This is a genomic window from Nonomuraea sp. NPDC049758 (genome assembly GCF_040674635.1).
Taxonomy (GTDB): Bacteria; Actinomycetota; Actinomycetes; order Streptosporangiales; family Streptosporangiaceae; genus Nonomuraea.
The window spans coordinates 113,663-222,913 of the sequence record NZ_JBFAMZ010000003.1; the positions used below are offsets into that span (position 1 = coordinate 113,663).

113 protein-coding genes (2 of these 113 only partly in view) are annotated in these 109,251 nt (G+C 72.8%); 56 read left to right on the forward strand and 57 right to left on the reverse strand.

Translation table 11 applies throughout. The features are described 5' to 3' along the window. Positions 1-143, reverse strand: the 5' end (the start) of a protein-coding gene (locus AB0J46_RS08580) for a CoA transferase (RefSeq protein ID WP_358284925.1). Its footprint begins 1,015 nt before the window's first position; the window shows 143 of its 1,158 coding nt (coding positions 1-143); the start codon lies at positions 141-143; its stop codon lies off the left edge, out of view. A 75-nt stretch (positions 144-218) separates the two neighbouring features. Between AB0J46_RS08580 and AB0J46_RS08585 the strand changes: the two genes are divergently transcribed. Genes AB0J46_RS08585 through AB0J46_RS08595 form a run of 3 tightly spaced genes read left to right on the forward strand, consistent with a single transcriptional unit; the run spans position 219 to position 1,757 of the window. Further along, positions 219-749 carry an AAA family ATPase gene (locus AB0J46_RS08585; RefSeq protein ID WP_364328285.1) on the forward strand — a complete coding sequence of 177 codons (531 nt, stop codon included), beginning with the start codon at positions 219-221 and terminating at the stop codon, positions 747-749. A gap of 47 nt (positions 750-796) precedes the next feature. After that, on the forward strand, positions 797-1,318 hold the full coding sequence (locus AB0J46_RS08590; protein ID WP_364328288.1) for a sigma-70 family RNA polymerase sigma factor: 522 nt from the start codon (positions 797-799) through the stop codon (positions 1,316-1,318). After that, positions 1,308-1,757 (forward strand): hypothetical protein, encoded by a 450-nt coding sequence (locus tag AB0J46_RS08595; RefSeq protein ID WP_364328291.1) that lies wholly within the window; start codon positions 1,308-1,310, stop codon positions 1,755-1,757. The genes AB0J46_RS08590 and AB0J46_RS08595 overlap by 11 nt, the downstream gene beginning before the upstream one ends. Here the strand turns inward: AB0J46_RS08595 and AB0J46_RS08600 are convergent. Beyond that, positions 1,735-2,415 (reverse strand): histidine phosphatase family protein, encoded by a 681-nt coding sequence (locus AB0J46_RS08600; RefSeq protein ID WP_364328294.1) that lies wholly within the window; start codon positions 2,413-2,415, stop codon positions 1,735-1,737. The genes AB0J46_RS08595 and AB0J46_RS08600 overlap by 23 nt on opposite strands. A 72-nt stretch (positions 2,416-2,487) precedes the next feature. On the opposite strand from AB0J46_RS08600, the gene AB0J46_RS08605 reads away from it, so the two are divergent. Continuing rightward, positions 2,488-3,357, forward strand: coding sequence for an NAD(P)-dependent oxidoreductase (locus AB0J46_RS08605; RefSeq protein WP_364328297.1), 870 nt, complete (start codon positions 2,488-2,490; stop codon positions 3,355-3,357). Between the two features lie 14 nt (positions 3,358-3,371). Here the strand turns inward: AB0J46_RS08605 and AB0J46_RS08610 are convergent, their stop codons facing one another. The 3 genes from AB0J46_RS08610 to AB0J46_RS08620 are packed head-to-tail and all read right to left on the reverse strand — an operon-like array spanning position 3,372 to position 7,518. Beyond that, entirely contained in the window at positions 3,372-5,180 is a 1,809-nt protein-coding gene (locus AB0J46_RS08610) for a hydantoinase B/oxoprolinase family protein (protein ID WP_364328300.1), read from the reverse strand. Then, positions 5,173-7,173, reverse strand: coding sequence for a hydantoinase/oxoprolinase family protein (locus tag AB0J46_RS08615; protein WP_364328303.1), 2,001 nt, complete (start codon positions 7,171-7,173; stop codon positions 5,173-5,175). The genes AB0J46_RS08610 and AB0J46_RS08615 overlap by 8 nt, the downstream gene beginning before the upstream one ends. 6 nt (positions 7,174-7,179) lie before the next feature. Continuing rightward, positions 7,180-7,518, reverse strand: a complete 339-nt coding sequence (locus AB0J46_RS08620) for a hypothetical protein (protein ID WP_352363898.1) — start codon at positions 7,516-7,518, stop codon at positions 7,180-7,182. 135 nt (positions 7,519-7,653) lie between these two features. Here AB0J46_RS08620 and AB0J46_RS08625 point away from each other — a divergent pair, with 135 nt between their 5' ends. After that, positions 7,654-8,268, forward strand: a complete 615-nt coding sequence (locus AB0J46_RS08625; protein WP_352322400.1) for a thymidine kinase — start codon at positions 7,654-7,656, stop codon at positions 8,266-8,268. Between the two features lie 49 nt (positions 8,269-8,317). On the opposite strand, the gene AB0J46_RS08630 is transcribed toward AB0J46_RS08625, so the two are convergent. From AB0J46_RS08630 to AB0J46_RS08645, 4 genes are read right to left on the reverse strand one after another with little or no spacing between them, the layout of a single operon-like run. Beyond that, positions 8,318-8,722, reverse strand: coding sequence for a MarR family transcriptional regulator (locus AB0J46_RS08630; RefSeq protein WP_364328308.1), 405 nt, complete (start codon positions 8,720-8,722; stop codon positions 8,318-8,320). A 34-nt stretch (positions 8,723-8,756) separates the two neighbouring features. Beyond that, the gene (locus AB0J46_RS08635; RefSeq protein ID WP_364328311.1) at positions 8,757-9,428 is read right to left on the reverse strand and encodes a DsbA family oxidoreductase; all 672 of its coding nucleotides are present in this window, start codon (positions 9,426-9,428) and stop codon (positions 8,757-8,759) included. A gap of 47 nt (positions 9,429-9,475) precedes the next feature. Then, positions 9,476-10,372 carry a hypothetical protein gene (locus AB0J46_RS08640; protein WP_364328314.1) on the reverse strand — a complete coding sequence of 299 codons (897 nt, stop codon included), beginning with the start codon at positions 10,370-10,372 and terminating at the stop codon, positions 9,476-9,478. Between the two features lie 55 nt (positions 10,373-10,427). After that, positions 10,428-11,063, reverse strand: a complete 636-nt coding sequence (locus tag AB0J46_RS08645; protein ID WP_364328317.1) for a carbon monoxide dehydrogenase subunit G — start codon at positions 11,061-11,063, stop codon at positions 10,428-10,430. Positions 11,064-11,159: 96 nt separating this feature from the next. Here AB0J46_RS08645 and AB0J46_RS08650 point away from each other — a divergent pair, with 96 nt between their 5' ends. From AB0J46_RS08650 to cydB, 3 genes are all read left to right on the forward strand, one after another. Next, positions 11,160-12,071 carry a polysaccharide deacetylase family protein gene (locus AB0J46_RS08650; protein ID WP_364328320.1) on the forward strand — a complete coding sequence of 304 codons (912 nt, stop codon included), beginning with the start codon at positions 11,160-11,162 and terminating at the stop codon, positions 12,069-12,071. A gap of 170 nt (positions 12,072-12,241) precedes the next feature. Beyond that, positions 12,242-13,585 (forward strand): cytochrome ubiquinol oxidase subunit I, encoded by a 1,344-nt coding sequence (locus AB0J46_RS08655; protein ID WP_364328323.1) that lies wholly within the window; start codon positions 12,242-12,244, stop codon positions 13,583-13,585. A 12-nt stretch (positions 13,586-13,597) separates the two neighbouring features. Further along, on the forward strand, positions 13,598-14,479 hold the full coding sequence (cydB, locus tag AB0J46_RS08660; RefSeq protein WP_352363882.1) for a cytochrome d ubiquinol oxidase subunit II: 882 nt from the start codon (positions 13,598-13,600) through the stop codon (positions 14,477-14,479). A 6-nt stretch (positions 14,480-14,485) separates the two neighbouring features. On the opposite strand, the gene AB0J46_RS08665 is transcribed toward cydB, so the two are convergent. The 9 genes from AB0J46_RS08665 to AB0J46_RS08705 form a co-directional block, all read right to left on the reverse strand. Beyond that, the gene (locus AB0J46_RS08665) at positions 14,486-14,914 is read right to left on the reverse strand and encodes a hypothetical protein (RefSeq protein ID WP_364328328.1); all 429 of its coding nucleotides are present in this window, start codon (positions 14,912-14,914) and stop codon (positions 14,486-14,488) included. A gap of 32 nt (positions 14,915-14,946) precedes the next feature. Beyond that, positions 14,947-15,960: a leucine-rich repeat domain-containing protein gene (locus AB0J46_RS08670; protein WP_364328331.1), complete on the reverse strand. Its 1,014-nt coding sequence runs from the start codon at positions 15,958-15,960 to the stop codon at positions 14,947-14,949. A gap of 8 nt (positions 15,961-15,968) precedes the next feature. Beyond that, positions 15,969-18,320 carry an aerobic carbon-monoxide dehydrogenase large subunit gene (gene cutA, locus AB0J46_RS08675; RefSeq protein WP_364328334.1) on the reverse strand — a complete coding sequence of 784 codons (2,352 nt, stop codon included), beginning with the start codon at positions 18,318-18,320 and terminating at the stop codon, positions 15,969-15,971. A 16-nt stretch (positions 18,321-18,336) separates the two neighbouring features. Next, positions 18,337-18,813, reverse strand: coding sequence for a (2Fe-2S)-binding protein (locus AB0J46_RS08680; RefSeq protein ID WP_357964812.1), 477 nt, complete (start codon positions 18,811-18,813; stop codon positions 18,337-18,339). After that, positions 18,803-19,675, reverse strand: coding sequence for an FAD binding domain-containing protein (locus tag AB0J46_RS08685; RefSeq protein ID WP_364328337.1), 873 nt, complete (start codon positions 19,673-19,675; stop codon positions 18,803-18,805). The genes AB0J46_RS08680 and AB0J46_RS08685 overlap by 11 nt, the downstream gene beginning before the upstream one ends. Continuing rightward, complete coding sequence (locus AB0J46_RS08690; RefSeq protein WP_364328340.1) at positions 19,672-21,096, reverse strand: solute carrier family 23 protein; 1,425 nt, start codon at positions 21,094-21,096, stop codon at positions 19,672-19,674. Before AB0J46_RS08690 ends, AB0J46_RS08685 begins: the two co-directional genes overlap by 4 nt. Positions 21,097-21,246: 150 nt before the next feature. Next, a complete protein-coding gene (locus tag AB0J46_RS08695; RefSeq protein ID WP_364328343.1) occupies positions 21,247-22,575 on the reverse strand; it encodes a solute carrier family 23 protein in 1,329 nt (442 codons plus the stop codon). A gap of 103 nt (positions 22,576-22,678) precedes the next feature. Then, the gene (locus AB0J46_RS08700; protein ID WP_352363868.1) at positions 22,679-22,888 is read right to left on the reverse strand and encodes an RNA-binding S4 domain-containing protein; all 210 of its coding nucleotides are present in this window, start codon (positions 22,886-22,888) and stop codon (positions 22,679-22,681) included. Positions 22,889-22,899: 11 nt separating this feature from the next. Further along, a complete protein-coding gene (locus AB0J46_RS08705; protein WP_364328346.1) occupies positions 22,900-24,510 on the reverse strand; it encodes a PucR family transcriptional regulator ligand-binding domain-containing protein in 1,611 nt (536 codons plus the stop codon). Positions 24,511-24,640: 130 nt separating this feature from the next. Between AB0J46_RS08705 and AB0J46_RS08710 the strand changes: the two genes are divergently transcribed. From AB0J46_RS08710 to AB0J46_RS08745, 8 genes are all read left to right on the forward strand, one after another. Beyond that, a complete protein-coding gene (locus tag AB0J46_RS08710) occupies positions 24,641-25,489 on the forward strand; it encodes a DUF2877 domain-containing protein (RefSeq protein ID WP_364328349.1) in 849 nt (282 codons plus the stop codon). Further along, complete coding sequence (locus AB0J46_RS08715) at positions 25,486-26,847, forward strand: FdrA family protein (RefSeq protein WP_364328352.1); 1,362 nt, start codon at positions 25,486-25,488, stop codon at positions 26,845-26,847. The genes AB0J46_RS08710 and AB0J46_RS08715 overlap by 4 nt, the downstream gene beginning before the upstream one ends. Before the next feature lie 67 nt (positions 26,848-26,914). Further along, complete coding sequence (locus tag AB0J46_RS08720) at positions 26,915-28,285, forward strand: DUF1116 domain-containing protein (RefSeq protein ID WP_364328355.1); 1,371 nt, start codon at positions 26,915-26,917, stop codon at positions 28,283-28,285. Positions 28,286-28,463: 178 nt separating this feature from the next. After that, a complete protein-coding gene (locus tag AB0J46_RS08725) occupies positions 28,464-30,650 on the forward strand; it encodes a protein kinase (RefSeq protein WP_364328358.1) in 2,187 nt (728 codons plus the stop codon). Between the two features lie 44 nt (positions 30,651-30,694). After that, positions 30,695-31,267 carry a TetR/AcrR family transcriptional regulator gene (locus AB0J46_RS08730; protein WP_364328361.1) on the forward strand — a complete coding sequence of 191 codons (573 nt, stop codon included), beginning with the start codon at positions 30,695-30,697 and terminating at the stop codon, positions 31,265-31,267. Positions 31,268-31,338: 71 nt separating this feature from the next. Then, positions 31,339-32,529 carry a Cmx/CmrA family chloramphenicol efflux MFS transporter gene (locus tag AB0J46_RS08735; protein ID WP_364328364.1) on the forward strand — a complete coding sequence of 397 codons (1,191 nt, stop codon included), beginning with the start codon at positions 31,339-31,341 and terminating at the stop codon, positions 32,527-32,529. A 15-nt stretch (positions 32,530-32,544) separates the two neighbouring features. Continuing rightward, complete coding sequence (locus tag AB0J46_RS08740) at positions 32,545-33,360, forward strand: MOSC N-terminal beta barrel domain-containing protein (protein WP_364328367.1); 816 nt, start codon at positions 32,545-32,547, stop codon at positions 33,358-33,360. A 76-nt stretch (positions 33,361-33,436) separates the two neighbouring features. Then, complete coding sequence (locus AB0J46_RS08745) at positions 33,437-34,705, forward strand: MFS transporter (protein WP_364328370.1); 1,269 nt, start codon at positions 33,437-33,439, stop codon at positions 34,703-34,705. Between the two features lie 4 nt (positions 34,706-34,709). Here AB0J46_RS08745 and AB0J46_RS08750 read toward each other — a convergent pair whose 3' ends face one another. Together AB0J46_RS08750 and AB0J46_RS08755 are read right to left on the reverse strand one after the other, a co-directional pair. Further along, positions 34,710-36,269 carry a bifunctional 3'-5' exonuclease/DNA polymerase gene (locus AB0J46_RS08750; RefSeq protein WP_364329586.1) on the reverse strand — a complete coding sequence of 520 codons (1,560 nt, stop codon included), beginning with the start codon at positions 36,267-36,269 and terminating at the stop codon, positions 34,710-34,712. Between the two features lie 30 nt (positions 36,270-36,299). Beyond that, on the reverse strand, positions 36,300-37,787 hold the full coding sequence (locus AB0J46_RS08755) for a metallophosphoesterase (RefSeq protein ID WP_364328373.1): 1,488 nt from the start codon (positions 37,785-37,787) through the stop codon (positions 36,300-36,302). 129 nt (positions 37,788-37,916) lie between these two features. On the opposite strand from AB0J46_RS08755, the gene AB0J46_RS08760 reads away from it, so the two are divergent. Continuing rightward, the gene (locus AB0J46_RS08760; protein WP_364328376.1) at positions 37,917-38,327 is read left to right on the forward strand and encodes a hypothetical protein; all 411 of its coding nucleotides are present in this window, start codon (positions 37,917-37,919) and stop codon (positions 38,325-38,327) included. Here AB0J46_RS08760 and AB0J46_RS08765 read toward each other — a convergent pair. Next, positions 38,306-39,880 carry an FAD-binding oxidoreductase gene (locus AB0J46_RS08765; protein ID WP_364329589.1) on the reverse strand — a complete coding sequence of 525 codons (1,575 nt, stop codon included), beginning with the start codon at positions 39,878-39,880 and terminating at the stop codon, positions 38,306-38,308. The two genes, AB0J46_RS08760 and AB0J46_RS08765, sit on opposite strands and share 22 nt — an antisense overlap. 31 nt (positions 39,881-39,911) lie before the next feature. Here AB0J46_RS08765 and AB0J46_RS08770 point away from each other — a divergent pair, with 31 nt between their 5' ends. From AB0J46_RS08770 to AB0J46_RS08795, 6 genes are all read left to right on the forward strand, one after another. Then, positions 39,912-40,421 (forward strand): helix-turn-helix domain-containing protein, encoded by a 510-nt coding sequence (locus tag AB0J46_RS08770; RefSeq protein WP_352363842.1) that lies wholly within the window; start codon positions 39,912-39,914, stop codon positions 40,419-40,421. Beyond that, on the forward strand, positions 40,414-41,901 hold the full coding sequence (locus AB0J46_RS08775) for a glycerol-3-phosphate dehydrogenase/oxidase (RefSeq protein ID WP_364328379.1): 1,488 nt from the start codon (positions 40,414-40,416) through the stop codon (positions 41,899-41,901). The genes AB0J46_RS08770 and AB0J46_RS08775 overlap by 8 nt, the downstream gene beginning before the upstream one ends. A 110-nt stretch (positions 41,902-42,011) precedes the next feature. Next, on the forward strand, positions 42,012-42,881 hold the full coding sequence (locus AB0J46_RS08780) for a sucrase ferredoxin (protein WP_364328382.1): 870 nt from the start codon (positions 42,012-42,014) through the stop codon (positions 42,879-42,881). Positions 42,882-42,981: 100 nt separating this feature from the next. After that, entirely contained in the window at positions 42,982-43,293 is a 312-nt protein-coding gene (locus AB0J46_RS08785; protein WP_125634885.1) for a WhiB family transcriptional regulator, read from the forward strand. Between the two features lie 327 nt (positions 43,294-43,620). Continuing rightward, positions 43,621-44,841, forward strand: coding sequence for an esterase-like activity of phytase family protein (locus AB0J46_RS08790; RefSeq protein ID WP_364328385.1), 1,221 nt, complete (start codon positions 43,621-43,623; stop codon positions 44,839-44,841). 67 nt (positions 44,842-44,908) lie between these two features. After that, on the forward strand, positions 44,909-45,706 hold the full coding sequence (locus AB0J46_RS08795; RefSeq protein WP_364328388.1) for an alpha/beta hydrolase: 798 nt from the start codon (positions 44,909-44,911) through the stop codon (positions 45,704-45,706). Positions 45,707-45,743: 37 nt separating this feature from the next. Here AB0J46_RS08795 and AB0J46_RS08800 read toward each other — a convergent pair whose 3' ends face one another. Continuing rightward, positions 45,744-46,373 carry a TetR/AcrR family transcriptional regulator gene (locus AB0J46_RS08800; RefSeq protein ID WP_364328391.1) on the reverse strand — a complete coding sequence of 210 codons (630 nt, stop codon included), beginning with the start codon at positions 46,371-46,373 and terminating at the stop codon, positions 45,744-45,746. Between the two features lie 83 nt (positions 46,374-46,456). Between AB0J46_RS08800 and AB0J46_RS08805 the strand changes: the two genes are divergently transcribed. Then, positions 46,457-47,089, forward strand: coding sequence for a DinB family protein (locus AB0J46_RS08805; protein WP_364328394.1), 633 nt, complete (start codon positions 46,457-46,459; stop codon positions 47,087-47,089). Positions 47,090-47,101: 12 nt separating this feature from the next. Here AB0J46_RS08805 and AB0J46_RS08810 read toward each other — a convergent pair whose 3' ends face one another. Further along, positions 47,102-47,335 (reverse strand): DUF397 domain-containing protein, encoded by a 234-nt coding sequence (locus tag AB0J46_RS08810; protein ID WP_364328397.1) that lies wholly within the window; start codon positions 47,333-47,335, stop codon positions 47,102-47,104. Positions 47,336-47,468: 133 nt separating this feature from the next. Continuing rightward, the gene (locus AB0J46_RS08815) at positions 47,469-48,350 is read right to left on the reverse strand and encodes a helix-turn-helix transcriptional regulator (protein WP_358284839.1); all 882 of its coding nucleotides are present in this window, start codon (positions 48,348-48,350) and stop codon (positions 47,469-47,471) included. A gap of 231 nt (positions 48,351-48,581) precedes the next feature. On the opposite strand from AB0J46_RS08815, the gene AB0J46_RS08820 reads away from it, so the two are divergent. Next, positions 48,582-48,953: an ATP-binding protein gene (locus tag AB0J46_RS08820; RefSeq protein WP_364328401.1), complete on the forward strand. Its 372-nt coding sequence runs from the start codon at positions 48,582-48,584 to the stop codon at positions 48,951-48,953. A gap of 32 nt (positions 48,954-48,985) precedes the next feature. Here the strand turns inward: AB0J46_RS08820 and AB0J46_RS08825 are convergent, their stop codons facing one another. Further along, entirely contained in the window at positions 48,986-49,612 is a 627-nt protein-coding gene (locus tag AB0J46_RS08825) for a phosphoribosyltransferase family protein (protein ID WP_364328404.1), read from the reverse strand. A gap of 85 nt (positions 49,613-49,697) precedes the next feature. Next, positions 49,698-50,795 (reverse strand): ribosome small subunit-dependent GTPase A, encoded by a 1,098-nt coding sequence (gene rsgA, locus AB0J46_RS08830; protein ID WP_364328407.1) that lies wholly within the window; start codon positions 50,793-50,795, stop codon positions 49,698-49,700. Between the two features lie 343 nt (positions 50,796-51,138). On the opposite strand from rsgA, the gene AB0J46_RS08835 reads away from it, so the two are divergent. Continuing rightward, positions 51,139-51,627: a sigma-70 family RNA polymerase sigma factor gene (locus AB0J46_RS08835; RefSeq protein WP_364329592.1), complete on the forward strand. Its 489-nt coding sequence runs from the start codon at positions 51,139-51,141 to the stop codon at positions 51,625-51,627. Then, positions 51,624-52,346, forward strand: a complete 723-nt coding sequence (locus tag AB0J46_RS08840) for a zf-HC2 domain-containing protein (RefSeq protein WP_358284830.1) — start codon at positions 51,624-51,626, stop codon at positions 52,344-52,346. The genes AB0J46_RS08835 and AB0J46_RS08840 overlap by 4 nt, the downstream gene beginning before the upstream one ends. 54 nt (positions 52,347-52,400) lie before the next feature. Here the strand turns inward: AB0J46_RS08840 and AB0J46_RS08845 are convergent, their stop codons facing one another. Next, the gene (locus AB0J46_RS08845; protein ID WP_364328411.1) at positions 52,401-52,742 is read right to left on the reverse strand and encodes a helix-turn-helix transcriptional regulator; all 342 of its coding nucleotides are present in this window, start codon (positions 52,740-52,742) and stop codon (positions 52,401-52,403) included. 69 nt (positions 52,743-52,811) lie between these two features. On the opposite strand from AB0J46_RS08845, the gene AB0J46_RS08850 reads away from it, so the two are divergent. Continuing rightward, positions 52,812-53,810: a zinc-dependent alcohol dehydrogenase family protein gene (locus AB0J46_RS08850; RefSeq protein WP_364328414.1), complete on the forward strand. Its 999-nt coding sequence runs from the start codon at positions 52,812-52,814 to the stop codon at positions 53,808-53,810. A 55-nt stretch (positions 53,811-53,865) separates the two neighbouring features. Here the strand turns inward: AB0J46_RS08850 and glyA are convergent, their stop codons facing one another. The 4 genes from glyA to AB0J46_RS08870 all read right to left on the reverse strand — a co-directional run bounded on the left by glyA (position 53,866) and on the right by AB0J46_RS08870 (position 57,452). Beyond that, positions 53,866-55,119, reverse strand: a complete 1,254-nt coding sequence (gene glyA / locus AB0J46_RS08855) for a serine hydroxymethyltransferase (protein WP_352328178.1) — start codon at positions 55,117-55,119, stop codon at positions 53,866-53,868. A 148-nt stretch (positions 55,120-55,267) separates the two neighbouring features. Continuing rightward, on the reverse strand, positions 55,268-56,200 hold the full coding sequence (locus AB0J46_RS08860; RefSeq protein WP_358284824.1) for a YihY/virulence factor BrkB family protein: 933 nt from the start codon (positions 56,198-56,200) through the stop codon (positions 55,268-55,270). Positions 56,201-56,258: 58 nt separating this feature from the next. After that, complete coding sequence (locus tag AB0J46_RS08865) at positions 56,259-56,633, reverse strand: YccF domain-containing protein (protein WP_352363810.1); 375 nt, start codon at positions 56,631-56,633, stop codon at positions 56,259-56,261. Between the two features lie 54 nt (positions 56,634-56,687). After that, the gene (locus AB0J46_RS08870; protein WP_364329595.1) at positions 56,688-57,452 is read right to left on the reverse strand and encodes a TIGR03084 family metal-binding protein; all 765 of its coding nucleotides are present in this window, start codon (positions 57,450-57,452) and stop codon (positions 56,688-56,690) included. Between the two features lie 55 nt (positions 57,453-57,507). Here AB0J46_RS08870 and AB0J46_RS08875 point away from each other — a divergent pair, with 55 nt between their 5' ends. From AB0J46_RS08875 to AB0J46_RS08900, 6 genes are all read left to right on the forward strand, one after another. Next, positions 57,508-57,633 (forward strand): hypothetical protein, encoded by a 126-nt coding sequence (locus AB0J46_RS08875; protein ID WP_352328175.1) that lies wholly within the window; start codon positions 57,508-57,510, stop codon positions 57,631-57,633. 67 nt (positions 57,634-57,700) lie between these two features. Beyond that, a complete protein-coding gene (locus tag AB0J46_RS08880; protein WP_311132608.1) occupies positions 57,701-57,784 on the forward strand; it encodes a putative leader peptide in 84 nt (27 codons plus the stop codon). Between the two features lie 103 nt (positions 57,785-57,887). After that, complete coding sequence (locus tag AB0J46_RS08885) at positions 57,888-59,561, forward strand: nitrite/sulfite reductase (protein ID WP_364328419.1); 1,674 nt, start codon at positions 57,888-57,890, stop codon at positions 59,559-59,561. Continuing rightward, the gene (locus AB0J46_RS08890; protein ID WP_103955276.1) at positions 59,558-59,701 is read left to right on the forward strand and encodes an Insertion element protein; all 144 of its coding nucleotides are present in this window, start codon (positions 59,558-59,560) and stop codon (positions 59,699-59,701) included. The genes AB0J46_RS08885 and AB0J46_RS08890 overlap by 4 nt, the downstream gene beginning before the upstream one ends. After that, positions 59,698-60,426 (forward strand): phosphoadenylyl-sulfate reductase, encoded by a 729-nt coding sequence (locus tag AB0J46_RS08895; protein WP_358284820.1) that lies wholly within the window; start codon positions 59,698-59,700, stop codon positions 60,424-60,426. The genes AB0J46_RS08890 and AB0J46_RS08895 overlap by 4 nt, the downstream gene beginning before the upstream one ends. Before the next feature lie 59 nt (positions 60,427-60,485). Further along, positions 60,486-61,190, forward strand: a complete 705-nt coding sequence (locus AB0J46_RS08900) for a sirohydrochlorin chelatase (RefSeq protein WP_364328423.1) — start codon at positions 60,486-60,488, stop codon at positions 61,188-61,190. A 34-nt stretch (positions 61,191-61,224) separates the two neighbouring features. Here AB0J46_RS08900 and AB0J46_RS08905 read toward each other — a convergent pair whose 3' ends face one another. The 3 genes from AB0J46_RS08905 to AB0J46_RS08915 all read right to left on the reverse strand — a co-directional run bounded on the left by AB0J46_RS08905 (position 61,225) and on the right by AB0J46_RS08915 (position 63,250). After that, a complete protein-coding gene (locus AB0J46_RS08905; protein WP_364328426.1) occupies positions 61,225-61,923 on the reverse strand; it encodes a hypothetical protein in 699 nt (232 codons plus the stop codon). 2 nt (positions 61,924-61,925) lie between these two features. Further along, positions 61,926-62,426, reverse strand: a complete 501-nt coding sequence (locus tag AB0J46_RS08910) for a SigE family RNA polymerase sigma factor (RefSeq protein ID WP_352363802.1) — start codon at positions 62,424-62,426, stop codon at positions 61,926-61,928. 71 nt (positions 62,427-62,497) lie between these two features. Continuing rightward, positions 62,498-63,250: a DUF1707 domain-containing protein gene (locus tag AB0J46_RS08915; protein WP_364328429.1), complete on the reverse strand. Its 753-nt coding sequence runs from the start codon at positions 63,248-63,250 to the stop codon at positions 62,498-62,500. A gap of 145 nt (positions 63,251-63,395) precedes the next feature. Between AB0J46_RS08915 and AB0J46_RS08920 the strand changes: the two genes are divergently transcribed. Next, entirely contained in the window at positions 63,396-64,742 is a 1,347-nt protein-coding gene (locus AB0J46_RS08920; protein ID WP_364328432.1) for an ankyrin repeat domain-containing protein, read from the forward strand. Positions 64,743-64,831: 89 nt separating this feature from the next. On the opposite strand, the gene AB0J46_RS08925 is transcribed toward AB0J46_RS08920, so the two are convergent. From AB0J46_RS08925 to AB0J46_RS08935, 3 genes are all read right to left on the reverse strand, one after another. Next, on the reverse strand, positions 64,832-65,602 hold the full coding sequence (locus tag AB0J46_RS08925; protein ID WP_358284809.1) for a SigB/SigF/SigG family RNA polymerase sigma factor: 771 nt from the start codon (positions 65,600-65,602) through the stop codon (positions 64,832-64,834). 174 nt (positions 65,603-65,776) lie between these two features. Further along, a complete protein-coding gene (locus tag AB0J46_RS08930; RefSeq protein WP_364328435.1) occupies positions 65,777-66,667 on the reverse strand; it encodes a maleylpyruvate isomerase family mycothiol-dependent enzyme in 891 nt (296 codons plus the stop codon). Next, positions 66,667-67,218 (reverse strand): sigma-70 family RNA polymerase sigma factor, encoded by a 552-nt coding sequence (locus AB0J46_RS08935; RefSeq protein ID WP_358284805.1) that lies wholly within the window; start codon positions 67,216-67,218, stop codon positions 66,667-66,669. The genes AB0J46_RS08930 and AB0J46_RS08935 overlap by 1 nt, the downstream gene beginning before the upstream one ends. Before the next feature lie 157 nt (positions 67,219-67,375). Here AB0J46_RS08935 and AB0J46_RS08940 point away from each other — a divergent pair, with 157 nt between their 5' ends. Both AB0J46_RS08940 and glgX read left to right on the forward strand, forming a co-directional pair. Beyond that, the gene (locus AB0J46_RS08940) at positions 67,376-67,801 is read left to right on the forward strand and encodes an OsmC family protein (protein ID WP_358284802.1); all 426 of its coding nucleotides are present in this window, start codon (positions 67,376-67,378) and stop codon (positions 67,799-67,801) included. A 33-nt stretch (positions 67,802-67,834) separates the two neighbouring features. Beyond that, complete coding sequence (gene glgX / locus AB0J46_RS08945; RefSeq protein WP_364328440.1) at positions 67,835-69,964, forward strand: glycogen debranching protein GlgX; 2,130 nt, start codon at positions 67,835-67,837, stop codon at positions 69,962-69,964. 38 nt (positions 69,965-70,002) lie between these two features. Here the strand turns inward: glgX and AB0J46_RS08950 are convergent, their stop codons facing one another. Next, positions 70,003-70,404 (reverse strand): hypothetical protein, encoded by a 402-nt coding sequence (locus AB0J46_RS08950; protein ID WP_364328443.1) that lies wholly within the window; start codon positions 70,402-70,404, stop codon positions 70,003-70,005. Positions 70,405-70,536: 132 nt separating this feature from the next. Here AB0J46_RS08950 and AB0J46_RS08955 point away from each other — a divergent pair, with 132 nt between their 5' ends. The 3 genes from AB0J46_RS08955 to AB0J46_RS08965 are packed head-to-tail and all read left to right on the forward strand — an operon-like array spanning position 70,537 to position 72,758. Beyond that, positions 70,537-71,259 carry a pyrimidine reductase family protein gene (locus AB0J46_RS08955; RefSeq protein ID WP_364328446.1) on the forward strand — a complete coding sequence of 241 codons (723 nt, stop codon included), beginning with the start codon at positions 70,537-70,539 and terminating at the stop codon, positions 71,257-71,259. Continuing rightward, positions 71,256-72,392 (forward strand): ATP-dependent DNA ligase, encoded by a 1,137-nt coding sequence (locus AB0J46_RS08960; RefSeq protein ID WP_364328449.1) that lies wholly within the window; start codon positions 71,256-71,258, stop codon positions 72,390-72,392. The genes AB0J46_RS08955 and AB0J46_RS08960 overlap by 4 nt, the downstream gene beginning before the upstream one ends. 27 nt (positions 72,393-72,419) lie before the next feature. Then, entirely contained in the window at positions 72,420-72,758 is a 339-nt protein-coding gene (locus tag AB0J46_RS08965; RefSeq protein WP_357964915.1) for a hypothetical protein, read from the forward strand. A gap of 25 nt (positions 72,759-72,783) precedes the next feature. Here AB0J46_RS08965 and pgeF read toward each other — a convergent pair whose 3' ends face one another. Together pgeF and AB0J46_RS08975 are read right to left on the reverse strand one after the other, a co-directional pair. Further along, positions 72,784-73,491: a peptidoglycan editing factor PgeF gene (gene pgeF, locus AB0J46_RS08970; protein ID WP_364328452.1), complete on the reverse strand. Its 708-nt coding sequence runs from the start codon at positions 73,489-73,491 to the stop codon at positions 72,784-72,786. A gap of 9 nt (positions 73,492-73,500) precedes the next feature. After that, on the reverse strand, positions 73,501-74,103 hold the full coding sequence (locus AB0J46_RS08975; RefSeq protein ID WP_364328455.1) for a GNAT family N-acetyltransferase: 603 nt from the start codon (positions 74,101-74,103) through the stop codon (positions 73,501-73,503). A 69-nt stretch (positions 74,104-74,172) separates the two neighbouring features. Here AB0J46_RS08975 and AB0J46_RS08980 point away from each other — a divergent pair, with 69 nt between their 5' ends. Next, positions 74,173-75,606, forward strand: coding sequence for an aldehyde dehydrogenase family protein (locus AB0J46_RS08980; RefSeq protein WP_364328458.1), 1,434 nt, complete (start codon positions 74,173-74,175; stop codon positions 75,604-75,606). Positions 75,607-75,623: 17 nt separating this feature from the next. Then, on the forward strand, positions 75,624-76,511 hold the full coding sequence (locus AB0J46_RS08985) for a tetratricopeptide repeat protein (protein WP_364328461.1): 888 nt from the start codon (positions 75,624-75,626) through the stop codon (positions 76,509-76,511). Positions 76,512-76,613: 102 nt separating this feature from the next. Here the strand turns inward: AB0J46_RS08985 and AB0J46_RS08990 are convergent, their stop codons facing one another. Both AB0J46_RS08990 and AB0J46_RS08995 read right to left on the reverse strand, forming a co-directional pair. Further along, complete coding sequence (locus tag AB0J46_RS08990; RefSeq protein WP_364328464.1) at positions 76,614-77,015, reverse strand: RNHCP domain-containing protein; 402 nt, start codon at positions 77,013-77,015, stop codon at positions 76,614-76,616. A 1-nt stretch (position 77,016) separates the two neighbouring features. After that, the gene (locus tag AB0J46_RS08995) at positions 77,017-77,385 is read right to left on the reverse strand and encodes an RNHCP domain-containing protein (RefSeq protein ID WP_352325680.1); all 369 of its coding nucleotides are present in this window, start codon (positions 77,383-77,385) and stop codon (positions 77,017-77,019) included. Between the two features lie 319 nt (positions 77,386-77,704). On the opposite strand from AB0J46_RS08995, the gene AB0J46_RS09000 reads away from it, so the two are divergent. Further along, complete coding sequence (locus AB0J46_RS09000) at positions 77,705-79,870, forward strand: acyl-CoA dehydrogenase (RefSeq protein ID WP_364328467.1); 2,166 nt, start codon at positions 77,705-77,707, stop codon at positions 79,868-79,870. Here AB0J46_RS09000 and AB0J46_RS09005 read toward each other — a convergent pair. After that, positions 79,830-80,366 (reverse strand): YceI family protein, encoded by a 537-nt coding sequence (locus AB0J46_RS09005; protein ID WP_364328470.1) that lies wholly within the window; start codon positions 80,364-80,366, stop codon positions 79,830-79,832. The two genes, AB0J46_RS09000 and AB0J46_RS09005, sit on opposite strands and share 41 nt — an antisense overlap. Positions 80,367-80,514: 148 nt before the next feature. On the opposite strand from AB0J46_RS09005, the gene AB0J46_RS09010 reads away from it, so the two are divergent. The 4 genes from AB0J46_RS09010 (at position 80,515) to AB0J46_RS09025 (ending at position 83,429) form a co-directional block, all read left to right on the forward strand. After that, on the forward strand, positions 80,515-81,690 hold the full coding sequence (locus AB0J46_RS09010) for a histidine kinase (RefSeq protein WP_364328473.1): 1,176 nt from the start codon (positions 80,515-80,517) through the stop codon (positions 81,688-81,690). Continuing rightward, positions 81,687-82,334: a response regulator transcription factor gene (locus tag AB0J46_RS09015; protein ID WP_358284778.1), complete on the forward strand. Its 648-nt coding sequence runs from the start codon at positions 81,687-81,689 to the stop codon at positions 82,332-82,334. Before AB0J46_RS09010 ends, AB0J46_RS09015 begins: the two co-directional genes overlap by 4 nt. Before the next feature lie 82 nt (positions 82,335-82,416). Then, positions 82,417-82,611 carry a hypothetical protein gene (locus AB0J46_RS09020; protein WP_352325673.1) on the forward strand — a complete coding sequence of 65 codons (195 nt, stop codon included), beginning with the start codon at positions 82,417-82,419 and terminating at the stop codon, positions 82,609-82,611. Positions 82,612-82,616: 5 nt separating this feature from the next. Then, positions 82,617-83,429 carry an MBL fold metallo-hydrolase gene (locus AB0J46_RS09025; RefSeq protein WP_358284774.1) on the forward strand — a complete coding sequence of 271 codons (813 nt, stop codon included), beginning with the start codon at positions 82,617-82,619 and terminating at the stop codon, positions 83,427-83,429. 321 nt (positions 83,430-83,750) lie between these two features. Here the strand turns inward: AB0J46_RS09025 and AB0J46_RS09030 are convergent, their stop codons facing one another. Further along, positions 83,751-84,323 (reverse strand): hypothetical protein, encoded by a 573-nt coding sequence (locus AB0J46_RS09030; protein ID WP_364328476.1) that lies wholly within the window; start codon positions 84,321-84,323, stop codon positions 83,751-83,753. A gap of 323 nt (positions 84,324-84,646) precedes the next feature. Here AB0J46_RS09030 and AB0J46_RS09035 point away from each other — a divergent pair, with 323 nt between their 5' ends. Then, positions 84,647-84,946 (forward strand): hypothetical protein, encoded by a 300-nt coding sequence (locus AB0J46_RS09035; protein WP_358284770.1) that lies wholly within the window; start codon positions 84,647-84,649, stop codon positions 84,944-84,946. A gap of 112 nt (positions 84,947-85,058) precedes the next feature. Here AB0J46_RS09035 and ligD read toward each other — a convergent pair whose 3' ends face one another. Next, positions 85,059-86,069, reverse strand: coding sequence for a non-homologous end-joining DNA ligase (gene ligD / locus AB0J46_RS09040; protein WP_364328479.1), 1,011 nt, complete (start codon positions 86,067-86,069; stop codon positions 85,059-85,061). A 370-nt stretch (positions 86,070-86,439) separates the two neighbouring features. Between ligD and msrB the strand changes: the two genes are divergently transcribed. Next, entirely contained in the window at positions 86,440-86,841 is a 402-nt protein-coding gene (gene msrB / locus AB0J46_RS09045; protein WP_364328482.1) for a peptide-methionine (R)-S-oxide reductase MsrB, read from the forward strand. A gap of 195 nt (positions 86,842-87,036) precedes the next feature. On the opposite strand, the gene AB0J46_RS09050 is transcribed toward msrB, so the two are convergent. From AB0J46_RS09050 to hemG, 3 genes are all read right to left on the reverse strand, one after another. Continuing rightward, on the reverse strand, positions 87,037-87,861 hold the full coding sequence (locus tag AB0J46_RS09050) for a hypothetical protein (RefSeq protein WP_364328485.1): 825 nt from the start codon (positions 87,859-87,861) through the stop codon (positions 87,037-87,039). 296 nt (positions 87,862-88,157) lie between these two features. Next, positions 88,158-88,859, reverse strand: a complete 702-nt coding sequence (gene hemQ / locus AB0J46_RS09055) for a hydrogen peroxide-dependent heme synthase (protein ID WP_352365611.1) — start codon at positions 88,857-88,859, stop codon at positions 88,158-88,160. 5 nt (positions 88,860-88,864) lie between these two features. Continuing rightward, positions 88,865-90,268, reverse strand: a complete 1,404-nt coding sequence (hemG, locus tag AB0J46_RS09060; RefSeq protein ID WP_358284764.1) for a protoporphyrinogen oxidase — start codon at positions 90,266-90,268, stop codon at positions 88,865-88,867. A gap of 107 nt (positions 90,269-90,375) precedes the next feature. Here hemG and AB0J46_RS09065 point away from each other — a divergent pair, with 107 nt between their 5' ends. After that, the gene (locus AB0J46_RS09065) at positions 90,376-91,335 is read left to right on the forward strand and encodes a DUF4349 domain-containing protein (protein ID WP_364328489.1); all 960 of its coding nucleotides are present in this window, start codon (positions 90,376-90,378) and stop codon (positions 91,333-91,335) included. A 3-nt stretch (positions 91,336-91,338) separates the two neighbouring features. Here AB0J46_RS09065 and hemE read toward each other — a convergent pair whose 3' ends face one another. Then, positions 91,339-92,289: a uroporphyrinogen decarboxylase gene (gene hemE, locus AB0J46_RS09070; protein ID WP_364329600.1), complete on the reverse strand. Its 951-nt coding sequence runs from the start codon at positions 92,287-92,289 to the stop codon at positions 91,339-91,341. A gap of 670 nt (positions 92,290-92,959) precedes the next feature. Here hemE and AB0J46_RS09075 point away from each other — a divergent pair. From AB0J46_RS09075 to AB0J46_RS09095, 5 genes are all read left to right on the forward strand, one after another. After that, positions 92,960-93,556 carry a DUF3000 domain-containing protein gene (locus AB0J46_RS09075; protein WP_352365603.1) on the forward strand — a complete coding sequence of 199 codons (597 nt, stop codon included), beginning with the start codon at positions 92,960-92,962 and terminating at the stop codon, positions 93,554-93,556. Positions 93,557-93,601: 45 nt separating this feature from the next. Beyond that, a complete protein-coding gene (locus tag AB0J46_RS09080; protein WP_364328492.1) occupies positions 93,602-94,816 on the forward strand; it encodes a ribonuclease D in 1,215 nt (404 codons plus the stop codon). A 132-nt stretch (positions 94,817-94,948) separates the two neighbouring features. Further along, the gene (locus AB0J46_RS09085) at positions 94,949-96,094 is read left to right on the forward strand and encodes a Gfo/Idh/MocA family oxidoreductase (RefSeq protein WP_358284758.1); all 1,146 of its coding nucleotides are present in this window, start codon (positions 94,949-94,951) and stop codon (positions 96,092-96,094) included. After that, positions 96,091-97,251: a DUF993 family protein gene (locus tag AB0J46_RS09090; protein WP_364328495.1), complete on the forward strand. Its 1,161-nt coding sequence runs from the start codon at positions 96,091-96,093 to the stop codon at positions 97,249-97,251. Before AB0J46_RS09085 ends, AB0J46_RS09090 begins: the two co-directional genes overlap by 4 nt. Continuing rightward, positions 97,248-98,108 (forward strand): sugar phosphate isomerase/epimerase, encoded by an 861-nt coding sequence (locus tag AB0J46_RS09095; protein ID WP_364328498.1) that lies wholly within the window; start codon positions 97,248-97,250, stop codon positions 98,106-98,108. The genes AB0J46_RS09090 and AB0J46_RS09095 overlap by 4 nt, the downstream gene beginning before the upstream one ends. Here the strand turns inward: AB0J46_RS09095 and AB0J46_RS09100 are convergent. The 7 genes from AB0J46_RS09100 to AB0J46_RS09130 form a co-directional block, all read right to left on the reverse strand. Further along, the gene (locus tag AB0J46_RS09100; protein ID WP_364328501.1) at positions 98,105-99,148 is read right to left on the reverse strand and encodes a glycoside hydrolase family 88 protein; all 1,044 of its coding nucleotides are present in this window, start codon (positions 99,146-99,148) and stop codon (positions 98,105-98,107) included. The genes AB0J46_RS09095 and AB0J46_RS09100 overlap by 4 nt on opposite strands. A 190-nt stretch (positions 99,149-99,338) precedes the next feature. Further along, on the reverse strand, positions 99,339-101,909 hold the full coding sequence (locus AB0J46_RS09105; protein ID WP_364328504.1) for a PEP/pyruvate-binding domain-containing protein: 2,571 nt from the start codon (positions 101,907-101,909) through the stop codon (positions 99,339-99,341). Positions 101,910-101,943: 34 nt separating this feature from the next. Further along, positions 101,944-102,861 (reverse strand): alkaline phosphatase family protein, encoded by a 918-nt coding sequence (locus AB0J46_RS09110; RefSeq protein ID WP_364328507.1) that lies wholly within the window; start codon positions 102,859-102,861, stop codon positions 101,944-101,946. A gap of 8 nt (positions 102,862-102,869) precedes the next feature. Further along, the gene (locus AB0J46_RS09115) at positions 102,870-103,679 is read right to left on the reverse strand and encodes a TIM barrel protein (RefSeq protein ID WP_364328510.1); all 810 of its coding nucleotides are present in this window, start codon (positions 103,677-103,679) and stop codon (positions 102,870-102,872) included. After that, positions 103,676-104,677: a LacI family DNA-binding transcriptional regulator gene (locus AB0J46_RS09120; RefSeq protein ID WP_364328513.1), complete on the reverse strand. Its 1,002-nt coding sequence runs from the start codon at positions 104,675-104,677 to the stop codon at positions 103,676-103,678. The genes AB0J46_RS09115 and AB0J46_RS09120 overlap by 4 nt, the downstream gene beginning before the upstream one ends. Before the next feature lie 124 nt (positions 104,678-104,801). Next, positions 104,802-105,896: a hypothetical protein gene (locus AB0J46_RS09125; protein ID WP_364328516.1), complete on the reverse strand. Its 1,095-nt coding sequence runs from the start codon at positions 105,894-105,896 to the stop codon at positions 104,802-104,804. A gap of 91 nt (positions 105,897-105,987) precedes the next feature. Further along, positions 105,988-107,415, reverse strand: coding sequence for an FAD-dependent monooxygenase (locus tag AB0J46_RS09130; protein WP_364328519.1), 1,428 nt, complete (start codon positions 107,413-107,415; stop codon positions 105,988-105,990). Positions 107,416-107,507: 92 nt separating this feature from the next. On the opposite strand from AB0J46_RS09130, the gene AB0J46_RS09135 reads away from it, so the two are divergent. After that, the gene (locus AB0J46_RS09135; RefSeq protein WP_352365580.1) at positions 107,508-107,801 is read left to right on the forward strand and encodes a helix-turn-helix domain-containing protein; all 294 of its coding nucleotides are present in this window, start codon (positions 107,508-107,510) and stop codon (positions 107,799-107,801) included. Between the two features lie 13 nt (positions 107,802-107,814). Here AB0J46_RS09135 and AB0J46_RS09140 read toward each other — a convergent pair whose 3' ends face one another. After that, positions 107,815-109,251 carry the 3' portion of an LCP family protein gene (locus AB0J46_RS09140; RefSeq protein WP_364328522.1) on the reverse strand. The gene runs 78 nt beyond the window's last position, so only the last 1,437 of its 1,515 coding nucleotides appear in the window; the start codon falls outside the window, past its right edge — the gene reads right to left on this strand; the stop codon is at positions 107,815-107,817.

Sequence of the window (109,251 nt, forward strand, 5' to 3'; positions counted from 1 at the left end):
CATCCGCGCGAGTCGTCACCCCCGTCCGGATGCTCCACCTTGATCACCCGGGCGCCCAGGTCGCCGAGCATCTGCGCGGCGTGCGGCCCCGCGAGGGCCCTGGACAGATCGAGGACGACGACGTCGCCGAGGGGTCCGAGCAAGGTCAACCTCCAGCTTGCGTTGGGCCGGAAGAATATTCTCTCAGGCGGCCGTCCACCATCGCCTACCCTGGTCCGGTGAATTCCCTGGCCCGCCGCATCCAGGCCCTGCCGCCCTCCTGCGGGCCCGTCCGCCTGGTGGCCGTCGACGGCCCGGCGGGCTCGGGCAAGACCACGTTCGCCGGCCGGCTCGGCGCGGCGCTCGGCTGCCAGGTGATCCACAGCGACGAGTTCCCCGTCCACTGGGACGACGGCCCCGGCGCCTGGTTCCGGCTGCTGGACGAGCAGGTCCTGCAACCGCTGCGGCACGGCCGCCCGGCCGGTTTCCGCCGCTACGACTGGGTGCGCGAGCGCTACGCCGACCAGGTCGCCGTGCCGGCCGCGCCCGTGCTGGTCGTCGAGGGCGTCGGCACCGCCCGCCGGTCGGCCGCCCGCCTGCTGGCCTTCACCGTCTGGGTGGAGGCCCCCGAGGCCGTGCGGCTGCGGCGCGTCCTCGACCGCGACGGCCCCGAGCTCGAACCCCGGTGGCGGCAGTGGTTCGCCGCCGAACGGGCCTGGTTCGCCGCCGACCGCACCCGCGAGCGCGCCGATCTCGTCGTCGAGACGTGAACCGGGTCGCCCTCCCGCCCGACTGAGCAGGGTGACGGAAGGACGACATGACAGATGAGCTGCTCGTCGTACGCGCCCAGCTGGGCGAGCGCGCGGCGATCGCCGAACTCGTACGCCGCTGGCACACCCCGGTCTGGACCTACGTCCGGCGCATGCTGGACGCCGAGCGCGCCGACGACGTCGCCCAGGAGATCTGGGCGGCCGTCGTGCGCGGCCTGCCCCGGCTGCGCGCGCCCGGACGGTTCGCGCCCTGGCTGTTCACCATCGCCCGCCGGGCGGTCACCGACCGCCTGCGTGCGGAGTACGCGAGGGCGGAGAGCGCGGCCGAGCCGGAACCGGTGACCGAGGACCCCGCCGAGGCCGTCGTCGACCGCGCCGGCCTGCTCGCCGCCCTGTCCGCCCTGCCGCCTCCCGAGCGGGAGATCCTCGTCCTGCACTACCTGGAGGACCTGCCGGTCGAGGGGTGCGCCCAGATCTGCGGCATCCCCGCCGGAACCGTCAAGTCCAGACTCAGCCGCGCCCGCCGCCTCCTGCGCGACCACCTGAAGGAGATCGACCATGACCGATGAGCCGCGCCTGACCGCCGACCAGATCATCGAGCGCCTCGAACCGTCGCTGTCGCCGTGGCGGCGCGTGCGCGCGCTGACCGCCCTGCTCGCCGGGGCCGCCGGGACGGTCTTCGTCTGCGCCCTGTGGTGGACCGAGCCCGGCCCGCTGCCCGGCCGCACCCACCTGGCCTTCGCCGCCCTCACCGCGTTCTGCCTGGCCTGGGCCTGCTACGGCGGCTGGCTGAGCACGCGCAGAACGCCGCTGTTCGCCCGCGACCGGGTGATCGCCGGCTGGATCGCCCTGGCGGCGGCCCTGCTCACCACCGTGCTAGTCGCCGCCGTGGCCACCGGCGCGCTGGCGCTCGGGCTGGCGTTCGTGGCGGTGAGCGCCGTGCTGACCGGGCAGGCCCACGCGCGGCGGGCGCGGCTGCTGCGGCTCAAGCGGGATCTAGGTGGGTGACGTCGTTGAACGCCACCACCTCGAACCCTCCGCCCGCGGCCCGCCAGACCGACACCGACGCGTTCAGCACCGGCGCGAAGCGCAGGACGTCGGCCAGGTCGGCGTCGTCCCGCCCGGCCATGACGTGCCGCAGGCCCAGCACCACCGAGTCGTGGGCGACGATCAGCACCCGCCGCCCGTCCGCCGCCGCGCGCAGCCCGTGCAGGAAGTCCTTCAGCCGGGCCACCACGTCGGCCAGCGACTCGCCGCCGGGCGGACGGTAGGCGTAGGGGCCCTCGGCCCGCATCCGCCGCACCTCGCCGGGGAACCGCTCGCCGATGGCGGCCAGGTTGAACCTGGCGAAATCGCCCGACTCCTGGTCTCTGAGCCGCTCGTCCACGGTCACCGGCAGCGCGCCGGCGCCCCAGGTCTCGTGGGCGGCCTTCCAGGTGTCGAGGGCCCGCAGGTAGGGGGAGCACCACACCTCCTCGGGCGCCTCGCCGGCGGGCAGCCCGGCCAGCATCCGGCCGAGCGCCCGCGCCTGGAGCAGGCCGAGGTCGGTCAGCGTCACCTCGTGGTCGCCCCGCTCGTAGACCAGTGGCCGGTCGCCGGCCCGCGCGTGCGCCAGGTTCGCCTGGCTCTCCCCGTGGCGTACGGCGACGATCCGCGAAGGTCCCATGGCCGCCATCCTCGCATCCGGACGCCGTACCTCGCCGAAGCCGCCGGACCGGGCCGTCGTAGGCTGATCCTCATGACTGAAGTCGCACTGCTCGGCACCGGGCTCATGGGCGCTCCGATGGCCCGCAACCTGCTCAAGGCCGGCCTGCCGGTCAGGGTGTGGAACCGCACGCGGGGCAAGGCCGAGCCGCTGGCGGCCGACGGCGCCGTCGTCGCCGGCTCCCCCGCCGAGGCGGTCGAGGGCGCCGACGTGATCGTCACGATGCTCAGCGACGGCGACGCCGTGCACGACGCGATGACCGCCGCCGCGCCCGCGCTGCGCCCCGGCCAGGTGTGGGCGCAGATGAGCACGGTCGGCGTGGCGGCGGTCGGCCGCCTGGCCGCCCTGGCCGCCGAGCACGGGCTGACCTTCGCCGACGCGCCCGTCCAGGGCACCAGGCAGCCGGCCGAACAGGGCACGCTGCTCATCCTGGCGGCCGCCCCCGAGCCGGCCAGGCAGGCGCTCGCCCCGGTGTTCGACGCCGTCGGCGCGCGCACCCTGTGGCTCGGCGAGGACGGCGCCCAGGGCACCGGCACCAGGCTCAAGATGGCCGCCGTCAGCTACGCCATCTCCATGACCGGCATCGTGGCCGAGGCCCTGGCCCTGGCCAAGGGGCTCGGCGTCGACCCCGGCCTGGTCCGCGAGGTGATCACCGGCGGCCCGCTCGACAACGTCTACTTCCAGGCCAAGTCGAAGGCCATCCTGGAGGGCGACCTGGAGCCGTCCTTCACCGTGCACAACGCCGAGAAGGACACCCGGCTGATCACCGAGGCGGGCGAGTCGGCCGGGGTGCGGCTGGACATGGTGGCGGCGGCCGGCGAGCGCCTGCGCCGCGCCGAGGCGCAGGGGCACGGCGACCAGGACATGGTGGCCACCTACTTCGCCAGCTTCGACGAGGGGTAGCCCTCGCCGGTTCCCTACAGTTCGTCCACCTCCGCGAACGTCCTGCCGCCGGACAGCCTCGGGTAGCCGGGGCCGCGGTCGAAGAAGCGGTCCGTGGGCGGGCGGAGGCGGGCGCGGAGCTCGGCGGTGCCGCGTTCGTCGATGCGGTCGCCGTCGAGGACCACGCCGTAGTCGCCCAGGGCGCCGGCGATCGAGACCTTGCCGTCGCGGACGTCGGCCGCCACCGCCCTCGGGTCGCGGTCGTAGGGGGAGCCCCAACCGCCGCCGCCCGTGGTGCGGATGCGGATCAGGTCGCCGGCCTGGACGGGGTGGTCGTCCACCAGGCCGTCCATCTCCTTGCCGGCGATCTCCACCCGGAACGGGCGGCCGGCCAGGCCGCCGTTGACGCCCCAGCACGACAGGATCGACCGGTCGGCGATCGACATGTACGACGCGTCCCTGAGCATCCTGATGTGCTTGTCGTAGCCGAGGCCGCCGCGGAACATGCCGGGGCCGCCCGAGTCGCAGGCCAGCCCCAGCCGCTCCACCCGGAACGGCCAGCGCGCCTCGGCGAACTCGACCGGGATGTTGCGCGAGTCGGGGACGACGTGGATGGTGTCCTCGCCGTCGGCGTACCAGCGGCCGCCCGAGCCGCCGCCCAGCACCTCGCGCATCAGGTACGGCGTGCCGTCGGCGTCGCTGCCGTACACGCCGGTGTAGCGGATGGTCTCCTGATCGGCGGGCATGCGTCCGCCGGTGGCCTTGGCCAGCACCCCGGCCAGCACGCCGAGCAGGCGCAGGATGACGAACGTGCGGGCGTTGGTGGGCGCCGGGAAGACCGGGGTGAGCAGCGTGCCCTTCTCCGGGAAGACCATCCTGATCAGCGGCACGACGCCCTCGTTGACGTCGAGCTCGGCCATGCGCTCGGGCGTGTCGGCGAGGTTGCGCAGCACCGGCGCCAGCCACTTCTTCAGGAAGACGCCGTCGGCGTAGTCGCCCGCGTGGTTGATCGGGCCCTTGGCCTGGGGCGAGGTGCCGGTGAAGTCGATGGTGAGCGGCGCGTCGGCGGCGTGGTCGACGGTGAGCGTGATGCGCTGGGCGTGCAGGCGGGGCTCGTCGACGCCGTCGTGCTCGGCGTAGTCCTCCCAGACGTACATGCCTTCGGGGATCTTGGCGAGCAGTTCCCTGCGGAAGGTCTCGGTGGTCTTGGAGACGATCGCGTCGAAGCACTCCTCGACGGCCTTCCTGCCGTACCGGTCGAACAGCTCGCCGAGGCGGCGGGCGCCCATGAGGCAGGCCGAGCACTCGGCGTCGAGGTCGCCGGCCAGGGAGTCGGGCATGCGGGAGTTGCGGGTCATGATGCGCAGCGCGGTCTCGTTCGGCACGCCCTGGTCCCACAGCTTGATCGGCGGGATCATCAGGCCCTCCTCGTACACCGAGCGGGCGTGCGAGGGCATCGAGCCGGGCACCGCGCCGCCGATGTCGTCGTGGTGGCCGAACGCCTGCACGAACGCCACCACGGCCCCGTCGTGGAAGACCGGCACGGTGACGCACAGGTCGGGCAGGTGGCCGATCCCGCCCTCGGACAGGTAGACGTCGTTGTGGAAGTAGACGTCGCCGGGCTTCATCGTCTCGATCGGGAAGTCGCGCACGATCGGCTGGACGAGCGCGCTGTAGGAGCGGCCGGTGAGCTTGCGCAGCCGGGCGTCGTGGATGCCGGCGCGGAAGTCGTGCGCGTCGCGGATCATCGGGGAGCGGGCCGTGCGGGCGATGGCCGTCTCGACCTCCCGCTCGACGGAGGCCAGCGTGCCCTCGACGATCTCCACCAGGATCGGATCAATCACGTCGGATCTCCACATTTCCGTATTCGTCCACCTTCGCGGTGAAGCCCGGGTGCACGGGGATCGTCGATCCGTACTCCTCGATGACCGCCGGGCCCTGGACGGTGGCGCCCGGCCCGAGCGCGGCCCGCTGGTGGATCGGGGTGTCGCGGGTCTCCTCGAAGTGCACGGGACGGACCGAGGTGGCCCCCTCCCCCGGCTTGTCCAGCCGCCGGATCGCCGGACGGGTGATGGGACCGATGCCCGAGACGCGCAGGTTGACCCATTCGACGCCGTGGCGCGGGTCGTCGCGGTAGGCGTACCCGTACAGCTTCTCGTGGGCGTCGTGGAAGGCGTCGATCACCGTGCGCTTCCAGTCGTCGTCGAGCGGGCCCGCCGGGGCGGCGACGCGCACCTCGAACGCCTGCCCGTAGTAGCGCAGGTCGGCGCTGCGCACGTGGACCGGGTCGTCGAAGCCCTCGCGGTCGAGCGCCTCGGCGGCCTGGCCCTCCAGCTCCTGGAAGATCTGCGCGGCGGTCTTGAGCGCGAGGTCGCGGGTGACGTACGTGCGCACGTAGTCGTTCTTGACGTCGACGGTGAGCAGGCCGAACGCCGAGACGTTGCCCGGGTCGCGCGGCACGACGACGGCGGGCAGGCCCAGGATGTCGATCAGGCGGCAGGCCAGCAGCGGCCCCGACCCGCCGAACGTCACCAGCGGGAAGTCCCGTACATCGAGGCCGCGCTTGACGGTGAGCTGCCGGATCGCGTTGCTCTGGTTGAACGCGCTGATCTCCAGGATGCCGGTCGCGGTGCGCTCGGGGCTGAGCCCGAGCTTGTCGGCCAGCGCCTCGACGCCCTGGCGGGCGGCGTCGGCGTCGAGCGGGATCTCGCCGCCCAGCAGGTGGGGCGGGATGCGGCCGAGGAACACGTGAGCGTCGGTGACCGTGACCTCCGAGCCGCCCTTGCCGTAGCACAGCGGCCCCGGATCGGCGCCGGCCGAGCGGGGGCCGACCTTCAGCGTGCCCTCGGGCGAGATCCAGGCCACCGAGCCGCCGCCCGCGCCGACCGTGACGATGTCGATCATCGGGATCTTGCACGGGTACCGGCCGACCGTGCCCTCGGTGGTCAGGGACGGCTCGCCGTCGATCACCACGGCCACGTCGGTCGAGGTGCCGCCGCCGTCGAGGGTGATCACCGACGGGTGCCCGGCCGTGGAGGCGATCAGCGCCGCGCCGAGCGCGCCCGCCGCCGGGCCCGACAGCACGGTGGTGATCGGCTGGTTGACGACCTCGCGCGCCGACAGCACGCCGCCGTTGGACTTCATCACCGAGAACGGCATGCCGAGCCGGTTGGACAGCCCGGCGATGTAGCCGCGCACGGCGGGCTTGACCGCGGCGTCCACCAGCGTGGTGATCGAGCGCTCGTACTCGCGGTACTCGCGCAGCACGTCGCTGGAGAGCGAGATCACCGCCTCCGGGTGCTCGCGCCAGAGGATCTCGCGCATGCGGCGCTCGTGCTCGGGGTTGGCGTAGGAGTGCAGGAAGCACACGCCGACCGCGGTGATCCCCTTCGACCTGAGCCAGCGCGCGGCCTCGACGGCCTGCTCCTCGGAGAACGGCCGCACCTCGTTGCCGAGGTGGTCGAGCCGGCCGCCGACCGTCCTGACGAGGTGCACGGGGACGATCCGCGGCGGTTTGACCCAGAAGTAGGAGTTGCCGTAGCCGTCCGGCACACTCTGCCTGGCGATCTCCAGGATGAACTCGAAGCCCTCGGTGGTGATGAACCCGAGGTTGCCGATGCGGTCTTCGAGCAGCTGGTTCGTCGCGACGGTGGTGCCGTGGACGATGGAGGCGACGTCGAGCTCGCCCAGCTTCCCGATGCCCGCGACGAACCCGTCGGCCGGGTTCGCGGGCGTCGAGGGGGTCTTGGTGGTGACGATCTCACCGGTCTGCTCGTCCACCGCCACGACGTCGGTGAACGTGCCCCCGGTGTCCACTCCGATTCGGACGCTACGCATGGCTCCTCAGCTTCGGCGACGGCCGAGAACTTCGTCGATGACCCGGGGCGCGTTCTGGGTGCCGACGTAGGCCGCCAGGCGCACCACCAGCTCTTGGGATTTTGCCAGTTCGGCCTCGACTCTGGCCTTCCCCGACTGGCCGGCCTGCACGCCGAAATAGGCGCCCATGATCGTGCCCACCACCCCGGCCACGCCCGCGAACAACGCGGCGAACTCCTTGGTGGCGAACACCGCGGCGCCGAAGGCGATCAGGATCGCGACGATGCCCGCCACGACGACCAGGAAACCGTACCGCCATCGGGTGGCGTCGGCCTGGGCGGCCGTCACGTCGTCCTGTGTCAGCATCGCGTCGAGCGTCGGTGGATTGTCGGTGACCACAGTTCCTCCTGATAGTCCAGGGGAGAAATGTCCCACGAGGTCATGGAACAAGCCAAGCCGCTAAGCTGGCCTCCTGTGACCGAACTGTCTGCCTTGTCAGCCGTGCCATCCGGAGCCCGGGACGCCGTGCTGAAGTTCTACTTCGGCCCCATGGACTGCGGGAAGTCCACTCTGGCGCTCCAGATGAACTACAACCACGGCCGCCAGGGGCGGCGCGGACTGGTCCTGACCAAGCACGACCGCTCCGGCGGCCCGAAGGTCACCAGCCGGATCGGGCTGGGCCTTGAGGCGATCGAGGTGGAGGACTCCCTCGACCTCGTCGGCCTGGTCACCTCGCACGAGCGCATCGACTACCTGATCTGCGACGAGGCCTGCTTCTACACGGTCGAGCAGATCGAGCAGCTCGCCGACCTGGTGGACGAGCACGGCATCGACGTCTACGCCTTCGGGCTGGCCTCCGACTTCAGATCGGTCATGTTCCCCGGCGCGCAGCGGCTGTTCGAGCTGGCCGACGAGGTGTGCCGGCTGCAGGTCGAGGTGTTGTGCTGGTGCGGACGCCCCGGGCAGCTCAACGCGCGCGTGGTGGGCGGGGTGCTGGCGCGGACGGGCGAGCAGGTCGTGATCGGCGACACCGACGCCTCGCCGGTGCGCTACCAGGTGCTCTGCCGCCGCCACCACCGCTCCGGCCAGCTCGGCGAGGGCGGCGCCCCGGCCTGAGCCGGGCGCCTTGAGCCGGGGCTTCACACCAGCCTGACCCGCGTGGCTCCTACACCAGCCGGTCGAGGGCGGCGCGGAACAGGCGGCGCTCGTCCTCCGGCAGGGCGGACAGGAAGGCGCCCTCGGCCTCCTCCACGGCCGGCACCGCGAGGCGCATGGTCTCGCGGCCGTGCTCGGTCAGCTCGACCGCGTTCTTGCGGCGGTCGCCCGGATGCGGCCGCCGCGCCACCAGCCGCTTGCCCTCCAGCGCGTCGACCATGGCGACCATCGTCGTGCGGTCGATGCCGAGCCGCAGGGCCGCCTCCTGCTGCGACAGCGGCTCGGGGGCGTCGATCACCGACAGCACGGCGAGCTCCCGCCCGTCGATCCCGTAGGGCGCGAGCGCCGGGCCGGTGAACTCGGCCAGGCGCAGCGCGGCATGCTTGAGCAGGTAACCAAGGCGGCGGCTCGACACCTTCCGATTGTCGCACCGCCGCGGGCGGGGCCGTTCAGACCGCGCAGTAGCCGTCGTCGTCGCATCCGTCGGCCGGCGGGGCGAGCTGGGTGATCGGCGTCTGGCCGGTACGCTCGGCGACCTCGTCGATGGCCGCCGCGAAGGCGTCCTCGGGCTGCGCGCCCGACACCGCGAACTTGCCCTCGAACAGGAACAGCGGCACTCCGCTGACACCCAGCGCGCCGGCCCTGGCCAGCTGCTCGCGCACCTGCTCGGCGCCCTCGCCGGTGTCCTGGACGCCGACCTCGCCGGCCAGGCGGCTCAGCACGGCGGGGTCGCCGACGTTGGCGCCCTCGCCGAAGTACGCGCGGAACAGCCGGTCGGCCATCTCCTTGCCGAGCCCCTGGGCGGTGGCGGCCTCGATGAGCCGGTGGGCCTCGAAGGTGTTGGCGTTGACGGCCCGCTCGTAGTCCATCTCCAGGCCCTCTTCGACGGCGACGCCCTTGACCCGCTCGGTCATCTGCCGCGCGCCCGGCCCGAACTTGCGCTCAAGGGCCGGGATCAGCGGCTCGCCCTCGACGGGGGCGTCGGGGTTGAGCTGGAACGGGCGCATGGTCACCTCGATCGTGCCGCCCTTGGCACGGAAGCGCTCGGCGGCGCGGGCGAACCTGACGTGCCCGATGTAACACCAGGGGCACACGACATCGGAGAAAATCTCGACTTTCACCCCATCGACAACCACGCGGCCCGCACGACGATTCCGCCGGCCGCGGGTCAGCCGGCGGCCAGCTCCTCCAGCCGGTAGGGCAGGTAGGCCGAGTCGTCCACCAGCGCGGACGCGCCGCGCCACCAGCCGAACCACTCGCCGCTGCGCCACATCCAGTCGACCCGCTCGATGGCGGCCACCACGTCGCCGACGGTCCCCCACCGCTCGCCCAGCTCCTCGCGGCTGACGCCGTGACGGACGGCCCAGGCCCGCAGCACGCCCGCGGCGGCGGCCGGGATCTCGCGGGCGTACGGGTCGGGCTTCTCGCCGGGCAGCCGGTGGGGCCCGAGCCCGGCGGCCACCCCCCAGCTCCACTGGGCCTCGGCTGGCCTGGAGTAGCGCAGCGACTGGAAGTCGAGGTTGGACCCCAGAGCGTCGTCGGGACGGCGGGCGACGACCGCGTCGAGCCGGCCGCCCGCGTCGAAGTGCACCACGAGCCGCTGCCCCGGCCGGACCCCCGGCGGCAGCTCGAAGCGGTCCTCGGCCTGCCAGGAGTTGAGGTCGACCTCGGCGACGGGCCGGCCCCAGAGCTGGTCGGCGGCGTCGTCGGCGATCCAGGCGGCCAGCATCTCCAGCGCGGTCAGGTCGGTCCACGGCTCGATCGCGAGGGCCGTGCGCAGCACCTCGTCGGGCGCCGGCAGCTTGCCGCCCCTGGGCCGCGTCCACCAGCCGGCGCCCAGCTCGCGGGTGCCGACGAGGAGCGCGGCGATGGCGGCCAGTTCGGCCGATCGGCGGGTGAGCGACGCGCCGAGCGCCAGCCCGAGCGCGCGGTCGGTCCGCTGGTCGCCGAACACCGGCCGCACCTCGGCGACCAGGGACTCGGCGGTGGGGCGCTCCTCCCCCAGCAGGTTGCGTACGATGCGCCTGGCTTCGTTTCGTGCGTCTTCAGCGTGTGCCTGCCGCATACCGCCACGCTACGCCGGGAGATCCTTTTCCGCGAGGGTCGTCGTGGCGCGTCCCTCAGCCGCGCCGGCCGCCTGTGTCGCGGCCGAGCAGCCGGCCCACGGCGACGCCGGCGAGCGCGGCGGCCGCGCCCATGCCGAAGGCGGCCAGCAGCGCCCACGGGCGGGTCTCGGCGGGCCGCGTGGGCGGCCGTTCGTAGACCGCCGGGGCGGCCGGGGCGGCCTCCAGGGCGGCCTGTGCCGCCGGGACCGGCGGCGGGGCGCTGAGGTGGCCCTCGACGGCGGAGAAGAACTCGCCCGCCGTGCGTTTCGCGACCGAGCCGAGCATGCGCTGCCCGACGCCGCCGATCATCCCGCCGATCACCGCGTCGGCGTCGTAGTCCACCCGGGTGCCGCCGTCGATCTCGCTCAGCCGGACCAGGACGGTGGCCTCGACCGTGCCCGGCGCGCCCTGGCCGCGCGCCCGCAGCGTGAAGCTCTCGGGCGCGTGCGGCTCGGCCAGCGCGACCTCTCCCTGGTAGACGCCCTTGATGGACGCCACGCCCGCGTTGACCGTCATCCTGTAGGTGTCCGGCCCGGTCTCCTCCAGGCGCTCGCAGCCCGGGATGGTGCGCACGAGCACCGCCGGGTCCTGGAGCGCGGCCCACACTCGATCTCGCTGTACGCCGATCACGGCGCTGCCCGCCACCTTCATGCGGCCACTCTAGGCACGGGTGACCGGCTGGTTAAGGGCAAGACCTGCCAGTCGGGCGACGCGTCGTGTGGATCAGGGCTGGCAAGATGGTGCTCCATGTGCTGGGGGCGTGGAACGGTCAGGGGCGGGGCCGGGCGTGGCGGGCTGGGGCCGGCCGCGCTCGCCGGGGTGCTGGTGGCGCTGGCCGCCGGATGCGCCACAGGCGGCACCACCGGCGGCACCGGCGGGGTCGTGACCGGGCCGTCGGCGAAGCCGTCCGCGAGCGGGGAGCCCACGTCCCGGCCCACTCCGCAGGGCCCGCCGGGGGCGCTGCCGCGGGCCGGCGAGGTTGGCCCGATCAGGGGCGAGAACGGCCTGCCCCCGGTGATCAGCTCGATCCCCACCAAGCGCAAGGTCGTCTTCCTCACCATCGACGACGGCTGGGAGCAGGACCCCGGCTTCGTCAAGCTGGTACGCGACCGGCGCGTCCCCATCACCGCCTTCGCCATGCGCGACGCGGTCGAGGCCAAGGGCAGCCCCGACCCGGCCGGCGGCCCCGGCCGCTACGTGGGCGCCGGCAAGTGGGGGTACTTCCGGCAGCTCCGCGACGTCCACGTGCCCGTCGAGAACCACACCCTGACCCATCCCGACCTGCGCCGCCTGGCCCTCGACGGGCAGCGCCGCGAGATCTGCGGCGCGGCCCAGGTGGTCGGCAAGGAGATCGGGACCCGGCCGGCGTTGTTCCGGCCGCCGTTCGGCAGCTACAACACCGACACGCTGCGGGCCGCCCGGCGGTGCGGGGTGAAGGCCGTGCTGCTGTGGACCGCCACCGTGCAGCCGGGCGGCAAGATCGCCTACCAGGTGCCCGACAAGCGCCTGCGTCCGGGCGACATCCTGCTCCTGCACTTCCGGCCGAACCTGGCGGCCGACTTCCGGGTGCTGATCGACAAGATCAAGCGGCGCGGCTTCGAGCTGGGCAATCTGCGGGCCTACCTCGACGCCGCGGGCGGGGTCCGCCGGGCGGGGTAGTGCGCAATCCGCCCGGCGGGTGACGCGCCTGGACGTACCCGTACGGGATCCTCGAAAAGTAGGCAGAACCGGGGGATGTGACCAACGTCGCATCGCGATGCTCTACGGCCTGTAGTACTACTACAGGTAGAAGTACTACAGCTTGTAGAGCTATGAGCGGGTGGGGATTGATGGACGCGCTTGACCTGGCACGGTGGCAGTTCGGGGTCACCACCGTGTACCACTTCTTGTTCGTGCCCCTGACCATCGGTCTGGGCATCTTCGTCGCGGGCCTCCAGACGGCCTGGCACCGCACGGGCAAGGAGCACTACCTCAAGCTCACGAAGTTCTTCGGGAAGCTGTTCCTGATCAACTTCGCCATGGGCGTGGTGACGGGCATCGTGCAGGAATTCCAGTTCGGCATGAACTGGAGTGAGTACTCCACGTTCGTCGGTGACGTCTTCGGCGCCCCGCTGGCCATGGAGGCGCTGCTGGCCTTCTTCATGGAGTCCACGTTCCTCGGCCTGTGGATCTTCGGCTGGGACCGGCTGCCGAAGAAGGCGCACCTGGCCAGCATCTGGGCCGCCGCGATCGGCTCCAACCTGTCGGCCTACTTCATCCTCGCGGCCAACGCCTGGATGAAGCACCCGGTCGGCTACGAGGTCGTGGACGGCAAGGCCAGGATGACCGACCTGTGGGCCGTGCTGACCAACTCCACGGCGGTCGCGCAGGTGCCGCACGTCATCGGGGCCGCGTTCATCGTGGCGGGCGGGTTCGTGCTGGCGGTCAGCGGCTACTGGCTGCTGCGGACGCGCGCGCCGATGTGGCGCAGCGCCGCCCGCGGCGCGCTGGTCATGACGGCGATCGCGGGGGCGGTCGTCGCGGGCACCGGCGACATGTCGGCCAAGCTCATGTACGAGCAGCAGCCCATGAAGCTGGCCGCGGCCGAGGGCCTGGAGCGCGACACCGCGGGCGCGGCCTTCTCCCTCGCGCCCGGCATCGAGATCCCCAAGGTGCTCAGCTTCCTGGCCACCAACGACCCCAACGCCACCGTCCAGGGCACCGAGGACCTGCAGAAGCGCTTCGAGCAGCAGTTCGGCCCCGGCGACTACCGGCCCGACCCGACGATCGTGTTCTGGTCGTTCCGCGTGATGATCGTGTTCGGCATGGCCACCGCGGGGCTCGCGCTGCTCGGCCTCTGGCTGACCCGGCGCAGGCGCGAGGTGCCGTCCTGGCTGGCGCGGGCGCTGCTGCTGGCGCTGCCGCTGCCGTTCGCGGCGGTGATCGCGGGCTGGCTGCTGAGCGAGATCGGCCGGCAGCCCTGGACGGTCGCCGGCGAGCTGCTGACCGCCTCAAGCGTCTCGCCCGGCGTGACCCTGGCCGAGGTCGCCATCTCGCTGACCGTCTTCACACTCCTGTACGGCGGCCTGGCCGTGGCCGAGGTCGTCCTGCTGGCCAAGCACGTGCGCAAGGGCGTCGAGGAGCGGCAGCCCGCTCCCGAGGCGCAGCCGCTCGAACCGTCGCTGATGTACTAGAGGGACCAGACCATGATCAACCTGTGGTTCGTCATCATCGCCTTCCTCTGGACCGGGTACTTCGTCCTCGAAGGCTTCGACTTCGGCGTCGGCCTGCTGGCGCCGCTCCTGAGCAGGAACGCCGCCGAGCAGCGCCAGAGCCTGCAGACCATCGGCCCGGTCTGGGACGGCAACGAGGTGTGGCTGATCACGGCCGTCGGCGCCATGTTCGCCGCCTTCCCCGCCTGGTACTCCGGCCTGTTCAGCGCGTTCTACCTGCCCGTCACGCTCATCCTGGTCGGCCTGATCGTGCGCGGCGTCGGGCTGGAATGGCGTGGCAAGGTCGCCAACCCGATCTGGTGCGACCTCGGCATCCTGGTCGGCAGCGGCCTCCCGGCGTTCCTGTGGGGCGCGATCTTCGCCGACGTGCTGTTCGACAGCGGCCCGGCGGCCCTGCTCGGCGGCGCGTTCACGCTGACGCTCTGCGTGCTGCACGGCGCGGTCTTCCTCGCGCTGCGCACCACCGGCCCGGTGCGCCGCCGGGCCAGGACCGCCGCCATGGCCGCGGCGGCGGTGGCCATCCCGGTGGCCGTGCTGGCCCTGTCGAACCTGGGCTCGCTGCCCGCCCTGGCCGCCATGGCCGCGCTGGCCGCCGCGGCGGCGCTGATCTGGCGGCGCAGGGAGGGCTGGGCGTTCGGCGCGACCGCCGCGGGCATCGTGCTGGCCACGCTGGCGGTCTTCATGGAGCTGCGCGTCGCGCCGCTGCCCGGGCTGACCCTGGCGGCGGCCGCCTCGGGGCCGTACACGCTGACGATGCTGAGCTGGATCGGGCTGATCACGCTGCCGTTCGTGCTGGTCTACCAGGGCTGGACGTACTGGGTGTTCCGCAAGCGGGTCATGCTGGCGGCGGCGTAGGGCGCCTCAGCCGACCGTGCGCATCTGGTTCGTGCGGTGGTCCTTCAGGTGGAGGTCGCCGCCGAGCCGCTCCTTCAGCAGCTCCAGCACCTTGCGGCTGGACAGGACCGTCCACAGGTTGCCGACCAGGTGCGGGTTGTACTCGGGGGCGGCGTCCATCCAGGCGTCCTTGCCGGACTGGCTGGCGAACGTCGTGACGAAGAACTGGCCGTCGGCGGTCCGGCAGTAGCCCGTACGGATCTCGGCGGCGTCGACCTGCATGCGCGGCTTGCAGCCGACCTTGGCGGCGAGCTGCTCGACCGTCTGGGGCGCCGCCGCCGCCCGCGGGGCGTTCTGGCCGGCCGCCGCCGGGCCGCCGGAGCCGCCGCCGGCGGAGCAGGCGGCGACCAGCCCGGCCAGCAGCGCGAGGACGGCCAGACGTGGAAATGTCGTCATGTGCGGAGATACGCACGGCCCCCCGCGCCGGTTCAGCGCAGGACGACGCAGCCCCGGGCCCGCAGCAGATCGAGCACCGGCGGGTCGTCGTAGAGCTTGTTCCAGCGCAGGTCGAGCTTGCGCAGGCCGGTCAGCTCCGCGACCGCGGCGGGCAGTTCGCGCAGCCGGTTGTTGCGCAGATCGAGATGGGTGAGGCCGGACGGCAGCGCGGGCAGCTCGCTCAGATGGTTGTTGCGCAGGTCGAGCACGCGCAGCTCGGTCAGCGCCGCGAGGGCGGCGGGCAGCCGGGTCAGCCGGTTGCCCTGCAGGTGCAGCTCGCGCAGCCGGCCGAGCCCGCCGACGGTCTCGGGCAGCGTCTCCAGCCGGTTGTCGTACAGGCGCAGCTCCACCAGCGACGCCATCGACCCGAGCGCGTCCGGGAGCCTGGTCAGCCGGTTGTCGGTGAGGTTGAGGTAGGCCAGCCGGTCGAGGCGGCCGAGCGCGGCCGGGACGTCGGTGAAGCCGTTGTCGCTCAGGTAGAGGTAGTCGGTGAGCGGCAGGTCGCCGACCTCGGGCGGGATCGAGGCGAGCCGGTTGTGGCCGAGGTCGAGCATGCGCAGCCGGGTCAGGCCGCCGATGGCCGCGGGGATCTCGGTGAGGGCGTTCTCGGCGAGGTTGAGGGATTCCAGCGCGGTCAGCTTCCACAGCGCGGCGGGCACGGAGGTCAGCCGGTTGCCACCCACCGCGAGGTGGCGCAGGCGCGGGCCGAGGTCGCCGGTCAGGCGCTCGATCCGGTTGCCGTAGAGGAAGAGGGTCTCCAGGCCGGGCGGGCAGTCAGGGACCTCGCTCAGCTCGTTGCCGTCGAGGTGCAGGGCGCGCAGCGCGGTCAGGCCGGACAGGCGAGGCAGCTCGCGCAGCCGGTTGCCGTCGAGCCGCAGCTCCTCCAGCGCGGCCAGCCCGCCCACCCGGGCGGGCACGTGCGTGATCTCGTTCCAGGCCAGGTCGATCGTGCGCACGTCGTCGGGCACGTCGGGGAAGCGGGTCAGGCCGGCGCCGGGAGCGAGCATGGCGCCGATCATCGCATACGCAGCCCGAACAGGTCGGACGGCGAGATGGGCATGCGGTCGATCTCGATGCCCTCGGCGTCCTCGATCGCCGAGGCGATGACCGCCGACACCGGGATCACGCCGGCCTCGCCCGCGCCCTTGATGCCGAGCGGGTTGAGCGGCGAGGGCGTCTCCAGGTGGGCGGTCTCGATCGGGGGGATCTCGGTGGCGTACGGCATGAGGAAGTCCATGAACGAGGCGTTGACGAGCTGGCCGTGGACCTCGTACTCCATGCGCTCGTACAGGGCGCCGCCGATGCCCTGGGCCACTCCGCCGTGGATCTGGCCCTCCACGATCATCGGGTTGATCAGCCGGCCGCAGTCGTGCACGACGGCGTACCTGACGACCCTGATCTCGGCGGTGTCCGGGTCGGTCTCCACGATGGCCGCGTGCATGCCGGAGGCGAACGTGGACCGGATCGGCGAGTAGAACTCGCGCCCCTCCAGGCCCGGCTCCTCGCCCTCGGCCACCGGCGGGCGGGCCGGGTCGGCCGCGCCGGCGAACTGGGTCGCCCTGGCCGTCTCCTCGTCGAAGGCGTACCGCAGCGGGTTGGCCAGCACCGCCACCGTCGAGAGCGGGATCGCGGCGGTCGGCGCGCCCACGACGTGCACCAGGCCGTCGTCGATCTGCAGGTCGGCCGGGTCGGCCTCCAGGGCGTCGGCCGCGATGCGCAGCGCCTTCTCCTTGACCTTCCGGCAGGCCAGGGCGATGGCGTTGCCGCTGACGACGGCGGCGCGGGAGGCGAAGGTGCCCACCGCGTACCCGAACCTGCGGGTGTCGCCGGTGACCACGCTGACGCGTTCGATGGGCACGCCCAGCTCGGCGGCGGCGATCTGGGCGAAGGCGGTCTCGTGGCCCTGCCCCTGGGAGGTCAGGCCGGTCGAGACGTGCACCCGGCCGTCGGAGGTGATCTGCACGTGCCCGCCCTCGTACGGGCCGACGCCCGTGCCCTCGACGTAGCAGCCGATGCCGATCCCCCGGCCCGGACGCCGCTCGAAGGAGTCCCAGCCGATCAGCTCCTTGATCATGCGGAGCATCTCCGGGTAGTCGCCGCTGTCGTAGATGAGCGGGCGGCCGTCCTGGAACGTCATCCCCTGGTCGTAGGGGAACTCGTCGGGGCGGATGAAGTTGGCCGCGCGCACCTGCGTGCGGTCCTTGCCCAGGTAGCGGGCGATCTTGTCCATGGTCCGCTCCATGCAGAACACGCCCTGCGGCCGACCGGCCCCCCGGTACGGCGTGACCTGCACGGTGTTGGTGTAGACCGCGGTGAACTCGACCCGGTAGGCCCCCGGCTTGTACGGCCCCAGCAGCTGCGTGGAGGTGACGATGGGCACGATGATCCCGTACGGCGTGTAGGCGCCGTGGTCGTGCAGGATCGTCACGTCCAGGCCCAGGACGCGGCCGTCGTCGTCGAAGCCGACGCGTACGTGGTGGATCTGGGCGCGTTCGTGCGCGGAGGAGATGAAGTGTTCCCTGCGGTCCTCGGTCCACTTGATCTCGCGGCCGAGCGTCATCGCGGCCCACGGCACCAGGATCTCCTCCGGCCACGGGTGCACGATCTTGACGCCGAAGCCGCCGCCGACGTCCGGGGCGATCACCTCGACCTGCGGCAGCGGCAGCCCGAGCGCGGCGGCGACGGCCATGCGCACGCTGGTGGAGGTCTGGGTGCTGGAGTGGACGCGCAGGTCGCGGCCGTCCCAGCGGGCGTGCACGCCGCGGCCCTCCAGCGGCATGCTGGCGCTGCGCTCGATGTCGAGCCGGAAGGCCAGCGTGTGCGGCGCGCTCTCGACGGCCTCGCGCGCGCCCCTGCCGTCGGCCCCCGGCACCTCCTGGACGAGGTGCGCCCCCACGTTCCCCGGCACGTCCTCGTGCACGAGCTGGGCGCCCTGCACCGCCTCGGCCAGGCCGACGACCGGCTTGAGCGGCTCGTAGGCGACCTCGATGAGCGCGCAGGCGTCCTCGGCGGTGTACCGGTCGGCGGCCACGACCATGACCACGGGCTCGCCGACGTGCCGGACGACCTCCCTGGCCAGCGGGTACGCGGTGCGCCCGTGGGTGAGCGCCGGATGCGGGATCAGCAGCGGCAGCGGCCGGCCCACCCGCTCGGGCAGGTCCTCCCAGGTGTAGATCGCGACCAGGCCCGGCACGTCGAGCGCGGCGGACACGTCGATGTCGCCGACGCGGGCGTGGGCGTGGGGTGACCGGACGAACGCGGCGGCGAGCGCGTCGCGGCCCAGGTCGTCGAGGAAACGGCCCTGGCCGGTGAGCAGCCTCGGGTCCTCCCGCCGCTGCACCGGCTCGCCGAACATCCTGGTCGTCATGACTCCCCCAGCAAGCTCACGACTCCTCCGCCAGCAGCTCGGCGGCGCGGTGGACGGCCTTGACGATGTTCTGGTAGCCGGTGCACCGGCACAGGTTGCCGGACACGCCTTCGAGCACCTCCTCGTGGGTGGGCGCCGGGTTGTCGGCCAGCAGGGCGGTCACCGTGCACAGGAAGCCCGGGGTGCAGAAGCCGCACTGCAGGCCGTGGCACTCGGCGAAGGCCCGCTGCACCGGTGAGAGCCCGTCCGGGCCGGCCAGGCCCTCGACGGTGGTGATCTCGTGCCCGTCCACGGTGACCGCGAAGGTCAGGCACGACCGGACCGGCTCGCCGTCGAGCAGCACCGTGCAGCAGCCGCAGACGCCGTGCTCGCAGCCGACGTGCGTGCCGGTCAGGCCGAGGTCGTGGCGCAGGCAGTCGGACAGCAGGCGGCGTCCGGGGACGCTGACCCGCCTCGCCGTGCCGTTCACGGTCAGCGTGATCTCATGTTCCACCGGTCGCCGTCCCCTCCCGTACCGCCTCGCGCAGTGCCCGTTCGGCCAGCACGCCCACCAGGTGCCGCCGGTAGGCGGCGGTGGCGTGGATGTCCTCTTCGGGATCGGTCCCCTCCCGCACGGTCCGCGCGACGGCGGGCCAGTCGACGCTCGCGGCCGGCCGGTGGCCGCACGCGCCGGTCACATCCATCAGGACGGGGACCGGGCCCACGCCGACGCAGGCGACCCTGGCCGCGGCGACGCGCAGGTCGTCGTCGAGCGTGACCACGGCGCAGACGCCGGCCAGGGCGTAGTCGCCGTGCCGCCGGGACACCTCCTCGAACGCCGTCCCGGCGCGCCCGCCGAGCGCCGGGAAGTAGGCCGACACGGCCAGCTCGTCCGGCCGGACGCCGGACTCCATGGGGCCGACGAAGAACTCCCGCGCCGGCACGTCCCGCTCGGCAACGCCGGCGGCGGTCCAGCGGGCCAGCCGCACCGAGCCGCCCAGGACGGCCAGCACCGCGGGCAGCTCGGCGGCGGGATCGGCGTGCACCAGGCTCCCGACGACCGTGCCCCGGTTGCGGATCACGGGGTGGGCGACCAGCCGCAGCGCCTTCGTCAGCAGCGGGTGCGCGCCGGACCGGGCCACCCGCGAGTGCCGGGCCAGCGCGCCCACCCGCACGCCGTCGCCGCCCGCCTCCAGCGTGTCCAGGGCGGTCAGGCGGTTGATGTCGACGATGTGCTCGGGCGCGGCCAGCCGCATGTTCAGCATGGGGATCAGGCTCTGGCCGCCGGCCAGCACCTTGCCGGGCACCTCGGCGAGCGTCCGCAGCGCCGCGCCCAGGTCGCCGGGGGCGTGGTGGGTGAACGGCGGCGGCTTCACCCGGCCTCGCCCGGAGCCGGATGCGGGCCCGGTCTCGACGAGCGCCCGGCTATGACGCGCAGCAGGTGGTAGCCGCCCACCACCACGACGGTGCCGAGCGCGATGCCCTCCAGGGAGAAGTCTCCGCCGATCATGTGCGTCACCGGTCCGATCGCCAGGATGATGCCCGCGCCGATCGGGACCATGTTCACCGGGTCGGCGAAATCCACCCGGTTCTCGATCCAGATCTTGGCGCCGAGTAGTCCGATCATGCCGTAGAGGATGACGGTGACGCCGCCGAGCACGCCGCCCGGCGTGGCGGCGACCAGCGCCCCGAACTTCGGGCACAGGCCGAACAGGATCGCGATCAGGCCGGCGATGTAGTAGGCGGCCGTGGAGTAGACCTTGGTGGCCGCCATGACGCCGATGTTCTCGGCGTAGGTGGTGGTGGGCGAGCCTCCGACGGCGCTGGTGACGACGGTGGCGGCGCCGTCGGCGATGATCGCCCGGCCGATGTAGGGGTCGACATCGGTGCCGGTCATCTCGCCGACGGCCTTGACGTGGCCGACGTTCTCGGCGATGAGCGCGATCACCGCGGGCAGCACGAGCAGCACGGCGGAGAACCGGAAGTCGGGCGCGTGGAAGTCCGGCAGCCCGAACCAGTCGGCCTTGGCGACGGCGTCGAAGCTGACCCGGTCATGCGGGAAGGCCGTGGCCACGCAGTACGTGCCCTCGGCCGGGCAGGCGGCGCCGGCCGCGTCGCGCAGGTTCTGGCCGGGCAGCACGGAGGTGACCGGCCCCGCCACCCGGTCCAGCACCCAGGACAGCGCGAACCCGGTGACCAGCCCGATGAGCACCCCGACGCGCCCGGCGAACCCCTTGAACGCCACGATCACCACGAACGTCACCAGCATCGTGATCAGCGCCACCCACTGGTCCTGCCCCCAGTAGACGTCCGCGACCACGTACGCCAGCCCGAACCCGATGAGCATCACCACCGCGCCGGTGACGACGGGCGGGAAGACCCGGTGGATGATCTGCACCCCGAGCACGTGCACGGCCAGCCCCGCCAGCGCCAGCACGAGCCCGGCCACCAGGATCGAGCCGGTCACGACGGCGTCGGCGACGCTCTGGTCGGTGCCGACGGCGGCCCTGATGGCGAACACGCCGCCGACGAACGACGCGCTGGTGCCCAGGTAGCTGGGCACCTTGCCCTTCACGATCAGCAGGAACATGATCGTCGCGACGCCGGACATCATCACGGCGACGTTCGGGTCGAGCCCCATCACCAGCGGGAACACGAACGTCGCGCCGAACATGGCGATCACGTGCTGGGCGCCGAAGCCGATCATGCGCGGCCAGCTCAGCCGCTCGTCGGGCCTGACCACCTCGCCTGGCGCCAGATGCCTGCCGTCACCGTGTCTGGTCCATCCGAAAACCATCTGCGCCCTCTCTTCCGGGCCGGCGACCGTGCCTTTGCGGGCACATTAGGACCGCTGGGATGCGGCTACACGGGCATGATCTGCCAAATATCCCGCGGTCACCAGAGCGAACCTCCGTACGGGGAAGTCGCCGGCCGGTCAGAGAGGGGGTTATCGGCCTGTTTCGGGCACCGGTTCGCGGCGCGTGGCGCGCAGCAGGTGGTAGCCGACGAGCAGCACGATCGTGCCGAGCGCGATGCCGCTGAGGGAGAACGTGCTGGTGATCGGGAAGGCGACCGGCCCGATGGCGATGATGATGCCCGCGCCCACCGGGACCAGGTTGACCGGGTCGGACAGGTTCACCTTGTTCTCGATCCAGATGCGGGCGCCGAGCAGGCCGATCATGCCGTACAGGATGGTCGTGACGCCGCCGAGCACGCCGTCGGGGGTCGCGGCCACGAGCGCGCCGAACTTGGGGCACAGGCCGAACAGGATCGCGATGACCGCGGCGATGTAGTAGGCGGCCGTGGAGTAGACCTTGGTGGCCGCCATGACGCCGATGTTCTCGGCGTAGGTGGTGGTGGCCGGGCCGCCGACCGAGGTGGCGACCACGGTGCCGACGCCGTCGGCCATGATGGCGCGGCCCATGTAGCCGTCCACGTCCGCGCCGGTCATCTCGCCGACGGCCTTGACGTGGCCGACGTTCTCGGCAATGAGCGCGATCACGACCGGCAGCACCAGCACGATCGCCGACACCTCGAACACCGGCCCGTGCAGCGACGGCAGGCCGATCCAGTCGGCCTTGGCGACGCCCTGGAGGTCGACGCGGAAGTGCTCGGTCACCTTGCCGGTGGCGTCGGGGGAAAGGATCTTGCCGCCCACCACGTCCCAGACCCACGACAGCACGAACCCGAAGACCAGGCCGAGCAGCACGCCGATGCGGCCGAGGAAGCCCTTGAAGACCCCGATGAAGACGAACGTGGCCGCCATCGTGAGCAGCGCCACCCACGGGTCCTTGGGCCAGTAGACGTCGGCCGCGACGTAGGCCATGCCGAAGCCGATCAGCATCACCACGCCGCCGGTGACGATCGGCGGGAAGACGCGGTGGATGATCCGCACGCCGAGCAGGTGGATGGCCAGCCCGCAGCCGGCCAGCACGACGCCGACGGCCAGCAGCGCGCCGGTGACGGTCGCGTCGCCGCCCCCGGCCGCCCTGATCGCCACCACGGCCCCCACGAAGGACGCGCTCGACCCGACGTAGCTGGGGATCTTGCCCTTCACGATGAGCAGGAACAGGATCGTCGCGACGCCGGACATCATCACGGCCAGGTTCGCGTCGAGCCCCATGACCAGCGGGAACACGAACGTCGCGCCGAACATGGCGATGACGTGCTGGGCGCCGATGCCGACCATCCGGGGCCAGGAGAGCCGCTCGTCAGGCTTGACGACCTCTCCCGGCGTCAGATGCTTCCCGTCGCCGTGCAGCTTCCACCCGAACACCGCGAACCCACCTCAATCTTCCGCCTGACCAGCGGCGACGTCTTCCGAAGTATGTCGGAGAGCACAATAAGGGGTGTCGCGACCATCCGGATACGGCGGGCCGTTATTGCACGTGGATCGTGAACCCGTCGCCGCTCACCACCTGGCCGGTACGGATCTTCGCCGTCTTCCGCAGCTCGACCTCGCCGTCGACCTGGACCAGGCCCTCGGCGATGAGGTGTTTGGCCATGCCGCCGGTCTCGGTGACCCCGCAGTACTTCAGCAGGTCGCACAGCGGGATGTACTCGGAACGCAGTTCGAAATCCAGATCCACGAGCCCCAAGCCTAGATGCCGCGCATGCGCAGCACGTGCAGGGCCAGGGTCAGGTTGAGCCGCAGGTGGGGGTCGTCGGTGAAGTTGCCGAGCAGGCGTTCCAGCTTCCCGATCCGGTAGCGCAGCGTGTTGTAGTGGAAGTGCAGCCGGCGGGCGGTCTCGGCGACGTTGAGGTTGGTCTCCAGGAGCACCTGCAGCGTGCGCCGCAGGTCGGCGTTCTCGGCGTCCTCGTCCCAGGCCAGCGGGCCCAGCGTCTCGCGGACGAACGCGTGCAGCTCGCCGGTGTCGTTCACCAGCGACAGCAGCCGGTAGACGCCGAGCTGGTCGAAGTGCGCGACCGCGCCCGGCCCGTGCAGCTGCCGGCCCACCCGGGCCGCCTTCATCGCCTGCGCGTACGCCTCCGGCAGCGTCCCGGCCCCCGGGCTCGGCCGCGAGGTGCCGGTCGAGAACGTCGCGGGCGGCACGTCGGCGAACGCCGAGGCGGCGTCCTTGGCCACCCTGGCGGCATCGAGCGAGGCGTCCACGACGGCGACGACCTCGTGCGAGAACCCGGCCACCGCGCCGCGCGGGTCGTGCCGCCGCACGGCCGCCGTCCAGCAGGACACCAGCCGGTCCTGGGCGCTGCGCTCGTCGCCGTCGGGGTCGAGCTCGGCCACCAGCACGATCACCGGCCGCGCCAGGTCCCAGCCGAACGCCCTGGCCCTGGCGTCCACCCGTTCGGGCGTGCCGGCCCGGCCGGTGAGCACGTCGCGCAGGAAGTCGGCCCGGTACTTGCTCTCGACCGCGTTGACCGCCTCCTGCCGGGTCACGACCAGCGCGGCGACGGTGGCGGCGCGTTCGAGGATGCCGATGTCGCTGTCCCGGATCGCGCCGGTGGCGCTGTAGGCGACGATCCGGCCGTGGTGGTGCCCGCCGGCCAGCACGGGGGCCGAGGCGAACGCCCTGCCGCGGCCCGGCGTGTCGGCGGACCGCGTGGGCGGCGGGCCCTCGCGGGAGATCGACTCGCGCAGGGCGGCGACGTGCTCGGCCGCCCCGGCGGTGGCCAGGACCTGGCCGGCGCCGTCCACGGCGGCCACGGCCACGTCGAGGAGCTGGGCCACCTCGGCGGCGACCTCGTTGAGCCCGCCGCCGGCCAGCACCACGTGGACCAGCGCCCGGTGCGCCTCCTCGGCGCGGGCCAGCACGGCGGCCTGGCGGTTGAGTATGTCGGTGAGCACCTGGTTGAGGATGTCGTCGAAGCCGACGTCGTTGGGCAGCAGGATGAGCGGGAAGCCGAGCCGGTCGGCCTGCTCGGTCATCTCGGCGGGCAGCTCGTCCACGTACCGGCCGAGTTTGATCGCCAGCGCGGCCAGGCCGCGTTCGTCCAGGTCGGCGACCAGGCGGCCGAGCGACTGCGGCGTGTTGCGCAGCGGATAGCCGGTGGTCAGCAGCAGCTCGTGCGGCTTGACCCAGGCCAGGATGTCGGGCACCTCCATGACGTTGAGCCGCTGCACGATGCGCCCGAGCCCGCTCTCCCCCGCGATCAGCCTGGCCTCGGCCAGCGTCGAGACGCCGAGCACCTCCCCGACCGAGACGCCATGGATGATCGTTCCGGTGCTGGCCAGACGCACGGGGGGCTCCATGTGGTGATTGTGACTCCCCAGATGGTCTGTCAGGAAGAGCCAACCTTCCCGCTGACTGTTGGCAAATTTCTCCGTACGGAGGGTTCTCCGGCCGTTCTACGGTCAGGACCAGGGTCCGATGGGAGGTTCGGTGACCGTCAGTACTCATGCGCGGCGTGCCCGGGTCCGCGTGACGGGCGCGGCCAGCACCGCCGTGCGTCCCGTGCTGGAGGCTCCGCGTAGCCCGGCCCGGGTGCTCGCGGCGTTCTCCGCGGGGATATACCTGGAGGTCAGGACCGACTGCGAGCCTTCGGTGATCGCCCTCATCACCGGCGAGGCGGCCCGGCTGCCCAACTCGGTGTTGCTGGCCACGCCGCTGCCGGAGGTCACCGTGGGTGACGACGCCTCCGTCGGCGACCGCGGCATCGAGCTGGGCTCGCTGAGCCTCGGCGTGCGCCGCTGGTGGGACCCGGCTCCGGCGCTGGGCCCGGTCGACCCGCTGAGCCTGGCCGACGTCGTCCTGGACGGGCCCGGACGGCCCGGCCTGGCCGGGAACGACGCGGTCGAACTGCTGGCGCGCAGTTGCGCGCAGGCCCGGCTGCTGGGTGCGGTGACGGCGGCGGAACGGCTCGTGGGGCTCGGTCCCGGACTCACGCCGAGCGGCGACGACGTGCTGGCCGGGCTGCTGGTGACGTTGAGGCACCTCGGCACGGCGACCGGCACGCGACGGGCGGTCTGGCTGGCCGACTGGCTGGCGGCGACCGTCACCTACGACGCGCGCACCCGTACGACGCCGATCTCGGCCACGTTGCTGCACTGCGCGGCCAGGGGCGAGGCCAGCCCGGAGGTGACCGGCGTGCTGCGCGGCATCGCGGGCAGGCAGGCGCTCGAACCGGCGCTGCGGCGCCTGCACCGGCTCGGCCACACCTCGGGCGCCGACCTCGCCCAGGGCATCTCGATCGGGCTGGACTCGGTCCGGGCATTGAGCAGGCGCCCGTGAGCGACGACCTGATCCAGCTGAGAAAAGGGACGTACCACGACTCCGTCACCTTGATGCGAATAAGTCGTGCGCTGACCGAAATGCCGGGCGTGGAGGTGGCGATGGTGGCCATGGCCACCGAGCTCAACCTCGCCATCGTCCGCGACCTCGGCTTCGAGCCCCCGCCCGCGGGCCCCGGCGACCTGCTCATCGCCCTGCGCGGCGCCGACCCCGCGCGGGCCGTCGAGGAGCTGGACGCCCGGCTGACCGCGCGGGCCGCCACCACCACCGCCGCCGCCGCCACCAGGGCCGCCACAGTGTCCGGGGAGCAGCCGCCGCTCACCACCTACTCGGCCGCCAGGACGCCGGCCGACCTGGTCCTGGTGTCCGTGCCCGGCGAGCACGCCTTCTGCGAGGCCTGCGACGCCGTCGAGGCCGGGCTGCCGGTGATGATCTTCAGCGACGGCGTGCCGCCGGCCCAGGAGCGGTGGCTCAAGGAGCTGGCCGAGGAGCGCGGCGTCCTGGTCATGGGGCCCGACTGCGGCACCGCCTCGATCGCGGGCGTCGGGCTCGGCTTCGCCAACGTGCTGCGGCCGGGGCCGGTCGGCCTGGTCGCCGCCTCCGGCACGGGCGCCCAGCAGGTGTCCTGCCTGCTCGACTGGGCGGAGGCCGGGATCAGCCACATCCTCGGCGTGGGCGGCAGGGACCTGTCGGCCGAGGTCGGCGGGCTGGCCACGATGCGCGCCCTGCGGCTGCTCGACGACGATCCGGCCACCGAGCTGATCGTGCTGGTCGGCAAGCCGCCCGGTCCCGGCGTGGCGGGGGCCGTCCGGGAGGTGGCCGCCGGGCTGCGCACGCCGGTGGTGGAGGCGGTGCTGCCGGAGACCGACCTCACCGAGGCGGCCGGACGGGCGCTGCGGGCGCTGGGCCGCAGCGTGCCCGGATGGCCGTCGTGGCCGGGCGCGCTGCGCGGGGAGCCGCGGAGTGTCAGGGGGCTGTACGCGGGCGGCACGCTGTGCGCGGAGGCCGCCGTCCTGGCCGGGCCCGGCGAGTTCACCGACTTCGGGGACGACGCCTACACCAGGGGCCGGGCGCATCCGATGATCGACCCGACGCTGCGCCTGGAGGCCCTGTCGCGGGTCCGGGCGGACGAGGTGGTGCTCATGGACGTCGTCCTCGGCCACGCCGCCGACCCCGACCCGGCGGCCTCGCTCGCGCCGGCGGTCGCCCGTACGCCGGCCACCGTCGTGACGGCGCTGGTCGGCAGCGCGGGCGATCCCCAGGACCTGCACCGGCAGGCCGCGGCGCTGCGCGAGGCCGGGGCGGCCGTGTTCGTCTCCAACGCCGAGGCCGCCCGCCACGCCCGGAGCCTCCTGTGACCCCGCCCGCCGTGCCCCCGTTCGCCGTGCCCCCGTTCGCCGTTCGTCGCCTTGCCGGGAGGGTGTCGTGAGCCTGTTGTCGGGGCCGCCGCGGGTGATCACCGTCGGGGCGGGGCTGCTCGACGAGGCGCTGGCGGCCCAGGCCGTGCCGACGACGCCGGTGGCCTGGCGGCCGCCGCTGCCCGGCACCGCCGACGCCCTGGCCAAGGTGCTGGCCGACCCGCGCAGGACGGCCGCCAACGAGCTGGCCGTGCACAGGCTGACGAGCGCGCGGCCGTACCTGGTGGGCCTGCGGCGGGCCGCCGAGGTGCTGCCCGCGGGGACGTTCCTGCACGCCGGGCCGCCGATCGAGTGGGACCGCGCCTCGGGCCCGATGCGCGGCGCGCTGATCGGCGCGATGTTGCTGGAGGGCCTGGCGGGCGACGAGCGGGAGGCCGCGGCCGGGCTGGCGGCGGGCGCGGTCGCGCTGCGGCCCTGCCACGAGCACGCCACGGTGGGCCCGATGGCGGGCGTGGTGAGCCCGTCGATGTGGCTGCTGGAGGTACGCGACGAGGAGCACGGCGGCACCGCCTACTGCTCGCTCAACGAGGGCCTGGGCAAGGTACTCAGGTACGGCGCGTACGGCCCCGAGGTGCTCGAGCGGCTGCGCTGGATGGACGAGGTGCTCGGCCCGGTCCTCGCCGCGACGCTGGCCCGTACCGGCCCGATCGACCTGCGCTCGCTGATCGCGCAGGCCCTGCAGATGGGCGACGAGCTGCACAACCGCAACCGCGCGGCCACCTCGCTGCTGCTGCGCGAGCTGGCTCCGGCCCTGGTGGAGGCCGCGCCCGCGCAGGCGGCGCAGGTGCTGCGCTTCGTCAACGGCAACGACCACTTCTTCCTCAACGCGGGCATGGCCGCGGGCAAGGTGAGCACGGACGCCGCCCGCGACATCCCCGGCTCCTCGCTGGTCGTGGCCATGGCCAGGAACGGCACCGACTTCGGCGTGCAGGTCTCCGGGCTCGGCGGACGCTGGTTCACCGGCCCGGCCGGGGTGCCGGACGGCCTCTACCTCGGCGCGTACGGCCCCCAGGACGCCAACCCCGACATCGGCGACTCCACGATTACCGAGACCTCCGGGCTGGGCGGCTTCGCGATGGCCGCCGCGCCCGCGATCGTGCGCTTCGTCGGCGGCGAGGTGGCCGACGCGGTCCGGGCCACCCGCTCGATGTACGAGATCACGCTCGCCGAGCATCCCGCGTACCAGATTCCCGGGCTCGGATTCCGCGGCACGCCCGTCGGCATCGACGTGACGCTCGTCGCCAGGACGGGCATTCTGCCGGTCGTCAACACCGGCATCGCGGGGCGCGTGGCGGGCACCGGACAGGTCGGCGCGGGACTGGTGGAGCCGCCCGCGCAGGCGTTCACCAGCGCGTTGATCGCACTCGCCGCTGAGTAAGTGATCAGTTTGAAAAGCCGCATATCTGCAGGTCAGAGCGGCTGTAAAGGGTCTTCGCCTTCCGTTACCGATTTTCCGCCGATATCGTGGCGAACCTCATAATCTGCAAGTAGCGCATGGCGCACGGTGGCGCGTACGGCGATCCACCGCACGAAGTGGTCACGCTCTGATGTGACGGATGAGGCTGAATGGGGGCGGCAAGATGGCAGCCGACCGCTTGCTCGGCGGGCCCGGCCCGGACCAGGGTGCGCCGGGGGGTGACCCGCAGAGCCAGGGGCGTCTGGTCGGCAGGCGTTACCGGTTGATGTCGCCGGTCGGCCGGGGCGGCATGGGCATGGTGTGGCACGCCCACGACGTGCTGCTCGACCGGGACGTCGCGGTCAAGGAGCTGATCCTGCCGTACGGGCTGGATCAGGCGGGCAAGCAGATGGCCCACCGGCGCATGCTGCGCGAGGCCAGGTCGGCGGCCCGGCTGACGCATCCGGGCATCGTCACCGTCCACGACGTCGTCGAGGAGGACGGCCGGCCGTGGATCGTGATGGAGCTGGTCCGCGCCTGGTCGCTGGAGCAGGCCGTGCGGCAGGGCGGCCCGCTGCCGGTGATCCAGGCCGCCGAGATCGGCATCCGCGTGCTCGACGCGCTCCGGCACGCGCACGCGGCCGGCATCCTGCACCGCGACATCAAGCCGGGCAACGTGCTGCTGACCTCCGACCGCGTGGTGCTGACCGACTTCGGCATCGCCGCCATCGAGGGCGACGTGACGATCACGCAGACCGGGCTGCTCATGGGCTCGCCCGCGTACGTGCCGCCGGAGCGGCTGTCCGGGCAGCCGATCGGGCAGGCGGCCGACCTGTGGTCCTTCGGCGCGACCCTGTACGCGGCCGTGGAGGGGCGGCCGCCGTACGAAGGGCCGGACGCCATCGCGGTGCTGGGCGCGGTGCTCACCCAGGAGCCGATCAGGCCGCAGCGGGCCGGGGCGCTGCTGCCGGTGATCGAGGGCCTGCTGCGCAAGAACCCGGCCGAGCGGCTCACCGCGGAGCAGGTCGCCGACCTGCTGGAAGCGGTGCTGCGCGCCCACGGCTCGGCCCGTCCGCGCCCGCCCGAGACGCTGCCGACCGACTCGGACCAGACGCCGCTGGGGATGTTGCCGCCGCTGGAGCACCCGTCCGGGCCGATGCCCTCGCGCATCGTGGAGACCCCTTCGGGGCCGGTGCGGGTGCCGTACGACCCGCTGGCCGGCCCGGCGGGCGGGTACGCGATGCCGCCCTACGACGGCCTGTCGAGCCCGTCGGGCAGCCATCGCACCGACCGGCTCCCGTCCCCGGCCGACGGCTTCGACGCCTTCGGCGGCCCGTCCGGCCCGCACCGGATGGAACCGCCCGCCGCGGACCTCGACGACCTCGACGACCTCGGCACGCCCGCCCCGCCCGCGCCGCAGCCGATCCTGCCCCTGACGACGGACAGCAGGGCGGCCGCCGTCCCGGCCCCCTGGCCGCTGGCCTCGGCCGACGAACTGCGCGAGCACTCGCGCGACCTGTCGCACGACATCAGCCACAGCCGCCTGGCGACCCTGCCCGGCTCCGGCGCCGGGTCGCGCTCCGGCCCGTCGGGCACCGGCGCCACCCGGACCGGTACCGGCCGGACCGGTTCCTCGCGCACCGGCGCCACCCGGACCGGGCCGGCGCGCAGCGGCCCCTCGCGCGGCGGTCCTTCGCGGGCGGGCACCAGCCGCCGCAGGGTCCAGGAGGGCGACGGCCCCTGGATGCGCGGCGGCCGGCCCACGCCGTTGCTGATCGCCAGTGCGGTCGCGGGCGTGGCCGTGGTGGTCGGCGCGATCGTGGTCATCCTGTCCGGCGGCGCGCCGCAGGTCTCGCCCGGCACGCAGTCGGCCGCCGCCACCAGCCAGGCGCCGCGGAAGACCGGCCCCTCGCCGGTGCCCGACGGCTACAAGGAGCACACCCCGCCCGGCTTCGCGGCGGCGGTCCCGGACGGCTGGAAGCTGGCCACCTCGGGGGACGCGGCCACCTTCACCGGCCCCAAGGACTCCGGCACCCGGATCGTCGTCGAGCAGGCCGCCCCGCAGGCCGACGGGCTCGCCGAGCTGAGCCGGCGCGAGGCCGACGGCGGCGTGGAGGGCTACATCCAGGTGCAGCTCCAGGCCACCGACTACCGGGGCTGGAAGGCCGCCGACTGGGAGTACACCTACACCTCCAAGGACGGCGTCCCGATGCACGCCCTGACCCGGTACGTCTCGCTCGACGACAAGACCGCCTTCACGATCTCGTTCGACATGCCCGAGCTGAAGTGGGACGACCAGGCCGGGGCCCGCAAGACGTTCCTGGACACGTTCCGCCAGACCACCTGACCCATATTGCACTGATCATTCCAAAACGTGCTAACGTGCTCGTCATGGCACGACCACGGACGTTCGAGGAGGACCGCGCCGTCGAGGCCGCCATGCGCGCGTTCTGGGACGCGGGCTACGAAGGAACCTCGACCCAGGACCTGTGCGAGGCCACCGGCCTCGGCCGCAGCAGCATCTACAACACCTTCGCGAACAAGCGCGACCTCTACGAGCGGGCCCTGCGCCGCTACCAGGAGGAGCGCACGTCCGCGCTGATCGAGCTCATGGCCTCCGGCCTGCCGGTCGCGGAGAAGATCAGGACCGTGCTGTGGCAGGCGGTCGACCCGGAGGCCGGCGACCCGGCCGGCTGCCTGGTGGTCAACGCCCTGGTGGAGCTGGCTCCGCACGATCCGGAGATCGCCGTCCTGCTGCGCCGCGACGGCGAGCGGCGGGTGGAGGCGATGCGCGGCGCGATCGAGCGCGGGCAGGCCCTCGGCGAGATCGGCTCCGACAAGGACGCACTGGCGCTCGCGCACTTCGTCGTGGCCACGGTCAGCGGCCTGCGCGTCGCGGCCCGGGGCGGGGCGGGCCGGGCGGTGCTCGAATCCATCGCGACGACGGCGCTGACCGCTTTCTGACCTTTCCTGCGCCTCCATTTCTTTTCGTGCCCGAATTTTGTACTGAGCGTTCTAAAATTGAAGGAGTTCTCATGCCGTTGGCGGTGTTCATCCTGGGGCTGGCGATCTTCGCCCAGGGCACCTCGGAGCTCATGCTGGCCGGACTGCTGCCGGAGATGGCCGCCGACCTCGGCGTGTCCGTCCCCGACGCGGGGCTGCTGATCTCGGCGTTCGCGATCGGGATGCTGGTGGGGGCGCCGGTGCTGGCCGTCGTGACGATGCGCTGGCCGCGCCGGACGGCGCTGCTGACGTTCATGGCGGTCTTCGCGCTGACCCACGTCGCCGGGGCCCTGACCACCAGTTACGGCCTGCTGTTCGCCACCCGCGTGGCGGGCGCCTTCGTCTACGCCGGGTTCTGGGCGGTCGCGGCGTCCACGGCGGTCGGCCTGGTGCCGCCGAACGCCAGGGGGAAGGCGATGAGCATCGTGGCGGGCGGGCTGACCGTGGCCACCGTCGTCGGGCTGTCCCTCGGCACGGTCGTCGGCCAGCACCTCGGCTGGCGCGCCGCGTTCTGGGCCGTGGCCGCGCTGTCGGCGCTGGCGGCCCTGGGCGTGCTGGCGACGATCCCCGGCGGCCGTCCCGAGCGGGAGGCCGCGCCGGGCGTCGCCGAGCAGCTGCGCTCGATGCTGAGCCCGCGCCTGTGGCTCGCCTTCGCCACCACCGCCCTGGCGACCGGCGGCCTGCTGGTCTCCTTCAGCTACCTGAGCGCGATGCTCGTGGACACGACCGGTCTGCGGGCCGCCTGGGTGCCCGCCGTCCTGGCGCTGTACGGCGTCGGCGCGGTGATCGGCATCACGATCGGCGGGCGCACCGCCGACACGCGCCCCTTCGCGACCCTGTACGCGGGCATCGCCGGGCTGGTCCTGACCTCGGTCCTGCTGGCTCTGGCCGCGCCGGTCGCGGTGCTGGCCGTGCCGCTGGTCCTGCTGCTCGGCGGGTTCGGCTTCGCCACCAACCCGACGCTGAACACCCGCGTCTTCACCCTGGCCAAGGACGCCCCCACGATGGCCGCCGCGATGAACGTCTGCGCCTTCAACGTCGGCATCACCGTCGGCCCGTGGCTCGGCGGGCTGGCCATCGGGGCGGGCGCCGGATACCCGTCCGTCGGCTGGATCGGCGCCGTGCTCGGCGCGGCGGCGCTGGGCGTGGTGGCCCTGTCCGCCCGTCCTGGCCGGGAGCCGGTCGCCGCGGCCCACCGGGCCGAAGCCGTCCCGAGGGCGTGAGGTACGGTCCTGGCCATGGAACTGGCGAGCATCCACTTCTATCCCGTCAAGTCCACCGCCGGGCACGACGTCCATGAGGCCGAGGTGCAGCCGTGGGGGCTGGCCGGCGACCGGCGTTACCTGGTGACCGACGGCCAGGGCGGCATGCTGACCGCCCGCGAGCACCCCAGGCTGCTGGCCTGCGTGGCGCGGCTCGACGGCGACACCCTCACCCTGACCGGCCCGCACGCGCCCCCGCTGCGGGTCACCCCGACGTCCGCCATGACCACCGTGGACGTCTGGCGCACGCCCGTCGAGCTCACCGACTGCGGCGACGACGCGGCACGCTGGCTGTCGGACCTGATCGGCCGCCCGGCGCGGCTGGCCTGGCTCGACGACCCGGCCCGCCGTCCCGTCAACCCCGAGTACGGCCTGCCCGGCGACCGGGTGAGCCTGGCCGACGGCTACCCCCTGCTGCTGACCACGACCGCCTCACTCGGCCGGCTCAACGACTGGATCGCCGAGACGGCGGCCGAACGCGGCGAGGAGATCCCCGCGCCGCTGCCCATGCACCGCTTCCGGCCCAGCGTGGTGATCGACGGGGCGGAGCGGCCGTTCGCCGAGGACGAGTGGAAGCGGTTGCGCATCGGCGCGGTCGCCTTCCGGGTGACCAAGGGCTGCGACCGCTGCGTGCTGACCACGATCGACACCGCGACGTACACCAAGGGCAAGGAGCCCATCAGGACGCTGTCCCGCCACCGCAAGTGGGACGGCAAGGTCTGGTTCGGCATCAATCTGATCCCGGACGCCCCGGGCACGATCACCGTGGGGGATTCCGTCACCATCCTCTAAAAAAGGCACCTTTCCCAATAGAAATGGATGCCTGTCCTCTTTGGGGGGATGTCGGGGGCTATGCGAGACTTCACAGGTGACCAGCGCCCCCACGAAACCCCCCGTCTCGCTGCCTGACCTCGTCAGCGTCCAGCGTCGAACCCTGGTCGTCCTGTCCGCCGCGCAGATCGTGGGCGGCGTCGGGGTGGCCGTCGGCCTGGCGCTCAGCTCGGTGGTCGTGGACGAGCTGTCCGGCTCGACCGTGATCAGCGGGTTCGCCGGAACCGCGACCGTGCTCGGGGCGGCGCTGCTCGCCCTGCCGACCGCGCGGCTGTCGAGCCTGGGGGGCCGCCGGGTGGGCCTGTCGCTGACCTACCTGGCGGCGCTGGCCGGCTGCGCGCTCTCGGTGGCCGCGATCAGCCTGGGCAACTGGCCGCTGCTGCTGGCCGGGCTGGTGCTGGTCGGCGGCGGCAGCGCGGGCAGCCTGGCGGCCCGCTACTCGGCCACCGACCTGTCGCCGCAGGGCCACTCGGCCCGGCACCTGTCGCTGGTGGTGTGGGCCTCGACCGTCGGCTCGGTCGCCGGGCCCAACCTGGCCGAGCCCGCCGACCGGATGGGGATCGAGGCCGGGCTGGCGGCCAAGGCGGGGCCGTTCGCGTTCGCGGCGCTGGCGTTCGCCGTGGCGCTGGTGATCATCATCGGCGGCCTGCGCCCGGACCCGCTCAAGCTGGCCCGCGAGCTGGACGGCGCCCCCGAGCCCGGCCCCGGCCGCCACCGCACGATCAGGACGGGCCTGCGCACGCTGCGCGAGACCCCCATGGCCCGCCGCGCGCTCGTCATGATCGCGGTGGCCCACACCGCGATGGTCTCGATCATGTCGATGACCCCCGTGAAGCTCCACCACGACGGCTCGAACCTGAACGTCATCGGCCTGGTGATCAGCCTGCACATCGCCGGCATGTACATGTTCTCGCCGGTCGTGGGCTGGCTGGCCGACCGGGCGGGCAAGGTGCCGGTGCTGGTGCTCGGGTCGGCGCTGCTGCTGGCCGCGGCCGTCCTGGCGGGCACGGCGGGGCACCGGGTGTGGCAGGTGACGACGGCTCTGGTCGTGCTCGGGCTCGGCTGGTCGTGCGGGCTGGTCGCCGGGTCGGCGCTGGTCACCGAGTCGGTGCCGATCGACCGCCGGCCCGCCGTGCAGGGCCTGTCCGACCTGCTGATGAACGTCTGCGGCGCCACCGGGACGATCATCGCGGGGGCCATCGTGGGCATCCTGTCCTACGGCGTGCTCGGCCTGGTCGTCGGCGTCATGGTCACGCTGGCCGGGCTCTGGCTGGTCTCGGCCCGGTACCGCGACAGACCGGCCTGAACGGTCACTTGGCGTCGGCGTAGCACCCGACGGCCACCGTCTCCATCGGGAAGCGCACCGGGGTCGAGCCGAACAGCAGCCTGCTCGCCTCCGCGGCCGCCGCCGTCACCGCCGCGGTGACCTCCTCGGCCTGCTCCAGCGGGCAGTGCACCATGACCTCGTCGTGCTGGAAGAACACCAGCCTGGCGGGCTCGGGCAGCAGCCCGCGCAGCACCGCCAGCAGCGCCAGGGCCCATTCGGCGGCCGTGCCCTGCACCACGAAGTTCCTGGTGAACCTGCCCCGGTCGCGGGCCGCCCGGCCGCCCTCCGGGCCGGACACCAGCTCCTTCCACCGCCCGGACGGCGGCGGGCTGGTCCGCCCGAGCCACGACCGCACCAGCCGCCCCTCCTCCCCGGCCTTGGCCGCGTCCTCCACGAACTGGTACGCCTTGGGGAAGCGCTGGCGCATGACGGCCAGCAGCTTGGAGGCGTCGCCGCTGGTGCCGCCGTACATGGCGGACAGCATCGCGATCTTTGCGTTCCCGCGCTCGCCGCCGAACGACTGGGCCAGCGCCGAGTACAGGTCGATCTCCCCCGCCGCCCTGGCCAGCCCGCCGTCGCCGGCCATCGCGGCCAGCACCCTCGGCTCCAGCTGGGCCGCGTCGGCGACGACCAGCGTCCATCCCGCGTCGGCCACCACGACCCGGCGCATCACCTTGGGGATCTGCAGCGCGCCGCCGCCGCTGGTCGCCCACCGGCCGGACACCACGCCGCCGACGACGTACTCGGGGCGGAAGCGCCCGCCGCGCACCCACTGGTCGGCCCACACCCAGCCGTGGAAGCTGTAGAGCCGGGCCAGCTCCTTGTAGGCCAGCAGCGGCGCGACGGCGGGATGGTCGACCTTCTTCAGCTCCCACGACCGGGTCGTCTTCAGCGCCACCCCCGCCCCCTTGAACGCCTTGACCAGCTGCTGCACCGAGTCGGGGTTGACCGGCCGCCCGAAGGCCGCCGCCACCTCGTCGGCCAGCGCCTGCAGCTTGGCCGGGCGCATGCCGTGCACGGGCCGCGGGCCGAGCAGGTCGGTGAGCAGCGCGTCGTGCACGTCCAGGCGCCAGGGCATGCCCTCGTGCGACATCTCGGCCGCGACCAGCGCGCCCGCGGACTCGGCGGCGACCAGCAGCCGGAAGCGGCCGGGCTCGGGCAGCGCCTCGATCCGGCGGAGCTGGTCGGCCAGCACCTCGGCCACCGCCTCGGCCCCCAGCGGCTCCGGCGCGAACAGCGTGCCGGGCACGCTCGGCTGGTCGTCGGGCACCGGCAGGCCGTGCAGCCGGGCGTGGGCTGCCCGCGCCGAGCGCGGCTCGCCGTAGCGGCCCTCGTGGGCCAGCAGCAGCCCCTCGGTGAGCGCGAGGTCGTGGCAGCGCGCGACCCGCACGCCCTGCTCCAGCAGCTGAGGGTACGTCTCCCGCGTGTCGGCCCAGACCCACCGCGGCCCGCCCCCCGACTCCAGCTCCCGCACCGCGGACGCCGGGTCGGCCGCGCGCCGGGCCGTTCCTCCGACGGGGAGCACTGTCTCCCCCGCTACCACGACATACACGCACATAAGGGTGCCAAACGGCTACGACAAATCGATGTGCACCTCGTCCTCCAACGGCGGCCGGAGCTCCTGCTCCAGGCAGCCGGTGGCGGCGAAACAGCGCAGGGTCAGGCGGTCGGGTGTGACCGACACGTGCAGGAACTGCTTGAAGAACGGCGGCTGGTCCCAGTCGGACAACTCCGACAGGAAGCGGTGGAACACCTTGTCCACCGGCAGCCTGAACGGCCACGGCCAGGCCCCGAGCAGCCGCGCCGCCCAGCGCATCCGCCGGGTCACCGTGACCGCGCCCTCGACCGGCCGGGCCGGCCGGTTGCCGATCTGGCTGGACATGATGCACACCGCCTCGTCGGGGGTGAGGCAGAGCCACTTCATCCGCAGGCGGCGGGCGTAGAGCTGGCTGTAGAAGGACAGCGAGTCGCCGCGCAGCGGGTAGCACTTGAAGTCGTCCTCGGCCACGCCGGCGACGTCCACCCTGCCGATGATGTGGGTGGCGTGCATGAAGGCGCCGCCGCCGCCGGTCACGATGTACTGGATCACCCGGTCGCCCACCTTGACCGGATAGCGCTGGTAGTTGTGCACGTCTCCGCCGATGGCCGCGACGTACCGGTGGGCCGGGTCGCGCACGATGTCATCGATCGTGCCGCCTTCCTCCAGCGGTGACGGCTTGTGCACGTTGCCGGTGTAGATGGGCTTCCCGGTCACCAGGATCTTCGGCCGCGGGTCGAGCGAGACGCGGCGCAGCCAGGCCGTCTGGGCCTTGTCGATCACGTTCTTGATGCCGGTGTCCACGCCCACGACCAGCAGGCTGTCGCTCTCGATCGCCCAGTACGGCGCCGGCTGCGCGGCCTGCTGGGCCGGCCGTCCCCGGAGCTCGCGCGCCTCGGCCAGCCTGCCCTCGTCGATCGTCTCCGGCTTGCGCCACAGCAGCCCACGCAGCCCGCGGTCCGGCTTCGGCTTGAGCGGCGGGGCGTCGCAGAAGACCCGCATGAAGCCGCCGAGCCCGTCGTACCAGTCGTGGTTGCCGGGGATCGCGTAGATCGGCGCCTCGTAGTCCTTGTACGGGCGGAAGAACTTGTTCCCGTACTCGTTGCCCGACCCCGTCGGGTAGATGACGTCGCTGGCGATGACCGCGAACGAGGTGTCCTGGCCGAGCCTCAGCATCCCGGGGACGACGGCGTACTGGGAGGCGTCGCCCTCGCCGGTGTCGCCCAGAATCAGGAAATTGAAATTTCCCCCGACGCCGGGCTTGATGCGAAATTCCGGATCTATCCCACGGGCTTCCTGGGCCGCGATCCACCGTTTCCGCACCTCCCCCGAAGGATCACCGAACAAGGTCGCCAGGATCTCGTTCCTGGACAACCAGAGCGTGCGTAAATTCAGCCAGGTGAATCCGCCCTTGTCCGGCCTGAGCTGGGCGAACGCCCCCGGTTCCGGGCAGGCCCAGCCGGCCCCCGCCTTCGACACCCGTGACGAATGCTGCTTCCCGCGCTCGGCCGCGACTTCCACCATGACCACATCTTTACCGGCATCCACCATTCGCGCACACTCCACGCTCCGTACTCCCGGAAACACGGATGGTGCGGCATGGTGTAACCTCACGTCCCCAAGCAAGCCCTTGGGACGCGGAGGTGGGCTCCCATGAACCGGAACGGCCCGGACGACGCGACCCGGATGGGCAGCCCCGACGCGGCGGCCGTGCAGGCGTTACTCGCCTACGCCCTCACCCTCCCCCGCCGGGGCGGCCGGGGCGTCGACCGGGCGCTCGAGGCCGTGGCCCAGAGCCGGACGCTGGCCGCCCGCTCCCCCGCCGAGCACACCGGCCTGCTGGCCCACTGCCTGCGCACCACGGCCAGGCTGCTGCTCGACCGCTCCCGCGCCACCGAGGCGCTGCCCATGGCGCAGGAGGCGGTGGCGCTCAGCCGCGGGCTGGACGGCGGCCACCTCGCGGTCTCCCTCTACCGGCTGGCCGAGGCGTACGAGGCCCTCCACCGCTACAGCGACGCCGCCGAGACGCTGGCGGAGGCCGATCAGATCCCCGGCGGCGACTGAGGGACCAGCACCCCCGGGTTGAGGATCCCCGCCGGGTCCAGCCGGTCCTTGACGGCCTGGAGCACGCCCACGCCCAGCGGGCCCAGCTCCGCGCCGTAGGCGTCCCGGTGGTCGCGGCCCACCCCGTGGTGGTGCGAGATCGTCCCGCCGGCCTCGACGATCGCCGCGTTCACCGCCTCCTTGGCCCGCTCCCACTGCTCGACCGGGTCGCCCTGCTGCGGGGTCACGACGGTGAAGTACAGCGAGGCGCCGGTCTCGTACACGTGCGAGACGTGGCACATGACCAGCGGCGAGCCGAGCGCGCCGAGCAGGGCCAGCCGGACGGCGTCGTACAGGCGCGGCAGGTTCGACCAGAAGCCGGCCGTCTCCAGGGTCTCCACGGTGGCGCCCGCGCCGAGCAGCGAGTCGCGCAGGTACGGCGCGGAGAAGCGGCCGTGCTCCCACGCCTGGCCGGGCTCGGGCCCCAGCGGCTCGCCGCCGTGCCGGGCCAGGACCGCGGCGGCCGCGGCGTGCCGGTGGCCGATCCAGTCGCCCTCGACGCCGAGGATCACCAGGCAGCCGGAGCCGCCGCCGCCGATCGCGTCCGGCCGGGCCAGGCCGATCATGGTCTCGGTCTCGTCGGAGAGCCGCAGCACGGTGGGAAGCGGGCCTTCCTGGGCGAGTGCCCGCACGGCGGCCGTGCCCGCTTGGAACGACTCGAACCGCCAGCCCTCGTAGCGGCGCTCGGCCGGCCGCCTGCGCACCCGCAGGCGCAGCGACGTGATGACGCCGAACGCCCCCTCCGAGCCCAGGACGAGCTGGCGCAGGTCGGGCCCGGCCGCGGACTTGGGCGCGCGGCCCAGCTCCAGCGTCCCGGACGGCGTCGCCAGGGTGAGGCCGACGACCATGTCGTCGAAGCGCCCGTACCCGGCCGAGGCCTGGCCGCTGGAGCGGGCCGCGGCGAAGCCGCCGAGCGTGGCGTACTCGAAGGACTGGGGGAAGTGCCCCAGCGTGAGGCCGTGCTCGGCGAGCAGCCGCTCGGCCTCGGGGGCGCGCACGCCCGGCTCGAAGTCGGCCACCATCGACTCGGCGTCGACCGAGCGCAGCCGGTCGAGCCGGCCCAGGTCGAGCGCGATCACGCCGGCGAAGCCGGCCCGCGCGGCCACGAGCCCGCCGACGACGGAGGTGCCGCCGCCGAACGGCACGACCGCGATCCGCTCGGCCGCGCACAGCCGCAGCAGCTCCGCCACCTCCTCGTGCGAGCCGGGCAGCACGACCGCGTCGGGGGCGTCGGAGCCGTCTCCCGCGCGCATCCGCAGCAGGTCGGGCGTGGACTTGCCGCGCGTGTGCCGCAGCCTGGCCTCGTGGGAGGTCAGCACGTGCGAGGGCCCGGTGACGGCCGCGAGCGCGGCCAGCACCGGCTCGGGCAGCGCGACCGGCGGCAGCCGGACCTCGTCGATGGCGGCGGCCGGGGTCTCGGGCGCGCGCACGCCGAGCAGGTCGTGCAGCAGCTTGCGGATCTGTTCGGGCAGCTCGCGGGCCTTGGCGGGGTCGCCCCAGCCACACCACAGCATGGGTTCACCGGTCACGCATACACTGTGACACATGACGTCGAACCGTCACAATGAGGGTGTGCTGGACGCGGCCCGCGCCTGCGTGCTGGCCTACGGCGTGCGCAGGACCACGCTCACGGACGTGGCCAGGCGGGCGGGCGTGTCGCGGATGACGATCTACCGCCGCTGGCCGGACGTGCGCTCGCTGGTCGCCGACCTGATGACGCGGGAGTGGGTAGCGGTCGTGTCCGGGCTCGACCTGTCCGATCCGGTGCCCGCGATCGTGGCGGGCGTACGCGGGCTGCGCGGGCATCCGCTCTGGCGCAAGATCGTGGAGGCGGACCCCGAGCTGCTGCTGCCGTACCTGCTGGACCGGCGGGGGGCGAGCCACGAGGCGGTGCTGGCCCTGCTGGAGCCGGCCGTCGGCGGGCCGGCCAGGGCGCGGGCCGTGCTGCTGGTCGCCCAGTCGTTCCTGCTGTCGGCCCCCACGATGCTCGACCCCGTGACGCTCGACGACCTGGACGCCGAACTCGCCGCCCTGCTGGAGGCCTACCTTGGATAGCTCGCTGAACGCCCGCAGAAGGTCGTACGAACTGGGCGTGGTCGCCGACGGGCGGCTGGACGTGCTGGTGGTGGGGCTCGGCGCGACGGGAGCCGGCGCGGCCCTCGACGCCGCCTCCCGCGGGTTGAGCGTAGCGGCGGTCGACGCGCACGACCTGGCCTTCGGCACGTCGAGGTGGAGCTCCAAGATGGTCCACGGCGGACTGCGCTACCTGGCCAAGGGCCAGGTGGACGTGGCCTACGAGAGCGCGGTCGAGCGCGGCATCCTGCTCAGGACGACGGCTCCGCACCTGGTCAAGGCCCATCCGTACCTGCTGCCGCTGACGCCGGCGGTCTCCCCGCGGCAGGCCGCCCTGGTGATGACCGGCTACCGGCTCGGCGACGGGCTGCGGACCGCCGCGCGCACGCCGCGCCGCCTGCTGCCCGGCCCCACGCGGCTCGGCGCGGCGCGCGCCCACACGCTCGCGCCGGTGCTGGCGCGCGACGGCCTGCGCGGCGGCCTGCTGTCGTGGGACGGCCGGCTGCTCGACGACGCCCGCCTGGTCGTGGCGCTGGCCAGGACCGCCGCCGGGCACGGCGCCCGCGTCCTGACCCGCTGCCGCGCCCTGCGGCTCACGGACGAGGGCGCCGAGGTGCGCGACGAGCTGACCGGCGAGCGGTTCACCATCCGGGCCAGAGCGGTGGTCAACGCGACGGGCGTGTGGGCCGGGCAGCTCGACCCGGCGGTGCGGCTGCGGCCGTCCCGGGGCAGCCACCTCGTGCTCGACGCCGGGACGCTGCCTGGGCTGATCGCCGGCATGCACGTGCCGATTCCCGGAGAGAGCAACCGATTCGCGCTCGTACTCCCCCAGGGCGACGGCCGCGTCTACGTCGGGCTGACCGACGAGCCGCTGGACGGGCCGGTGCCCGACGTCCCGGAGGTGCCCGCCGAGGACGTCACGGCGCTCCTGGAGGTGCTGAACGGCATTCTGGAGACTCCGGTGACCCCTGAGGCGGTCGCGGGCGCGTACGCGGGCCTGAGGCCGCTCCTGGCCGCGGACGGCCGCACGGCGGACCTCTCGCGCCGGCACGCGGTCCTGTCGGACGGCGGCATGGTCACGGTCGTCGGGGGCAAACTCACCACATACCGGCGCATGGCCGAGGACGCCATCGACCGGGCGGTCTCCCTCAAAGACCTCAGCGCCGGACCGAGCCGGACGAAGCAGATCCCCCTGGTCGGCGCGGGCCCGCAGCCGGACGGGGTGCCGCCCCGCCTGGCCGAGCGGTACGGCAGCGAGGCCGCGGCGGCGTACGAGCTGGTCAAGGCCCATCCCGAGGAGGTCGGGCTCGGCCTGACCAAGGGCGACCTGCTCTGGTCGGTCCGGCACGAGGGCGCGCTCGACGAGGCCGACCTGCTGGACCGCAGGACCAGGATCGGCCTGGTCGCCGCCGACCGCGACCGGGCGCTGCCCGCGACACGCGACGTGCTCGGCACCGGGTGACCCCGGCCGCAAACCCGCCGATGCGTTAGGTTACCCTTACCTAATTCTACGGGAAGGGGGAGGCGTTGGCGAGGGGATGCGAGCATCCGGCGGGCTGCCACACGGGAGCCATGCCCACCCTGGCCAGCGCCACCGTGGGAGCCAGGCTCTGGCTGCTCGTCGAGTACGCCGGCGCGTGGCCGTCCCACCTGGAAAACTTGCAACTTCCTGAAGAAATCTCCGAACTCGTGCGCAGAGCGCTCGAACGCGGTATCAGGCCCCAGCTCATCAGGCGTCCGGGCAAGCGAACCCGCCAGCAGGACCAGGGGATCCGTGTGCTATTGGCCTACGCGGCGGGCGACCACCCCTGGTTGGCCAGCGGCGTCGTCGCAGGTCCGGACGATCTTGACCTGGACGCCTTCGTGGCCGGAGTGCTCCCGGAGTCCTGCATACTTGAAGACGAGCCGGTATTTCTGGTCTGCACGCACGCCAAGCGCAATGCGTGCTGCGCCCGCATTGGACTACCCCTCGCTCGGTCGCTGGCCGAATCTTTGCCGGACAGAGTGTGGGAAACGTCACACGTTGGCGGCGATCGCTACGCCGCCAACCTCGTGTGCTTGCCACACGGAATTTTCTACGGCAGCATGTCTCAGGCTGCTGCACTGGCAGCGGCTAACGCGTACCGGTCGGGCGAGATCATTCTCGACCGTCTCCGGGGGCGCGCAGGCATCCCTGAGCCATTGCAAGCCGTCGAGCATTTTGCCCGAGCCCATACGGGAGAGTGCTCCGTCGGCGCAGTGGCCGTGGAATCCTCCAGGTCGGACGGCGACGTCACCGAAGCAGTCGTGCGCTGCGGAGACGTCCGGTTCCAGGTTGTGGTTGAGCCATCGGCGTTCACAGCGCCGTGTGGTACGGCTTGCGCCGAGACGATCACCACCTACCGGCTGGTTTCGCTGGACAGGCTCACGCCTGTGCGGTACGCCACGCCCGCCCTCGCCTGACTAGGGAACATCACGGCCCGTCCTTGCGTTGGAACAGTGACGCCAAAAGCGTCCAATGCGGCTCAATTACCGAAATACCTCTCACGAAGGTGGTTTTCTCATGTCTCAGGTACGTCGGCAGCTCGCCCGCCCGCGCCCCAGCTGGGGTTGGCAGGATGATGCCGCGTGCCGGGGTGAGGATCTCGTGCTCTTCTTCGGCCCCGACGGGGAGCGGCAGCCCGAGCGTGACGTACGTGAGCGGAAGGCCAAGGCGATCTGCGCCGGGTGCCCTGTCCGCAACGAGTGCCTAGACTACGCGCTGTCCCGGCCGGAGAAGTACGGCACGTGGGGCGGTCTCAACGAGGACGAGCGCGCCAGCGAGCGTCGCCGTCGCATGCGCCGCGCCGCCAGCGCCGGCATCTCCGCCGCCTGACACACCTCGGCAGCATCAACGATCATCGCGTGATCACTCAGTTGTCCCGATGAACCGGAGCCTGGCCTTCCATGTCCAGGCTCTGGCGAACCCGGTCGGGGCAACTGCCTGATCAGGCCCGAGATCGTCATCCCGCACCAAGCATCGCCCGGCCACCCCCGCCCGATTTAGGGCGGGGGTGGCCGTCGCGTTTCTCGTCGTGCGCGTCTTTCGTCCGGGGATGTGCGCAGGTCACCCGGTTCGGGCCTGTCCGATTCCTCCGTGAGCGTCCCTAAAGGTCGTCTCATGTTCGGAATGCCGTCATGTGCCGCCTCTAGCGTGCCCGCCATGAGACGTATCACCACCCTGACGTGCGCGGCGGCCCTGGCGCTCGCCCTCGCCGCCCCGGCCACCGCCGCCATGGCCGACCCCGCCCGGCCCGGGGACCGCGGACCCGCCGCGTTCGGCCGTGCCGCGCTGACCGGCTTCGCCGCGCTGCCCGCGCAGACCTACGTGCCCGGCAGCGAGCCGTCGGGCTCCCTCCTCGGCGCCGCGCCGGTCAACGGCGTCACCCCGCCCTTCCCCGGCCAGCCCGTGCAGGGCTTCAGCGGCATCGCCCGCCGCCACGACGGCACCTTCGACGTGCTGTCCGACAACGGCTTCGGCAACAAGGCCAACAGCGCCGACTTCCTCCTGCGCGTGCACCGCGTCAAGCCGGACTTCGCCGCCAGGACGGTCGAGGTGCTCGGCGGCTTCAACCTGACCGACCCGCGGGGGCTCGTCCCCTTCGCCCTGACCCGCCAGGACCGTACGCTGACGGGCTCCGACTTCGACGTCGAGTCGATCGTGCGCGCGACCGACGGCACGTACTGGATCGGCGACGAGTTCGGCCCGTTCCTGCTGCACTTCGACCGCAAGGGCCGGCTGCTCGACGCCCCGATCGGGCTGCCCGGCGTCAAGGCCCCCGAGAACCCCTGGCTGAACGGCGCCCAGCCCGACCTGGCCAGCAGCAAGGGCTTCGAGGGCATGGCCACGTCGGTGGACGGCCGCCGGCTCTACCCGCTGCTCGAAGGCACGGTGAACGGCGACCCGGCGGGCACTCTGCGGATGAACGAGTTCGACCTGCGCAAGCGCGCATACACCGGGCGCACGTGGACGTACCGGCTGGAGGACCCCGCGCACTCCATCGGCGACGCCGTCGCCGTGGACGCGTACCGCTTCCTGATCATCGAGCGGGACAACCTCCAGGGCGACGCGGCCAAGGTCAAGCGCGTCTACCTGGCCGACACGCGCGACCGCGACCACGACGGCGCCCTGGACAAGACGCAGGTGGCCGACCTGCTCGACCTGGCCGACCCACGCGGCCTCGGCGGCACGCCCGGCACGTTCCGGTTCCCGTTCCAGACCATCGAGGACATCGTCGTCCTCGACGACCGCACCCTGGGCCTGTTGGACGACAACAACTTCCCCTTCTCCAGCGGCCGCACGCCGGGCCGTCCCGACGACAACGAGTTCATCACCGTCCGGCTCTCGCGCGGCCTTCAGGCCGATCCGCGAATTTTCCGGTAGAAGCATGTAGAGAAGCGTGGGACGGCTCCGACCTCCTGCTGACAAGAGCCCGCAGAAGGAGTTCGACATGCAGTCCACGGTTCAGACCGTCACCTCGGCCGACGGCACCCGCATCGCGTTCGAGAGCAGCGGCGAGGGCCACCCGGTGATCCTGGTGGGCGGTGCCTTCAACGACCGCACCACCGTCGCCGCCCTCGCCGCCGCGCTCGCCCCCGGCTTCCGCGCGATCGCCCACGACCGCCGCGGCAGGGGCGGCAGCGGCGACGCGCCCGCCTACGCCGTCGAGCGCGAGATCGAGGACCTCGCCGCGCTGATCGAGCACGCGGGCGGCTCGGCGAGCGTCTTCGGCCACTCCTCCGGCGCCATCCTCGCGCTGGAGGCCGCCGCGTACGGGCTGCCGATCGCCCGTCTGGCCGTCTACGAACCGCCGTACGTCGTGGACGGCGCGCGCACCGCGCCCGGCGGCGACTTCGCCGAGCGTCTGCGCGCCCTCGTCGAGGGCGATCGCCGCGACGAGGCCGTGGCGCTGTTCCTGACCGAGGGCGCCGACGTGCCCGCCGAGGTGGTGGCGGGCATGCGGTCGGAGCCGGTGTGGGGCTGGTTCACCACCCTGGCGCACACGCTCGCCTACGACGCCGCGGTGTGCGGTCCGGGGCAGTCACTGCCGGTCGAGCGGCTGTCCGGCATCACCGTGCCCACCCTGGCGATCGGCGGCGACCAGTCCCCGAAGTGGATGCTGGACGCCGTGCGGGCCGTCGCCGACGCCGTGCCGGGCGCCCGGCACGTGGTGCTGCCCGGCGAGGACCATGGCGTGCTCGGCCGGCCGGAGGCGCTGCTGCCGCCGCTGACGGACTTCTTGTCCTGAGCGGGGGCGTCCGGAAAAGAACCGATCCTGAGCGGGATCATCCGCTTCCGGGGCGCTTGCCGAGGGCGTCGCGGAGCTCCGCCGCCGCCTCCGGGGTCAGCAGGGGGTGCGAGTAGAGGTCGAGCAGGGTGAGCGCGAGCAGGTGGGCGCCCTCGGGGCTGAACACGTCCACGCCGAGGCCGCGGGAGACGTGCTTGTGCAGCACGCCGACCGACAGCGACATGGCCGTGGACACGGTCGCGCGCGCCCTGCGCCCGGCGAACGGCTCGTCGGTGCGGGTCTCGTCGAGCTCCGCCAGCCACCGCTCGCTCAGCTCGGCGATGCCGTCGAACAGCGGCGCGGCCCAGCCCTCGGCCAGCGCCCGCGCCACGTACAGCCGGTAGGGCGCCAGCGCGTCGAGCGCCGCGGCCACGGGGTTGCGCCCGGCGGGCACGGCGCCGGCGCGGACGTCGTCGTCGATCCGCCGGACGAGCCTGATCAGGTGTTCGTCGCACGCCTCGCGCAACGCCTGCTTGGAGCCGTAGTGGTGGCGCAGCAGCCCCGGGGAGACCCCGGCGGTCCCGGCGATGGCGCGGGTCGTGGCCCCCTCGAAGCCGTGCTCGCCGAAGTGCAGCAGCGCCGCCTCCCTGATGCGGGCGCGCGCGGTGAGGTCTTCGGGCTCGGTCATGCGGTACGGCTCCCGTCCGGACGTGCGGATCGTGACGACCCTACACGCGGGCGCACGAAGCGGACGGCGATAAAGTGCCCTGCATGCCGGATTCAGCGCTCGTGACCGCGGACGACCTCGACCAGGCCGTCGCCCTCGCCGTCGACACGCTGCGGGACGCGCCGCCGCAGGCGTGGGAGGCGAAGGCAGGCTCACTGGAGTGGACCTGCTGGGAGACCGTCGAGCACCTCGCCGACGACCTGTTCGCCTACGCCGCCCAGCTCGGGCTCAACGTGCCGCCGCTGGACACGTACGTGCCCTTCGTGCTGGAGCGGCGCAGGCCAGGCGGCCCCAACAACACCATCCACGCCGACCGCGCGGCCGGGCCCACCGGGCTGCTGCAGGTGCTCCAGGCCTCCGGAGCGCTGCTGTCGGCCATGGTCCGCACCGCGCCGCCGCAGGCGCGCGGTCATCACATCTTCGGCATGGCGGACGCGTCGGCGACCGCCGCGATGGGCCTGGTGGAAACGCTCGTGCATATGCACGACGTGTCCGAGGGGCTGGGACTGGCCTGGGAGCCGCCCGCGGACCTGTGCTCGCGGGTGCTGGCCCGCCTGTTCCCCGACGCCCCCGTGGACACCGCCCCCTGGGCCACGCTGCTGTGGGCGACCGGCCGCGGCGAGCTGCCCGGACGGCCGCGCCTGACCCGGTGGCGCTGGTACAACGAACCCCGCTGATCAGACGGGGGATCAGACGATCAGGTCGTCGAACTCGCCGTCCTTGGCCCCCAGGACGAACGCGCTGATCTCGGCCTGCGTGTAGACCAGCGCGGGGCCGTCGGGGAACCGGGAGTTGCGCATGGCGATCTCACCCGTGGGCAGGTCCGCGACCTCGACGCAGTTGCCGTTGGGGTTGCTTCGCCTGCTCTTGCGCCACACGACGGGGAGGTGACCGGCGGGCGTTCCGTTCCGGAACTCGTGCATGGGGGAAGCTCCTAGCGATCTTACGGATGCACGTGCATCCGCGTTTGCGCTGACCATACGACAGCACGACAGACTCCATGTACCGGATGACCAAAAATCCGACTATGGAGTGGATCACAGGAGTTTCAGCAGCTCATCCGGAAATGAGCTGTTCCAGAAAGCGCCGCGTCTGCTTCGGCTCCAGGGCCTGGATGCTCAGCCGGTCCATGACCTCCATGTAGTGGTCGGAGTCGGCCGGCTTGTCCAGATAGAGGGCGCTGGTGAGCTGCTCCATGTAGACCACGTCGGGCAGCTCGCGCTCGGGGAAGCGCAGGATGCTGAACGAACCGCCGGCCGCCGCGTGCCCGCCGCTCTCGAACGGCATCACCTGGACGGTGACGTTGCGCTCCTCCGTGGCGTCGAGCAGGTGGCGGATCTGCTCCCGCATGACGCCGGCCCCGCCGAGCCCCCGCCGCAGGACGGCCTCGTCGATCACGGCCCACAGCTTGAGCCCGCTCTCCAGGCGCTTCTGCCGGGTGGTGCGCAGGGTGACGCGGCGGTCGAGCTCGGGGTCGAGCGCCTTCTCGTTGCCGAGCCGGATCACGGCCTTGGCGTACGCGGGCGTCTGCAGCAGGCCGGGGACGAACTGGTTCTCGAACGTGCGGATGGCCGAGGCGGCCCCCTCCAGCCCGATGTAGACCTCGAACCAGCCGGGCAGCAGGTCGCCGTACTTGTGCCACCAGCCCGGCGCGTTGGCCTGCCGGGCCAGGGCGAGCAGCGGCTCGCGGTCGTCCGGGGCGGTGACGCCGTAGAGGGTGAGCAGGTCGGCGACGTCCCGCTGCTTGAAACTGACCTGACCGAGCTCAAGTCGGCTGATCTTCGCATGAGATGCGCGAATGGAGTATCCGGCATCCTCCCGGGAGATACCCTTCTCGGTACGGAGCCTGCGCAGTTGCGTACCCAGCAGGATCCGCAGCACCGTCGGGCTTCCCGGCGTGTAGCTGAGAAGCTTTCCCTCCGCGCTCTGTGCGCTCACTCGACCGCTCCTAGATCATCTGCACGTGCAGATGGTATTCGCATCGGTAAAACACGAAAAGTCTTGCATCACTACCCACACCCCGTAAAGATGGGCACTGGATCACCAGACCGCGCTTCGGGGGCCAGAATGACGACTTTCGACGCTCGGCCGCAAGCCGCCATCGGTTCCGGGCCACCAGGGTGGCTCGCCACCATTCTGGTGGATGGGCGCGCCGGAGAGTGCGACGCGGTGTTCCCCTTCCACGAGCGCACCGCGTTCGAACCGGCCTGCGTGGCGACGGCCCGGCGGTTCGTGGACCAGACGCTCACCTCGTGGGCCGCCGCCGACCTGGCCTACGACGTGCAACTGGTGGTCTCCGAGCTGGTCACGAACGCGATGCGGCACGGCGGCGGAGCCGTGCAGCTCCGGCTGCTCTTCCGCCGGCCCGAGCTGGCCTGCGTGGTGACCGACCACAGCCAGACCGTCCCGGTGGCGGCGCCGGCCGACGTGTTCGCCGAGTTCGGCCGCGGGCTTCGGCTGGTCGACGCGCTCTGCAGCGCGTGGGGCTGGTTCGCCCCCGGCGGCTCGCGGAAGCTGGTCTGGGCGGTCCTGTCCGCATAGACACCGGTACGAGCGACGCCGTCCGGTGCGGGTCACCTCCGCTCCAGGAGGTCGAGCACGTCGTCGTCGGTGAGCTGGTCGAAGTGCTCGTACCACTGGCCGACCGCCCTGAAGTCGACCGGGGTCAGCAGCACCACCACCTCGTCGGCCTCCGCACGCATCATCTCGACGGTCTCCGCGGCGCCGACCGGCACGGCCAGCGTCACCCTGGCGGGGCGGGCCGCGGCCACCGCGCGCAAGGCGGCCCGTGCCGTCCCGCCCGTGGCCAGGCCGTCGTCCACGACGATCACCTCACGTCCGGCCAGCGGCGGCAGCGGCCGGTCGCCCCGGTAGACCCGCACCCGCCTGGCCAGCTCGTGCCGCTCCCGCTCGACCACGTCGGCCATGTCCTCGGGCGTCAGGCCCAGCCGGTCGAGCATCGTCAGGTCGAACACCGGCTCGCCGCCCTCGGCGATCGCCCCCACGCCCAGCTCGGGAGCGGGCGGGTAGCCGATCTTCCGGGTGACGAGCACGTCCAGCTCGCCGCCGAGCCGGCGGACGACCGGCACGGCCACGGCGACCCCGCCGCGCGGCAACGCCAGCACGACGGGGTCGCGCACCTCCGGCAGCCGCTCGGCCAGCAACGCCCCGGCCTCGGCCCGATCCGCGAACACCTGCATGACCTGTGCATACCCGCACGACCGGCTCTACTCGCCTCCCTCCCGCACCAGCCAGGAGGAAGGCGAGAAAGCCGACCGGGGACGGTCAGGGGCGGTAGCGGCTGGAGCGGCGCATCTCCTTGTGGATGATCTTCCACTTGTTCTGCTGCTCCTTGCGCAGCCGCGCATCCGTGCGGGACGCCATCCACGCGGCCTCGCGCTGCAGCTTGCGCCAGCTCTGCAGCCGGCGTTCGGGCAGCTCGCCGTTCTCCATGGCGTCGAGGACGGCGCAGCCCGGCTCGCTCACGTGCCCGCAGTCGGCGAAGCGGCACCGCTCGGCCAGCTGCTCGATGTCGGCGAAGACGAGGTCGACGCCCTCGCCGATGTCGTAGAGGCCGATCCGGCGGATGCCGGGGGTGTCGATGATCAGGCCGCCGCCGGGCAGCGGGATCAGCTCCCGGTGGACGGTGGTGTGCCGCCCGCGCCCGTCGGCCGCGCGCACTTGCTGGGTGTCCATCACGCCGGTCTCGGCCAGCGCGTTGACCAGGGTGGACTTGCCCGCGCCGGAAGGCCCGAGCACGACCGCCGTACGGGAGCCGTGCAGGTAGCTGGCGGCCAGCGAGACCCCCTCCCCCAGCACTGAGGAGACGGCGTGCACGTCGACGCCCGGCGCGGCGGCGCGCACGTCGGCCATCAGCTCGTCGAGGCCCGCCTCGAACAGGTCGGACTTGGTCACCAGCACGACGGGCGTGCCGCCGGACTCCCAGGCCAGTGCCACCAGGCGCTCGATGCGGCCGAGGTCGGCGAAGTCGGTCGAGTGCATGGACGGCTCGGCCACGAAGACGACGTCGACGTTGGCCGCGAGCACCTGGCCCTGGCCGTCGCCGGACAGGCCGCCGGTCGAGTGGCGGCTCACGCCGCCCCGGATGAACGCGGTGGTCCTGGAGAGCACCTGGTCGAGCTCGTACCGGCCTTCGGGCAGCCATCTGAGCGCGACCCAGTCGCCGACGCACGGCAGGGCCACCGGGTCGTCGGCGGAGGAACGGCGCACGCGGGCGCCGTAGCGGACGTGCTGCTGACCGTCGGCCGCGATCACCTCGGCGGCGCCGCGGTCGACGCGGGCCACCCGCGCCGGGACGGTGTCAGCAGGAAGCTCGGCGGCACGCAGATCGGTCCAGCCGAGCAGGGAAAGGTCGTGAGACAAGACGGTGAAACCTTTGATCGAGAAGGAAACGGGCAGCTCAGACGAGGGCCCGGAGGTAGACGGACGACAGGCGGAACAGAACGACCCGCATAGCCCTCACCTCCTCGATCGGTTACGAATGCGACTCTAACCACCCTGTCCCGGCAGATGCAATCGCATTATGTTCGGCGATCCGTTGAACCCCGCCAGGGCGGCCGAGCGTACTCCCTCCCGACGGACGCGAGAAAGGGGAATGATGCGGATCAGCACGTATCCCCCGCCCTCGGCCGAGGGGACGGCCCCGGTGGGCAAGCCGCGCCTACGCCACCTGATGCGGCGGGTGCGACCGGACGACGAGGTGGTCGTGTCCGCGCTCTACCGGGAGTACCACCGGCCGCTGCTGGCCTTCGTGGTACGGCTGACGGCGGGCGACCGGCAGTGGGCGGAAGACGTGGTGCAGGAGACGATGATCCGGGCCTGGCGCAGCGCGGAGCGGCTGGACCCCGACTCGGTCTCGCTCATGCCCTGGCTCGCCACGGTGGCCAGGCGCATCGTGATCGACGACCGGCGGCGCAGGGAGGCGCGCCCGCCGGAATCGGGCGACGGGGCGCTGGACACCGTGCCGGTGCCGGACGAGCTGGAGGGGCTGCTGCGCCAGGTGGTCGTGTCGGAGGCGCTGAAGGCGTTGTCACCGGCGCATCGCGAGATCCTGAACGAGACGATCCTGCGGGACCGGTCGGTCAACGACGCCGCCGCCGCGCTCGGCATCCCGGTGGGCACCGTGAAGTCGCGGGTCTACTACGCGGTCCGCGCGCTGCGGGTCGCGCTGGAGGAGCGGGGGGTGACGGCGTGACCTCGCAAGTCGAGCACACCGACGTGGGCGCCTACGCCCTCGGCCTGCTGGAGGAGGACGACCGGCTGGCCTTCGAGTCCCACCTGCGCACCTGCCCCTCCTGCCGCTTCGAGCTGTCGGACCTGGCGGGGGTCGCGAGCGTGCTGCACGGCATCGGCCCCCTGGAGGACGCCGGCCCTCCTCCCCGTGAGGGGCAGGCCGGCGTGGTCGACCTGCTCCAGCGCAAGAAGGCGGCCGACCGGCGGGCCCGCAGGGGGACGTTCCTGCTCGGGATGGCCGCGGCGGTCGCCCTGGTGGCCGGCGGGCTGACCGTCGGCACGCAGCTCACCGGCGGCGGCGACCCGCCGCAGGCCATGGCGGGACGCGCCGACCACATGGGCCCGGCCGAGCAGTTCTACGCCGACGGCACGCCGATCGCGGGCAAGGGCGTCGGCGGGGTGTCGGGCGGGCTGGTGGTGGAGTCGAAGGGCTGGGGCACGCACGCGGCGCTCAAGCTGTCGGGGGTGAAGGGGCCGCTGGAGTGCGAGCTGGTGTCGGTGGGCAAGTCGGGCGAGCGGCGGGTGATGACCGGATGGTCGGTGCCGGCGCCGGGTTACGGCGTGCCGGGCTCGCCGGCCCCGCTCTACATGCACGGCGGCAGCGCGACCCCGCTGGCGGAGATCGACCGCTTCGAGGTGGTCACCAGGACGGGCACGACGCTGCTCACCGTCAGGACCTGAGGTCGCGGACCCGCGTGAGGCCCTTCCGCCGCGGGCGGGAGGGCCTCGCCGCGTTCAGGCGGACGCGCGGTCGGCGGTGACGACGGCGTCGAGCAGACCGGGGAACGCCTGGTCGAACTCGGCCCTGCGCAGGGTGTTCAGGCGGGAGGTGCCGGCGTAGTGCTGCCGGATGAGGCCGGCCTCGCGCAGCACCCGGAAGTGATGGGTGGCGGTGGACTTGCTCACCGAGATGTCGAACCCGCCGCAGCTGATGTCGCCGGCGGCGGTGGCGAGCTGGGTGACGATGCTGCGCCGGACCGGGTCGACGAGGGCTTCGAGAACCCGTTGCAGGGTGACTTCGCGCAGGTCGGGGTGGTCCGGGGTGCGGTCGGCGTCCATGGGTCCATAGTACGACATCCATCGAAGTTTGACGGCAGTCGTACTTCGGCGGTTGAATGGCGGCCTCTGACGCGGAAGGACGATGTGATGACCAGGACGGTGCTGTTCCACGAGCTCGGCGGGCCCGAGGTGCTGGAGCTGGCGGACGTGGCGGCCGGCGAGCCGGGGCCCGGCGAGGTGCGGATCCGGGTGGACGCGATCGGCCTCAACCGGGCCGAGGCGCTGTTCCGCAGCGGCCACTACATCGAGCCTGTACGGAGTTTCCCCGCCCGGCTGGGCACCGAGGCCGCCGGGGTGGTCGAGGCGGTGGGCGCGGGCGTCACCGGGTTGCGGACCGGGCAGCCGGTGAGCACGGTGCCGGCGTTCTCGCAGAACGACTACGGCGTGTACGCCGGGCGGGCGGTCGTGCCGGCGGCTGCGGTGCTGCCCCGTCCGGAGGGGGTGGGCCCGGTGGAGGGCGCGGCCGTGTGGATGCCGTACGTGACGGCCTACGGCGCGCTGGTGGAGGTGGGCGGGATGCGTCCCGGGGACACGGTGGTGCTGAACGCCGCCTCCAGCAGCGTGGGCCTGGCCGCCATCCGGGTCGCCGACCGCATGGGCGCCACGCCGATCGCGCTCACCCGCACCGCGGCCAAGAGGGAGGCCCTGCTGAAGGAGGGCGCGGCCGAGGTGATCGTCACCGAGGAGGAGGACGTGACCGAGCGGGTGCTGGCGGCCACGGGCGGGCGCGGCGCGGAGTTCGTCTTCGACGCCGTGGCCGGGCCGGGCGTGACGGACCTGGCCAGGGTGGTCGCCCCCGAGGGGCTGCTGCTGGTGTACGGCGCGCTGAGCGGCGAGCCGACGCCCTATCCGGGGATCGACCTCGGCATGCCGGCGCTGAACATGCGGACGTACACGATGCACGAGACGACGCGGGTGCCCGAGCGGCTGCGGCGGGCGGCGGCGTTCGTGGCGTCGGGGCTGCGCTCGGGGGCCTTCCGGGCGGTGGTGGACCGCACGTTCGACCTGGAGGAGATCGTGCGGGCCCACCGGCACCTGGAGTCGAACGCGCAGTTCGGCAAGATCGTGGTGACGGTCCGGCACTGACCGTCCGGCCGCCCGCCGCGAGGGGCGGGACGGGCCGGACGGGCGGGCCGTGGGATCAGGACAGGCCGGGGGCGGGGAACTGGGCGGTCAGCTCGCTGACCTCGTGGTGGACGCGGGTGATGACGTCCTCGGCGTCGCCCTTGGCCAGGGCCGTGACGACCTCGTCCATCCAGGCGCCGATCTGCCGCATCTCGGCCTCGCCCATGCCGCGCGAGGTGACCGACGGGGTGCCGATGCGGATGCCCGACGGGTCGAACGGCTTGCGGGTGTCGAACGGCACCGCGTTGTAGTTGGTCTCCAGGCCGGCCCGGTCGAGCGCCTGGGCGGCGGGCTTGCCGCCGATGCCCTTGGGCGTCAGGTCGAGCAGGATCAGGTGGTTGTCGGTGCCGCCGGAGACCAGGTCGAAGCCCCGGCTGGACAGCTCCTCGGCCAGCGCCTTGGCGTTGGCGACGACCTGGTGGGCGTAGTCGCGGAAGGACGGCTGGGCGGCCTCGTGCAGCGCGACGGCGATGGCGGCGGTGGTGTGGTTGTGGGGGCCGCCCTGGAGGCCGGGGAAGACGGCCTTGTTGAGCGCGGTGGCGTGCTCGTCGCTGGTGGCCATGAGCATGGCGCCGCGCGGGCCGCGCAGCGTCTTGTGGGTGGTCGTGGAGATCACGTCGGCGTGACCCACCGGGGACGGGTGGGCGCCGCCCGCGACCAGGCCGGCGATGTGCGCGATGTCGGCCGCGAGCACGGCGCCGACCTCGCGGGCGATGGAGGCGAAGCCCTCGAAGTCGATCGTGCGCGGGATCGCGGTGCCGCCGCAGAAGATCAGCTTCGGCCGGTGCTCCAGGGCCAGCTCGCGGACCTCGTCGAGGTCGACGCGGCCGGTGTCGCGGCGCACGCCGTAACGGACCGGGTTGAACCACTTGCCGGTGGCCGAGACCGACCAGCCGTGGGTCAGGTGGCCGCCGAACGGCAGGCCCATGCCGAGCACGGTGTCGCCGGGCTGCAGGAAGGCCAGGTAGACGGCCAGGTTGGCGGGCGAGCCCGAGTACGGCTGGACGTTGGCGTGGTTGACGCCGAACACGGCCTTGGCCCGCTCGATCGCCAGCGTCTCGATCTGGTCGATGACCTGCTGGCCCTCGTAGTAGCGCTTGCCCGCGTAGCCCTCGGAGTACTTGTTGGTCAGCACCGTGCCGGTCGCTTCGAGCACGGCCTTGGACACGTAGTTCTCGGACGCGATCAGCTTGACGGTGTCGGCCTGGCGGCGCTCCTCCGCCTTGATGAGCTCGGCGAGCTGCGGGTCGGCGCTAGCAAGAGAACTCATGACTCCCCTGTCATCATTGACAATTGGCGAAGACCCAGGCGCTCGGCCTCCGCTCCCGGTTGATTCGCTCCCTGGTGGTCGATCCCACCGAATGCGCCAGTCGCGTCGCCCTAGACGATAGCGGATGCGCAACCGGCCGCTCGTCCGGCTACTTGGTCCGGCTCACACCCGGCCAGAGCCGGTCGACCTCGGCGTTGAGGATGGCTCCGATGAGCACGGCCAGGGCGGTGATGTACAGCCACAGCAGCAGCGCGATCGGGGCGGCCAGGGAGCCGTAGACCGACACCGGCGAGAACCAGGCCGCCAGCACCGCCCGCAGCACGGCGGCGCACACGATCCACAGGAACAGGGCCAGGATCGCCCCGGGCAGCTCCCGGTACCACTTCGTCCGCACCGGCACGCTGACGTGGTAGAGCACGGTGAGGAACAGCACCGAGCCGCTGATCACGACGGGCCAGTAGAGGATGTCGATGAGGATGCCGTACTCGCCGGGGAGGGCGTCCTTGAGCAGGGTGGGGCCGATGACCAGGATCGGCATGACGATGATGCCGATGATCAGGCCGACCACGTAGAGGCCGAACGACATCAGCCGGGTGCGGATGATGCCGCGCTCCTCCCCCAGCCCGTACGCGACCGAGATGAGGTCGACGTAGACGTAGAGCGCCCGCGAGCCCGACCACAGCGACAGCAGGAAGCCCAGCGAGATGATGGACACCTTGTTGGCGTCGTCCCTGAGCACGTCGGTGATGAGCGGGTTGATCACCTTCTTGACGGCGTCGTCGGTGAACAGCAGCCCGGCCTGCTCGATCACCCAGCTCTTGACCTCGGTGACGACGCCGCCGCCGAGCCAGGTGCCGAGCTTGCCCAGCACGCCGATCAGGCCCAGCACGAACGGCGGCAGCGACAGCAGCGCGAAGAACGCGGCCTCGCCGGCCAGGCCGGTGACCCGGTAGTTGACACCGGCGTTCGTGGCCGCGCGCACGATCGCCCACGACTTGGTGTCGAGCACCCAGTTCAGCCTGGCCCGGGCGTTCGAGGCGAGCCGCCTCCTGGACCGGGAAGGCGCATTGGTGGACGTCATGGCACCCAACGGTATTTCGCAGTGACTCTCCGGGACAGCTTACGTCCCGGCTCCTGCCCTAGTCGTTGTCCACGATGCGCGCGCCCAGCGGGAGGAGGGAGACGGGGATCAGCTTGAGGTTCGCGATGCCCATGGGGATGCCGATGATGGAGATGAACAGCGGGATCGAGGTGACCACGTGCCCGATCGCCAGCCAGATGCCCGCGACCACGCACCAGATCACGTTGCCGATGAGGGAGAAGACGCCGGCGTCGGGATCGCGCACGACCGTACGGCCGAACGGCCACAGAGCGTAGGCGGCGATCCTGAACGAGGCGATGCCGAACGGGATGGTGACGATGAGGATGCAGCAGATGATCCCGGCCACGGCGTAGCCGATCGCCAGCCAGATGCCGGCGAACACGAGCCAGATGACGTTCAGAATGGTCCGCATGCTCACAGCATGTCACCGGCCGTGCCGCCGACGTCATCCGGTACGACCCTGAACTTACCCTGACCTGGGCGGCCGCCCGCTCCCCGGCGGCCCGGCGAACGCCTGGGCGATCTCCATCCAGGCGCGGGCGGGCTCGCCGACCGGCTCCAAGGCGGTGTCCGACAGGTGCACGCGCTGGGTGACGAGCAGGCAGAAGTCGAGCATCGGGCCGCGCACGGCGGCGGGCGCGTCCGCGGGGCCGGCGGTCCACAGGTCGCCGCCTGGGGTCGTGAGCTCGACGCGTACCGGCCCGGCGGGCTCGGGCAGACCGCGGGCGGCGAAGCTGTAGGGCCGGGCGCGGACGCCGAGCAGGGCCACGTGCCGCAGCCGCTCGGTGGGCTCCCGGGCGACGCCGAGCGCGTCGGCCACGTCCTGGCCGTGGGCCCAGGTCTCCATCAGGCGCGCGGTGACGAAGGACGCCCCCGACATCGCCGGCCCGAACCACGGCACCCGCACGCGCGCGCCGAGCGTCGCGAACGCCTCCAGCGACCGGGCCCGGGACGCGCGGAACCAGGCGTGCAGCTGCCCCGGCGGCAGGCCGCGCGCGGCCTCGGCGAGCTCGTCCACCGAGCCGGCCCGCGCGGCCAGGGCACGGAAGCCGTCGGGGTCGGTGACCGACACCACGGCGGCGTCGTCGAACCAGGCCAGGTGGCTCACCTGGTCGCGCACCGCCCACCCCGCGGCGGGCGTGGGCGTCTCCCAGTCGGCGGGGCGCAGCGGCGCCAGCAGCGCCTCCAGGGAATCGCTCTCGGCCCGGAGGTCGGCCAGCAGTCCGGCCATGAGGTCCACGCGCGCCAGCCTAACCCGAACAACGTTCTGGGAGAATAATCGAGACGTGATCTGCGAGAGCTGCAAGGACAAGCGTCACGACGACTGCCGCGGCGGCTCCTGGTGCGACTGCCAGCACCAGAGCGAGGAGCGGCCGCAGGAGTCGCCGCTCGACTGGCCGCGCCAGGGTTAGGAGCCCGCGGAGTCCAGACTCTGGACCCCATCTTGGACATCCGGGATCTCCGGAGTATCTTCAAGGTATGCCAGCGGACCCCATGCTCGTCGGTCGACGCCACGTCGACCTTCAGCGTGTCCGCAGTGCCATCTGTTGCGACGCCCGCTAACTCATCTTCTTTACCGCAGAGCGCGTCGCACCCACCTGAACCCCTGCACTCGATGACGAGGCAGGAGGAACGCTGCGCGCGCCCACAAAACGAAGGACGCGCAATGAGCACCCCTGCCAGCCGGCATCACAAGCGCCCGCGCGGCGAGGGCCAATGGGCCCTCGGTTACCGGGAACCGCTGAACAAGAACGAAGAGAACAAGAAGAACGACGACGGGCTCAACGTCCGCCAGCGCATCATCGACATCTACGCCAAGGGCGGCTTCGACTCGATCGACCCCGCCGACCTGCGCGGGCGGATGCGCTGGTACGGCCTCTACACCCAGCGCAAGCCCGGCATCGACGGCGGCAAGACCGCGGTCCTGGAGCCGGAGGAGCTCGACGACCGCTACTTCATGCTCCGTGTGCGCATCGACGGCGGCCAGCTCGACCTGCGCCAGCTCCGCACGATCGCCGACATCGCCAACGAGTACGCGCGCGGCACGGCCGACCTCACCGACCGGCAGAACATCCAGCTCCACTGGATCGAGATCGAGTCGGTGCCCGACATCTGGGAGCGCCTGGAGGCCGTCGGCCTGTCCACCACCGAGGCGTGCGGCGACACCCCGCGGGTGATCCTGGGGTGCCCGCTGGCCGGCATCGACGCCGAGGAGGTGCTGGACGCCACCGACGACATCCAGTCGATCAACCGGCAGTTCATCGGCAACCCCGAGTACTCCAACCTGCCGCGCAAGTTCAAGAGCGCGCTGAGCGGCTGCCCGGCCCACTGCACGGTGCACGAGATCAACGACGTCGCCTTCGTCGGCGTCGTCAACGAGCACGGCGAGGCGGGCTACGACCTGTGGGTCGGCGGCGGCCTGTCCACCAACCCGATGCTGGCCAAGCGCCTCGGCGTCTTCGTCAGCCCCGACCGCGTCGACGACGTGTACGCGGGCGTGATCGGCATCTTCCGCGACTACGGCTACCGGCGGCTGCGGCACAGGGCCCGGCTGAAGTTCCTGGTCAACGACTGGGGCGTGGAGAAGTTCCGCGAGGTGCTGGAGACCGAGTACGTCAAGGAGAGCCTGCCCGACGGCCCGGCGCCCACCCTGCCGCGCGGCAGCCGCCGCGACCACGTGGGCGTCTACCCGCAGAAGGACGGCAACTTCTACGTGGGCTTCGCGCCCAAGGTGGGCCGCCTCGACGGCGACAAGCTCCACGTGATCGCCGACATCGCCGAGCGGCACGGCTCCGGCCGGGTGCGCACCACCGTCGAGCAGAAGATGGTCGTCCTCGACGTCGCGCCGGACCGGGTGGAGTCCATCGTGGCCGAGCTGGAGGCCAACGACCTGCAGGTCAACCCCTCCACGTTCCGCCGCCAGACGATGGCCTGCACCGGCATCGAGTACTGCAAGCTCGCCATCGTCGAGACCAAGGCCACCGCCGCGCACCTGATCGACGAGCTGGAGCGGCGGCTGCCCGACTTCGAGCAGCCGCTCACCATCAACGTCAACGGCTGCCCCAACTCCTGCGCCCGCATCCAGGTCGCCGACATCGGCCTGAAGGGCCAGCTCGTCGTGGACGAGAACGGCGACCAGGTCGAGGGCTACCAGATCCACCTGGGCGGCTCGCTCGGCGTGAACTCCGGCTTCGGCCGCAAGGTGCGCGGCCTGAAGACCACCGCCAAGGCCCTGCCCGACTACGTCGAGCGCGTGGTGAGCAACTACGACGCCCAGAAGAAGGAGGGCGAGTCCTTCGCCGACTGGGTGCAGCGCGCGGACGAGGCGGACCTGAAATGACCACGCGAGCGGTCCCCTTCCACTGCCCGTACTGCGGTGACGAGGACCTGGAGCCCTACGAGGGGGACGGCGGCTGGTACTGCCGCGCCTGCGCCCGCGCCTTCAAGCTGAAGTTTCTCGGAATCGGAGTGAAGATATGACGCTCGTCGACATCGAGGTGGGTCTGCGAGATCAGCGTGGCACCCTTGACCTGCAGGACATCGTCGAGTCCGCCGCCACGTTCCTTGAGGGCGCCCCGGCCCGGGAGATCATCCGGTGGGCCGCGGCGACGTTCGGCGACCGGTTGTGCCTGACGTCCTCCATGAGCGACGCCTTGCTCATCGACCTGGTGAGCCGCGTCAAACCGGGCGTGGACGTGCTGTTCATCGACACCGGCTACCACTTCGCCGAGACGATCGGCACCCGTGACGCCGTGCGGCAGGTCTATGACGTCAACGTGATCGACATCAAGCCGTCCAGGACGGTCCAGGAGCAGGATCGCGACCTCGGGCCGCGCCTGTTCGGCCGCAACCCCGACCTGTGCTGCTACCTGCGCAAGGTCGAGCCGCTCAACCGGGCGCTGGAGCCGTACCTGGCGTGGATCTCCGGCATCCGCCGGGACGAGTCGTCCAGCCGTACGGACACCAAGGTCGTCGAGTGGGACGCCAAGCGCCAGATGGTGAAGGTCAACCCGATCGCCGCCTGGACGCAGGAGGACGTCGACAACTACATCGCCGACAACGGCGTGCTGATCAACCCCCTGCACTACGACAACTACCCCTCGATCGGCTGCGCGCCGTGCACGCGCCAGGTCGCCGAGGGCGAGGACCCGCGCAGCGGCCGCTGGGCGGGGCTGGGGAAGGTCGAATGCGGCATTCACCTGTGATCCCCGGCAGGGGCCGCGTCCCGTTGGCAGACGGGCCGGCCCCCGGGCGCGTGCCACTGGTGGCGGTCGCGCACGGGTCGCGCGACCCGCGCGCCGCCGCCACCGTGGCCGCGCTGCTGGACCGCGTGCGCCTGGCGCGTCCCGACCTGCCGGTGCGGGTGGCCTACCTCGACCACTGCGCGCCCACGCTGGGGCAGGCGCTCGACGGGCTGGGTGAAGCCGTGGTGCTGCCGCTGCTGCTCACCGAGGCCTACCACAGCCGGGTCGACCTGCCCGCCGCGCTCAACGAGGCCCGCGCGCGCGATCCGCGCCTGCGGGTCCGCTACGGCACGACGCTCGGGCCGCACCCGCTGCTGCTGCCGGCGCTGGAGCGGCGGCTGGCGGAGGCGGGCGTGCCGACCGGCGACCCCGAGACGGCGGTCGTGCTGGTCTCGGCCGGGTCGAGCGACGCCAGGGCCAACGAGGTGATCGCCGGCATGGCCCGCGCCTGGCGGCGCGCCGGCTGGTGGACGGTGACCGCGGCCTACGCCTCGGCCGCCGGGCCGAGGCCCGGGGAGGCCGTCGCGCGGCTTCGGGCGGCGGGCGCGCCGCGCGTGGCCGTCGCCCCCTACCTGCTGGCTCCCGGCTTCTTCGCCGACCGGATCCGCCGGGCCACCGCCCCGGCCGTCTGCGCCGACGTGCTCGGCCCGGCGCCGGAGCTGGTGGACGTGCTGCTGGAGCGGTACGAGGCGGCCCTGCGCGAGCGCCTGCCCGTGGCCGGCTGAGCCCTCAGCACCGGGCTCTCAGCACTGGGGGCCCTCAGCACTGGGCCGTGATCACGCCGGTCCTCGGATCGACGCTGACCACGTTGGGCCGGCACGCGCGGGTGCGGGCGTCCACCACCGTCAGCCGCCACTCGCCGGGGTAGGACGCGGTCCTGGCCAGCAGCAGCTCGGCGCTCGCGGCGGTCACCGGGCCGGTGCCGACGTCGGCGGCTTTCACGACGGCGGCGCTCAGCTCGTTCACGCCGTCGCGGGCCGTGGCGTCGCCGAACCAGCCGGGCGGCTGCCGGACCGTGGGCCCGCACGCGCCGGTGGCGACCAGGTCGCCGTTGAGCCAGACCAGCCCGTAGCCGCCCGACGGGCAGGTGAGGGCGAAGGACACCTTCCCGGCCTTCGACTCGAAGGTGAACGTCTCCCGCCTGCCGCCCTGGGTGTAGCCGTGGAAGAGCGGCGGCCGGGGCTGGGCGCGCGTCGGCGCGGGCTGGGCCAGGGCGCCGGCCCACACGTCCCCGGCGGCGGGGGCGGACACGGGAACGGGCCGGGCGTCCACGGTGAGCACCGTGACGGCCGTGACCGTCAGGGCCGCCGCCGCCACCGAGGCCGCCGCCCGGCCCCGGCGCCGCCGGATGCGGCGGACGCGGGCGTCCACGTCGGCCAGCCGCACCCCGCCGGGGGGCGCGTCGGCGGTGTCGTGTTCGAGCAGGTCGCGCAGGTCATGCAGTCGCTGTTCCGTCATCGTCAGCTCCCCGTCTCCGCCGCGGCCCTGGCCGCGGGGTCGAGCCGCAGCTTGGCCAGCGCGCGGCTGGCCTGGCTGCGTACGGTGGACACCGAACAGCCCACGATCTCGGCGATGGCCTCGTCGGGCAGGTCCTCGAAGTACCGCAGCACGACCACGGCCCGCTGCTTGGCCGGGAGCGCGGCCAGGGCGGCCCTGAGCGCGTCCCGGGTGCCGAGCCCGGCCGTGTCGTCCGCTTCCTGGGGGCGGTCCGGGAGCTCGCCCGTGGCCACCTCGCCCCGCCAGCGCCGCCGCCACCAGGAGGCGTGCGTGTTGGTCAGGATGCGGTAGACGTACGGGTCGGGGTTCGCGCCGACCCGCCGCCAGGCCAGCCAGGCCCTGGCCAGCGCGGTCTGCGTCAGGTCTTCGGCCGTGGCCCAGTCGCGGCACAGCAGGTACGCCGTCCTGAGCAGGCGGGCCGAGCGCTGCTCGACGTATCGCTCGAAGTCGGCACGATCCCGCATCGAGGGGTCCTCACTGTCCGGTGATGTTCACCGATCACTACGCCGAAGACCCCCGCCCGCGTTGCACGGCCTCAGTAACCCCCATGGTCGCGGCGGCGGTCGCGGCGCTCGCGCTCCAGGGCGCGGTGCTCGTCGCGGATCTGCCGGCCGACCTCGCGGGCGTCGTCGCGCATCTGGCGGCCGACCTCGCGCCAGTCGTCGCCGTGCAGCGCCCGCCAGTGCTCCCGCCAGGCGGCCAGGCCGCGCTTGACCGGCTGGGCGCGGGAGTCGCCGAGCACCTTGACGTCGCCCATCACGGCGTAGGCGCGCACCCGGATCACCGGCACGTTCATGCCGGGGGCCGCCTCCAGCACGTCGACCTTCTTGTCGCCCATCACGGCGACGCCGTCGAGGTCGACGTTCACGCCGTCGGGCACGATGATCTTGACGTCGCCCATCACGGACACCGCCGTGACGTCGACCACGTCCGTGCGCACCTCGGCCTCGCGCAGGTCGAGCAGCACGTCGCCCATGACGGCGACCGCGCCGAGCTCCTGGTCGATGCGCCAGGTGCCGCGCCGCTTGGTGTCGCCCATGATGCCGACGAACCAGCGCCGCTTGCCGCCCTCGCGGGCCGGGGCGGGCGTGGGCGCGGGCCCGCGGCCCACGGGCAGATCCTGGGTGAGCAGGGCGAGCTCGGCGTGCGTGGTCGCGGTGTAGGCGGCCTCGGTACGGTCGGTCAGCTCGGCGAGCGTGAGCCTGCCCTCGACCGAGGCGACACGGAGCTGTTCCACGACGGCCTCGCGCTCGGCGTCCGACGCGCGCACCTCACCCGGATCTGTCATAGACGCAACATATCGCGTCTTGGGCCGGTTGGGGCTCCTCCCCTGGGAGGAACATCCGTACACCCTTGGATGGGTCCCGCGGCCTACAGACCGCCCGTCAGCGTGCTCCGGCGACCGCGGGCTGCGAAGACGCTAGGGTCCTGTCATGCATGAGGAACAGCTCTATCGCGCGGCGTTGAACGGCGAGACCGAGACCGTGGGCAAGCTGCTCACCGGCGGCGCCGACCCCAACAAGGCCAGCGAGGGCGAGGAGGCCGGGCTGCCGCTCTGCGCGGCCGCCGCCTGGGACCGCGTCGAGGTCGCCGAGGCGCTGCTGGCGGCCGGGGCCGACGTCAACGGCCGCGAGACCGGCGGCTGGACGGCGCTGCTCTGGGCCGCCGCCAACGGCCACGCCGCGACCGCGGGCGTGCTGATCGAGGCCGGGGCCGAGATCGACGCGGCCAACGACGACGGCGACACCCCGCTCACCCTGGCGGCCAGGCGCGGGGCGCTGGGCGTGGTCCAGACGCTGCTGGAGGCGGGCGCCGACCACGAGAAGTTCGACGGCGACGGCGACAGCCCGCTCGACATCGCGGCCGACTGGGTGGGCGTGCACCTGGAGTCCGCGCTGCTCGACCAGATCGCCCAGGAGGGCTGGGAGTACGTCGTCGGCCGCCAGTACGCCAAGGACGGCACCGAGCTGGTCACCGTGGCCGGCCGCTCCCCCGACGGCTCGCAGACCGAGCAGGTGCAGGCCCAGCGGGGCCACGCCGCCGTGGCGACCGTCCTGGAGGACGCGGCGGGCGTCCACACGCCGGTCGACCAGCTCGTCGCCAGGGCCGTCGCCCACCGCGACGTCGACGAGGACGCCGAGACCTGGTGGATCGTGGCCGACTCGCTCGGCCGGCGGGCCGACGACGAGACGTACGAGGCCCTGTCCCGGCTGTGCGTGAGCGAGGACGCGCGCGAGCGGGAGTTCGGCGTCGACGCGATCGCCCAGTTCGGGTTCGCCGACGGCGAGAAGCCCTACCTCGACCGCACGCTGGCGCTGCTGCAGAAGATGGTGACCACCGAGGGCAACCCGCAGGTGCTGCGCTCGGTGCTGGCCGCACTGGGCCACCAGGGCGACCCGCGGGCGCTGCCCGCCGTGCTCGACATCATCGGCCGGCCGGGCCACAAGCGCACGATGACGGACGCCATCGCGCTGGCCGACGTCCTGCCCGCCGACCACGAGGAGGGCCTGTCGCTGCTCATCGAGATGTCCCGGGACGAGGAGGCCGAGATCCGCGACTGGGCCACGGCCGGCCTGGCCGGGCTGTCGGCGGACACGCCCCGCATCCGGGAGGCGCTGGCCGACCGGCTGGCCGACGCCGACCTGCGCACGGTGGCCGAGGCGGCGCGGGGGCTCGCGGCGCGCGGCGACGAGCGGGCCGAGCAGGGCGTCAGGCGGGTGCTGGAGGAGAGCGACGACGACTACGCCAGAGACCTCGTCACGGGGCTCGGCGGGGAGTGACCCTGTCGCCCCCGGCGGCCCGCCCGCTGGGCGGGGCCGCCGGGGGCCCGGGGTTCTGGCCCTGGAGCAGGGGCCGCCCGCCCACCCGGTCAGTCCGACAGGGCGGTGCGGAGCTGGTTCAGCACGGCGCGCAGGATGCGGGAGACGTGCATCTGCGAGATGCCGAACTCGGCGGCGATCTCCGACTGGGTCATGTTGCCGTAGAAGCGCATCAGCAGGATGTTGCGCTCCCGCGACGGCAGGGCGTCGATGAGCGGCTTGACGGAGTACTTGCCGAGCAGCGTGTCCAGCGACTCGTCCTGCGAGGGGAGGAAGTCGCCGAGGTCGGCGCCGTCGTTGTCGCCGCCGACGGGGGCGTCCAGCGACAGGGCGCTGTAGGCGGTGGAGGCGTCCAGGGTGAGCAGGACGTCCTCCTCGGTGATGTTCATGTGCGCGGCGAGCTCGGAGACGGTGGGCGAGTGGCCGAGCGTCTGGGTGAGGTCGGCCGTGGCCTTGTTGAGCTCCAGCCGGCGCTCCTGGTAGACGCGCGGCACCTTGACGGCCCAGGTGCGGTCGCGGAAGTGCCGCTTGACCTCGCCGACCATCGTGATCATGGCGTAGCCGCGGAACTCGTGGCCGAGCTCGGGGTCGAAGCCGTTGATGGCCTTCATCAGGCCGACGTACGCGGCCTGGCGCAGGTCCTCCATCGGCTCGCGCTGGTGGCGGTAGCGACGGGTGACCTCGGTGACGAGGGAGTCGTACATGGTGACGACGCGCTCACGGATGCGGGCCTTGTGCTCGTCCGAGGCTTCCGGCCTGTTCATCTCAGCCAGAAGCTGTTCGGCGGTCATTTCGTCGAGTGCGATATCCAGGACGGCCATCTGAGTAGCTCCATATGCCCGATGGCGGCTCTGTCCATGGAAAAAGCCCAGGCAGAGGCACGCCACGTTTGAACGTGAGTTGAAGCCCTCTGCTGGACTTCGGATCAAAGGATTCCCTATGAATCCCGATTTATCACTCTATATTAGGTCACAGATCGATCACAGCTTACCGGCTCACGGCCCCGACAGGGCGGGAGCCGTGGTCAGGACGTCGCGGGCCAGCGCGAGGTCGCCCGTCAGCTCGGCGGGGAAGGCGTCCGGCTCGCCCCTGCCGCCCAGCAGGAAGCAGAACGCGACCACGTCCGCCGTCACGTGGGCGTCCGGCGTGCCCGGGGCGGTGTCGGTGACGCCGAGCGGGATGCGCCAGTCGCCGCCGCCCGCGCCGGTGAGGGTGAGGCGCAGGGTGCGGCCGGAGCCGTCCAGGCCGGACAGGAGCATCGTCCAGGGCAGCAGGCGGGCGCACAGGTCGGCCGTGGGGCGGATGTGCTCGGGCACCGGGTCGGGCAGGCGCACCCCGGCCGTCGCGGCGGCGTCGGCGGCGTGCACCCACGTCTCCAGGCTCCTGGCCAGGACGTGGTCGCGCACGACCGTCTCCATGCCGTCCACCGTGGCCGGGGTGGCCGGGTCGAGGCCGTCCAGGTGGCGGCAGAGGGCGTCGGCCTGGGCCCGCCAGTCGCGCCTGGTCTGCTCGGGGCCGCGGGCCCGCTCGTACGCCTGCACGTCCGCCGTGCGGCCGGCCGCGTCCCGGGCGGCCAGCGGCGGGCCGAGCACGGGCGCGCCGACGGAGGCGGCCAGCAGGCCGTCCTTGGCGGCCAGGTGGGCGACGAGCTCCTGGAGCGTCCAGCCCTCGACGATGACGCGCGCCCAGTCGTCGTCCGCGGCCGAGGCCAGCAGCGCGTCCATGGCGGCGACGCGGCCGGCGTACGGCAGCGCCCAGCCGGCGGTCGGCGCCGCGGGGCGGCGGCGGGCCCTGGCCCCGGCCAGGAGCTGCGGGCGCAGGGAACGGACCGGCACCGCCGGGTCTTCCATCAACGTGTCCAGATACAGGCGCTCGACAGGATCCATCACGCTTCTTCCTCCGCCAGCGCGTCGGCCAGGCGCCGCAGCGCCAGCCGGATGCGCGACTTGGCCGTGCCCTCGGGCACGCCCAGCTCCTCGCTCACCTGCCGGTACGTCCGGCCGCCGAAGTAGGCCAGCTCCACCGGCCGGCGCAGCCCCTCGGGCAACGACGTCACCGCCTGCCGCACGCGCTCGGCCTCCTCGGCGGCCAGCACGGCCTCCTCCAGCCTGGCGGGCTCGCGTTCGAACAGCCGCGGCCCGAGCGCGGAGACGCGGCGGCGCTCCTCGGCGCGCACGTGGTCGACCGCGCGGCGGTGGGCGATCGTGGCCAGCCAGGCGCGCAGCGGGCCGCGTCCGGGGTCGTAGGCCAGCGGGCGCTCCCAGAACACCAGGAACACCTCCTGCGTGATGTCCTCGGCGATCACGCGGTCCCTGGTGACCCGTAAGGAGAGCCCGAAGATCAGGGCGGACAGCCGATCGTAGACCTCCCCCAGCGCCGACTCGTCGCCGCCGACCACCCGCTGGTGCAGCAGGCGGTCGTCGTACGGTGCCTCCACTGGCACCACACTCCCGTGGTCCGGACCGAGGCGGGCGGGTGCGCCGCGACCCGAGCATGTCACCATTCGCCGGAAATGTTGAGGCGGACGCCCCCGCCACCCGCTCCGCGGCCCCGCGATAGTGTCGAACGGACGACGACCGGAGGGATCACCCGTCATGGCCACCACCCGCACCGCCACCACGCAATGGAAGGGCGCCCTGCTCGACGGCTCGGGCACCGTCTCGCTCGACAGCTCGGGCGTGGGCACGTTCGAGGTCTCCTGGCCCTCCAGGGCCGAGGCCGCGGGCGGCCGCACCTCCCCCGAGGAGCTCATCGCCGCCGCCCACTCCTCCTGCTTCTCCATGGCCCTGTCGCACGCCCTGGCCGGCGCCGGCACGCCGCCGGAGTCGCTGCGCACGAGCGCGGACGTGACGTTCCAGCCGGGCGAGGGCATCACGGGCATCGTGCTCACCGTGCAGGGGCACGTTCCGGGCATCTCGGCCGAGCAGTTCCAGGAGGCCGCCGCGACCGCCAAGGCGAACTGCCCGGTCAGCAAGGCGTTGGCGGGCACCACGATCACCCTGAAAGCCGAACTCCTCTAACAGGGACGCATTCGCGTGCGACAATTGGGTCACATGCGCGAGGTCTGGCCGGGCGAACCCTATCCACTCGGCGGCACCTGGGACGGCGTCGGCACCAGCTTTGCCGTGTTCTCCGAGGTCGCCGAGCGGGTCGAGCTGTGCCTTTTTCACGACGACGACAGCGAGGAGCGGGTGCCGCTCCCGGAGGTCGACGGCTTCGTCTGGCACGGCTACCTGCCGGGGATCCAGCCGGGCCAGCGGTACGGCTACCGCGTCCACGGGCCGTACGAGCCGTCGCAGGGGCGTCGCTGCGACCCCTCCAAGCTGCTGCTCGACCCCTACGCCAAGGCCATCGACGGTGAGCTGACCTGGAACGAGGCGCTGTTCCCCTACTACTTCACCGATCCGTCGGTGCGCAACAGGGAGGACAGCGCCCCGTACATGCCGAAGAACGTGGTGATCAACCCGTTCTTCGAGTGGGGCAACGACCGGCCGCCGCGCATCCCGTACCACGAGACGGTGATCTACGAGGCGCACGTGCGGGGGCTGACCATGCGCCACCCGGGCGTGCCGCAGGACCTGCGCGGCACGTACGCCGGGGTCGGGCACCCGGCGATCATCGAGCACCTGCTGTCCATCGGCGTGACGGCGGTCGAGCTCATGCCGGTGCACCACTACGTGCCCGAGCACTTCCTGGTGGCCCGGGGGCTGACCAACTACTGGGGCTACAACACGATGGCCTACCTGGCCCCCCACGGCCGCTACTCCGGCTCGGGCACCCGCGGCCAGCAGGTGCTGGAGTTCAAGGCGATGGTGCGGGCGCTGCACGAGGCGGGCATCGAGGTCATCCTCGACGTGGTCTACAACCACACCGCCGAGGGTGACCACATGGGCCCCACGCTGGGCTTCCGGGGCATCGACAACGTCAACTACTACCGCCTGCACGACGGCGACCGGCGCTACTACCTCGACTACACCGGGTGCGGCAACTCGCTCAACGTGCGCTCGCCGCACGCGCTGCAGCTCATCATGGACTCGCTGCGCTACTGGGTGCTGGAGATGCACGTCGACGGCTTCCGCTTCGACCTGGCCTCGGCCCTGGCCAGGGAGCTGCACGACGTCGACCGGCTGAGCGCGTTCTTCGACCTCATCCAGCAGGACCCGGTGATCTCGCAGGTGAAGCTGATCGCCGAGCCCTGGGACGTCGGGCCGGGCGGCTACCAGGTCGGCAACTTCCCGCCGCTCTGGACGGAGTGGAACGGCAAGTACCGCGACATCGTGCGCGACTTCTGGCGGGGCACCAACTCCGCGCTCCCCGAGTTCGCCTCCCGCCTGACCGGCTCGGCCGACCTGTACGAGTCCTCCGGCCGCCGCCCGGTGGCCTCGATCAACTTCGTCACCTGCCACGACGGCTTCACCCTGACCGACCTGGTCTCCTACGACCACAAGCACAACGAGGCCAACGCCGAGGAGAACCGCGACGGCACCAACGACAACCGGTCCTGGAACTGCGGCGCCGAGGGCCCGGTGGAGGACCCGCACATCGTCGCCCTCCGCCGCCGCCAGCGCCGCAACTTCCTGACCACGCTGTTCCTGTCGCAGGGCGTGCCGATGCTCTCCCACGGCGACGAGATCGGCCGCACCCAGCGGGGCAACAACAACGCCTACTGCCAGGACAACGAGCTGGCCTGGATCGACTGGTCGATGCTGCACGCCGAGTCCGACCTGCTGGAGTTCGTCAAGACGTTGTCGAAGCTGCGCCGCGAGCACCCGGTCTTCCAGCGCCGCCGCTTCTTCCACGGCCGCCACCCCGACAACGGCAAGCGCGACCTGGTCTGGCTGACCCCGGGCGGCAAGGAGATGACGGCCGGCGACTGGCACACCGGCTACGCCAAGTCGCTGATGGTCTACCTCAACGGCGAGGCCATCACCGAGCCAGGCCCGCGCGGCGAGCGGATCGTGGACGACTCCTTCCTCCTGCTCGTCAACGCCCACCACGAGAACCTGTCGTTCACGCTGCCGGGGCCGGAGTTCGGGGCCGAGTGGCTGCCGGTGCTCGACACCTGTCACGACGTGGTGGAGGAGGCGTTCGGCGACGAGCGGTGGCGGGCGGGCGACCTGGTGGCGGTGACCGGCCGGTCGTTCCAGGTCCTGCGGCTGCCCAGGGAGCCGCAGACGCCCTAGCTCCATCGACCACCTGGCTGCATTGACCCGGCGGGCCGTCAGAAGACGCGGGCGATGCCGACCGTGACGAGGAGCAGCGCGAACGTGGTCACCCCGGCCACGCCGTGCAGGACCACGGCGAGCACCGGGAAGCCGGTGGCCCGGCGCTGGTGACGTCCGCCGCCGAGCCAGCGGGTGAACATCGTGAAGCCCAGCAGCGCGGCCACGGTGAGCCCGCAGAGGGCGAGCCAGGCCAGCGGGGCGCGGCCGGTCAGCAGGTAGGCCACCCAGCAGGCCAGCGACGCGGCCGCGAGCGCCGGATGGGACAGCAGCAGCGTCACCGGGAAGCGGGTGACCTTGGCCTCCTGGCGGCGCAGGCCGCCGGCCGAGAGCCAGCGGTGGAGCAGGTAGATCCCGATCAGTGCGGCGATCGTCCATGTGACGGCGGTGAGCAGGCCCATGTCCCCTCCCGGCGAGGCTCTGCCGCCACCGTATGCAGACTCCGGGCCTTTCGTCCTTCAGTTACTCAAAAGTGCTGTCAGCCGCAAAACCCCCGGGGACGGTTTGTCGGTGGGGTGTGCCAAGGTAGAGGAGTGCGGCGCATCTATCCCGACTTTCAAGACAATCCGGACATCCCGCAGGCGTACGCCTATCCCGAGGGGCGGCCCTGGCTGCGGCTCAACATGGTCTCCAGCGCCGACGGCGCGGCGTGGCTGCAGGGGCGCTCGGGCGGGCTGTCGAGCAGGGGCGACAAGCGCATCTTCGCCGTGCTGCGCGGGCTGTCCGACGTGATCGTCGCGGGGGCGGCGACCGTCCGCACCGAGGGCTACGGCCCGGTCAAGCCGCGCGCCTCCTGGTCGTCGATCCGGGCCGGGCGTCCCGACGTGCCGCCGATCGCGGTGATCACCCGCAGCCTCGACCTCGACCTCGACGGCGAGCTGTTCACCGACGCGACCAACCCGACGATCGTGATCACCTGCGAGTCCGCGCCCGCCGAGCGCCGCAAGCTGGCCGGCCGGCGGTCCGACCTGATCATCGCCGGCGACGACGGCGTCGACATGCGGCTGGCCGTGCGCGAGCTGCACGAGCGCGGCCTGACCCGCGTCCTGTGCGAGGGCGGCCCGCGCATCAACGCGCAGCTGTCGGCCGACGACCTCATCGACGAGTTGTGCCTGTCGGTGAGTCCCATGCTGGTCGCGGGCGGCGCGGCCCGCATACTGAACGGCGTGGCCGCGCAGGTCCCGCTTGACCTCCGCCAGGTCCTGGAAGAGGAGGGGGTCCTCTTCTGCAGATACACGAGGGAGCAGAGCCCATGACCGAGCAGCCCGTCGAAGAGCCGGAGCCGGTGCCCAACCTCCCGGTCCGGCCGCCCGTGCCGCCGATGCTGGCCAAGCCGGTCAAGGCCATGCCCAAGCAGGACGGCACCCTGTTCTACGAGCCCAAGTGGGACGGCTTCCGCTGCATCGTGTTCAGGGACGGCGACGAGGTCTACCTCGGCAGCCGCAACGAGCGTCCGTTCACCCGCTACTTCCCCGAGCTGGTCGAGGCGGTCAAGGCCGAGCTGCCCGGCAAGGTGGTGATCGACGGCGAGATCGTGCTGCCCCGGGGCGCGCAGCTCGACTTCGACGCCCTCCAGCAGCGCATCCATCCGGCCGCCTCGCGGGTCAAGCTCCTCTCGGAGCAGACGCCGGCCCAGTTCATCGCCTTCGACCTGCTGGCCGTGGGCGACGAGTCGCTGATGGAGGAGCCGTTCGCCGAGCGGCGGCGGCGGCTGGAGGAGCTGTTCCCGCACCAGGGCGGGTCCGTCCGGCTGACGCCGGTCACCACCGCCGACGAGCAGGCGCGCGAATGGTTCGACGCCTTCGAGGGGGCGGGCCTCGACGGCATCATCGTCAAGCCGGGCGACCAGCCGTACGTGCCCGACAAGCGCACGATGTTCAAGGTCAAGCACGAGCGCACGGCCGACGTGGTGATCTGCGGCTACCGCGAGCACAAGACCGGGCCCATCGTCGGCTCACTGCTGCTCGGCCTCTACGGCGACGACGGCCGGCTGCATCACGTGGGCGTGGCGGCCTCGTTCCCCATGGCGCGCAGGGCCGAGCTGGTGGAGGAGCTCAAGCCGTACCTGGCGGAGCTGAGCGAGCACCCGTGGGGCCACTGGGCCGAGCAGGCCACGGCCAACGCCGGGCAGCCGGCGGCGGGGCCCGCGACCGGCGGGCAGCGGGTGCCGGGCGCGGTGTCGCGGTGGAACGCCAAGAAGGACCTGTCGTTCATCCCGCTCCGGCCCGAGCTGGTGATCGAGGTGGCCTACGACCAGATGGAGGGCGACCGGTTCCGGCACACGGCGCACTTCCGGCGGTGGCGGCCCGACCGCACGCCCGAGTCGTGCACGTACGAGCAGCTGGAACGGCCGGTCAGCTACGACCTCGACGACATCCTCGCCCGTTAGGGGGCAAAGCGGTCTAGTCTCTCCCTTATGACCACCGGTGATGAGCTCAAGGCGGCCGTGTCCGCGCGGCGCGACCTCGGCCCCGACTTCGAGGACGCGCTGGTGGAGTCGTTCCTCGACAAGGTGGGCCAGGAGGTCGACCGGCGGGTCGACGAGCGCCTGGCCGGCACGGCCCCGCGCGCCAAGGCGCCCGCCAGGGGGTCCGACGGCCAGCGGCTGGCGCTGGCGATCGTCTCGCTCTCGCTGGGCACGCTGTCCACGGTCGCGCTCGCCTTCGCGGGAGGCGGACGGGCGATGGCGCTGATCCCGATCTGGGTCGGGATCATCATCGTGAACGTCGTCTTCAACGGCTCCCGCGAGAAGTAACCCCCTCCGGGGGCGGGCTTCCGGGTCAGGTCAGCCAGATGAGGCCGGCGAAGCGGCCGCCGGGCTGTTCGCGGCGGTGGGAGTAGAGCTCGGCGGACTCGATGGTGCAACGCGCGTCGTGCCGCACGTCGGCGACGCCCGCCGCCCTGAGCTGGGACTCGATCCCGGCCCGCAGGTCGAGCGCCGGGGTCCCCCACGACGTCGTGGACCACGTCGGCGGCACCTTCGAGGCCACCTGCTCGCGCAGGTCCTCGGGCACCTCGTAGCAGCGGCCGCAGGCGCCGGGGCCGATCAGCGCGACCATCCGGCCCGGCCGGGCGCCCTTGGCCGCCATGGCCTCGACCAGGGCGGTGGCCACGCCCGCCTCGGTGCCGGGACGTCCGGAGTGGGCGGCGCCGACCATGCGCGCCTCGGGGTCGGCCAGCAGCACGGCCGGGCAGTCGGCGCCCAGCGAGGCCAGCGCCAGGCGCGGCTCGGTGGTGAACACGCCGTCGAGCGGCGGCGGCTCGTCGCCGAACGGCTCGCTCACGTAGGCGACGTCGGCGCTGTGGACCTGACGCATGTAGACGACGGCGCGTACGCCCAGCTCGGCCGCCAGGCCCGCGCGGTTGGCCCGTACGGCCGCCGGGTCGTCGCCGACCATGCCGCCGAGGTTGCGTGAGCCGTACGGCGGGGCGCTGACCCCTCCGTGGCGGTCGGTGACGACGGCGTGCACTCCGGGGGCCAGCAGCATGCCCCGATCCTAGCCGGGCTGAGGCGAGGAGCCGGGCTGTGGGGAGGAGCCGGGGCCGCCCGGGGAGGAGCCGTGCAGGATGGTGCCGGGCGGGCGGCCGAGCTCCAGGTACATGTTCACCTCGTCGAAGCGCCATTCGCCCACCTCGACCACGTTCGGCAGCCGCCCCCACTCGCGGAACCCGAGGCTCTCGTACAGCGCGATCGCGCCGTGGTTGTTGCCGCGCGCCCGCAGCGTGAGCGTCTCGATGCCGGCGGCGCGGGCGTCGTCCGCGAGACCGGACACGACCACCCGGCCGAGCCCGAGCCCGCGCGCCTGCGGGTGGGCCATGACCTTGCCGATCTCGCCGGAGTGCCGGAAGACCGCCTCCTGGCCGCGTCGCCACAGGCCCATGGCCTGCACCGTGCCGTCGACCGTGGCCAGGGCGAGCCGCCCCTCGCCCTTCCTGGCCATCGCGAGCGTGGACTCCACCCAGGGGTCGGTCTCGTCCCTGGTGGGCGGCGCGAGGTAGCCGATCGCGCCGCCCAGCTCGACGACGGCGTGCAGCACGCGGTGGACGGCGGCGAGCAGGGGCTCGCCGGCGGTTTCCGGCCAGGTCAGGTCGATTTTCACGGAAGACCATTATGCCCCGATCCATCCGGGGGTGGCCCGCCCATGACAAGCAAGCATATGCTTGGGCGCGTGCCTGACTACCGCAATCTCATCGGCGGCGAGCTGGTCCCCGCGGACCGGACGATGGACACCGTCAACCCCGCCACGGGCGAGGCGTGGGCCCGGATCCCGGCCAGTGGCGCCCGCGAGGCCGAGGCCGCCGTGGCGGCGGCGCGGGCGGCCTTCCCCGCCTGGTCGGCCATGCCCGCCCTGGGCCGGGCGCACTTCCTGCGCAAGGTGTCGGAGGTGTTCACCCGGCACGCCGAGGAACTGGCCCGGCTGGAGACCCGCGACAACGGCCGCATCCTGCGCGACACGCTCAAGAAGGACCTGCCGGGCATGGCGTACCTGTGGCAGCTGGCCGCCGGGCAGTGCCTGGAGGCGGTCAAGGGCGACACCGTCCTGCTCGGGCCCGACACGCTCGGGCTGACGCGGCGCGAGCCGTACGGGGTGGCGGTCTGCATCATCCCCTGGAACTCCCCCATTTCGACCTTCTCCGCCAAGGCGGCCTACGCCCTGGCCGCCGGGAACACGGTGATCGTCAAGCCCGCCGAGCAGGCCAGCGCGTCGGTGCTGCGGCTGGGCGAGCTGCTGGCCGAGGTGTTCCCGCCGGGCGTGCTGAACATCGTCAGCGGGCTCGGCGAGGAGGTCGGCGACGCGCTCGTCCGGCACCGGGACGTCGGCAAGATCAGCCTCACCGGCTCCACGGCCACCGGCCAGGCCATCACCCGGGCCTCGGCGGACGCGCTGAAGCCGCTGACGTTCGAGCTGGGCGGCAAGTCGCCCAACATCGTCTTCCCGGACGCCGACCTGGACGCCGCCGCGCAGGGCGTCACCGTGAACTCCGTCTACACCGGCAACGCCGGGCAGGTGTGCGTGGCCGGCTCGCGCATCCTCGTCCACCGGTCGATCTGGGACGACCTGCTCGGGCGGATCAGGCACATCTGCGCCGGGCTGGTCCTGGACGACCCCCTCGACCTGGCCACGACCATGGGCCCGATCGTGTCGGCCGGGCAGTTCGAGCGGGTGCGCTCGTACCTGGAGACGGCTGAGAAGGAGGGGGCCGAGCTGGTCTTCGGCGGGCGGTCGGGGGCCGAGGTGGTGCCCGGCCTGCCGGGCGGCTACTGGGTGGCGCCCACGCTCTACACGACCGAGGACAACGGCCTGCGCATCTGCCAGGAGGAGATCTTCGGGCCGGTGGCGGTGGCCATCCCGTTCGAGAGCGACGAGCAGGCGCTGGAGATCGCCAACGACTCGCCGTACGGGCTGGCGGCCGGGGTGTGGACGCGGGACCTCGGACGGGCGCACCGGTTCGTGCGCGATCTGCAGAGCGGCACCGTGTGGGTGAACACCTACCGCCAGATGCCTCCGGGCCTGCCGTTCGGCGGCGTGAAGGACAGCGGGTACGGCCACGATTCCGTCGTGGAGTACACCCGGGAAAAGGCGGCCATCATCCAGATTTAGTTAGATAGATTCCCTCCATGAGCGAGGGGATCAACGACCAGTCCGAGCTGACCGAGCTGTCCGAGGCAGCCGCCCAGTCGCGTGCGTCCGTACTGCGCAGCCGAGCCGAATCGTACATCGCGCTGTCGCGGCACGAGGCCGCTATCGCCGATCTGACCGAGTCGATAGCGCTGGTCCCGGACAACGCCCGCGCCTGGCGGCTGCGCGGCGAGAGCCACCGGGTCATCGAGCGGTACGAGGCCGCCCTGGCCGACTTCGACGAGTCGTTGAGACTGGAACCCGACAGCGCGTACGCGCTGGGCTCGCGCGGGCAGGCGTACGCGGCGCTCGGCCGGCTGGAGGAGGCGATGGACGACTTCGACCACGCGCTCACCCTCGCCCCCGAGTCCCTGTGGATCCTGGAGGCCAAGGCCGACGCCCTGGTGGACATGGACCGGCTGGACGAGGCCCTGGACGAGCACGCCAAGATCATCGCGTTGAACGAGGAGCTGGCGTACTCCTGGGTGGCGCGCGGTGACCTGTACCAGCGCATGCACCTCTACAGCGAGGCCATCGCCGACTACACCAGGGCCCTGGAGGCCGACCCCGACCACGTGCGGGCGCTCAGCCGGCGGGGCGAGGCGCTGCGCATGACCGACCGCTACCAGGAGGCGCTGGCCGACCTGAACCGCGCGGTCGAGCTCGACCCCGACAACGACCGCGCGTTCGGCAGCCGGGGCGCGGTGCTGAGCGAGATGGGCGACAACGAGGCCGCGCTGCGCGACCTGGACCGGGCCATCGAGCTGGACCCCGAGTACATCTGGGCCTACCGGGTACGCGGCGAGATCTTCCAGGAGATGGAGCGGCACGAGGAGGCGGTGAGCGACTTCACGCTGGCCCTGCGCCTGGAGTTCGGCGACGACTAGGCCGACGCGAGCGGCGGGCCGCCCCGGAGGGCGGCCCGCCGTCGTCACGGCATCTCTTTCAGAACGCCGTGTTCACAGCGCCTTCTGTCCGGGCGCGATCTGTCAGAGCGCCAGCAGGGCGCTCACCGGCAGGCGGCTGTCGGACAGCGGCCGTACGGCGATGCGCAGCAGGGCCAGCGCGTTGTCGTCGCCGGCGATGCGGTTGGCGCTGAGCCCGCCGCACGCCTGGCAGTGGTGGATGATCAGCCACTCCCCGTCCGGCCTGACGGTGACGCTGAGCGCCGCCATCGGGCCCCGGCAGCCCGCCCGCCGGTCCCCCGGGATCCGGTGGTCGACGTGCAGGCTGGTCAGGCAGTGCGGGCAGTGGTTGCGGTGCGCCGTGCCGGGCGCGTCCATCGGTACGTCCAGCCGGCAGCCGACGCAGCGGAACGCGTCGCCGCGCTCGGCACGTTGCACGGCCTTGGGCTGTTGCGGCCTGGCCCGGCCAGGGTTCCTCCTGGGCATGTCACAGGTCGCCGAACGCTTCGAGCGGGAACGGCGGCTGCGCGAGCGGGCGGACGGCCATGCGCATGAGGATGAGCTGGTTGTCGTCCCCGCAGATCGGGTTGGACGTCAGCTCGCCGCAGCGCGAGCAGCGATGGATGATCATCCAGTCGCCGGTGCGGAGGACCGCGATGGAGATCGGGTTCATCCGCGACCGGCACTCCGACGGGCCGCCCTCCACCCGGTCGAGCACGTGCAACGAGTGCAGGCAGCTCGGGCAGTGGTTACGGCGGACGCCGCCGGGCGCGTACGCGGCGACGGTCAGGCCGCATCGGACGCAGGCGAAGGTGTCGGTGCTGATGATGGAACGAGGTTTGCCGTTGGCAGACAACCTGGGTTCTCCTTGCCGGATTTGTCGTGAAAAAGGCAGCAAGGGAGCGCCGAGCGGGCCTCACAGGCGCGCTGGTGTCACAGGCGGTCCGGCCCACTGAGGCCAGGACTTCAGATGCTCGTCCTCAGGCTCTGGAACACAGGGAGGCGAGCACATCCGTGACACGAGAGAGGCGCGCTGGGCGCCGTGCCGGTCATCAACCCACCTCCAGAAGTCGCACCGAACAGGACGGTTGCCAGGGTAACCACCCCCTCCGGTCGCGCGCCAACGGTTTTCCCGGGCCCTGGAGATCGACCGAATATCGTTCTAGTGTTCGTCCATGGGGATCGGGCTGACCGAGGAACACCGTGCGCTGGCGGACTCCGTGCGGGGGCTGGCGGGGCGTACCGTCGAGCACCGGGCGCTGGCCGGGCAGGGGCTGCTGGGGCTGCATCTGCCGGAGGAGCACGGAGGGCAGGGGTACGGGCTGGTCGAGCTCTGCGTGGCGCTGGAGGTGCTGGGCGAGCTGCGGGTGACGGGGCCGTACCTGCCGGGTGTGCTGGCCTCGGCGGCGCTCGCCCGGTCCGCGAGGCCGCCCGCGCCCGGCCTGCTGCGCGGGCTGGCCGACGGGTCGCTGACGGCGGCCGTCGCGCTCGGGCCACTCGCCCTCGGGGCCGCCGTCGGGCTCGGGCCGCTCGCCCTCGGGGCGGCCGGGGCCGACCTGTTCCTCGTGCCGCACGGTGACGGGTGGGCGCTGCTCGACCGTGCCGGCGTGCGCGCCGAGCCCGCCGAGTGCGTCGACCTGGACCGGGACCTGTGCACGGTCACGGCCGTCGCGGGCCGCGACGTCCCGCCGGAGCGCCTGCTGGGGCCGGTGCCGGTGCGGGAGCTGGCCGCGGTGCTGCTGGGCGCCGACGCGTGCGGCACCGCCGCCTGGGCGGTCGGCACGGCCGCAGCCCACGCCAAGGTACGCGAGCAGTTCGGCCGCCCGATCGGCCAGTTCCAGGGCGTCAAGCACCGGGTGGCGGCCGCCCTGGTGGCCTTGGAGCAGGCCCGCGCCGCCGTCTGGGACGCCGCCCGCGCCTTGGACACTCCGCGCACGAACGGGCCGGCCGCCGCCGGCCTGCCCGGCGCCTCCGGCGCGTCCGGCGCGACCGGCGCCTCTCGCGGGCCCGGCGAACCCGGCGGGCTCGGTCACCCCGGCGGGCTCGGTGACGGCGTGCGGCTGGCCGTCGGGGTGGCGGGGGTGCTGGGGCCGGACGCGGCGGTGCGTTGCGCGGCCGACGCCATCCAGGTGCTCGGCGGCATCGGTTACACCTTCGAGCACGACGCCCACCGCCACTACCGCCGCGCCCTGTCCGGCCGCATGCTCGCCGGCGACCCGGGGCCGTGGGCCGAGCAGGTCGCCGAGCTGGCCTTGGCGGGCGCCCGCCGCGCGATGGAGCCCGACCTGCCCGAGGAGTCCGTCCCGCTCAGGGAGGCGATCAGGGGGGAGGCCGAGTCGTTGCGGCGCGAGGAGCCGCTCGCCCGGCTGGGCCGGTTCGCGCGGGAGGGCTGGATCATGCCCTACCTGCCCAGGCCGTGGGGCCGCGCGGCCACGCCGCTGGAACAGGTGATCATTCACCAGGAGTTCCGCGACCTCAAGCGTCCCAACCTGGGGATCGCCGCCTGGGCGGTCCCGTCCATCGTCACGTACGGCACCCCCGAGCAGCAGGACCGTTTCCTGCCCAGGACGTTCACCGGCGAGCTCGTGTGGTGCCAGCTGTTCAGCGAGCCGGGCGCCGGGTCCGACCTGGCCGGTCTGTCCACCAGGGCCGTCCGCGTGGCGGGCGGCTGGTCGCTGACCGGCCAGAAGATCTGGACGTCCCTCGCCCAGTACGCCCACTGGGGCATCTGCCTGGCCCGCACCTCCCCCGGCAGACCCAAGCACGAGGGGATCACGTACTTCCTGGTGGACATGTCCGCCCCCGGCGTCACGGTCAGGCCGCTCAAGGAGATCAACGGGGACGAGATCTTCAACGAGGTCTTCCTCGACGACGTCTTCGTCCCGGACGACCTGGTGGTGGGCGAGGTGGACGGCGGCTGGCGGGTGGCCCGCGACACGCTCTCCCACGAGCGGGTCGCGCTCGGCGACTCCTGGGGGCCGGGCTCCCGGCACACCGACATGATCCGGCTGGTCGGCGCCCTGCCGCCGCTGCGGCAGTCGCAACGCGAGCAGGCCGGCCGCCTGTGGGCCGAGGGCCAGGCGATCTCGGCGCTCGGGCTGCGCGTGACGCTGTCCAGGCTGGCCGGGGCCGACCCGGGGCCCGCCTCCAGCGTGCGCAAGCTGCTCGGCATGCGGCACGCGCAGGCGGTCTCGGAGTTCTGCTGGTCGCTGGCGCCGTCCGACCGCCACTGGAACCGCATGATCCTGACCACCCGGGCCTTCACCATCGGCGGCGGCACCACGGAGGTGCAGCTCAACATCATCGCCGAGCGCGCGCTGGGCCTTCCCCGCGATCCGTGACGCCCGCCCGCACGCACCTGACCTCGGCCGACATCGACAGGTGACGGGCGGCGAGCCCGGGCATGGCGGTCACCCCGAAGGCGGTCCGGTCCACTCGGGCGGCGACCACGACGGTGAAGCCGTTCGCGGTCACGTCGCAGCGCTCGACGGTGAGGGTGAGCGGGCGCTCGACGCCGGTGACGGTGAGCGTGCCGGTCAGCGTCCCGTCGCCGGTGGGGCCGCCGGTGAAGGTGATCACGGGGTGGCGGGCGGCGTCGAGGAAGCGGGACGAGCGCACGGTCTCGTCGCGCCGGTGGTTGCCGGTGTGGAAGCCGGCGGCGTCGATCTCCACGCGCACGCGGGAGTCGGCGAGCGGTTCGGCGACGTCCACGGTGCCGCCCCTGACGTCGAAGGTGCCGCGGGCGCGGGCGAGGCCGTACAGGTGCCGGGTGGTGAAGTGGATCGCGGAGTTCTCGGTGTCGATCTCGTAGCGGCCCAGCGGAGGAAGGTTCGTCATGGGTCCATTGCACGGCGGCGGGGTGGCCGTGCGGCAGGGCGGGCCGTCGGCTTCTGGGGCGACGATCGGCGGGAGCGCATGCGACTTTCGTATGGTTTCCCGCTTACCCGATATTTACGGCATGCGGGGATGTCGTAGCGTTTGCGGCATGGGTGCAGGGGCGTGTCGCCGTTCCCGCGTACTGGACGTGGTCATCGCGGGCGGATTCGCGCTGCTGGACACCGGCTCGACGCTGCTCGGCCTGTCGTGGTGGCCCGAGCGTCCAGGTCCGCTCGCCTGGGCGCTGCTGGCGGTCCAGGCGGCCGCCTGCCTGTCGCTGGTGGCGCGCCGCCGGGCGCCGCTGACGGTCCTGGGCGTGCTGGGGACGTACACGCTCGTGGTGACGTTGCTGATCTCGCCGGGCGGGGTGCTGGTCCCGGCCGGGCAGGGGAACGTGTGGGCGCCGTTCGCGACGATCGCGGCGGCGTACGGACCGCTCTACGACCGCAGGGACCGGCGGATCGCCGTCGCCGCGCTGGCCGCGTACACGATGGTGATCGCGCGGGTGTGGGACCCGTCGGCCGGCGTGCTCATCGACGGGGTGCTGCGCACGGCCGTCGGCCCGCTGCTCGCGCTCTACCTCGACGGACGGCGGCGGGTGCTCAGGATGCTGGTCGAACGCGCCGAACGGGCCGAACGCGAGCGGCACCTGCTGGCCGAGCAGGCCCGCGCCGAGGAGCGCGCCCGGCTGGCCGGCGAGATGCACGACGTCGTCACCCACCGGGTGAGCCTCATGGTGCTGCAGGCCGGCGCGCTGCGGGTCACCGCGGCCGACGAGCACACCCGGCAGACCGCCGAGGAGCTGCGGGCCGCGGGCTGCCAGGTGCTCGACGAGCTGCGGGACCTGATCGGCGTCCTGCGCACCGCGCCGGAGCCGGACGTGCCGCCGTCGGCGGCCGACTTCGCCGCGCTGGTCGCCGAGTCCGCCTCCGTGGGCACCCCGGCCGAGCTGGTCGAGGAGGGCGACCGGGCGCTGGCCTCGCCGGTGGTGGGGCGCACGGCGTACCGGATCGTGCGCGAGGCGCTGACCAACGTGCGCAAGCACGCGCCGGGCGCACGGGTGGAGGTGCGGATCGAGTACGGCCAGGCGCGGGTACGGCTCACGGTGCGCAACACGCCGCCGACCGGCCTGCCCGGCGGCCCCCTGGCCGGCACCGGCTCCGGCCTCGGCATCGCCGACCTGCGGCGGCGGGTCGAGGTCGTGCACGGCACGCTGCGCGCCGGCCCGGCCCCCGACGGCGGGTTCACCGTCGAGGCCGTTCTCCCGGCGTACGTGGCGACATGATCAGGGTCGTGGTCGTGGACGACGAGCCGATGGTCTGCCGTTTCCTGCGCACCATCCTCGGCTCGGCGCCCGACATCGAGGTCGTGGACGAGGCCCACGACGGCGCCGCCGGCGTCGAGGCGGTCGTGCGCAGCCGTCCGGACGTCGTGCTGATGGACCTGCGCATGCCCCGCGTGGACGGGCTCACCGCGATCGAACGCCTGGCCGAGCTGCCCCGGCCGCCGGTCGTCGTGGTGCTGACGACGTTCGACGCCGACGAGTACGTGCTGCGCGCCCTGCGCGCGGGGGCCGCCGGCTTCCTGGTCAAGTCCACGCCGCCGGAGGACCTGATCGGGCTCGTCCGGGTGGCCGCCGAGGGGCACACCGTGCTGTCGCCCATCGCCGCCCGCAGGCTGGTGGCGGCCTCGGCCGCCGCGGACCCGGCCCGCGCCCGCGCCCGCGAGCTGCTGGAGTCACTGACCGGACGCGAGCGCGAGGTGCTGGCCTGCCTCGGCGAGGGGCTGTCGAACGCGCAGATCGCCGCCCGCCTCCACCTGGCCGAACCCACCGTCAAGGGGTACGTGTCGCGCCTGCTGGACAAGCTGGGCTGCCACAACCGCACCCAGGCGGGCCTCATCGCCCACGACGCGGGCCTGACCCGGTAGGCGCCACGGGCGGCGGGTTTGGCGGCGGGTTTGGCGGCGGAGCAGCGAGGTAGGTGATAAGCCGCAAAGGGGGACAAAAGCCATGAGCAATCCGCAACAGCCCGAACTTCGCCGGTCGGGTAAGTCCGGCGCGAACTCGAAATCCACCGACGCCGTGCCGGAGTCCAAGAGCGGCGGCAAGCGGGCCGGCCGCCCGCACGGCAGCGACAAGGGGCACAAGGGCGGCGGCAAGGGCGGCGGCGTGCCTCCGGGCCAGCACCCGCCGTATCCGGGGTGAGCGAGATGAAGGGCAGCCTGCAGTTCATCGGCAACGCGACCACGCTGATCCGCTACAACGGCTTCACGCTGCTGACGGATCCCAACTTCCTGCACCGCGGCCAGCGGGCGTACCTGGGCTACGGCCTGAGCTCGCGCCGGCTGAAGGACCCGGCCATCGACGTGTCGGACCTGCCGCCCATCGACGCGGTGGTGCTGTCGCACCTGCACGGGGACCACTGGGACCGGGTGACGGAGAAGGGCCTGGACAAGGGCACCCAGATCATCACCACCCGGCAGGCGGCGCGCACGCTGCGCCGCCGCGGCTTCGGCCGCAGCACGGGCCTGGAGGTGTGGGAGCAGCACGAGCTGAGCGGCCCGCAGGGCAGCGTGACCGTCACCGCCCTGCCCGCCAGGCACGCGCCCGGCCCCGCCGAGACGCTGCTGCCGCCGGTGATCGGGACGATGCTGGAGTTCCGCGGCCCCGAGGGCCTGGTGGAACTGCGCCTGCACATCAGCGGCGACACCCTGCTCGACCGCCGGCTGGAGGCGATCCCGCGTCGCTTCCCGGAGGTCGACCTCGCGCTCGTGCACCTGGGCGGCACCCGTCTGCTCGGCACCCTGCTGGTCACCATGGACGGCGAGCAGGGCGCGACCTGGGTCGACCTGATCAACCCGCACACCGTGGTGCCGGTGCACTACGACGACTACGGCGTCTTCAGCTCACCGCTGGACGACTTCCGGCACCACATCGAGCAGGTGGGGCTGGCCGACCGGGTGGTCTACCTGGAACGCGGCGAGACCCGCGAACTGGCGCCGCACCACCTCGTGCGCCGCTGACCGCTGGCTCCGCACCCGTCCGGGCCCCACACCCGCCCGGACGGGCACCCGCCCGAGGCCCGCACCCGTCCGAGGCGCGCACCCGTCCCAGGCCGTTTGGGGACGGGTGCTTCGGCGTTTCGCCGGGGATGAGGTTTCTTCTACTCGGATGAGGAATCTCCTACCGGGGGCGGAAGTTTACATATCCGATTTCTCCCTCGGCGGGAGGTACGGGAGTTACCTTCGATCTCGGCCGCACCTCCTGTGCCGCCGCACGGCCGGGCCGTCGGGTCCCGTCCCAGGCACCGGGTCCGGCCGTGCGGCCCACAGCCGCCGCCCTGCTCAGGAGAGCTTGGCCAGCTTCTCCGACGTCCGCTCGAACGCCTTGCCGGTCCACTTGTAGGTCTGGCGCACGAGCAGGTCGGGGCAGCACCGGGGAGCCTTGTCGCTGACCACCTTGCCGCTCAGGCGCACCTCGCCGTTCTGGACGGCGACGGTCTGGGTCTTGAAGTACCGGTTCTTGCCGAGCGTGCCGATCAGCCGCGGGGCCGAACGCCGGGAAGCGCCGTCGTAGACGAAGGCCAGCACCGGGTTGCCCGCCGTGGGGCTCGGGCAGGACGAGGTGACGACGGTGTCGGGACGCCCGTCCCGCGTGAGGTCGCCGACGGCTGCGACGCGGGCGCGGACGACGTACCACTTGTCCTTCGGCCCCGGCTTGGGGCAGTGCAGCGCCCGCTCCACGACGGGCGCCCAGTCGATGCCCTGGAACGGGTCCTTCGCCGCCGGGCCGGTCGCGGCGAAGGCGGCACCCGTGGCGAGGATCGGCGCCAGTGAGGTCGACAGGGCGACGGTCGACGCCCAGACGCGGAGTCGGCGGGCCATCGGGCTGCTCTTGTGCGTGGCGCTTGAGTTCATGACCGTTTCGATGCGGGAAACGCCTGACAAGTTCGACCTGAACCGCGTGACTTCCGGCGTCATGCCGTCCGGAGGGAGTCGCCCGTCATGCCATCCGAGCGTTTCGTCAGACGGAAGGGGCGCAGGGCTTTGTGGGGACTCGACCACATTTTCGGAAGCGTCGTCCCAGCGTTACGCGCGACACGCCCAGACCTGCGGCTCGCATCCTGTACCAGCTCACGATCGCCACCGCCGTTATCGATCTGAGATGTTCGCTTATGTCTCCACCTCGCCCCCTGCCCAGGCAGCCGCCTGGCCGAGGCCGGAACGGAAGGACACCTCACATGCGCCCAGCCACCCGAGCAGCCCTCACCACCCTCGCCGTCGCGTGCTGCACCTTCAGCTCGCTGCCGGCCTGGGCGGCGCCGGCCGGGAACGCGCCGTCGTGCGTGACCGTCTGGCAGAACACCGGGACCATCACCAAGACCGGCTACGCCCGCAACGACTGCGGCTACCGGCTCCGACTGAAGATCATCTGGGCGCGCGGGACGGACGGCGCCTGCCAGACCGTGGACCCCGGCGAGACCATCTACTCGCGCGTGCCGCGCGGCGTGCGCACCTTCGACGGAGCCGACACCTGCTGACCGGCTCCCGCGAAAAGGCCGGCCCCACGACGGGGGTCGGCCTTTCGGGTTGCCGTCACCGGGGGTCAGCCGTCGGTGAGCGAGACCCCCGCCGCGCCCGGCAAGTGAGTGATCACTTCTCCTCCGGCGCGTTCCTGGCCTTGCTGGGCTGGACGCGCTTGGGCTCGCCCGGCATCTTCGGGTAGTTGGGCGGGTAGGGCAGGTCGCCGCGGTCGTCGGCGGCGTACATCTCCAGCAGGGGCTCGATCGAGTACGCCCGGTCGTCGATGGCCGCGTGCACGTCGCCCAGCTTGGCGAAGCGGGCCGGGACGGTGCGGATGTCGAAGTCGCGCGGGTCGGCGTCGGCCAGCTCGTCCCAGGTCAGCGGGGTCGAGACGGGGGCGTGCGGCTGGGCCCGGACGGAGTAGGCGCTGGCGACGGTGCGGTCTCTGGCGTTCTGGTTGAAGTCGATGAAGACGCGGTCGCCGCGCTCCTCCTTCCACCACGCGGTGGTCACCAGGTCGGGGTCGCGGGCCTCGACCGCCCTGGCCAGCGCGATGCCGGCGTGACGCACCTGGACGAAGTCCCAGCGGGGCTCGATGCGCACCGCGATGTGCACCCCGCGGTTGCCCGAGGTCTTGACGAACCCCGCCATGCCCAGCTCGTCGAGCACCTCGCGGGTGCGCTCGGCGGCCCGGCGCGCGGCGTCGAACTCCAGGCCGGGCTGCGGGTCGAGGTCGATGCGCAGCTCGTCGGGGTGCTCGACGTCGGCGGCCCGCACCTGCCAGGGGTGGAAGTCGATGGTGCCCAGGTTGGCGCAGTAGGCGATCGCGGCGACCTCGGTCACCCGGAGGGAGTCGGCGGTGCGGCCGCTGGGGAAGGTGACCGTGACCGACTGCAGCCACTCGGGATGCCTGGGCGGCATGCGCTTCTGGTAGATGGCCTCGGTCTGGACGCCGTCGGGATGGCGCTTGATGTTGGTCGGCCGGTCTCTGAGCGCGCGCAGGGCCCCTTCGCCGACGCTCACGTAGTACTCGACCAGCTCCCGCTTTGTCGCCCCGATCTCCGGGAAGTAGACCTTGTCGGGATTGGTGACCTTGACGGTCCGCTCCCCCACCTTGAGCTCTATGAACGGCGATGCCATGCCACCGAACCTACTCCCCCGCGCCGACAGAACAGCCGACGCCAGAGCCGACAACACGGCCGACAACGGGGCCGACATGAGAGGTGGGCCCGTCCCGGAGCCGCGTCGGTGGCGGGACCGGGGCTCGACGGGACGGACCTAAGATCATCCATCGCCGTTCCGGGCGCTGGCGCGCCACCCGGCCGGCCATCTCGGGTCGCCAGCGGCGCCAGCACGGGCGTGGGCTGTGCCGCTACGGCGAGCCGCGGACGATCTCACCCCTTGGCAGGAGGCGATGACACCCCCTTACCGACAAAGACGCGAATTCGGCCGAGAAAGGATGCTTCACCCTGCGGAGATCTCTTTTTGCCGGATCTCGTAGTCTGGACGCATGGACAAGGTGGTCAAGAGCGAGGCCGAATGGCGGGCCAGGCTCTCTCCTGAGGAGTTCCACGTGCTCAGGGAGGCCGGGACCGAGCGCCCGTTCACGGGGGAGTACGTCGACACCAAGACCGAGGGCGTGTACTCGTGCCGCGCCTGCGGCGCCGAGCTGTTCCGGTCCGACACGAAGTTCGAGTCGCACTGCGGATGGCCGAGCTTCTTCGAGCCGTCGGGGTCGGAGGCGGTGAGGCTGATCGAGGACAACAGTCACGGCATGGCGCGCACGGAGGTGCGCTGCGCCCGCTGCGACTCCCACCTCGGTCACGTCTTCCACGGCGAGGGTTATCCGACGCCGACCGACGACCGTTACTGCATCAACTCGGTCTCGCTGAGGCTCGAACCCAAGGGGTGATCGATCAGCGACAGAGCGTACCGATCGTCCACAAGGGGTAGGGGCCTGCTTGTGGGCCGTGTCCATCTTCGCCACCGCTGGGTGACGATTGAGACGATCGGGCGTGTCGTGACTCAGCGGTGTGAGGTGTGCTCGAAGACGAGGGTCCGGGTGCGCTAGCCCGCCTCGGGGGCTCTCGTGGTTCCCCGCGGCGCGTCAGTTCGGCCGGGGGTACGTGACACGGCAGCTGTGATCGGACGGGCCCAGGATGTTGGCGAGGACGGGGTTCCCGTTCTCGCCGAACTCCGCCTGCACGAACACGATCGGACGCTTCACGCCGTTCGCCCTGAGGTACGCCAGGCCGCGTTTGCACAGCGTGATGGCCGCCGCGGAGTTGTCGGCGCTGTCCGGTAAGTTCGTGTAAATGCGCAGGTATCCGCCTACCGTGCGGATGTCCTTGAGGTGTTTCATCGCCTTGTCGCCGCGCCCCCAACGGGCGCGGAAGTACTCGGCGGCCTCCCGGTCGGTGTGCCGCGACGGCCCGTCGGCCTTGTAACCGGCCGAGTCGCCGCCCTTGGCCTCGCCCGGGTCGTCGGCCTCGGGCAGGCTGACCTGGGCGTCGCCGGTCTCGGTCTTCCCCGTGACGGTGTCCGGCTCGCCCTGGACGGCGTCCTGCTTCGCGGCGGGGTCGGCGGTGCCGGTCCGGGCGGGCGTCCCTGAGCCGGCGGGGTCGGCGGCGGCCGGCGTGCTCGGCCGGGCCTGGCCCTTCGGCAGCTCGCGCGCCTCCGCGGCGCCCTTGCCGCTGGCCGGCGCCCGTCCCGGGTTCGCCGGGACGCCGCCCTCGGCCGCCGGGTCCTGCCGGGCCGTGGCGCCGTCCGCGCCGGCCGGGGCTCCGGAGGCGGCGACCGTCCCGCCGAACGCGCCGTTCAGGCCGAGCAGCAGCGCCACTCCCCCGGCCAGCGCCACCGCGCCCGCGGCCAGGCCCCGTGTTCCCGCACGCCCGCGCCGCCGCCGCCCACGCCGCCCGCGTCCCGCACGCACCTCCGCCGGGCCGCCGGTGCGGGGTTCCGCCCGGTCGCCGGGCTGCTGGGCGGCCGGTGCCGTGTCCCGTAACGCCGCATGACGGCCTGGCGCGCGCCGGCGCCCGGGGCCCTGACCTTCCGCGGACTGTTCCACCCGGCCCTCCTAGCCCCTGCGTGGACCGTGCCACCGACGTCACGCCACCGAAAGGGAATTCACCCTCGATTGTGACAAAGGGGATAGATCACTTCAGGGAGATCGTCAAGTTGGCCTCGACGTTCCTCGCCGCCCCGGGCCGCCCCGGGCCGCCACGACCGCTAGGGCAGGGCCGCGACGAGCTCCTGCACCGGCTTGCGGGCGCCCGTGTAGAACGGGATCTCCACGCGGGTGTGGCGACGGGCCTGCGCCCCGCGCAGCGTGCGCATCAGGTCGACGATGCGGTGGAGCTCGTCGGCCTCGAACGCCAGCATCCACTCGTAGTCGTTGAGCGAGAAGCAGGCCACGGTGTTGGCCCGCACGTCGGGGTAGTCGCGGGCCATCCGGCCGTGCTCGGCCAGCATCGCCCGCCGCTCGGAGTCCTCCAGCAGGTACCACTCGTAGGAGCGCACGAACGGGTAGACGCTGACGTACGCCCGCGGCTCCTCCTCGGCCAGGAAGGCCGGGATGTGGGACTTGTTGAACTCGGCCGGCCGGTGGAGCGCCATGGCCGACCAGACCGGCCTGCTGTGCCGGCCGAGGCCGGTGCGGCGGAACCGGGAGTAGACGTCCTGGAGGTCCTCGGGCGTGGGAGCGTGCCACCAGAACATGTAGTCGGCGTCGGCACGGAAGCCGGCGACGTCGTAGACCCCCCTGGTCACGACGTCCTTGCCGGCCGCCTGCGCGAGCAGCTCCTCGACCTCGTCGGCCATGTTCTCCCGGTTGCCCGGGACCTGCTCGGTCACCTGGAAGACCGACCACATGGTGTAACGGATCACCTGGTTGAGATCGCGGGCCTTCGGCCGCGGCGCGCCCTCTGTCATGTCCTTCATTCTCCTTCTCGCGACAGGTGGTCCAGAATCCGGGCCGCGGCCGTGCGGGCGGTCGCGATGCAGGCGGGGACGCCGATGCCGTCGTAGGCCGCGCCGCACACGGCGAGCCCGGCGGCGCCCGAGACCGCGGCGCGCACCCTGGCCACCCGGTCGAGGTGGCCCACGTTGTACTGCGGCAGCCCGCCGCCCCAGCGGGTGACCCGGCTGTCGACCGGCAGGCCGCGCACGCCGATCACATCGGCCAGCTCGGCCGTGGCCAGCGACACCAGCTCGGCGTCGTCGCGCTGGAGCAGGTGCTCCTCGCCGATCCTGCCGACCGAGCAGCGTACGAGCAGCAGGTCCTGGGCCAGGTGGGGCCACTTGACCGAGCTGAACGTCACCGCCTTGACCGGACGGCCCTCCACCGGCGGCACCAGGTAGCCGCTGCCGGTCGGCGGCTGCGGGAGCGCGTCGATCGGGTAGGCGAGCGTGACGACGGCCATGCTGGCGTACTCGATCCTGGCCAGCTCGGCGGCGGCCTTGGGCACCTCGGCCTTGAGCAGGCGGGCGGCGGCGGGCGCGGGCGTGGCCAGGATGACCGCGTCGGCCTCGATCACCTCGGGCCGCGGCACCGGCCCGGCGACCAGCCGCCAGCCGTGCTCGGTGCGGTGGAGCTCGCGCACGGTCACGCCGGTCCGGACGTCGGCCCCGGACGCCTTGGCCACCGCCTCGGGCAGGCCGCCCAGGCCCTGGCGCAGCGTCGTGAAGACCGGCCCGCCGTTCTTGGGCGCCTCCTCGACGATGTGCCGGGCGGCGCTCAGCAACGAGCGCTCGGCCCTGGCGACGGCCGCGACCTGCGGCATCGTCGCCTCCAGCGACAGCATGTCGGAACGGCCGGCGTAGACCCCGCCGAGCAGCGGCTCGACCAGGCGCTCGACGATCTCACCGCCCATCCTGGCCCGGATGTAGGAGGCCACGGACACGTCGGTGCGCACCAGCGTGGGCGGCAGGACCTGGTCGAGCGGCACCCGAAGCAGGCCGCCGGGCGAGACGATGCCGGACCTGGCCAGCTCCGCCAGGTCGGCCGGCACGCCCATGACGTGCCCCTTCGGCATCTGCCGCAGCGCGCCCCTGGAGTAGACGGCCGACCGCACGGTGCCGGGGAGGACCAGCTCGTCCTCCAGCCCGACGGCCTTGGCCAGCTCGACGCCCTCCGGCCGGCGGGCCAGCATGGCCTCGGCCCCGGCGTCGAGGCTCACCCCCGCGACCTCGGAGGCGTGCAGCTTGCCGCCGAGGCGGGGGCTGCCCTCCAACACGGTCACCTTGACCTGCTCGCTCGTACCCTGACGGAGGAACCACGCGGCCGCCAGGCCGGAGATCCCACCGCCGATGACGACGACGTGCGCCCGTTTCCCTTCCACGTCTCCTGACGCTACCGCCTCGGCAGACCGCCCAGCTGATCGGGGCACGTGACCCTACCGTGATGTATGTCGCCAAACCGGGGTGATCCAGTTTCCGTCATAAGGGCATGAGGAGAATCCGGTTAGGCATCGCGCTCTCGGCCTGCGCCACTCTGCTGCTCGCGGGCTGCGGCGGCGGCAGTGTCGAGATGACGTCGGGCGGCTCGCCCGCGCTGGCCTCGCAGGGCATGGCCGCCCCCGAGGCACGGGACCTGGCCGCGCCGAAGAAGCAGGCCGCGCCGCAGGACGGCGACAGCGCGGTCTCCGGCGTCAAACTGGCCCAGCGGCAGCTGGACCGGCAGGTGATCTACACCGGCAGCATGACCGTACGCGCCAAGCAGGTCACCTCGGCCGCGCAGCAGGCCAAGCAGCTCGTCACGGCGGCGGGCGGCTACCTGTCGAAGGAGGAGGCCGAGTCGGCCGGCGACACCGAGGACTCGGCCCTGCTGGAGTTCAAGATCCCGCCCACCCGGTACGCCGACGTGACCGCCAGGCTGGGCAAGGAGCTGGGCAAGCAGCTGTCGATGACCCAGGGCACCCAGGACGTCACCCTCCAGGTCGCCGACGTCGAGAGCCGGCTGAAGTCGGCGCAGAAGTCGCTGGAGTCGCTGCGCACGCTGCTGAAGAAGGCCGGGACCATCGGGCAGGTGCTGGAGGTGGAGCGGGAGATCAACTCCCGCGAGGCGGACCTGGAGGCGTTGCAGGCCCAGCAGAAGGAGCTGGCCACCCAGGTCGCGATGGCCACGCTGACGCTCCGGCTGGTCGGGCCGGTGACCGTGGTCGAGGACCCGGCCGAGGAGCCGGCGGGCTTCCTCGGCGGGCTGAAGACCGGGTGGGAGGCGCTGGTGTCGTTCACCAAGACGGCGCTGACCGTGGTCGGCGCGCTGCTGCCGTGGCTGCTCGTCCTGGCGCCGCTGGTGGCCGTGGCGGTGTTCCTGGTGCGGCGCAACCGCGCGCGCCGCCCCGCGCCGCCTGCCGCGCCCGAGCCCGAGCCCGAGCCCGCCGAGCCCGGGCCGTCGGCGGCGTGAGGGTCAGGCGCCCGCTTCGTGCACCAGGTCGGTCAGGCGCTTGAGCTGGTCGGGGTCGGTCGAGGGGAGCACGCCGTGGCCGAGGTTGAACACGTGCCCCTCGGCCGCCGCGCCGCGCCGCAGCACCTCGCGGGCCCTGCGCTCCACGACCTCCCACGGCGCGAGCAGGATCGCCGGGTCGAGGTTGCCCTGCAGCGCCTTGCCGGGCCCGACGCGCCGGGCCGCCTCGTCGAGCGGCACCCGCCAGTCGACGCCCACGACGTCGGCCCCGGCCTCGCCGAGCACGCCGAGCAGCTCGCCGGTGCCCACGCCGAAGTGGATGCGGGGCACGCCCGCGACGCCCTCGAAGATGCGCCGGGTGTGGGGCAGGACGAACTCCCGGTAGTCCTCCGGGGCCACCGCGCCCACCCACGAGTCGAACAGCTGGATCGCCGAGGCGCCGGCCGCGATCTGGATGCGCAGGTGCTCCAGGACGATGTCGGACAGGCGTTCCATGAGGGAGTGCCACAGGGCGGGCTCGCCGTACATCATGGCCTTGGTGCGGTCGTGGTTCTTCGACGGGCCGCCCTCGATGAGGTAGGACCCGAGCGTGAAGGGCGCGCCGGCGAAGCCGATCAGCGGGGTGCCGCCCAGCTCGCCGACCAGGGCCGAGATCGCCTCCGTCACGTACGGCACGTCGCCCGGCTCCAGCGGGCGCAGCGCCTCCACGGCCCGCGCGTCGCGGATCGGGTCGGCCACGACCGGGCCGACGCCCGGCTTGATGTCGAGGTCGACGCCGATGGCCTTGAGCGGGACGACGATGTCGCTGAAGAAGATGGCCGCGTCGACGCCGTAGCGGCGCACGGGCTGCATGGTGATCTCGACGATCAGGTCGGGCGTCGCGCAGGCGGTGAGCATCGGCACACCCTCGCGGACCTTCAGGTATTCGGGCAGCGATCGCCCGGCCTGCCTCATGTACCAGACCGGGGTGTGCGGGACGGGCTGCCTGCGGCAGGCGCGCAGGAAGGCTGAGTCGGCGAGATTCACCCTCCAAGGGTGCCATGGCACCCGATCGGCCGGGACATCGGCGCGGGGTGTCGGAAAAACATGCATTGGATACCCAAAATCATGATCAGATAGCCAGATGAAGGTTTACCGGTCTGCCCGGCAGCGGCGTCGCACACGGGTCGAACACACCCCATGCCCGCCCAGAGAGCCGGTCTCGACTGGATCAAATGTTCACCAACCCACCGCGCGGCACCGATTCAGCGACCACTTTCGGGACACGCCGAGCGCGTTGCGGGGAATTGTCAGCGGCTCGTGCCAACGTCGGAGCCACGACCCGAAGAAAGGCCCCGGTTCGATGACTGGTGCGATGACCGCGTTGTGGAGTTCCCCGGAGGTTCGCAGCGAGCGCTGTGCTGCCTGCGCCGGCGAGCGGCTGTTCGAGCAGCCACCCTGCTTCGACGGGCACGGTCCCGGCGAGTGCCCGGAATGGGCCTGCGCCGAATGCGGCCACGCGATCCTGCTCGGCTCGGCCGAGACCACCCGACCGGTTCGCCAGCTGGTTACGGCAGCGGCTTGATCACCAAGGATGAGCACCCCCGTGGTCCCCTTCCGTCCGTCCTCGACCTACGCTTCGGCTATGACCCTCGGTGACCAGCCACCGCCGCCCGCCGCGTTCACCCGCGCGGCGCAGAGCCTGCGGCTGTCCGAGGTCAGGCCGGAGATCGAGCTGGAGGACCTCCCCGCGCCGCAGCGGCTGGCCCCCTACTCGGCCGCCATCGGCGCCTCGGTCTACCGCGACGACGACGAGCTCGCGGTCGGCCGGCTGATCCTGCTCTACGACCCCGACGGCCAGCGCGGCTGGGAGGGCCCGTTCCGGCTGGTGGCCTACGTCCGGGCCGACATGGAGCCGGAGATCACCTCCGACCCGCTGCTCGGCCCGGTCGTGTGGAGCTGGCTGACCGAGGCCCTGGAGGCGCACGAAGCCGACTACTCCGCCGCGGGCGGTACCGTGACTAGAGCCGTGTCCGAGGGCTTCGGCAACAAGGCGGAAGACCCGGTCACGACCGAGCTCGAGCTGCGTGCGTCCTGGTCGCCCGCCGAGGAGGATCTGTCCGGCCACGTCGCCGCCTGGTGCGACCTCATGTGCCTGGCGGCGGGAATCCCGCCGCTCCCGCCCGACGTGGCCGCGCTGCCACGCCGACGTGATGATCCGGAGAGTGACCGTACGAAGTGAGGGCACCAGTCAAGACAGCACCAGCGTCATGAGGTCGGTGAGCTCATGACAGAAGAACGCATCGTCGAGCCCCTGCTCGAACCCCGCGAGGGCATCCCCCCGGTGATCGCCGACGCGCACGGGCTGGCGCGGGTCGTCGACGCCTTCGGCGCGGGCACCGGCCCCGTGGCGGTCGACGCCGAGCGCGCCTCCGGCTACCGCTACGGCAACCGGGCCTACCTGGTCCAGCTCCGCCGGGCCGGCGCCGGCACCGCGTTGATCGACCCGGTCGGCTGCCCCGACCTGTCGGCGCTCGACGCCGCGCTCACCGGCACCGAGGTCGTGCTGCACGCCGCGTCCCAGGACCTGCCGTGCCTGATGGAGGTCGGCTTCAAGCCGCGCGAGATCTTCGACACCGAGCTGGCCGGCCGGCTGCTCGGTTACGAACGCGTCGGGCTCGGCACGATGGTCGAGACCGTGCTCGGGCTGCGGCTGGAGAAGGGCCACTCGGCCGCCGACTGGTCCACCAGGCCGCTGCCGGAGGACTGGCTGCGCTACGCCGCCCTCGACGTCGAGGTGCTGGTCGAGCTGCGCGACATGCTCCACCAGGAGCTGGCCGGGTCGGGGAAGCTGGAGTGGGCGCGCGAGGAGTTCGCGGCCGTGCTCAACACCCCGCCGCCGACGCCGCGCTCCGACCCGTGGCGGCGCACGTCGGGCATCCACAAGGTGCGCAACGTGCGCGCGCTGGCCATCGTGCGCGAGCTGTGGACCATGCGCGACACGATCGCCAGGGAGAACGACCTGGCCCCCGGCCGGGTGCTGCCCGACGCCGCGATCGTCACCGCCGCCCTTGAGGGGCCCCGCACGAAGAAGGCCCTGACCGAGATCTCGGCCTTCACCGGCCGCAGCGCCCGCCGGTACATGAACGACTGGCTGGCGGCCGTCAACCGGGCGCGGACGTTGCCCGACGGCGAGCTGCCCCAGCCGAGCACGCCCGGCGACGGGCCGCCCCCGCCCAACCGCTGGGCCGACCGCGACCCGGCGGCGGCCAAGCGTCTGGCGGCGGCGCGGGCCGTGGTGGCCGCGCTGGCCGAGGAGCACCGCATGCCCACGGAGAACCTGCTCCAGCCCGACGCGGTGCGCAGGCTCACCTGGGAACCCCCCGCGGAGATCACCGACGAGAGCGTGACCGCGCGGCTGCGCGCGCTCGGGGCGCGTGAGTGGCAGCTCTCGCTCACGGCCCATCCCATCGCCAAGGCGCTGGCCCGGCTCGACGGCTAGCTTCCCCCGCCGGCGTACGGGCGGAGGGCCCGCCTCCGCCCGCCGGCGTCACCGTCCCACTTGACGCTCGGAGGGGGACGGCCGTACGTTTCGGGAAAGCGCTTTCCCCATCCGTTGCCTGAAGGGATCCCCATGAGCGTGCGCACCATCGGCGTCGTGATGAACGGCGTCACCGGACGAATGGGCTATCGCCAGCACCTCGTCCGTTCCGTCCTGGCCATCAACGAGCAGGGCGGCGTCACGCTCTCGGACGGCGACCGGGTCAGGCTGCGCCCGGTCCTGGTCGGCCGGAACGCCGACAAGCTCGCCGACATCGCCGACCGGCACGGGATCCCCGACTTCACCACCGACCTCGACGCCGCCCTCGCCGACGACGACAACCTGATCTACTTCGACGCCCAGGTCACCAGCGCCCGCGTCAAGGCCGTGCTCAAGGCCATCGAGGCGGGCAAGCACGTCTACGCCGAGAAGCCCACGGCCGAGTCGGTGCAGGAGGCCGTCGCGCTGGCCGAGGCCGCCACGGCCAGGGGCGTGAAGAATGGCGTCGTGCAGGACAAGCTGTTCCTGCCGGGCCTGCTCAAGCTGAAGCGGCTGATCGACGGCGGGTTCTTCGGCCGGATCCTGTCGGTGCGCGGCGAGTTCGGCTACTGGGTGTTCGAGGGCGACTGGCAGGAGGCGCAGCGCCCGTCCTGGAACTACCGGGCGCAGGACGGCGGCGGGATCGTGCTCGACATGTTCCCGCACTGGCACTACGTGCTGGAGAACCTGTTCGGCCGGGTCCGGTCGGTCTACGCCAAGGCCGTGACGCACGTCCCGTCCCGGGTGGACGAGCAGGGCCGCGCGTACGAGGCCACCGCGGACGACGCCGCGTACGGGATCTTCGAGCTCGAAGGGGACGTGATCGCTCAGATCAACTCCTCCTGGACGGTCCGCGTGAACCGCGACGAGCTGGTCGAGTTCCAGGTGGACGGCACGCACGGCAGCGCCGTCGCGGGCCTGCGCAACTGCCGCTTCCAGCACCGTGCCGCCACCCCCAAGCCGGTCTGGAACCCCGACCTGCCCGCCACGGCCCGCTTCCGCGACGACTGGCAGGAGGTGCCGGACAACGCCGAGTTCGACAACGGGTTCAAGGTCCAGTGGGCGGCGTTCGTCCGGCACGTGCTGGAGGACGCGCCGTTCCCCAACGACTTCGCCTCGGGGGCGCGCGGCGTGCAGCTCGCCGAGCTGGGCCTGCGCTCGAACGCCGAGGGCCGCCGGATCGAGGTGCCGCAGCTATGAGGATCGACCTGCCGGGCGGCGCGTACGAGCTGCGCGAGCCGGTGAGCTGGCCGGCCTCGGCCGCCCCGGCCGCGAGCCGGGTGGTCTACGCGGCGGCGCACGTCGTCGCCGACCCGCTCGGCGACAACACGCCGGGCTCCCCCGCCGCCGTCGACTGGGAGGCCACGCTGCGCTTCCGCCGCCACCTGTGGTCGCACGGCCTGCGGGTGGCCGACGCCATGGACACCGCCCAGCGCAACATGGGCCTGGACTGGGCGGCGACCAAGGAGCTGATCCGGCTCAGCGCCGAGGAGGCGCGCGCCTTCGGCGACCCGGCGGCGCTGGTGGCCTGCGGCGCGGGCACCGACCACGCGCCCGGCGCCGCCGACCTGCACACGATCATCGCCGCGTACGCCGAGCAGGTGGAGGCCGTCCAGGCGGCCGGGGCGGGCGTGATCGTCATGGCCTCCCGGCAGCTGGCCAGGGTGGCGGCCGGGCCCGCCGACTACCACCAGGTGTACGGCAAGGTCCTCGGCCTGGCCGACCGCCCGGTGATCCTGCACTGGCTGGGCGAGATGTTCGACCCGCAGCTCGCCGGCTACTGGGGCGCGCCGGACGTGGACGCGGCGACGGAGTCGTTCCTGGAGCTGGTCCGCGCCCACGCCGCCGTGGTGGACGGCGTCAAGGTGTCGCTGCTGGACGAGGAGCACGAGGTGCGGCTGCGCGCCGCGCTCCCCGAGGGCGTCCGGCTCTACACCGGCGACGACTTCAACTACCCCTCGCTCATCAGGTCGGGCTCGCACGCGCTGCTCGGCATCTTCGACGCCATCGCCCCGGCCGCCGCAGCGGCCCTGCGCGAGCTGGACGCCGCCGAGGCGGCCAGCGGCGAGGAGGCGGCCCGCCGCCTGGCCCGTTACGACGAGATCCTGGCCCCCACGGTCGCCCTGTCGCGGAAGATCTTCGAGGCGCCGACGTACCACTACAAGACCGGCATCGTCTTCCTGGCCTGGCTCAACGGCCACCAGGACGCGTTCGCCATGGTGAACGGCGCCCAGTCGGCGCGCTCGTTGCGCCACCTGGCGGAGGTGTTCCGGCTGGCCGACCAGGCCGGGCTGCTGGCCGACCAGGAGCTGGCCGTGCGCAGGATGACGGCGCTGCTGGCGGTGAACGGCCTGTGAGCCTGTCGCTGAACCAGTGGACGACCAGGCGCTGGTCGGTCGCCGAGGCCGTGGACGGCTGCGCGCGGCACGGCCTGGAGGCGATCGGGCTGTGGCGCGAGAAGGTGGCCGAGGAGGGGCTCGCGCGCAGCGCCAAGCTGGTGCGCGAGGCCGGGCTGCGGGTGTCCTCGCTGTGCCGGGGCGGCTTCCTCACGGCGGGCGGGCTGCCCGGCGAGGAGGGGCGGCGCGCGTTCGAGCGGGCGCTCGACGACAACCGGCGGGCCGTGGACGAGGCTGCCGAGCTGGCGGCCGCGTGCCTGGTGATGGTGGTCGGCGGGCTGCCGGGGGTGCGGCCGGGCGAGCCGCTGCCGCCCGGTTTCTCCAAGGACGTCGCCGGTGCGCGGGAGCGGGTCGCCGAGGCGCTGTCGGTGCTGGCGCCCTACGCCGGCGAGCGCGGCGTCAGGCTGGCGCTGGAGCCGCTGCATCCGATCTACTGCCCCGACCGGGCGGTGCTGTCCACGCTGGGCCAGGCGCTCGACCTCAGCCTGCCCTACCCGGAGGAGCAGGTCGGGGTGGTGGTGGACACCTTCCACGTGTGGTGGGACCCCAGGCTGGCCGAGGACGTCGCGCGGGCCGGGCGGCGCATCGCGTCGTACCAGGTGTGCGACTACCTGCACCCGCTGCCCGCCGACGTGCTGCTCGGGCGGGGCATGATGGGCGACGGCGTGATCGACTTCGCGCCGATCACCCGGGCCGTGCTGGCCGCCGGGTACGCGGGCGACATCGAGGTCGAGATCTTCAACGCCGACGTCTGGGCGGCCGACCCGGACGAGGTGCTGGCCACGATGCAGGCCCGCTACGCCGAGCTGGTGGTCTAGACGCGGCCGGGGTCGATCGTGCCGTCGAGGGTGAGGGCGGCTTCGAGCAGGAAGTAGTCGCCCCAGACCAGCTCGTGGGCGGTGGCCAGGCCCTTGCGCCGGTCGTAGCAGCCGTCCACCAGGCCGCCGTGCTCGTTGAGGTGGTCGCGGGCCAGCGCGTCCAGCGTACGGGCGGCCTGCTCGCGGTAGCCGTCCTTGGCCAGCGGCGCGAGCTTGGCCAGGGCGGCGGCGGCGATCGCGGTGGCCGAGGTGTCGCGGGGCGCGGCGGGGATGCCGGGGTCGTCGAAGTCCCAGTAGCAGACCAGGTCGGACGGGACGTGGGCCAGGTACCAGTCGGCGACCTCGGTGGCCGGGCCGATGAACTCGGCCGACAGGTGGGCGGCCTGGGCCAGGCCCAGCATGGCCCACGCCTGCGCGCGGGCCCAGGTGCTGCCGGGTGAGGAGCCGTTGACGGCGCCGGCCGAGGTCTGGGCGACCGAGCCGTCCTCCCGTACGCACATGGCGTAACCGGTGCGGGCGTGAGACTCGGCCATCACCAGCAGCTCGCGGGCGCCGGTGCGTTCGCAGGCGAAGGCCAGCAGCGGGACGGTGCCGGGCAGGCCGTCCACGCAGGCGCCGGGGCGCGGCCAGCCGTACCTGACGACGTCCTCCTCCTGGGGCGGCAGCAGGCCGGCCAGCGGGTCGAAGCCGATGCTCAGCGACCGGGCGGCGGCCACGGCGGTCGTGGCGCCCGGCTCCTCGTCGCCGGCGAGCACGGCCGGGAGCGCGGCGCCGTACCAGAACAACATGCCGCGCAGCAGCGTGGGGGCGTCGGTGCGGGCGGCCAGCCGTTCGGCGACCTGGCCGGCGGCGCGGGCGTAGCGGGGCTCGCCGGTGGCGACCGCGGCCAGGGACAGCAGACCGCCCCAGAAGCCGCCGCACCAGTCTCCGTCCTCGGACCAGGTCCATTCGCCCGTCACGGGGTCGGCGTAGAGGGGGAAGCGTCCTTGAGACTGCGCGAGGGTCCCGCCGACCCTGCGCACCAGCTCTGTGACCAGCATGGAACCGCCTCATCCGGAAACGTGATGCCTCCTCCGGTTACCCGGGGCGGCACGGGCTTAACGGGACGCGTCCCAGACGATCAGGTAGCGCCGGCGCGGGACGAGCCGGGCGGGATCAGGCTGAGCACCAGCCGCTGGTAGTGCACGTTGTGATTCCAGTACGGATCGGGCACCTGATCACCATAGTGCTCTAAAGGGTCACCGTGCCCGCCGCTCCGTCGACGGTGATCTCCTGGCCCGTGGCGATGCGGCCGGTGGCGTCGCGGACGCCGACGACGGCGGGGATGCCGTACTCGCGGGCCACCACGGCGCCGTGCGACATGGCGCCGCCCATCTCCATCACCAGGCCGCCGGCCGTGAGGAACAGCGGCGTCCAGCCGGGGTCGGTCGAGGGGCAGACCAGGATCTCGCCCGGTTCGAGGTGGGCGCCGTTCGGGTCGAGCACCACCCGGGCGAGGCCGGTGACCGTGCCGGCCGAGGCGGCCGTGCCGGTCAGCGCGCCGTCGGGGACCGGTCCGGCCAGGGCCTCGGGCTCGGTGCCGTCGGAGAGCATGATCCGGGGCACGTGCCTGCGGCGCGACTCCCGCTCGTACGCCGTCCGCCGCTCGCGTACCAGGTCGCGCAGGTCGCCGCCGGACAGGGCGGACCTGGCCTCCTCCAGGCGCAGGAAGTACACGTCGGCGGGGTCGTCCAGGACGCCGGCGGCGGCCAGGTGCTCCCCGACCGCGCGCAGGCTGTGCCGGACGGCGGCGATGGCCCTGACCGCGTGGTACTTGGGCAGTTCGCGCAGCCCCGCGTACGCCCGGGTGCGGCCGAGCGCGAAGCGCACCACGGGCGCCCGCCACCGGCCCCTGCGGGCGGCCAGCTCGGCGACCCGCTCGACCTCGTCCCGCGCCGCCCGCGCGCCCCTGGCGAACAGCGCGTCGGGGGCGAGGCCGGATCCGGCGTCCATGCGCAGGTAGTTGGCCAGCACGCCGAGGATGTGCGTGGGGTCGTCGGACCAGCGGGGCACGCCGACGTCGATCTCGGCCACGCCGCGGTGGCCGTACCTGCCGAGGAAGGCGGCGAGCTCCTTCTGGGCCCGCGGCGGCAGCTCGCCGGCCCGGTAGCGGCGGGCCAGCTCGGCCGCGGGCGCCGCACGGAACGCCTCGGGCTCGACGCGGCCGGCCAGGTCCCACAGTTCGAGGTCCATCTCGGTGGTCGGGTTGTTCGGGACGCCGCGCAGGACGTCCTGCAGGTCGCCCACCCGCGTGCCGGAGAGCCGGGCGGCCAGGCCGAGCAGGGCGTAGCCGGTGATCACGATCGGCATGATCGAGACGATGGCCGGGAACGTCCCGGCGAGCAGGCGTTCGGCGTGGTCGAGGCGCTGGGCGGGGGTGGCGCCGGGCGGCGGTTCGAGCCTGCGGTCCAGCTCCTCGCCGACGCGGGCGGCGTGGGCGAGCGCCCTGGCCGGGCTCAGCAGCGCGTCGCGGACGCGCGCCGGCGCGTGCACGCGGCGCGCGAAGCGGCGCAGCCCGCGCAGGAACGGGCGCGGCGAGGTCTGGACGACCGACAGCCGCGGGTCGCCCGCCAGCTCCCGCACGACGGCCGCGGCCCGCGCCTCCCCCAGGGGCATCATGCGGGTCAGGACCGCCCGGCCGGTACGGCTGCGCAGCGGCGTGGTCAGGTCGATCCACAACCGCTGCCCCGCCTCGGACAGGAACGCCGGGCCGTCGAGCCGGTCGGCGGGCGGGTGCCCGAACAGGGCCGCCGCCCCCGAGGCGACCAGGTTGAACACCGAGACCCCCATCGGCGTGAGCGGCCCCATCACGCCCTGGGCGACGTTGAGCGACAGGTGGACGCGCAGGCCGGGCCCGGCCGGCCGGGGCAGCGGGTGGAGGGTGGTGATCGACCTGGCCTGGGTGAGCCAGAGCGTGCCGTCCTGGCCGATGGCCCACTCGGTGTCCTGCGGCGTGCCGTAGTGGTCCTCGACGCGCGCGCCGAGCTCGGCCAGGGCGAGCACCTGCGCGTCGGTCAGGCACAGGCCCCCGGCGGCGGTCCCGACGCGTTCGACGCCGCCGCCGGGCAGCGGCCGGACGGCCAGCTTCGGGTGGCCCGCCCGCCGTTCCAGCACCCGGCCGCCCGAGACGACGAACCGGTCGGGATCGACGGCTCCGGAGACGACCGCCTCGCCGAGTCCGGGGGCGGCGTCGAGGACGGTCTCGCGCCGCCTGCCGGTCACCGGGTTGGCCGTGAACATCACCCCGGCCACCCGCGCGTCCACCATCACCTGGACGACCACCGCGAGCCGGACGCCGGCGTGGCCGACGCCGCTCGCCTCCCGGTAGGCCACGGCCCGGTCGCCCCACAGCGAGGCCCAGCAGCGGCGCACGGCGTCGAGCACCGCCTCGGCGCCCACCACGTTGAGGAAGGTGTCCTGCTGGCCGGCGAAGCTGGCGAACGGCAGGTCCTCCGCCGTGGCCGAGGAGCGCACGGCCACCGGGACGTCCGCGCCGAGCCGCGCGTAGGACGTCAGGATCGCCTCGCGCACCGGGGCGGGCATCTCGGCCCGGAGCAGGTGGCGCCTGGCCCGCGCGGCGAGCCCGTCGCCCGGGGTGAGGTCGAGCCCGGCGGCGACCTGCCGGTAGGCGTCGGTGGTCAGGGCCCAGCCGGGCGGGACGGGCAGGCCGGCGCGGGTCAGCTCGCCGAGGTTGGCGGCCTTTCCGCCCACTTCGGCGAGCATCGTGGCGTCGATCTCGGAGAGGTCGCGTGTGGTCCTCATGGAAGGCACCCCCTCTCCCGAGTCTGCCATAAATTCACCAACTGTTGAACAGCGGTGTCCCGTCCAGTTCCCAGGCCGGGTCGAGCGGCACGCCGAGCAGGGCCAGCGCGGTCGGGCCGACGTCCACCAGGCGGGGCTCGGCCAGCGGGCGGCCGCCGAGGTCCGCGTCCAGCCGGTTCGCGATCACGAACACCGTGCGCTCCTCGGCCGAGGTGCCGCCGTGGCCGCCCTCGTCCACGTGGCCGTGGTCGGTGGTGACCAGCACGGTCCAGCTCTCCCCCGGACGGGCGCGGACGGCGTCGAGCAGGCGGCCCAGGTAGGCGTCCTGGGCGTGCAGGGCGGCGGCGTACTCGGGGCAGTGGGGGCCGAGGGCGTGGGCCACCTCGTCGGTGTCGCCGAGATAGACGAAGGCGAGGTCGGGGCCGGTCTCGGCGAGGTGGCGCTCGGCGGCGTCGGCGATCTGCCGGTCGGCGGCGGTCCAGGTGAGGGCGTAGCCGTCCAGGACCATGCGGTGGTCGATGGCGGGGCCGAACGCGCCGTGCTCGCCGAGGGCGGCCCAGGAGAGGAAGGCGGCGGTCACGAGGTCGGGGCGGGCATTCTTCGCACGACTCAAAAAGTCCGGAAATTTCGTGAACTGGTGGCTGGTGAAGCTGTTGTCCACGACGCCGTGTTTGTCGGGCCAGGCGCCCGTGGCGATCGACGACCAGCCGGGGCCCGAGTCCGTGCGCGATCTGATCACGCGGCCCGCCGCCGGCGGCTCCGGAGCCTTGGGCACGACCTCGCCGGGCGACTCCGTCCTGGGGGCCGCCGCCTCGCCGTACGGGAGCTTGCTGGTGCCGTACGCGCCGGAGGCCATCAACGACGACAGGACCGGCGGTGCCAGGGCGACGAGCCGGTCGAAGCGCAGGCCGTCCATGCCGACCACGAGGACTTTGTTCTTGTTAAGGGGCATTCCCCTATCTAAGCGGTGAACCGTCGCACCCAGGCGACCGCGCCCGGCAGGATCTCCTCGACCGGCGCCACGTCCGGGTACCAGGTGCGCTCCCACTCCAGCGAGACCCATCCGGCGTACCCGGCCGCGCGCAGCAGGTCGCCGGCCTCCTCCAGCGGGACCGAGCCCGTCCCCATCGGGACCGGGGTGGTGTCTTCGGCCGAGACGGCGTCCTTGACCTGCACGTAGGCGAGCGAGGGGCCGAGCGCCGCGAGCGTGGCGGCCGGGGACTCGCCGTGCCGCCAGGGGTGCAGCAGGTCCCACAGCGCGCCGGTGACTTCCGGGCATCCCGCCTCGGCCAGCAGCCCGGCCACGGCCGCGCCGGTGGGCATCCGGTCGTGCGTCTCGACCAGGACGCGTACGCCGAGGGCGGCGGCCGTACCGGCCACAGACCTCAGCCGGCGGGCGCCGACCGCCGGATCGTCGCCGCGGGGGAACACCCGCACGCCCGGCGCGCCCAGATCGGCGGCCAGCCGCAGGTCGGCGAGGAGCGCGTCGGCGACCGGCGCGTCCGGTCCCGGCTCACAGATGCCGACATATCCAGCCAGGGCGGCGATCTCCAGCCCCGCTCGCTCCACCCGTTCCCGCACCGCGCGCCGCTCCTGCCCGGTGAGCCCGGCATGGACGCCCGTGTCGGGATGCAGCCGCAGCTCAAGCCCCTGGCAGCCGTGCGCGACGGCGATCCCGGCCGCCCGCTCCAGCCCCTCCCCAGGCATCCCCAACGTGCTGACCGCCAGCTTCACGCCGTCACCCCCGGCTTCCGCGTCCGTCACGCTCACGCCATCCTCCTGACGCTCTCCCGCAGCACGACCTCGCCCGCGACGTGCTCGACCACGGGGGCGGCGGCGTCCTCGCGGCCGAGCGCGAGCTCCAGGGCCCGCGCCCCCATGTCCGTCAGCGGCAGCCGCACGGTCGTCAGCGCGGGCACATGATCACGCAACGTGACGATGTCGTCGAACCCGGCCACCGAGACGTCCTCGGGCACCCGGATCCCGCGCTCCCGGCAGGCGGCCAGCGCCCCCACGGCCATCACGTCGTTGACCGCGAACACGCAGGTCGTCGCCTTGCCGATCTCGGTCGCGGCCCGGTAGCCGCCGTCGCGGTCGAACGGCCCGTGGACCACGACGGGCTCGGGCAGGCCCAGCTCCCGCAGCGCCTGCGTGAACCCCTCGCACCGGTCGGCGGCGGTCACCAGGTGGGGCGGCCCGGCCAGCACGGCGAAGCGGGTGTGCCCGAGCCCGGCCAGCGCGCGGGCCAGCGCCGCGGCGCCGGCCCGGTTGGCGGGCGCGACGGTGTCCACGCCGAGCAGGTCCTGGCCGACGCACGCGGCCCGCCCGCCGCCCTCCTGGTAGCGGGCCAGCTCCTCGCGCAGCCGCCCGGTCACGACGGGGTCGGCGACCCGGGAGCCGGCCAGCAGCACGGCGCGCACGCGCTGGGCGTTCATGGTGGCGACGTAGGCGATCTCCTGCTCGGGGTCGCGGTGGGTGGTGCCCACCATGACGAGCATGCCCTCGGTGGCGGCGGCCCGCATCGCGCCGTCGGCCAGCGCGGCGAAGTAGGGGTCGGTCAGGTCGTGGACGACGATGCCGATGACGTTGCTCGCCCCCCGGGCCAGCGTCTGGGCGGCGATGTTGGCGCGGTAGCCGAGCTCGTCGGCGGCCCGTTCGACGCGGGCCCGCAGGGTCGCGCCCACCTGGCGGGTGCTGCCGTTGAGCACCCGCGAGGCGGTGGCGAGGGAGACGCCGGCCTGTTTGGCGACGTCCTCAAGCGTGACCACGAGACCTCCCGGAAAGCGGTTTCCAAGTCTGCCAGACGACGACCTGGCTCCGCATCCTCGCACGCCCGCCCGCGGCGGCGACACAACTCGCGGCACCGCGCTCACCAGGACGGCGACGGGACCCTCACGCCCAGGGGAACAGGATGTCGAACAGGCCCTTCTTCTCGCTCGGCGCGGGGGCGGGCTGCTCCTGCTGCGCGGGCGGCGCCTGGGTGGGGGGTGCGCTCTCCTGCCGCTCCGGCTGCCTGGTGGCGGGCGCCTTGGCCGACTCCTCGGCCGAGTCCTCGGGGGTGCCGTCGGAGGTCTCGTTCATCCCGTCCTGCGGGCCGTGGGTGACCTTCTCGTCGGGCGTGGCCGTCGGACGGCTCTCGCGGGTGGCGGTGGGCCGCGCCGACGGCTCGCGGGTGGGACGGGGGCGGCGGGCCACGGGGGTGGGGGTTACGGTCTCGGACACGGTCGGCTCGGCGGTGTCCGTTTCCCCGGGTTCGGGGGCGGACTCGGTCTCCTCCGGGAGCGCGGTCTGCGGCGGGGCGGTGACCTGGCTCGCGCCGGCGCAGGCGCCGACCCCGCACGGGTCGTCGGAGGAGGTGCCGGTGAGCAGCCAGCCCGCCCCGGCGCCGACCAGCACCACCGCGGCGGCCGCCAGCACCAGCACCCTGGTACGCCGGCGCACCTCGCGATCGCGCCCGGCGCCGCCCCGGCGGTCGTCGGCGTCGTCGGTCCAGCCGGAGCCGAGGAAACCGCGCCTGGTCTCACCCTCGTCGTCGTCGCGTCCGGGCTTGTAGCCCTGGTCCAGCGGCAGGTAGGGCAGGTCGTCGTCGGCCGCGCGGTCGTCGCCGGGAACGTCGGGGCCGTCCGCCTCGACGACGGCGTGCGGCCCGCTCAGGCTCTCGTACGGCCCGGCCAGCGTCTCGTGCGGCCCGCTCAGGGCCTCGTGGGACCCGCTCGGCCCGTCCAGGACGTCGTGCGGGCCGCTCGGGCCGTCGAGCACGTCGTGCGGCGCGTCGGCCGGGGTCGCGGGGGTCGCCGGGACTTCGACGGGCTGCGCGCCCTGGCCGGCCGAGAGGATGTAGGTCTCGTTGCCGGAGACCTGGATCGCGGGCTGCTCGTCGGTGTCCTCGGTGCTCCACCTGGGGGACAGCACGTCTCCGGTCAGCTCCGGGTTTAACGGTTTACCCTGCCCATCCTCGTACGGCCTGTCGTTCTCGTCGCGCGCCACGATGGAACCTCTCTAGCTCTGAATACGGACCGCGACCTTTCTTAACAGACTTGTCCGGAAATTTCACATGTTTCGCTAAAGTTACTCTGCGTCACATTGGTCCCAGCCAGCGGGCGAGCGCGGCCTCCAGCGGGTGCCCCCGCGCCTCCGATGTCCAGGCCGTATAGCCGTCGGGCCGCACGAGCAGCGCCTCGGCGTCGTGCTCCGCGCTGCCCCGCACGACCTCCAGCCGGTCCGCCCACGGAGCGGCCGCGGCCACCAGGTCGTCGCGCCCGCCGAGGTCCAGCAGCAGCGCCCGGCCGCCGCGCAGCAGCTCCGCGGTGCGCACCACGCCGCCGGCCGTCTTGACCGGCAGGTCGGGAGCCATCCGCCCGGCTCCGGGCACGCCCACGTCGTAGGCGGTGTCCACCCCGGCGATCATCCCGCTCAGGTACTCGTTGACCTGGTCGAACCGCATCAGCTCGGCGAACAGCTCGCGCAGCGGGTCGACGGCCGGGTCGGGATGGGCCAGCGCGCTCTGGGCCCGCACGTTCCACAACACCCGCGCGCCGACCGGATGCCGCTCGGCGTGGTAGCTGTCCAGCAGCCCGGCGGAGGCTTCGCCGCGCACCTCGGCGGCCAGCTTCCAGCCCAGGTTGATGGCGTCCCCCAGGCCGGTGTTGAGCCCCTGGCCGCCCCAGGGGAAGTGCACGTGCGCGGCGTCCCCGGCCAGCAGGACGCGGCCCGCGCGGTAGGTCTCGGCCTGCAGGGCGGCGTCGCCGTACCGGGACAGGTTGCGCGCGCCGGCCATCGGGACCGGGACGCCGAGGATGTGCTCGGCCGCCTCCTGGAGCTCCTCGATCGCGACGGGGGCCTCCCGGTCGGCGTGCGGGGCGCGGAAGTCGTAGGTGGTGACGCGGCTGTGCCCGGCGGGGTCGAGCCAGACGATGGCCCAGCCCCGCGGCGTACGCGTGTAGCCCGGCGGCACCGTGTACGGGTCGAGCAGCCGCACGTCGCCCATGAGCGCGGCGACGCGGGCCCCGGCGCCGGTGAACGGGATACCGGCGGCCTTGCGCACGACGCTGCGCGCGCCGTCGGCGCCGACGACGTACCGGGCGGTCAGCTCGCGGCCGTTCACGGTCAGGGCGACGTGGTCGTCCCGCTGCTCCAGGCCGGTGACCTCCTGGCCGCGCCGGATCTCCGCCCCCAGGGCCGCCGCGCGGCGGGCGAACACCTGCTCGGCCCACGCCTGCGGGCTGCCCACGATGCTCGGGCCGCCGTCCGAGACCGCGCCGAGGTCGAGCCCGAACAAGCCGGAGAAGTGGAAGCTCACGCTCCCGTACGTGGACCGCCCCACCGCCTCCAGCAGCCCGCGCCGGTCCAGGCTCCGAGCCGTGCCCGCGTGCAGCGTCCCGGCCTTGGACTGGCCGGTCGGCACGGCGAGCCGTTCGAGCACCAGCGGCCGCACCCCCTGCAGGCCCAGCTCGGCGGCGAGCAACATGCCCACGGGCCCGCCACCCACCACGGCGACATCGAACACAGCACCCTCCCAACCTCAGCTGAGTACGTAATCTTCGTACATACGAACAATGCCCGTCAAATCACCGTTCGCGTTATCCGTACAATGGCGGCATGCTGCACCCGTCGCGTGACCAGATCCAGTTGGTGGAGGTGCTCGCCGCGCTCGGCCATCCCGTACGCGCCAAGATCGTGCGCGCGCTGGCCTCGGGGGACGAGCTGTTCTGCGGCGAGGTCGTGGCCGACGTGCCGAAGTCGACGCTGACCGCCCACTGGCGGGTGCTGCGCGAGGCCGGCGTCATCTGCCAGCGCCCGGAGGGCCGCAAGCTGTTCATCCGGCTGCGCCGCGACGACCTCGACGCCCGCTTCCCCGGCCTGGTCGATCTGCTGCTGGCCGAGGACCTCTAACCCGCCGGCCGGGTCACAGGCAGGGGTTCGTGGTGGAGTCGACCACCTTGTCCTTGAGCGAGCCCGGGATCGCCGACGCCACCCGCACGCCCGGCCAGTCGGCCCCGATGACGAGCTGCACGATCGGCCCGTCGGGCAGCGGGGTGACCTTGGTCGCGTACGGCTTCGGGTTCACCGGGGCGACCTTGCCCGCCACCGGCGTGCGCTTGTCCTTCGACAGCCGGGCGGCCACGGCGTCCCCGTAGACGGCGCCGTTGTCGGCGTCCTTCTTCGCGTACCGGATCGACGTGGTGGCCACCGGCGCGGCGTTGCCGACCTGGACGACGGCGAACCCCTGGTCGGCCAGTTCGTCGGCCACCTGACCTGCCTTGCCCAGCTCGGTGGTGCCGTTGAGCACCTGGACGCGCACCTGCCCGTTCTCGACCTTCGGCTTGGCGGCGGCCGAGGGCGGGGTCACGTTGACGTCGGAGCGCACGGCCTCGAAGAAGTTGCGCGCGTCCGGCTGCTTGAGCTGCACCCGGTTCTTGTCGGCCGGGTACGCCTCCACCGGCACGGTGATGCCCTTGAGCTCCTTGGCGGTCAGTCCCTTGACGCTGCCCGCGATCTCCAGCATCCGCGACAGCGTGAGCTTGTCGTCCAGAGTGACGGCCTTGGCCCCGGCCCGCAGGAACGCGTTCAGCTTGCCGGGGTCGGTGAGCAGCCCGCCATCGGTGATCTTGTCCAGCACCTTGGTGAGGAAGACCTGCTGGCGCTGGATGCGGCCGAGGTCGCTGCCGTCGCCGAGGGTGTAGCGGGTGCGCACGTACCCGAGGGCCTGCTCGCCCTTGACGACGTGCTTGCCCGCGCTGAGCACGAGCTTGGCCTTGGGGTCGTTGACCGCCTTGGGCAGGCAGATCTCGATGCCGCCCAGGGCGTCGACGATGCCCTTGAAGCCGGTGAAGTCGACCTTCACGATGTGGTTGATCTTGATGTTGGTGAGCGATTCGAGCGTCCGGACCGTGCAGTCGATGCCGCCGTCGTTGAAGGCGGAGTTGATCTGGCGCAGCCCGCCGGCCAGCATCGTGCCGGTGCGGCTCCGGCACTGCGGGATCATGACCATGGTGTCCCGGGGGAAGCTGATCATGGTGGCCTTGTCCCGGTCCGGGGAGATGTGCAGCACCATGATCGTGTCGGTGCGCTCACCGAGGCCCTGCGACTTCGCGCCGTACTTCTTGTTGTCGCCCTCGCGCGAGTCCGAGCCGACGAGCAGCACGTTGAGCGCGCCGGTCTCGGGCGGCCGCGACGGCCCGGCGTCCACGGGCACGCGCGGGATCTCGTTGTCGACGCTGCGGTAGTAGGCGTACCCGCCCAGCGTGACGGCGACCAGCACGAACGTCAGCGCCATGCTCACCCACGCCAGCGGCGTGATCCGCCGCGCAGGCCCCGGGGGCCGGTCCAGGCGACGGTCGGG

What these genes read in the sequence shown, in the direction of transcription:
- AB0J46_RS08590 (WP_364328288.1), top strand. Translation starts at nt 797, where the DNA reads ATGACAGATGAGCTGCTCGTCGTACGCGCCCAGCTGGGCGAGCGCGCG.
- AB0J46_RS08595 (WP_364328291.1), top strand. Translation starts at nt 1,308, where the DNA reads ATGACCGATGAGCCGCGCCTGACCGCCGACCAGATCATCGAGCGCCTC.
- AB0J46_RS08600 (WP_364328294.1), bottom strand. Translation starts at nt 2,415, where the DNA reads ATGGGACCTTCGCGGATCGTCGCCGTACGCCACGGGGAGAGCCAGGCG.
- AB0J46_RS08605 (WP_364328297.1), top strand. Translation starts at nt 2,488, where the DNA reads ATGACTGAAGTCGCACTGCTCGGCACCGGGCTCATGGGCGCTCCGATG.
- AB0J46_RS08615 (WP_364328303.1), bottom strand. Translation starts at nt 7,173, where the DNA reads ATGCGTAGCGTCCGAATCGGAGTGGACACCGGGGGCACGTTCACCGAC.
- AB0J46_RS08620 (WP_352363898.1), bottom strand. Translation starts at nt 7,518, where the DNA reads ATGCTGACACAGGACGACGTGACGGCCGCCCAGGCCGACGCCACCCGA.
- AB0J46_RS08640 (WP_364328314.1), bottom strand. Translation starts at nt 10,372, where the DNA reads ATGCGGCAGGCACACGCTGAAGACGCACGAAACGAAGCCAGGCGCATC.
- AB0J46_RS08645 (WP_364328317.1), bottom strand. Translation starts at nt 11,063, where the DNA reads ATGAAGGTGGCGGGCAGCGCCGTGATCGGCGTACAGCGAGATCGAGTG.
- AB0J46_RS08650 (WP_364328320.1), top strand. Translation starts at nt 11,160, where the DNA reads ATGTGCTGGGGGCGTGGAACGGTCAGGGGCGGGGCCGGGCGTGGCGGG.
- AB0J46_RS08655 (WP_364328323.1), top strand. Translation starts at nt 12,242, where the DNA reads ATGGACGCGCTTGACCTGGCACGGTGGCAGTTCGGGGTCACCACCGTG.
- cydB (WP_352363882.1), top strand. Translation starts at nt 13,598, where the DNA reads ATGATCAACCTGTGGTTCGTCATCATCGCCTTCCTCTGGACCGGGTAC.
- AB0J46_RS08665 (WP_364328328.1), bottom strand. Translation starts at nt 14,914, where the DNA reads ATGACGACATTTCCACGTCTGGCCGTCCTCGCGCTGCTGGCCGGGCTG.
- AB0J46_RS08670 (WP_364328331.1), bottom strand. Translation starts at nt 15,960, where the DNA reads ATGCTCGCTCCCGGCGCCGGCCTGACCCGCTTCCCCGACGTGCCCGAC.
- cutA (WP_364328334.1), bottom strand. Translation starts at nt 18,320, where the DNA reads ATGACGACCAGGATGTTCGGCGAGCCGGTGCAGCGGCGGGAGGACCCG.
- AB0J46_RS08690 (WP_364328340.1), bottom strand. Translation starts at nt 21,096, where the DNA reads ATGGTTTTCGGATGGACCAGACACGGTGACGGCAGGCATCTGGCGCCA.
- AB0J46_RS08705 (WP_364328346.1), bottom strand. Translation starts at nt 24,510, where the DNA reads ATGGAGCCCCCCGTGCGTCTGGCCAGCACCGGAACGATCATCCATGGC.
- AB0J46_RS08725 (WP_364328358.1), top strand. Translation starts at nt 28,464, where the DNA reads ATGAGGCTGAATGGGGGCGGCAAGATGGCAGCCGACCGCTTGCTCGGC.
- AB0J46_RS08730 (WP_364328361.1), top strand. Translation starts at nt 30,695, where the DNA reads ATGGCACGACCACGGACGTTCGAGGAGGACCGCGCCGTCGAGGCCGCC.
- AB0J46_RS08735 (WP_364328364.1), top strand. Translation starts at nt 31,339, where the DNA reads ATGCCGTTGGCGGTGTTCATCCTGGGGCTGGCGATCTTCGCCCAGGGC.
- AB0J46_RS08740 (WP_364328367.1), top strand. Translation starts at nt 32,545, where the DNA reads ATGGAACTGGCGAGCATCCACTTCTATCCCGTCAAGTCCACCGCCGGG.
- AB0J46_RS08755 (WP_364328373.1), bottom strand. Translation starts at nt 37,787, where the DNA reads ATGGTGGAAGTCGCGGCCGAGCGCGGGAAGCAGCATTCGTCACGGGTG.
- AB0J46_RS08760 (WP_364328376.1), top strand. Translation starts at nt 37,917, where the DNA reads ATGAACCGGAACGGCCCGGACGACGCGACCCGGATGGGCAGCCCCGAC.
- AB0J46_RS08765 (WP_364329589.1), bottom strand. Translation starts at nt 39,880, where the DNA reads ATGCTGTGGTGTGGCTGGGGCGACCCCGCCAAGGCCCGCGAGCTGCCC.
- AB0J46_RS08770 (WP_352363842.1), top strand. Translation starts at nt 39,912, where the DNA reads ATGACGTCGAACCGTCACAATGAGGGTGTGCTGGACGCGGCCCGCGCC.
- AB0J46_RS08780 (WP_364328382.1), top strand. Translation starts at nt 42,012, where the DNA reads ATGCCCACCCTGGCCAGCGCCACCGTGGGAGCCAGGCTCTGGCTGCTC.
- AB0J46_RS08785 (WP_125634885.1), top strand. Translation starts at nt 42,982, where the DNA reads ATGTCTCAGGTACGTCGGCAGCTCGCCCGCCCGCGCCCCAGCTGGGGT.
- AB0J46_RS08790 (WP_364328385.1), top strand. Translation starts at nt 43,621, where the DNA reads ATGAGACGTATCACCACCCTGACGTGCGCGGCGGCCCTGGCGCTCGCC.
- AB0J46_RS08795 (WP_364328388.1), top strand. Translation starts at nt 44,909, where the DNA reads ATGCAGTCCACGGTTCAGACCGTCACCTCGGCCGACGGCACCCGCATC.
- AB0J46_RS08800 (WP_364328391.1), bottom strand. Translation starts at nt 46,373, where the DNA reads ATGACCGAGCCCGAAGACCTCACCGCGCGCGCCCGCATCAGGGAGGCG.
- AB0J46_RS08805 (WP_364328394.1), top strand. Translation starts at nt 46,457, where the DNA reads ATGCCGGATTCAGCGCTCGTGACCGCGGACGACCTCGACCAGGCCGTC.
- AB0J46_RS08810 (WP_364328397.1), bottom strand. Translation starts at nt 47,335, where the DNA reads ATGCACGAGTTCCGGAACGGAACGCCCGCCGGTCACCTCCCCGTCGTG.
- AB0J46_RS08825 (WP_364328404.1), bottom strand. Translation starts at nt 49,612, where the DNA reads ATGCAGGTGTTCGCGGATCGGGCCGAGGCCGGGGCGTTGCTGGCCGAG.
- AB0J46_RS08845 (WP_364328411.1), bottom strand. Translation starts at nt 52,742, where the DNA reads ATGTCGTACTATGGACCCATGGACGCCGACCGCACCCCGGACCACCCC.
- AB0J46_RS08850 (WP_364328414.1), top strand. Translation starts at nt 52,812, where the DNA reads ATGACCAGGACGGTGCTGTTCCACGAGCTCGGCGGGCCCGAGGTGCTG.
- glyA (WP_352328178.1), bottom strand. Translation starts at nt 55,119, where the DNA reads ATGAGTTCTCTTGCTAGCGCCGACCCGCAGCTCGCCGAGCTCATCAAG.
- AB0J46_RS08860 (WP_358284824.1), bottom strand. Translation starts at nt 56,200, where the DNA reads ATGACGTCCACCAATGCGCCTTCCCGGTCCAGGAGGCGGCTCGCCTCG.
- AB0J46_RS08865 (WP_352363810.1), bottom strand. Translation starts at nt 56,633, where the DNA reads ATGCGGACCATTCTGAACGTCATCTGGCTCGTGTTCGCCGGCATCTGG.
- AB0J46_RS08870 (WP_364329595.1), bottom strand. Translation starts at nt 57,452, where the DNA reads ATGGCCGGACTGCTGGCCGACCTCCGGGCCGAGAGCGATTCCCTGGAG.
- AB0J46_RS08880 (WP_311132608.1), top strand. Translation starts at nt 57,701, where the DNA reads ATGCCAGCGGACCCCATGCTCGTCGGTCGACGCCACGTCGACCTTCAG.
- AB0J46_RS08885 (WP_364328419.1), top strand. Translation starts at nt 57,888, where the DNA reads ATGAGCACCCCTGCCAGCCGGCATCACAAGCGCCCGCGCGGCGAGGGC.
- AB0J46_RS08890 (WP_103955276.1), top strand. Translation starts at nt 59,558, where the DNA reads ATGACCACGCGAGCGGTCCCCTTCCACTGCCCGTACTGCGGTGACGAG.
- AB0J46_RS08895 (WP_358284820.1), top strand. Translation starts at nt 59,698, where the DNA reads ATGACGCTCGTCGACATCGAGGTGGGTCTGCGAGATCAGCGTGGCACC.
- AB0J46_RS08905 (WP_364328426.1), bottom strand. Translation starts at nt 61,923, where the DNA reads ATGACGGAACAGCGACTGCATGACCTGCGCGACCTGCTCGAACACGAC.
- AB0J46_RS08910 (WP_352363802.1), bottom strand. Translation starts at nt 62,426, where the DNA reads ATGCGGGATCGTGCCGACTTCGAGCGATACGTCGAGCAGCGCTCGGCC.
- AB0J46_RS08915 (WP_364328429.1), bottom strand. Translation starts at nt 63,250, where the DNA reads ATGACAGATCCGGGTGAGGTGCGCGCGTCGGACGCCGAGCGCGAGGCC.
- AB0J46_RS08920 (WP_364328432.1), top strand. Translation starts at nt 63,396, where the DNA reads ATGCATGAGGAACAGCTCTATCGCGCGGCGTTGAACGGCGAGACCGAG.
- AB0J46_RS08925 (WP_358284809.1), bottom strand. Translation starts at nt 65,602, where the DNA reads ATGGCCGTCCTGGATATCGCACTCGACGAAATGACCGCCGAACAGCTT.
- AB0J46_RS08930 (WP_364328435.1), bottom strand. Translation starts at nt 66,667, where the DNA reads ATGGATCCTGTCGAGCGCCTGTATCTGGACACGTTGATGGAAGACCCG.
- AB0J46_RS08940 (WP_358284802.1), top strand. Translation starts at nt 67,376, where the DNA reads ATGGCCACCACCCGCACCGCCACCACGCAATGGAAGGGCGCCCTGCTC.
- glgX (WP_364328440.1), top strand. Translation starts at nt 67,835, where the DNA reads ATGCGCGAGGTCTGGCCGGGCGAACCCTATCCACTCGGCGGCACCTGG.
- AB0J46_RS08950 (WP_364328443.1), bottom strand. Translation starts at nt 70,404, where the DNA reads ATGGGCCTGCTCACCGCCGTCACATGGACGATCGCCGCACTGATCGGG.
- AB0J46_RS08960 (WP_364328449.1), top strand. Translation starts at nt 71,256, where the DNA reads ATGACCGAGCAGCCCGTCGAAGAGCCGGAGCCGGTGCCCAACCTCCCG.
- AB0J46_RS08965 (WP_357964915.1), top strand. Translation starts at nt 72,420, where the DNA reads ATGACCACCGGTGATGAGCTCAAGGCGGCCGTGTCCGCGCGGCGCGAC.
- pgeF (WP_364328452.1), bottom strand. Translation starts at nt 73,491, where the DNA reads ATGCTGCTGGCCCCCGGAGTGCACGCCGTCGTCACCGACCGCCACGGA.
- AB0J46_RS08985 (WP_364328461.1), top strand. Translation starts at nt 75,624, where the DNA reads ATGAGCGAGGGGATCAACGACCAGTCCGAGCTGACCGAGCTGTCCGAG.
- AB0J46_RS08990 (WP_364328464.1), bottom strand. Translation starts at nt 77,015, where the DNA reads ATGCCCAGGAGGAACCCTGGCCGGGCCAGGCCGCAACAGCCCAAGGCC.
- AB0J46_RS09000 (WP_364328467.1), top strand. Translation starts at nt 77,705, where the DNA reads ATGGGGATCGGGCTGACCGAGGAACACCGTGCGCTGGCGGACTCCGTG.
- AB0J46_RS09005 (WP_364328470.1), bottom strand. Translation starts at nt 80,366, where the DNA reads ATGACGAACCTTCCTCCGCTGGGCCGCTACGAGATCGACACCGAGAAC.
- AB0J46_RS09010 (WP_364328473.1), top strand. Translation starts at nt 80,515, where the DNA reads ATGGGTGCAGGGGCGTGTCGCCGTTCCCGCGTACTGGACGTGGTCATC.
- AB0J46_RS09015 (WP_358284778.1), top strand. Translation starts at nt 81,687, where the DNA reads ATGATCAGGGTCGTGGTCGTGGACGACGAGCCGATGGTCTGCCGTTTC.
- AB0J46_RS09020 (WP_352325673.1), top strand. Translation starts at nt 82,417, where the DNA reads ATGAGCAATCCGCAACAGCCCGAACTTCGCCGGTCGGGTAAGTCCGGC.
- AB0J46_RS09025 (WP_358284774.1), top strand. Translation starts at nt 82,617, where the DNA reads ATGAAGGGCAGCCTGCAGTTCATCGGCAACGCGACCACGCTGATCCGC.
- AB0J46_RS09030 (WP_364328476.1), bottom strand. Translation starts at nt 84,323, where the DNA reads ATGAACTCAAGCGCCACGCACAAGAGCAGCCCGATGGCCCGCCGACTC.
- AB0J46_RS09035 (WP_358284770.1), top strand. Translation starts at nt 84,647, where the DNA reads ATGCGCCCAGCCACCCGAGCAGCCCTCACCACCCTCGCCGTCGCGTGC.
- ligD (WP_364328479.1), bottom strand. Translation starts at nt 86,069, where the DNA reads ATGGCATCGCCGTTCATAGAGCTCAAGGTGGGGGAGCGGACCGTCAAG.
- msrB (WP_364328482.1), top strand. Translation starts at nt 86,440, where the DNA reads ATGGACAAGGTGGTCAAGAGCGAGGCCGAATGGCGGGCCAGGCTCTCT.
- hemQ (WP_352365611.1), bottom strand. Translation starts at nt 88,859, where the DNA reads ATGACAGAGGGCGCGCCGCGGCCGAAGGCCCGCGATCTCAACCAGGTG.
- AB0J46_RS09065 (WP_364328489.1), top strand. Translation starts at nt 90,376, where the DNA reads ATGAGGAGAATCCGGTTAGGCATCGCGCTCTCGGCCTGCGCCACTCTG.
- hemE (WP_364329600.1), bottom strand. Translation starts at nt 92,289, where the DNA reads ATGAGGCAGGCCGGGCGATCGCTGCCCGAATACCTGAAGGTCCGCGAG.
- AB0J46_RS09075 (WP_352365603.1), top strand. Translation starts at nt 92,960, where the DNA reads ATGACCCTCGGTGACCAGCCACCGCCGCCCGCCGCGTTCACCCGCGCG.
- AB0J46_RS09080 (WP_364328492.1), top strand. Translation starts at nt 93,602, where the DNA reads ATGACAGAAGAACGCATCGTCGAGCCCCTGCTCGAACCCCGCGAGGGC.
- AB0J46_RS09085 (WP_358284758.1), top strand. Translation starts at nt 94,949, where the DNA reads ATGAGCGTGCGCACCATCGGCGTCGTGATGAACGGCGTCACCGGACGA.
- AB0J46_RS09090 (WP_364328495.1), top strand. Translation starts at nt 96,091, where the DNA reads ATGAGGATCGACCTGCCGGGCGGCGCGTACGAGCTGCGCGAGCCGGTG.
- AB0J46_RS09100 (WP_364328501.1), bottom strand. Translation starts at nt 99,148, where the DNA reads ATGCTGGTCACAGAGCTGGTGCGCAGGGTCGGCGGGACCCTCGCGCAG.
- AB0J46_RS09105 (WP_364328504.1), bottom strand. Translation starts at nt 101,909, where the DNA reads ATGAGGACCACACGCGACCTCTCCGAGATCGACGCCACGATGCTCGCC.
- AB0J46_RS09110 (WP_364328507.1), bottom strand. Translation starts at nt 102,861, where the DNA reads ATGCCCCTTAACAAGAACAAAGTCCTCGTGGTCGGCATGGACGGCCTG.
- AB0J46_RS09135 (WP_352365580.1), top strand. Translation starts at nt 107,508, where the DNA reads ATGCTGCACCCGTCGCGTGACCAGATCCAGTTGGTGGAGGTGCTCGCC.